The 115343-nt window shown below is 70.4% G+C and carries 86 protein-coding genes and 8 pseudogenes (1 of these 94 running past the window's edge); 54 read left to right on the top strand and 40 right to left on the bottom strand.

Going from position 1 to position 115343, the window contains the following annotated elements:
- On the bottom strand, window positions 1-801 hold the 5' portion of the coding sequence (locus tag ACZOOI_RS00470; RefSeq protein ID WP_465278837.1) for a hydroxyacid dehydrogenase. The gene continues 210 nt to the left of window position 1, outside the view; 801 of the gene's 1011 nt are visible here — the first part of the coding sequence; the start codon lies at window positions 799-801; its stop codon lies off the left edge, out of view.
- Window positions 802-1285: 484 nt separating this feature from the next.
- Here ACZOOI_RS00470 and ACZOOI_RS00465 point away from each other — a divergent pair, with 484 nt between their 5' ends.
- From ACZOOI_RS00465 to ACZOOI_RS00430, 8 genes are all read left to right on the top strand, one after another.
- On the top strand, window positions 1286-2614 hold the full coding sequence (locus ACZOOI_RS00465) for a sugar ABC transporter substrate-binding protein (RefSeq protein ID WP_465278836.1): 1329 nt from the start codon (window positions 1286-1288) through the stop codon (window positions 2612-2614).
- Window positions 2611-3582 (top strand): carbohydrate ABC transporter permease, encoded by a 972-nt coding sequence (locus ACZOOI_RS00460; protein WP_465278835.1) that lies wholly within the window; start codon window positions 2611-2613, stop codon window positions 3580-3582. Before ACZOOI_RS00465 ends, ACZOOI_RS00460 begins: the two co-directional genes overlap by 4 nt.
- A complete protein-coding gene (locus ACZOOI_RS00455) occupies window positions 3579-4445 on the top strand; it encodes a carbohydrate ABC transporter permease (protein WP_465278834.1) in 867 nt (288 codons plus the stop codon). Before ACZOOI_RS00460 ends, ACZOOI_RS00455 begins: the two co-directional genes overlap by 4 nt.
- 223 nt (window positions 4446-4668) lie before the next feature.
- A complete protein-coding gene (locus tag ACZOOI_RS00450; protein ID WP_465278833.1) occupies window positions 4669-6024 on the top strand; it encodes an alpha-L-fucosidase in 1356 nt (451 codons plus the stop codon).
- 51 nt (window positions 6025-6075) lie between these two features.
- Window positions 6076-7509 carry a chondroitinase-B domain-containing protein gene (locus ACZOOI_RS00445; RefSeq protein WP_465278832.1) on the top strand — a complete coding sequence of 478 codons (1434 nt, stop codon included), beginning with the start codon at window positions 6076-6078 and terminating at the stop codon, window positions 7507-7509.
- 35 nt (window positions 7510-7544) lie between these two features.
- Window positions 7545-8969: a chondroitinase-B domain-containing protein gene (locus ACZOOI_RS00440; protein ID WP_465278831.1), complete on the top strand. Its 1425-nt coding sequence runs from the start codon at window positions 7545-7547 to the stop codon at window positions 8967-8969.
- A gap of 254 nt (window positions 8970-9223) precedes the next feature.
- Window positions 9224-9991: a sugar phosphate isomerase/epimerase family protein gene (locus tag ACZOOI_RS00435; RefSeq protein ID WP_465278830.1), complete on the top strand. Its 768-nt coding sequence runs from the start codon at window positions 9224-9226 to the stop codon at window positions 9989-9991.
- 65 nt (window positions 9992-10056) lie between these two features.
- Window positions 10057-10704, top strand: coding sequence for an SGNH/GDSL hydrolase family protein (locus tag ACZOOI_RS00430; RefSeq protein ID WP_465278829.1), 648 nt, complete (start codon window positions 10057-10059; stop codon window positions 10702-10704).
- Between the two features lie 85 nt (window positions 10705-10789).
- On the opposite strand, the gene ACZOOI_RS00425 is transcribed toward ACZOOI_RS00430, so the two are convergent.
- The 3 genes from ACZOOI_RS00425 to ACZOOI_RS00415 form a co-directional block, all read right to left on the bottom strand.
- The gene (locus ACZOOI_RS00425; RefSeq protein ID WP_465278828.1) at window positions 10790-11839 is read right to left on the bottom strand and encodes a LacI family DNA-binding transcriptional regulator; all 1050 of its coding nucleotides are present in this window, start codon (window positions 11837-11839) and stop codon (window positions 10790-10792) included.
- 192 nt (window positions 11840-12031) lie between these two features.
- Window positions 12032-13267 carry a nickel pincer cofactor biosynthesis protein LarC gene (gene larC, locus ACZOOI_RS00420; RefSeq protein ID WP_465278827.1) on the bottom strand — a complete coding sequence of 412 codons (1236 nt, stop codon included), beginning with the start codon at window positions 13265-13267 and terminating at the stop codon, window positions 12032-12034.
- On the bottom strand, window positions 13264-14493 hold the full coding sequence (locus ACZOOI_RS00415; protein WP_465278826.1) for a lactate racemase domain-containing protein: 1230 nt from the start codon (window positions 14491-14493) through the stop codon (window positions 13264-13266). The genes larC and ACZOOI_RS00415 overlap by 4 nt, the downstream gene beginning before the upstream one ends.
- 99 nt (window positions 14494-14592) lie before the next feature.
- Between ACZOOI_RS00415 and ACZOOI_RS00410 the strand changes: the two genes are divergently transcribed.
- The 4 genes from ACZOOI_RS00410 (at window position 14593) to uxaC (ending at window position 18647) form a co-directional block, all read left to right on the top strand.
- Window positions 14593-14778, top strand: coding sequence for a hypothetical protein (locus ACZOOI_RS00410; protein WP_465278825.1), 186 nt, complete (start codon window positions 14593-14595; stop codon window positions 14776-14778).
- Window positions 14775-16148 (top strand): mannitol dehydrogenase family protein, encoded by a 1374-nt coding sequence (locus ACZOOI_RS00405; RefSeq protein ID WP_465278824.1) that lies wholly within the window; start codon window positions 14775-14777, stop codon window positions 16146-16148. Before ACZOOI_RS00410 ends, ACZOOI_RS00405 begins: the two co-directional genes overlap by 4 nt.
- 162 nt (window positions 16149-16310) lie before the next feature.
- Window positions 16311-16988, top strand: a complete 678-nt coding sequence (gene larB / locus ACZOOI_RS00400; protein ID WP_465278823.1) for a nickel pincer cofactor biosynthesis protein LarB — start codon at window positions 16311-16313, stop codon at window positions 16986-16988.
- 255 nt (window positions 16989-17243) lie between these two features.
- A complete protein-coding gene (gene uxaC, locus ACZOOI_RS00395; protein WP_465278822.1) occupies window positions 17244-18647 on the top strand; it encodes a glucuronate isomerase in 1404 nt (467 codons plus the stop codon).
- A 64-nt stretch (window positions 18648-18711) separates the two neighbouring features.
- Here the strand turns inward: uxaC and ACZOOI_RS00390 are convergent, their stop codons facing one another.
- Window positions 18712-21117: a S8 family serine peptidase gene (locus tag ACZOOI_RS00390; RefSeq protein ID WP_465278821.1), complete on the bottom strand. Its 2406-nt coding sequence runs from the start codon at window positions 21115-21117 to the stop codon at window positions 18712-18714.
- Window positions 21118-21315: 198 nt separating this feature from the next.
- On the opposite strand from ACZOOI_RS00390, the gene ACZOOI_RS00385 reads away from it, so the two are divergent.
- Genes ACZOOI_RS00385 through ACZOOI_RS00375 form a run of 3 tightly spaced genes read left to right on the top strand, consistent with a single transcriptional unit; the run spans window position 21316 to window position 23189 of the window.
- A complete protein-coding gene (locus tag ACZOOI_RS00385) occupies window positions 21316-21858 on the top strand; it encodes a hypothetical protein (protein WP_465278820.1) in 543 nt (180 codons plus the stop codon).
- A complete protein-coding gene (locus tag ACZOOI_RS00380) occupies window positions 21756-22589 on the top strand; it encodes an aquaporin (protein WP_465278819.1) in 834 nt (277 codons plus the stop codon). The genes ACZOOI_RS00385 and ACZOOI_RS00380 overlap by 103 nt, the downstream gene beginning before the upstream one ends.
- 18 nt (window positions 22590-22607) lie before the next feature.
- Window positions 22608-23189 carry a GNAT family N-acetyltransferase gene (locus tag ACZOOI_RS00375; RefSeq protein ID WP_465278818.1) on the top strand — a complete coding sequence of 194 codons (582 nt, stop codon included), beginning with the start codon at window positions 22608-22610 and terminating at the stop codon, window positions 23187-23189.
- 167 nt (window positions 23190-23356) lie between these two features.
- On the opposite strand, the gene ACZOOI_RS00370 is transcribed toward ACZOOI_RS00375, so the two are convergent.
- The 4 genes from ACZOOI_RS00370 to ACZOOI_RS00355 all read right to left on the bottom strand — a co-directional run bounded on the left by ACZOOI_RS00370 (window position 23357) and on the right by ACZOOI_RS00355 (window position 28833).
- Window positions 23357-24553 carry a serpin family protein gene (locus ACZOOI_RS00370; protein WP_465278817.1) on the bottom strand — a complete coding sequence of 399 codons (1197 nt, stop codon included), beginning with the start codon at window positions 24551-24553 and terminating at the stop codon, window positions 23357-23359.
- Window positions 24554-25327: 774 nt separating this feature from the next.
- A complete protein-coding gene (locus ACZOOI_RS00365; RefSeq protein ID WP_465278816.1) occupies window positions 25328-26143 on the bottom strand; it encodes a hypothetical protein in 816 nt (271 codons plus the stop codon).
- A 548-nt stretch (window positions 26144-26691) separates the two neighbouring features.
- On the bottom strand, window positions 26692-26832 hold the full coding sequence (locus ACZOOI_RS00360; protein ID WP_465278815.1) for a hypothetical protein: 141 nt from the start codon (window positions 26830-26832) through the stop codon (window positions 26692-26694).
- Between the two features lie 756 nt (window positions 26833-27588).
- Window positions 27589-28833, bottom strand: coding sequence for a DUF6973 domain-containing protein (locus ACZOOI_RS00355; protein ID WP_465278814.1), 1245 nt, complete (start codon window positions 28831-28833; stop codon window positions 27589-27591).
- A gap of 292 nt (window positions 28834-29125) precedes the next feature.
- Here ACZOOI_RS00355 and cas2e point away from each other — a divergent pair, with 292 nt between their 5' ends.
- The gene (gene cas2e, locus ACZOOI_RS00350) at window positions 29126-29458 is read left to right on the top strand and encodes a type I-E CRISPR-associated endoribonuclease Cas2e (protein WP_465278813.1); all 333 of its coding nucleotides are present in this window, start codon (window positions 29126-29128) and stop codon (window positions 29456-29458) included.
- A gap of 430 nt (window positions 29459-29888) precedes the next feature.
- A complete protein-coding gene (locus tag ACZOOI_RS00345; protein WP_465278812.1) occupies window positions 29889-30398 on the top strand; it encodes a hypothetical protein in 510 nt (169 codons plus the stop codon).
- A 144-nt stretch (window positions 30399-30542) separates the two neighbouring features.
- On the opposite strand, the gene ACZOOI_RS00340 is transcribed toward ACZOOI_RS00345, so the two are convergent.
- Complete coding sequence (locus ACZOOI_RS00340) at window positions 30543-30794, bottom strand: hypothetical protein (protein WP_465278811.1); 252 nt, start codon at window positions 30792-30794, stop codon at window positions 30543-30545.
- Window positions 30795-30993: 199 nt separating this feature from the next.
- On the opposite strand from ACZOOI_RS00340, the gene ACZOOI_RS00335 reads away from it, so the two are divergent.
- The 4 genes from ACZOOI_RS00335 to ACZOOI_RS00320 all read left to right on the top strand — a co-directional run bounded on the left by ACZOOI_RS00335 (window position 30994) and on the right by ACZOOI_RS00320 (window position 36327).
- Window positions 30994-32328, top strand: a complete 1335-nt coding sequence (locus ACZOOI_RS00335) for a coiled-coil domain-containing protein (protein WP_465278810.1) — start codon at window positions 30994-30996, stop codon at window positions 32326-32328.
- Window positions 32329-33159: 831 nt separating this feature from the next.
- Window positions 33160-34596, top strand: a complete 1437-nt coding sequence (locus ACZOOI_RS00330; RefSeq protein ID WP_465281322.1) for a serine/threonine-protein kinase — start codon at window positions 33160-33162, stop codon at window positions 34594-34596.
- Window positions 34586-34924: an effector-associated constant component EACC1 gene (locus tag ACZOOI_RS00325; RefSeq protein ID WP_465278809.1), complete on the top strand. Its 339-nt coding sequence runs from the start codon at window positions 34586-34588 to the stop codon at window positions 34922-34924. Before ACZOOI_RS00330 ends, ACZOOI_RS00325 begins: the two co-directional genes overlap by 11 nt.
- Before the next feature lie 68 nt (window positions 34925-34992).
- On the top strand, window positions 34993-36327 hold the full coding sequence (locus ACZOOI_RS00320; protein WP_465278808.1) for a caspase, EACC1-associated type: 1335 nt from the start codon (window positions 34993-34995) through the stop codon (window positions 36325-36327).
- Window positions 36328-36464: 137 nt separating this feature from the next.
- On the opposite strand, the gene ACZOOI_RS00315 is transcribed toward ACZOOI_RS00320, so the two are convergent.
- Window positions 36465-36914, bottom strand: coding sequence for a MerR family transcriptional regulator (locus ACZOOI_RS00315; RefSeq protein ID WP_465278807.1), 450 nt, complete (start codon window positions 36912-36914; stop codon window positions 36465-36467).
- Between the two features lie 24 nt (window positions 36915-36938).
- Window positions 36939-37964 carry an MDR family NADP-dependent oxidoreductase gene (locus tag ACZOOI_RS00310; protein ID WP_465278806.1) on the bottom strand — a complete coding sequence of 342 codons (1026 nt, stop codon included), beginning with the start codon at window positions 37962-37964 and terminating at the stop codon, window positions 36939-36941.
- A gap of 179 nt (window positions 37965-38143) precedes the next feature.
- Between ACZOOI_RS00310 and ACZOOI_RS00305 the strand changes: the two genes are divergently transcribed.
- The 4 genes and pseudogenes from ACZOOI_RS00305 to ACZOOI_RS00290 all read left to right on the top strand — a co-directional run bounded on the left by ACZOOI_RS00305 (window position 38144) and on the right by ACZOOI_RS00290 (window position 41120).
- On the top strand, window positions 38144-38740 hold the full coding sequence (locus tag ACZOOI_RS00305; protein WP_465278805.1) for an RHS repeat-associated core domain-containing protein: 597 nt from the start codon (window positions 38144-38146) through the stop codon (window positions 38738-38740).
- 94 nt (window positions 38741-38834) lie between these two features.
- A pseudogene (locus tag ACZOOI_RS00300) lies at window positions 38835-39185 on the top strand (RHS repeat-associated core domain-containing protein); the annotation flags it as partial.
- Window positions 39186-39291: 106 nt separating this feature from the next.
- The gene (locus ACZOOI_RS00295; protein WP_465278804.1) at window positions 39292-39537 is read left to right on the top strand and encodes a hypothetical protein; all 246 of its coding nucleotides are present in this window, start codon (window positions 39292-39294) and stop codon (window positions 39535-39537) included.
- 824 nt (window positions 39538-40361) lie between these two features.
- Window positions 40362-41120 carry a MerR family transcriptional regulator gene (locus ACZOOI_RS00290; RefSeq protein WP_465278803.1) on the top strand — a complete coding sequence of 253 codons (759 nt, stop codon included), beginning with the start codon at window positions 40362-40364 and terminating at the stop codon, window positions 41118-41120.
- A 554-nt stretch (window positions 41121-41674) separates the two neighbouring features.
- On the opposite strand, the gene ACZOOI_RS00285 is transcribed toward ACZOOI_RS00290, so the two are convergent.
- Window positions 41675-41968 (bottom strand): DUF1330 domain-containing protein, encoded by a 294-nt coding sequence (locus tag ACZOOI_RS00285; protein WP_465278802.1) that lies wholly within the window; start codon window positions 41966-41968, stop codon window positions 41675-41677.
- A 188-nt stretch (window positions 41969-42156) separates the two neighbouring features.
- Here ACZOOI_RS00285 and ACZOOI_RS00280 point away from each other — a divergent pair, with 188 nt between their 5' ends.
- Window positions 42157-43059, top strand: coding sequence for a LysR family transcriptional regulator (locus ACZOOI_RS00280; RefSeq protein WP_465278801.1), 903 nt, complete (start codon window positions 42157-42159; stop codon window positions 43057-43059).
- A 254-nt stretch (window positions 43060-43313) separates the two neighbouring features.
- On the opposite strand, the gene ACZOOI_RS00275 is transcribed toward ACZOOI_RS00280, so the two are convergent.
- The gene (locus ACZOOI_RS00275; protein WP_465278800.1) at window positions 43314-44147 is read right to left on the bottom strand and encodes a hypothetical protein; all 834 of its coding nucleotides are present in this window, start codon (window positions 44145-44147) and stop codon (window positions 43314-43316) included.
- A gap of 104 nt (window positions 44148-44251) precedes the next feature.
- Here ACZOOI_RS00275 and ACZOOI_RS00270 point away from each other — a divergent pair, with 104 nt between their 5' ends.
- The 3 genes and pseudogenes from ACZOOI_RS00270 to ACZOOI_RS00260 all read left to right on the top strand — a co-directional run.
- Window positions 44252-44467, top strand: coding sequence for a hypothetical protein (locus tag ACZOOI_RS00270; protein ID WP_465278799.1), 216 nt, complete (start codon window positions 44252-44254; stop codon window positions 44465-44467).
- Window positions 44468-44542: 75 nt separating this feature from the next.
- Window positions 44543-44884, top strand: coding sequence for a hypothetical protein (locus ACZOOI_RS00265; RefSeq protein ID WP_465278798.1), 342 nt, complete (start codon window positions 44543-44545; stop codon window positions 44882-44884).
- Window positions 44885-45197: 313 nt separating this feature from the next.
- A pseudogene (locus tag ACZOOI_RS00260) lies at window positions 45198-45308 on the top strand (IS5/IS1182 family transposase); the annotation flags it as partial.
- 4 nt (window positions 45309-45312) lie between these two features.
- Here ACZOOI_RS00260 and ACZOOI_RS00255 read toward each other — a convergent pair.
- The gene (locus ACZOOI_RS00255) at window positions 45313-46293 is read right to left on the bottom strand and encodes a hypothetical protein (RefSeq protein WP_465281340.1); all 981 of its coding nucleotides are present in this window, start codon (window positions 46291-46293) and stop codon (window positions 45313-45315) included.
- 176 nt (window positions 46294-46469) lie between these two features.
- Between ACZOOI_RS00255 and ACZOOI_RS00250 the strand changes: the two genes are divergently transcribed.
- Window positions 46470-46913 carry a hypothetical protein gene (locus ACZOOI_RS00250; protein ID WP_465278797.1) on the top strand — a complete coding sequence of 148 codons (444 nt, stop codon included), beginning with the start codon at window positions 46470-46472 and terminating at the stop codon, window positions 46911-46913.
- A 182-nt stretch (window positions 46914-47095) separates the two neighbouring features.
- Here ACZOOI_RS00250 and ACZOOI_RS00245 read toward each other — a convergent pair whose 3' ends face one another.
- Both ACZOOI_RS00245 and ACZOOI_RS00240 read right to left on the bottom strand, forming a co-directional pair.
- Window positions 47096-47644, bottom strand: a complete 549-nt coding sequence (locus ACZOOI_RS00245; RefSeq protein WP_465278796.1) for a hypothetical protein — start codon at window positions 47642-47644, stop codon at window positions 47096-47098.
- Between the two features lie 314 nt (window positions 47645-47958).
- Window positions 47959-48144, bottom strand: coding sequence for a hypothetical protein (locus tag ACZOOI_RS00240; protein WP_465278795.1), 186 nt, complete (start codon window positions 48142-48144; stop codon window positions 47959-47961).
- Between the two features lie 215 nt (window positions 48145-48359).
- Here ACZOOI_RS00240 and ACZOOI_RS00235 point away from each other — a divergent pair, with 215 nt between their 5' ends.
- The 3 genes from ACZOOI_RS00235 to ACZOOI_RS00225 all read left to right on the top strand — a co-directional run bounded on the left by ACZOOI_RS00235 (window position 48360) and on the right by ACZOOI_RS00225 (window position 51951).
- Window positions 48360-49961, top strand: coding sequence for a helix-turn-helix domain-containing protein (locus ACZOOI_RS00235; protein ID WP_465278794.1), 1602 nt, complete (start codon window positions 48360-48362; stop codon window positions 49959-49961).
- 308 nt (window positions 49962-50269) lie between these two features.
- Entirely contained in the window at window positions 50270-51466 is a 1197-nt protein-coding gene (locus tag ACZOOI_RS00230; RefSeq protein WP_465278793.1) for a site-specific integrase, read from the top strand.
- A 326-nt stretch (window positions 51467-51792) separates the two neighbouring features.
- Complete coding sequence (locus ACZOOI_RS00225; RefSeq protein ID WP_465278792.1) at window positions 51793-51951, top strand: hypothetical protein; 159 nt, start codon at window positions 51793-51795, stop codon at window positions 51949-51951.
- A 952-nt stretch (window positions 51952-52903) separates the two neighbouring features.
- On the opposite strand, the gene ACZOOI_RS00220 is transcribed toward ACZOOI_RS00225, so the two are convergent.
- The gene (locus ACZOOI_RS00220) at window positions 52904-53338 is read right to left on the bottom strand and encodes an actin depolymerization factor/cofilin- and gelsolin-like domain-containing protein (protein WP_465278791.1); all 435 of its coding nucleotides are present in this window, start codon (window positions 53336-53338) and stop codon (window positions 52904-52906) included.
- A 195-nt stretch (window positions 53339-53533) separates the two neighbouring features.
- Here ACZOOI_RS00220 and ACZOOI_RS00215 point away from each other — a divergent pair, with 195 nt between their 5' ends.
- Window positions 53534-53755, top strand: a complete 222-nt coding sequence (locus ACZOOI_RS00215) for a hypothetical protein (protein WP_465278790.1) — start codon at window positions 53534-53536, stop codon at window positions 53753-53755.
- A gap of 609 nt (window positions 53756-54364) precedes the next feature.
- The gene (locus ACZOOI_RS00210) at window positions 54365-54496 is read left to right on the top strand and encodes a hypothetical protein (RefSeq protein ID WP_465278789.1); all 132 of its coding nucleotides are present in this window, start codon (window positions 54365-54367) and stop codon (window positions 54494-54496) included.
- A gap of 54 nt (window positions 54497-54550) precedes the next feature.
- Here the strand turns inward: ACZOOI_RS00210 and ACZOOI_RS00205 are convergent, their stop codons facing one another.
- The 3 genes from ACZOOI_RS00205 to ACZOOI_RS00195 all read right to left on the bottom strand — a co-directional run bounded on the left by ACZOOI_RS00205 (window position 54551) and on the right by ACZOOI_RS00195 (window position 57104).
- On the bottom strand, window positions 54551-54832 hold the full coding sequence (locus ACZOOI_RS00205) for a hypothetical protein (RefSeq protein ID WP_465278788.1): 282 nt from the start codon (window positions 54830-54832) through the stop codon (window positions 54551-54553).
- Window positions 54833-55748: 916 nt separating this feature from the next.
- On the bottom strand, window positions 55749-55970 hold the full coding sequence (locus ACZOOI_RS00200) for a Tn3 family transposase (RefSeq protein ID WP_465278787.1): 222 nt from the start codon (window positions 55968-55970) through the stop codon (window positions 55749-55751).
- 66 nt (window positions 55971-56036) lie between these two features.
- Complete coding sequence (locus tag ACZOOI_RS00195; RefSeq protein WP_465278786.1) at window positions 56037-57104, bottom strand: helix-turn-helix domain-containing protein; 1068 nt, start codon at window positions 57102-57104, stop codon at window positions 56037-56039.
- A 322-nt stretch (window positions 57105-57426) separates the two neighbouring features.
- Between ACZOOI_RS00195 and ACZOOI_RS00190 the strand changes: the two genes are divergently transcribed.
- Window positions 57427-57831 (top strand): DUF6461 domain-containing protein, encoded by a 405-nt coding sequence (locus ACZOOI_RS00190; RefSeq protein WP_465278785.1) that lies wholly within the window; start codon window positions 57427-57429, stop codon window positions 57829-57831.
- Here ACZOOI_RS00190 and ACZOOI_RS00185 read toward each other — a convergent pair.
- Window positions 57793-60918, bottom strand: coding sequence for an AfsR/SARP family transcriptional regulator (locus tag ACZOOI_RS00185; protein WP_465278784.1), 3126 nt, complete (start codon window positions 60916-60918; stop codon window positions 57793-57795). The genes ACZOOI_RS00190 and ACZOOI_RS00185 overlap by 39 nt on opposite strands.
- Window positions 60919-61158: 240 nt before the next feature.
- Here ACZOOI_RS00185 and ACZOOI_RS00180 point away from each other — a divergent pair, with 240 nt between their 5' ends.
- From ACZOOI_RS00180 to ACZOOI_RS00170, 3 genes are all read left to right on the top strand, one after another.
- The gene (locus ACZOOI_RS00180; protein ID WP_465278783.1) at window positions 61159-61818 is read left to right on the top strand and encodes a carboxymuconolactone decarboxylase family protein; all 660 of its coding nucleotides are present in this window, start codon (window positions 61159-61161) and stop codon (window positions 61816-61818) included.
- Between the two features lie 139 nt (window positions 61819-61957).
- Window positions 61958-62623, top strand: a complete 666-nt coding sequence (locus ACZOOI_RS00175; RefSeq protein ID WP_465278782.1) for a hemerythrin domain-containing protein — start codon at window positions 61958-61960, stop codon at window positions 62621-62623.
- Window positions 62624-62836: 213 nt separating this feature from the next.
- Complete coding sequence (locus ACZOOI_RS00170) at window positions 62837-64384, top strand: MFS transporter (RefSeq protein ID WP_465278781.1); 1548 nt, start codon at window positions 62837-62839, stop codon at window positions 64382-64384.
- A 198-nt stretch (window positions 64385-64582) separates the two neighbouring features.
- Here the strand turns inward: ACZOOI_RS00170 and ACZOOI_RS00165 are convergent, their stop codons facing one another.
- From ACZOOI_RS00165 to ACZOOI_RS00155, 3 genes are all read right to left on the bottom strand, one after another.
- Window positions 64583-65557 carry a pyridoxal-phosphate dependent enzyme gene (locus tag ACZOOI_RS00165; RefSeq protein WP_465278780.1) on the bottom strand — a complete coding sequence of 325 codons (975 nt, stop codon included), beginning with the start codon at window positions 65555-65557 and terminating at the stop codon, window positions 64583-64585.
- A 328-nt stretch (window positions 65558-65885) separates the two neighbouring features.
- Window positions 65886-66518: a response regulator gene (locus ACZOOI_RS00160; protein ID WP_465278779.1), complete on the bottom strand. Its 633-nt coding sequence runs from the start codon at window positions 66516-66518 to the stop codon at window positions 65886-65888.
- Window positions 66515-67813 carry a sensor histidine kinase gene (locus ACZOOI_RS00155; RefSeq protein ID WP_465278778.1) on the bottom strand — a complete coding sequence of 433 codons (1299 nt, stop codon included), beginning with the start codon at window positions 67811-67813 and terminating at the stop codon, window positions 66515-66517. Before ACZOOI_RS00155 ends, ACZOOI_RS00160 begins: the two co-directional genes overlap by 4 nt.
- A gap of 140 nt (window positions 67814-67953) precedes the next feature.
- On the opposite strand from ACZOOI_RS00155, the gene ACZOOI_RS00150 reads away from it, so the two are divergent.
- The 11 genes from ACZOOI_RS00150 to ACZOOI_RS00100 all read left to right on the top strand — a co-directional run bounded on the left by ACZOOI_RS00150 (window position 67954) and on the right by ACZOOI_RS00100 (window position 86785).
- Window positions 67954-68706, top strand: coding sequence for an ABC transporter ATP-binding protein (locus tag ACZOOI_RS00150; RefSeq protein ID WP_465278777.1), 753 nt, complete (start codon window positions 67954-67956; stop codon window positions 68704-68706).
- On the top strand, window positions 68700-71225 hold the full coding sequence (locus ACZOOI_RS00145) for an ABC transporter permease (protein WP_465278776.1): 2526 nt from the start codon (window positions 68700-68702) through the stop codon (window positions 71223-71225). The genes ACZOOI_RS00150 and ACZOOI_RS00145 overlap by 7 nt, the downstream gene beginning before the upstream one ends.
- 527 nt (window positions 71226-71752) lie before the next feature.
- Complete coding sequence (locus ACZOOI_RS00140) at window positions 71753-72016, top strand: histidine phosphatase family protein (protein ID WP_465278775.1); 264 nt, start codon at window positions 71753-71755, stop codon at window positions 72014-72016.
- 788 nt (window positions 72017-72804) lie between these two features.
- Window positions 72805-73050: a hypothetical protein gene (locus ACZOOI_RS00135; protein ID WP_465278774.1), complete on the top strand. Its 246-nt coding sequence runs from the start codon at window positions 72805-72807 to the stop codon at window positions 73048-73050.
- A 5-nt stretch (window positions 73051-73055) separates the two neighbouring features.
- On the top strand, window positions 73056-73652 hold the full coding sequence (locus tag ACZOOI_RS00130; RefSeq protein WP_465278773.1) for an RNA polymerase sigma factor: 597 nt from the start codon (window positions 73056-73058) through the stop codon (window positions 73650-73652).
- Window positions 73649-74446: a hypothetical protein gene (locus ACZOOI_RS00125; protein ID WP_465278772.1), complete on the top strand. Its 798-nt coding sequence runs from the start codon at window positions 73649-73651 to the stop codon at window positions 74444-74446. The genes ACZOOI_RS00130 and ACZOOI_RS00125 overlap by 4 nt, the downstream gene beginning before the upstream one ends.
- Before the next feature lie 1092 nt (window positions 74447-75538).
- Entirely contained in the window at window positions 75539-83905 is an 8367-nt protein-coding gene (locus ACZOOI_RS00120; protein ID WP_465278771.1) for a SpvB/TcaC N-terminal domain-containing protein, read from the top strand.
- Entirely contained in the window at window positions 83899-84174 is a 276-nt protein-coding gene (locus tag ACZOOI_RS00115) for a hypothetical protein (RefSeq protein WP_465278770.1), read from the top strand. Before ACZOOI_RS00120 ends, ACZOOI_RS00115 begins: the two co-directional genes overlap by 7 nt.
- A gap of 445 nt (window positions 84175-84619) precedes the next feature.
- The gene (locus tag ACZOOI_RS00110) at window positions 84620-85036 is read left to right on the top strand and encodes a hypothetical protein (RefSeq protein ID WP_465278769.1); all 417 of its coding nucleotides are present in this window, start codon (window positions 84620-84622) and stop codon (window positions 85034-85036) included.
- A 473-nt stretch (window positions 85037-85509) separates the two neighbouring features.
- A complete protein-coding gene (locus ACZOOI_RS00105) occupies window positions 85510-86049 on the top strand; it encodes an RNA polymerase sigma factor (protein WP_465278768.1) in 540 nt (179 codons plus the stop codon).
- Complete coding sequence (locus tag ACZOOI_RS00100; RefSeq protein ID WP_465278767.1) at window positions 86030-86785, top strand: hypothetical protein; 756 nt, start codon at window positions 86030-86032, stop codon at window positions 86783-86785. Before ACZOOI_RS00105 ends, ACZOOI_RS00100 begins: the two co-directional genes overlap by 20 nt.
- Window positions 86786-86839: 54 nt before the next feature.
- On the opposite strand, the gene ACZOOI_RS00095 is transcribed toward ACZOOI_RS00100, so the two are convergent.
- A complete protein-coding gene (locus tag ACZOOI_RS00095; protein WP_465278766.1) occupies window positions 86840-87115 on the bottom strand; it encodes a hypothetical protein in 276 nt (91 codons plus the stop codon).
- A gap of 58 nt (window positions 87116-87173) precedes the next feature.
- Window positions 87174-87443, bottom strand: a complete 270-nt coding sequence (locus ACZOOI_RS00090) for a hypothetical protein (RefSeq protein WP_465278765.1) — start codon at window positions 87441-87443, stop codon at window positions 87174-87176.
- Here ACZOOI_RS00090 and ACZOOI_RS00085 point away from each other — a divergent pair.
- Window positions 87442-87981 carry a hypothetical protein gene (locus ACZOOI_RS00085; protein ID WP_465278764.1) on the top strand — a complete coding sequence of 180 codons (540 nt, stop codon included), beginning with the start codon at window positions 87442-87444 and terminating at the stop codon, window positions 87979-87981. The two genes, ACZOOI_RS00090 and ACZOOI_RS00085, sit on opposite strands and share 2 nt — an antisense overlap.
- Window positions 87982-88150: 169 nt before the next feature.
- Here ACZOOI_RS00085 and ACZOOI_RS00080 read toward each other — a convergent pair whose 3' ends face one another.
- The gene (locus tag ACZOOI_RS00080) at window positions 88151-88864 is read right to left on the bottom strand and encodes a hypothetical protein (protein WP_465278763.1); all 714 of its coding nucleotides are present in this window, start codon (window positions 88862-88864) and stop codon (window positions 88151-88153) included.
- Window positions 88865-89143: 279 nt separating this feature from the next.
- Here ACZOOI_RS00080 and ACZOOI_RS00075 point away from each other — a divergent pair.
- Together ACZOOI_RS00075 and ACZOOI_RS00070 are read left to right on the top strand one after the other, a co-directional pair.
- A pseudogene (locus ACZOOI_RS00075) lies at window positions 89144-89439 on the top strand (integrase core domain-containing protein); the annotation flags it as partial.
- Window positions 89440-90149: 710 nt separating this feature from the next.
- Window positions 90150-90311, top strand: a complete 162-nt coding sequence (locus ACZOOI_RS00070; protein WP_465278762.1) for a hypothetical protein — start codon at window positions 90150-90152, stop codon at window positions 90309-90311.
- Between the two features lie 66 nt (window positions 90312-90377).
- Here the strand turns inward: ACZOOI_RS00070 and ACZOOI_RS00065 are convergent, their stop codons facing one another.
- Complete coding sequence (locus ACZOOI_RS00065; RefSeq protein WP_465278761.1) at window positions 90378-90833, bottom strand: hypothetical protein; 456 nt, start codon at window positions 90831-90833, stop codon at window positions 90378-90380.
- Between the two features lie 303 nt (window positions 90834-91136).
- A complete protein-coding gene (locus ACZOOI_RS00060; RefSeq protein ID WP_465278760.1) occupies window positions 91137-91421 on the bottom strand; it encodes a hypothetical protein in 285 nt (94 codons plus the stop codon).
- Between the two features lie 14 nt (window positions 91422-91435).
- Here ACZOOI_RS00060 and ACZOOI_RS00055 point away from each other — a divergent pair.
- A pseudogene (locus tag ACZOOI_RS00055) lies at window positions 91436-91615 on the top strand (DUF5990 family protein); the annotation flags it as partial.
- A gap of 148 nt (window positions 91616-91763) precedes the next feature.
- On the opposite strand, the gene ACZOOI_RS00050 reads toward ACZOOI_RS00055, so the two are convergent.
- The 10 genes and pseudogenes from ACZOOI_RS00050 to ACZOOI_RS00005 all read right to left on the bottom strand — a co-directional run.
- Window positions 91764-92963, bottom strand: a complete 1200-nt coding sequence (locus ACZOOI_RS00050) for a cytochrome P450 (protein WP_465278759.1) — start codon at window positions 92961-92963, stop codon at window positions 91764-91766.
- 483 nt (window positions 92964-93446) lie between these two features.
- Window positions 93447-106979, bottom strand: a pseudogene (locus ACZOOI_RS00045) (non-ribosomal peptide synthetase); the annotation flags it as partial.
- A 21-nt stretch (window positions 106980-107000) separates the two neighbouring features.
- Window positions 107001-107189: a hypothetical protein gene (locus ACZOOI_RS00040; RefSeq protein WP_465278758.1), complete on the bottom strand. Its 189-nt coding sequence runs from the start codon at window positions 107187-107189 to the stop codon at window positions 107001-107003.
- An 842-nt stretch (window positions 107190-108031) separates the two neighbouring features.
- Window positions 108032-108248 (bottom strand): annotated as a pseudogene (locus ACZOOI_RS00035) (molybdopterin-dependent oxidoreductase); the annotation flags it as partial.
- Between the two features lie 190 nt (window positions 108249-108438).
- Window positions 108439-109453, bottom strand: a pseudogene (locus tag ACZOOI_RS00030) (ATP-binding protein).
- 41 nt (window positions 109454-109494) lie between these two features.
- Window positions 109495-109689: a hypothetical protein gene (locus ACZOOI_RS00025; protein WP_465278757.1), complete on the bottom strand. Its 195-nt coding sequence runs from the start codon at window positions 109687-109689 to the stop codon at window positions 109495-109497.
- A 405-nt stretch (window positions 109690-110094) separates the two neighbouring features.
- A complete protein-coding gene (locus ACZOOI_RS00020; RefSeq protein ID WP_465278756.1) occupies window positions 110095-111186 on the bottom strand; it encodes a TniQ family protein in 1092 nt (363 codons plus the stop codon).
- Window positions 111183-112271, bottom strand: coding sequence for a TniB family NTP-binding protein (locus tag ACZOOI_RS00015; protein WP_465278755.1), 1089 nt, complete (start codon window positions 112269-112271; stop codon window positions 111183-111185). Before ACZOOI_RS00015 ends, ACZOOI_RS00020 begins: the two co-directional genes overlap by 4 nt.
- Before the next feature lie 122 nt (window positions 112272-112393).
- Window positions 112394-114676 (bottom strand): transposase, encoded by a 2283-nt coding sequence (locus ACZOOI_RS00010; RefSeq protein ID WP_465278754.1) that lies wholly within the window; start codon window positions 114674-114676, stop codon window positions 112394-112396.
- A gap of 5 nt (window positions 114677-114681) precedes the next feature.
- A pseudogene (locus ACZOOI_RS00005) lies at window positions 114682-115326 on the bottom strand (TnsA-like heteromeric transposase endonuclease subunit); the annotation flags it as partial.
- Between the last annotated feature and the right edge of the window lie 17 nt (window positions 115327-115343).

Below are 115343 nucleotides of genomic sequence, written 5' to 3'. Positions count from 1 at the left end.
GGCGGTGAGGTCGGGCCTGGCGTGCAGGACCTGCGCCGCGGCGGCCTCGTCGATCAGTGCGCCCCGCGCGGTGTTGATCAGGGTCGTGCCCGGCCCCATGGAGTTCAGCAGTCGTGCCCCGATCGAGCCGCGGGTCTCGGGCAGAAGGGGTGCGTGGAGGCTGACGACGTGACAGGTGGCGAAGAGTTCGTCGATGGAGACCAGTCGGACTCCCGCGCGCCGGGCGGTGTCCGCGGAGGCGACGGGATCCGCGGCGAGGACCTCGACGTCGAAGCGGGCGAGGTGGGCGGCGACGAGCCGGCCGATGTGCCCGAGTCCCACCAGGCCCACCCGTGACCGGTAGGCGCCCGGGACGTCGGGATCGGTGGGGAAGCGGCGGCTCTGCGTCACCTCCCGCTCGATGCGGTGGGCCTGTTTCAGTCCGAGCAGAACATGGGCGAGGGTGAACTCCGCCACCGGAACGGCATTGGCCGCGGCGGCGGAGACTATCGGGATGTCGCGCTCCCAGAAGGCGGGTGTGGTCAGGTGCCGGACGGATCCCGCCGCGACGAGAACGGCCCGCAGCCGAGGGGCATGTGACAGGAGGGCGTCATCGAGGACGGGTGCACCCCAGCCCGTGAGCAGAAGGTCGACGGTCCGCAGCACATCGGGGTCCGCGTCGAGTTCCTGCCGGGTGAGGGGCGGTCCCTGCCATTGCACGAGCCGGCCGATCTCGGCCAGCACTGCGGGCGGGTAGACGTCGGCCCGGCGTTCTTCCTCCATGACCAACAGGGCTGTCGGTGCGGTGGCCGGTTCGTTCATGTCGGGTTGGTCTCCTCGGCCTGTTCGGTGGTGGACCGGCAGCCGGACGGTCGGCGGTCCCTGCGCGGATGTGGTGACGAGCGTCCGACCGAACGTCGCGGACCGGGGCGGCCTGTGCGTTGTCCGGACCGTAGCTCGCAGGAACCATACATCGGATCATTGAAATGTCATCGCCGTGACCTTGGATGCCCGACCTTCTTTGTTCGGGTGGCTGTTGGGAAGAGTGAGACGCGCCTCGGGGCGCAGGGTCGATCCCGCCGATGCCCAGATCACACATGTAAGAGACTATTTATGCACGTCGGGTCGTCCTCCTCGTCCGTCGGATCGCGTGGGAGAGGGTCCGGGAGCGCGCCGGATGAGCACTCTCATCGGTCCGCCGAAACCTTTTGTATTCATCGGACTATTGACCGTTTGAATCGGACCCGGTTACCGTCCCTGGCAAGCGCTTTCCAGGCCATGTGATGCGGCGAAACCAGGAGTTGTCATGCAGAGATCGCGATGGATCGGTGCGGGGGCCCTCGCCTCGGCACTGATCCTCACCAGCTGTACATCCGGGCCTGCGGGAGTGGATGCCAAGCAGAACTCCAAGGCGCCTCTCGAACTCTGGACCAGGACGACGCCGGGTGGACCGGGGGAGAAGGGCGCGCTGGAACTCGCCGCCGCCTTCGAGAAGGCCACGGGCTACAAGGTCGAGGTCACGGCCATCTTCGACGACTTCGAGACCAAGCTGCAGCAGCGCGCCGCCCAGAAGAAGCTTCCCGACATCGTCATGAACGACGCGACGCAGATCGGAACCATGCACAGCCAGGGTCTGCTCCGGGAGATCGACCTGGGCAAGATCAAGGACAGCAAGCAGATCATCGGACAGGGTCTGCAGTCCGGGAAGAGTCTGGACGGCAAGCAGTACGGCCTCCCGATCTCCGCGCAGGCGTCCGCGCTGCTGATCCGCAAGGACTGGCGCGAGAAGCTGAAGCTCGACGCCCCGCGGACCTGGGACGACTTCGCCGCGATGGCCGCGGCCTTCACCACGCAGGACCCCGACGGCGACGGCAAGAACAACACCGCCGGGCTCGCCGCCCCGCTGTCCACCAAGCGCGGTTACGCCTCCTGGTACTTCTCCAACTTCCTCTGGGCCGCGGGCGGCGACTTCATCACCGAGACCGGGAAGGGCAAGTACAAGCCGGCGATGACCACCCCGGCGTCGGTGCAGGCCATGCAGTGGTTCCGCGACCTGGGGTGCAAGGCCAAGGCCATCCAGCCCGGCGCCGTGACCATGGACACCCCGCCGACGAACGAGACGTTCGAGGCGGGCAAGGCCGGCATGTACGTGGTCGGCCCCTACCTGCTGCCCCGCTTCGACAAGTCGCTCGGCGCGGACAAGTACGAGGTCGTGCCGATGCCCAAGGGGCCGAAGGACGCCACCGTGCTCGCCGAGGGCAGCTCCCTCTACCTGATGGCCGGCTCCGACAACCGGGCCGGCCAGGATGCCTTCGCCGGCTTCGCGGTTTCCGTCGAAGGCCAGAAGAAGGGGATGGAGGGCACCACGGGCTACACCGTGCAAATCCCCGTCAACACCGCCGTGGACATCTCCCAGATCCGCACCGACCCGCGTTGGAAGACCTACGCCCAGGTGTACCAGGACTCCGGACGGTACGCGCCGTCCATCCCGAACTGGACGCCGGTGCGGCAGGTGACGGCGGACGCGGTGAACGCGCTGATGGCGGACTGCGGCCTCGACATCAACGCCAAGTTGCGTGAGCTCGACAAGCAGCTCGCCGACATCCTCAAGGAGCAGGGGATCGCCGCGTCATGAGCCTCGACCAGGCGGAGCAGGCCGCCAAGCCGGCGGCCGGCTCCGCCCCGCGAGAAGCGGGCCGCCGGGGCGGCGGGCTCGCCGGCAGCCGGGGGCGCGGCCGCAGATCGGGCCGGTGGTGGACACCCTGGCTGTTCCTCGCCCCGGCTCTGCTCCTCTTCCTGTACTTCAAGTTCATCCCCATGGCCAGCGCACTGACCATGTCCTTCCAGGAGGTTCAGCCCTACCTGGGAAACAGGTGGGTCGGCACCGAGAACTACACCACGGTGCTGCAGTCGCACGGCTTCCGCGAGGCCGTGTGGCACACCATCGTCCTCGCCGCCGGACAGACCGCCGGTTCGATGGCGCTCGGCTTCGCCCTGGCCCTGCTGATGGAGGGGCAGAGTCGTCGACTGGGATTCGTGCGCTCCGCGGCGTTCCTCCCGGTGGTGGTGCCGATGGCGGTCGTCGCCGAACTGTGGCGGATCATGTATCACCCGACCGACGACGGCATGCTCAACTCCATTCTCGGTCTGGCGGGACTGGGCCCCTCGGGGTTCATCAACGACCCCGACACCTCGATGTCGTCCATCATGGTCACCGGCATCTGGCGCGGCGCCCCCTACGACATGATGATCTTCCTCGCCGGTTTGACGAGTGTGGACCGTGGTCTGTACGAGGCGGCGAGGGTCGACGGTGCCTCCCGGTGGCAGCGGGTGCGACACGTGACGGTGCCCGGACTGCGTTCGGTGTTCTCGATCCTGTTCATCCTCGCCGCGATTCGCGGACTGCGCGTGTTCACCGAGGTGTTCCTGCTCACCAATGGGGGGCCCAACGGCTCCACCGAGGTCGTGATGACCCTCATCTACAAGCTCGGGCTCGAGCAGAACCGGCTCGGTGTCGGCGCAGCGGGAGCGGTCCTGCTCTTCGTCGCGACGCTGATCCTGACCATCATCGTCCAACTGCTGCGGCGGAGGGAGAGCAAGTGAGCGAGTCGACCGAGACCGCGCTGGGCCTGACCGAGAGCCGCAGCGTCGGCGGACGGATTCTGAAGGCCGTCGTCTACCTCCTGGTCCTGACCATGTTCGCGGGTCCGCTGCTGGCCCTGCTCGTCGGTGCCTTCGGCCACATCAAGGACCCGACGCAGCTGAGCGTGGTGCCCTCGGGCTTCACGCTGGACAACTTCAGGATCGCCTTCGACCAGGGGGTGCTCAAGTACCTGCTGAACTCGTTCTTCGTCGTCGGCTTCGGGCTGCTGCTCCAGGTGTCCGTCTCCGTCCTGGCCGGATACGCGCTGGCCCGGAAGGTCTTCCCCGGAATGACGCTGGCGCTCGTCGCCATCCTGGCGACGCTGATGCTGCCCGAGGAGATCCTGGCCCTCCCGCTGTCCGTCGTCCTTGCCGACCTGCCGGTCGTGCACTTCAACCTCATCGGCACCCTCGCCGGAATGATCGTTCCGCTGGGTGCGTGGGGGTTCTCCATCCTGGTGATGACCGAGTTCATGAAGGACGTGCCGCGCGAACTCGAAGAGGCCGCGCGCATCGACGGCGCCGGAGACCTGCGGATCTTCGCCCAGATCATCCTGCCGATGTGCAAGCCCGCCCTCGGAGTCATCGGGGTCTTCGGCTTCACCATGATCTGGGACCAGTACCTGCTGCCCCTGCTCGTCGCCACCGACTCCTCCTCGTACACGCTGCCGCTCGCGCTGCGGACCCTGCGGATCGACCCGGCCGTGACCCCCGGAGTGGTGATGGCCGCCTCCCTGTTGGCCCTGCTGCCCTCGGTGATCGTCTTCCTGTTCTTCCAGCGGTCCTTCGTCAGCGGTCTGTCCTCCGGGGCACTCAAGGGCTGACCCGCGGACCGACCCGCAGACCGCCCCGCCGGCCCGGGGCCCGGTCGACTCCGTGGCCTGCGCCTGCCCGCGTAGCCCGCGCCGGGCCCGCAACGCGCACCGACCCCCGGGTCGGGTGCCCCTATGCGCCCGCCCGTCGGCCCCGTCCCCGCCCCGTTCCGTACGAGCAGCCCCGACGCGTACCGAAAAGCCGCCGGATGCCGGCGAGAAAGAGCGATTCCCCATGACTCCGAGCGCTGACACCCCGCAGGCGCATTCGTCCGCGAGCCCGAATCCCGAGGACGGCCCGGATACGAACTGGTTCACCACCGCCCGGTTCGGCATGTTCGTCCACTGGGGTCTGTACTCCCTCGCCGCACGGCACGAGTGGCTCAAGAACGTCGAGCGACTGACCGACGAGCAGTACCAGGTGTACTTCGACCACTTCGACCCCGACCGCTACGACCCCGCCGAGTGGGCCAGAGCGGCCAAGGCGGCGGGCATGCGGTACGTCGTGCTCACCACCAAGCACCACGACGGCTTCTGCCTGTGGGACAGCGCCCTCACCGAGTACAAGGTCACCAACACCCCGCACGGCCGGGACCTCGTGGGGCCGTTCGTCGAGGCGTGCCGCGCCGAGGGGCTCAAGGTCGGTCTCTACTACTCGCTGATCGACTGGCACCATCCGTCCTTCCCCGTGGACGGCACCCATCCGCAGCGCGACGACGAGGCGTTCAAGGCCGCCAACGCCGAGCGGGACATCCGCGACTACCAGCGCTACCTGCACGGTCAGGTCCGCGAACTGCTGACCTCGTTCGGACGCGTGGACTACCTGTTCTTCGACTTCTCGTATGTCGGGCGCAGTTGGTGGGGCGGCAAGGGACCCGACGACTGGGACTCTCCGCAACTCCTGCGGACGATTCGCGAACTGCAGCCGCACGTCCTCGTCAACGACCGGACCGGCCTTCCCGGGGACTTCGTCACCCCCGAGCAGTACCAGCCGTCCGGTCCGATGACCCACAACGGGCAACCCGTGCTGTGGGAAGCCTGCCAGACGCTCAACGGCAGTTGGGGTTACGACCGGGACAACCTGGACCACAAGAGCCCCGACCTGCTGATCCGCATGCTCGTCGACGGGGTGTCCAAGGGCGGCAACCTGCTGCTCAACGTGGGGCCCACCGGCCGCGGCGCGCTCGACCCGCGCGACACCGCGATCCTCGACGAGATCGGCCGGTGGATGCGGCTGCACGAGCGGTCGATCCGCGGCTGCGGTCCCTCCTCGTACACCGCCCCCGCCGAGTGCCGGTACACCCAGCGCGGCGACCGGCTCTACGTCCACCTGTTCGCCTGGCCGCTGCGTCACCTGCACCTGCCGGGCTTGGCCGGCCGGGTGCGCTACGCCCAACTGCTCAACGACGCGTCCGAGATCATCCCGGTCCACATCGACCCGGACCGGCCCGCGGTCAACACCGAGATGGGCGGCCAGCCTGCCGGAACGCTCACTCTTCAGCTCCCGGTCAAGCGCCCCGACACCCCCGTACCCGTCATCGAACTCTTCCTGGACGCCCAGGCGACCCGGGACACCCCGACCGCCGGCTGATCGCAAGCCGGAACACCGTCCGTACCTCCACCACATCCTCACGGAGGCACCATGCAACGCCGCACGTTCCTGATGGGTACCGCGGCAGGGGTGGCGCTTGCCGCCGCCCCCGTCGGCGGAGCGCTGACCGCGAGCGCGAGCGCGGCCCCGAGGGCCGTCCGCACGTTGGACGAACTCCAGGCCGCGATCGACCGGGCACGACCCGGCGACCGGATCGTCGTGGCCGACGGGACCTACACCGTCCCGTCGGACCGCCCGCTCGCCATTCGGAACAAGCAGGGCACCGGGCGCGCGCCCATCACCATCGCCGCCCGGACGCAGGGCGGCGTCGTCCTGGAAGGCGAGCACAGCTTCGTCTTCGAAGCGTCCGGCCACATCACCCTCAGCGGGTTCTCCTTCCGGCAGCGGAACACCCTGGACATCCCCCCGGGCTGCTCGCACATCAGGCTCACCCGCAACGATTTCCAGCTGGCCGACATCGAGGGCGTGCACTGGGTGATGGTGCGCGCGGACGACAGCACCGTCGACCACAACCACTTCCACGGCAAGAGCACCCTCGGCATCTACCTCGGCATCGAGGGCGCGAACACCGAGGAGATGGCCCAGCGCGTCCACGTGTACCGCAACTACTTCTCCGACCACACCTTCACCGGCTCCAACGGCGGCGAACCGATCCGGCTCGGCGTCAGCCCCCGGGCCCTGTCCAGTGCCCACGCGGTCGTGGAGTACAACCTGTTCGAGCGGGCCAACGGGGACCCCGAGGCGATCTCGGTGAAGAGCTCGGACAACACCATCCGGCACAACACCATCCGCAACAGTTTCGGCGGAATCGTCCTGCGGCACGGCAACCGCAACCGGGTGGAGGCCAACCACTTCATCGACGGTACCGAAGGCGTGCGGATCTATGGCAACGACCATGTGATCGTCAACAACCACCTCTCCGGCCTGGCCGGGCGTGCCCTGGTGATCGGCAGCGGATCGGAGCGCGATCACCTGCCCGGCGAGACGCCCGAGGCGCGCCGCGGCAACGACGCCCCCGACCGCATCCTGATCGCCCACAACACCCTGGTGAACAACGGCGGCACGATCTCCGGCGAGAGCCAGCGCCCGCACGAGCCGCGCGACGTCACCGTCGCCGACAACCTGCTCGTCGCGGACACGGGCCAACTGGTCGCGATGGCCAACACCGTGCGCTTCACCTGGACCGGCAATCTCCTGTGGGGCGCCGCCGCGGACGGCAACATCCCCGCCGGGGGCGGTACCCGGGTCGACCCGAAGCTGGTCAAGGACGCGTACGGCATCGCCCGCCCGGCCGCCGGCAGCCCGGCGATCGACGCCGGCACGCCGCGCCGGCCACGCATCACGCACGACATCGATGGACAGCCCCGCACCAGGACGCCGGACGTGGGCGCGCACGAGTACTTCCGCCGGGCGCCGAGGTGCGGACCGCTGACCCCGGCCGACGTCGGTCCCCGGGCCGACTGAGCGACCCGCCCGCCCACTTCGACGCAGGAGGCATCATGCAACGACGCACGTTCCTCAAGGGCTCCGCCGTGGCCGCACTCGCCGCGGTACCTCTCACCACCTCGCTGTCGGGCAGCGCGGCGGCGGCCGACATCCCGGTCTCCTCCCTCACGGCGCTCCAGAGCGCGATCAACGGCGCCGCGCCAGGTGACCGCATCGTCGTAGCCGACGGAACCTACACGGTCCCCTCGGGCGGCTCGATCAACATCTCCGGCAAGAACGGCACCAGCGGCGCACCCATTACCATCGTGTCGAAGACGCGCGGCGGAGTGGTGTTGCGGGGCGAACGCGGCTTCGTGTTGAGCAATTCGACCAACATCGTGATCAGCGGCTTCGCCTTCCGGCAGAGCACCACGCTGGACATCCCGACGAACTGCTCGGCGATCCGGCTGACCCGCAACGACTTCCAGTTCGTGGACAGCGGCGATCCGTACTGGCTCGTCGTCCGGGCGAACGACACGAAGATCGACCGGAACCACTTCCACAACAAGACCACCACAGGCATCTTCGTCGTCGTCGACGGTCCCGACAAGGACAAGATGGCGCAGAACGTGCAGATCTTCCGCAACCACTTCTCCGACCACAGCTTCACCGGCGACAACGGCGGCGAACCCATTCGCTTCGGCGCCAGCGGCCGGGCCCTGGCCAACGCCGGCGGAAAGGTCGAGTACAACCTGTTCGAGCGCTGCAACGGCGACCCCGAGGCCATCTCGGTGAAGTCCTCGGGCAACACCATCCGATACAACACCATTCGTGACAGCAAGGGCGGCATCGTGCTTCGGCACGGCAACGGCTCGACCGTGGAGGGCAATTACCTGATCGGCGGCTTCGACGGGGTGCGGATCTACGGCAACGACCATGTGATCGTCAACAACTACCTCAGCAATTTGTCCGGCCGCGCCCTGGTGGTCGGCAGCGGCAGCACCCGCGACCACACCCCGAGCGAGACGGAGACCCAGCGGCGGGGCAACGACGCCTGCGACCGCGCGGTGATCGCACACAACTCCCTGATCAACAACGCCGGTACGCTGTCGGGCGAGACGCGAACATACGAGCCGCAAGACGTGACCATCGCCGACAACCTGCTGGTCGGCGACTCCGGCGACCTCGTCGCCATGGGAGCCACCTCCGGCTTCACCTGGCGAAGCAACCTGCTGTGGGGGGCGGCCGGCAACGGCAACATACCCGCCGGAGGCTTCACCCGGGCCGACCCCCGACTTGCTCAGGGCGCGGACGGTGTGCTGCGGCTGACGGCGGGCAGCCCGGCGATCGGCGCGGCCACGCTGAGCATGGCCCTGGCCGACGACATCGACGGGGACCCGCGGGGCAGCGTACGAGACATCGGTGCCGACGAGTACTCGACGACACCCGCTCTTCGGCACCCCCTCACCGCCGCGGACGTGGGCCCGAACGCTCCCTGAGCGACCGGCGATGACGGGGCATCACACGCCCGACCGGTCCGTCGACCCGACCTCGCCGGACCATGCGATCCGGTCCGCCCGGCCCCGTCCGGGCGGACCGCTCCGAGCCCCCGCAGGACCATCGCAGACCATCCGCAGGCCGACCGCAGGAAGGCAGCGCCATGACCGAGGAGAGCAAACGGAGCGCGGCGGAGCCCCCCCGGCTCCGCCCGCCGGCCGGGTCGACGGACACAGCGGGGGGCGGGCGGACCCGTTTGGGCCTGTGCTCGGTCACCTTCCGTGGGCTGCCCGCCGCCGAGGTCGCGCGACGCGCGGTCGACGCGGGCCTGGAGGTGGTTGAGTGGGGTGCGGACGTGCACGCGCCTGCGGGGGAGCCCGACACGGTCCGCGCGGTCCGTGAGGTCTCCGACCGCCACGGGCTGGTCTGTTGCTCGTACGGTTCGTACTTTCGCGCCACCCCCGCCGAAACGGCCGGGTTCCCCGCCGTCGCCCGGGCCGCCGTTCTGCTCGGGGCGCCCCGGGTACGGGTCTGGGCGGGCGGAATCGGATCGCGGTCCGTCACCCCGGACCAGCGGCGGGAAACCGTGCGCTGCCTGCGCGAGGCGGCCGGGATCGCCGCGGACCACGGCCTGGAACTCGCGACCGAGTTCCACGGCGGAACGCTCACCGATACCGTCGCCTCGACCGTCCGGCTGCTGGACGAGGTGGGCGCGGACAACGTCCGCACGTACTGGCAGCCGCCGCTCGACGTCCCCGACGAGCAGGCGGCGGCTGGCCTCGCCGAACTCGGCGACCGGGTCACCGCCGTGCATGTCTTCTCGTGGTGGCCGGCCAACAACCGGCTGCCGCTGGCGGATCGCCGGGACCTGTGGGTCGCAGCCCTCGGCCGCCTGGCGGGCCGGGGTCTCGACGCGCTCCTGGAGTTCGTCCCCGGCGACGACCCCACCGTGCTGGCACGCGAGGCCGAGACGCTGCGGCGCGCCGCGGACCAAGCCTCCTCGATCCGACATGGTCGACCGTGATCCGGCGGGTCGCCGGTGAGGTGCCCGGTCGCCCGCCCACCCACCGACACGCCAGGACGGCAGGCATGCATCCCAACGACGACGACACGTTCCTGTTCATCGGCGACTCCATCACCGACGCGGGCCGCGACCGTGCGGATCCGGTATCGCTCGGCGGGGGATACGTGCACGAGATCGCGCGGACCCTGCGCGAGCGGGCGCACGACGGACCCGGCCCCCGCATCGTCAACAGGGGGATCAACGGCAACCGCGTGTACGACCTCGAATCCCGCTGGAGCACCGACGTCCTGGACCACCGGCCCACCGTCGTCACGGTCAAGATCGGCATCAACGACACCTGGCGACGCTACGACCGAAACCTGCTCAGTCCGGTCGACGAGTTCGAGGCGTGCCTCGACCGCCTGCTCGCGATCACCGCGCGGAAGCTGTCCGCACGGCTGGTCGTCATCACCCCGTTCCTGCTTCCGGTCGGGCCGGACCAGGAACGCTGGTTCGAGGACCTGTCGCCGCGTACCGACGCCGTCCTGCGGGCAGCGGTGCACAACGGAGCCCGCGTGGTTCGCGCAGACCTGGTGCTGCCCCGCGCGGCGCAGGACCGGGAGCCGGCGGAACTGGCCCCGGACGGCGTCCACCCGAGCCCGCTGGGGCATCGGCTGATCGCCGACGCTTGGCTCGCCGAGGTCGCTCCCACGGCCCCGGACGCAGGGCGGTAGCAGCCGGGCTGCTGCGCCGTGCCGGCGCGGAGCAGGGCCTGCCGTGCCGCGGGGACACCGCCGCGATCCGCGGCCCCGCAGCGCCTTACGAGCTCGGACGCCGGGTTCGCCGCGCCTGTGCCGTCGAGTCGCGGACGACCAGCTTCACCGGCAGGGTCATGGGCTTGCCGGTGCGCGGTGCCGGCTTGCCGCGCGAGGACAGCAGCGCGTCGACGGCAGCCTTTCCCTGGGCGCGCAGCGGGGCGGCGACGGTGGTCAGCCCGGGCCGGACGATGCGGGTCGGGAAGATGTCGTCGAAGCCGACCATGCTGACGTCCTCGGGAACCCGGACGCCGCGTGCCTGCAGGGCGAGCATGGTCCCGATCGCCAGTTGGTCGTTGTAGGCCACGACGGCGGTCGGCAGGTCCTCGGGGAGCGCGTCGGCAGCTTCGCGACCACCGGCGACCGTCGGCGGGAACGGGCCCACGCGCTGCACCCGCATGTCCAGCCCGGCCGCCGCCTCGCGCAGGCTCCGCAGGCGCATCCCGTCCGCCCATGAGGCCTCCGGACCGGCCACGTAGGTCACCGTGCGATGACCCAACCGGGCCAGATGTTCCGCGGTCACGAGCATGCCGTGCGGGTTGTCGAGGGTGATGCTGGGGACGTCGGCGACGTCCCGGTTGAGGACGACCACCGGCCGCTGCTTGGCGGTCATCCGGATGGCCGAGTCCGACAATCGGGTGCCCGCCAGTACGAGTCCCTCGACGGCGGGCAACGCCCTTTCCAGACTGGCGCGTTCCACCCGGTCGGACTCCTGGGCGTCGATCAGCAGGAGGACGAAGCTGGCCTCGGCGGCGGCGGACTCGGCTCCCCGGATGATCTCGGCGTAGAACGGGTTGGTCACGTCGGAAACCACCAACGCGAGCATCGACGTGCGGCCGGTGGGCAACCCCGACGCCAACGGATTGACGCGGTAGCCGAGCTCCGCGGCAACCCGCCGGATGCGTTCCGCGGTCGCCGCGTTGACCCGGCCCGGCCTGGCGAACGCCCGGGACACGGTGGACGCGGCCACCCCCGCGGCCCGGGCGACGTCGTAGATCGTCGGCGCCTTGCTCCCGCCGGTTGCGGCGGTCGGTGCGCCGTCACGCTCGCTCACCCGATCTCACTTCCGTTCGCGCGGGAATGCCGCAGGTCCGAGGCGGCGACACCGGGTATCGGACGACCCTATGGCTGCCCATGGGATGGGAGGGAGCGCACTGTACCCCGTTTCGACACCGCCACCCGGCGCGCGGTCGTCCGGGTGGGCGCCCGCGGCCGTGCCGGCGGATTCAGGCGGACTCAGGCGGACTCAGGCGGGTTCGGGGGCGAGCGTTTGCGGGGTGGGGGCGCTGGAGGTCAGGCCTGCCTGGTGGGCGGCGGTGGTGGTGGCGGCAAGGACGGTGTGGACGGGAAGGCCGAGACGGGCGGCGAGGGCGGCGGCGGGGGCGAACTCGGGCGTCGCCTGGAGGATCCTGCCGCAATGGTGGCCCACCTTGACGGGGAGGCTGCTGCCGAGGACGTCCACCTGGGTCCAGCCGCGTTGGAGTTCGGTTTTGCGGACCGGCCGTTCGCGTACGCCAAGGGTGGTGGTGAGGCGGAAGACGGCGTCCCGGAGGGGGCGGGCGTCGTGCGGTGGGCACAGGACGGAGAGCGTGTGCGCGGGGCGGCCCTTCTTCATGAGGATGGGGGTCAGCCAGGCGTCCGAGGCGCCGGCCTCCATGAGGGACGCCAGGACGCTGGGCCATGCGCGCGGGTCCAGGTCGTCGATGTTGGTTTCCAGGACGACGGCTTCGGCGGCGTCGAAGGCGGAGTCGAGGGTCGTGGCCGGGGCCGGGGTGCCGAGGAAGACGCGGGTGACGTTGGGGCGTCCGGGGGTGTCGCGGCTGCCGGCGCCGATGCCGGTTCGCTCCAGACGCAGGTGCGGCAGGGGGGAGCACTCGCGGGCCAGGGTGGTGAGCAGCGCCATGCCGGTGGGGGTGGCGAGTTCGCCCTCGCCGCCCGCGAACACCTGCCACCCGGCGGCGAGTTCGGCCACCGCAGGGACGGGGACGGGCAGTTCGCCGTGGGCGGTGGTGACCCGGCCGACGCCCAACGCCACGGGACCTGCGGTCAGATCGGTCACGGCGAGGTCGTGCAGCGCGGCACAGACGCCCACGACGTCGGCGATGGAGTCCCAGGCACCCACCTCGTGGAAGTGCACCTCATCCGTTCCGGTGCCGTGTACGCGTGCCTCGGCGACGGCGAGGCGGGCGAAGGCGGCGAGTGCCGAGGCGCGGACCGGATCGGCCAGGGGCGCCTGCTCGATGAGGCGGCGAACATCACGCCACGTCCGGTGTGCGTGGTCGTCCGCGCTCGGCGTCACGTGGATCCGCGTCGCTCGCATACCGGCGCGGATGACCTGGGTCTGCGCGAGGCGCACCTCGCCGGGCACCACCGCCTCCACCGCGGCACGCACGGTGCTCAACGCGGCCCCGGCGTCGACGAGGGCGGCGAGCAGCATGTCCCCGGCGATGCCGGCGGACGCATCGACCCACGCGGCCCTCATGGGCGCAACCGATGCAGGACCTCGCCGGCTTGCGGCACGACGAGGGTGTCCGGGTCGGCGGCGAGCGCCGCGAAGTCCACCGCGGAGGGGTCCAGATGGCCGAGGTTCGCCCCGCGGACGACGTCCTCGGGAATGCCGGTCGCGAGGGTGACGGTCAACCGGCAGCGCTCGCCGTGCTCTTCGTCGTAGGTACCCGCGCCGCGCAGGTGTGTGGAGTGCGCCAGGACGCCCCAGTGCAGGTGCTTGAAGCGGTCCCACTGCTTGGTGAAGTAGTCGCGGCAGTGATAGCCGATCTCCTCGATCTCCGGGTGCATCGCCGAGATCGTTCGCACGTGCGGCGCGTACAGGACGACCTCGCCGCCGTCCGCGACGACCGGTTCGAGCTTGTAGAAGCCCTTCGCCGCGGTCCAGATGTCCTCGTACTTCTCCGGGATCACGGACACCACACGCCGCACGGGGGCGTCGAGGTAGCGGACGTGGACCTGCGCGGACACGTCGGCCGCCGCCGACCAGGCCGCCTCCGGGGTCCCGTACGCCATCGAGTGCAGCGCCCCGGTGCCGGATTCGACCACGACGCACAGCGCGCGCCTGCGGCTCGGGATCAGCGCGGCCGCCTCGTGGATCAGCGCGCGAACCGGGGTGATGCCGCGCGTTCCGATGATCTCCGCGCTGGTGATCAGGGCCCCGAGCCAGTGCGACAGGTCGATGATGTCGGCGCCCGCGACGCCGGGGAAGAAGTACTTGTCACCGCCGGAGAAGCCGACCACTTCGTGCGGGAAGACCGGGCCGACGACCAAGGCCACGTCGTGGTCCACGACGGCCCGGTTGAGGCGCACGTCGACCTCCTGGCGCAGCAGCCCGCCGGACAACTCGGCCACGCGCTCGGCGCCGATCGTGCCGACCGAGGCGAACGTGGACGGCTCCCACCACTCGTGGTTGAGGACGGTCATGCCCGGCAGCGGCGGGACATGGGCGGCCAATTCGGCCTCGCCCATCGGCGCGTGCGTACCCAACGCGACAAGCACCGTCAACCGGGAGACCCGGCCGTACAGCGCCTCGTGCACCGCGGAGAGCAGCAGCGGAAGCGGGCAACTGCGGGTGCCGTCGGGTACCACCAGGCATACGCTCCGGCCGTCGAGATCCTCGTCGGCCAGTTGTTCGGCGACGAAGGCTCGCACCCGGGCCTCGGGAAGGACGGCGTCCGGCCCGCCGATCTGTGCTGTCATGGCGGCCAGAGGACCATGGCGTCGGACGCGGTGCAAGTGCCCAGGGCAACACATGGCAACCGGTTGCCGCGCCGGGCCGACGGCAGCGAACATGCCGTCATGCCAAGCCCCCACTCCGACCGACCACTTCCCGTCGCCCCCGGTGTGCGGGCTCTCGCCCGGTGCCGGTACGAGACGGTGCGCGACCTGCCGATCCCGTCACCGCACCGGCTCGACCGGGACGGGGCATTCGAGGCGGCGGCGGAACCGGTGGGCGTCAACCCGCGAAAGGTCTTCGAACTGTGACCGCCCAACCCGCGACCCGACCCCTGTCCCGCGCGGTGGACGGGCGCCCCGCCGCGCCGGTGCGCATGCTCCACCTCGGCCTGGGCGGCTTCTTCCGGGCCCACCAGGCCTGGTACACCGAGCACGCCGGCGACGCCGACCGGTGGGGGATCGCGGCGTTCACCGGGCGCAGCACCGCGATCGCCGAGCGGCTGACCGCCCAGGACGGGCTCTACACGTTGGTCACCCGTGCTCCCGACCGCGACCGCTTCGAGGTGATCGGCTCGCTCACCTCGGCGCACTCCGGCGGCGACCACGCCGCGTGGCTGGAGCACTGGCGGCGACCGGAACTCGCGGTGGTCACCCTGACGGTCACCGAGGCGGCGTACACACGCGCCCCCGGGGGCGGCCTGGACACCCGACGCGCCGACGTGAGTGCCGATGTCGCCGCACTCCGCGCCGATCCGAACGCCCCGGTCTCGACCGTCGCCGCGCGGCTGCTGGCCGGGCTGGCCGCCAGGCGGCTCGCGGGCGGCGACCCCGTGGCCGTCGTGCCGTGCGACAACCTGCCGGGAAACGGCGAGGTCACCGCACGGGTGATCGGCGAACTGGCGGACGCGATCGGGCGCCCCGGATGGCGCGAGGCGGCCACGCACGCCTCGTACGTCGGCACCATGGTCGACCGGATCACCCCGTGGACCACCGCGGACGACGTGGCCGCCGCCACCGACGCGACCGGGCGCCGCGACGAAGTCCCGGTCGTCACCGAGCCGTTCACCGAATGGGTGCTCGACGGCGAGTTTCCGGCCGGGCGGCCGCGCTGGGAGGACGCCGGTGCCCGCTTCGTCGCCGACGTCACGCCGTACGAGGAACGCAAACTGTCCCTGCTCAACGGCGCCCACTCGCTGTTGGCGTACGCGGCGCCGCTTCGCGGGCACGCCACCGTCGCCGAGGCCGTGGCCGATCCGGTCTGCCGGGTCTGGGTGCGCGAATGGTGGGACGAGGCCTCGGCCCACCTGGACTTCCCGGAAACCGCGCTGGCCGGCTACCGGGACGCGCTGACGGCCCGCTTCGCGAACCCGCGCATCCGGCACACCCTCGCCAAGATCGCCGAGGACGGAGCCCAGAAGATCCCGGTGCGCGTGCTTCCGACGCTCTACGCCGAGCGGACGTCCGGGGCGATGCCGCCCGGTGCGCTCCGCGTCATCGCCGCGTGGCTGCTGCACCTGCTCGGAAGCAACGGGGTCCCGGTACGAGACGCCGCAGCCCCCATCCTCACCGGGTCACCGTCCGACGCCGCGCACGCCGTGCTCGCCTTCCTCGATCCCGTCCTCGCCGGAGACACCGAACTGGTCGAGGCGCTCACCGCCCGCGCCTGGGAACTCACCTGACCGAGGACATCGAGGTGCCCGGCGCCGAGATCGGGGCGCTCGCGGGCGACCCGCGCGAGGCGGCTCCGGCGATGCTCCGTGCCGCCGGGTTCCGGAGGGTCGCCGTCGATCTCGCAGGCACGCAATCGGGTGCCTGCACGCTTTCCCTGATCGGAGTTCGCCATGGCTGAATCGTTCGCACGTCTCGACCACGACCGGATCGACCGGAGAGGATATCCGGAGGCGATCTTCTGCGAGGGCAAGACCCCGGAGCAGGTGGGCGCGATCGCCCGCGAGCTGCGCGAGCGCGGCCGGGCGGTGGCCCTGTTCACCCGCGCCGGCCCCGAGCACGCGCGGGCCGTCCTCGCCGAACTGCCCGACGCCCGGCACGAGTCGGACGCCCGGTTGCTGGTGTGGCCACCCGAACCGCCCGCTCCGGAGGGAGGTCTCGTGGTCGTGTTGGCGGCGGGCACCTCCGACCTCCCGGTGGCACTCGAGGCCGAACTGACCGCCCGCTACCTGGGACGGCGCTGTGAGCTGGCCGTGGACGTGGGCGTTGCCGGACTCCACCGCGTGATCGGCATGCTCGACCTGCTGCGTTCCGCCCGGGTCGTGGTGGTTGCCGCGGGCATGGACGGCGCGCTGCCCAGCGTGGTGGCGGGGCTGATCGCCGCGCCGGTCGTCGCGCTGCCGACCTCCGTCGGCTACGGAGCGGCCTTCGGCGGCCTGGCCCCGCTGCTGTCGATGCTCAACGCGTGCAGCCCCGGGGTCGCGGTGGTCAACATCGACAACGGCTACGGGGCCGGGCACCTGGCCGCGCAGATCGCGGCGCCTTTCACGCCGGCGGCCGGCGCCCCATAGTGGGGTCGGACGGTCGGGAATGCGCCCCGCTTCGTGGCCGGCTATCCCCAACGCTTGGCCCAAGTCCTCGACGGGCCTTGCCGATCGGCGCTTGTGCCCGCATCGGCGCGCACGAGTTCTCTGCCCACAAGCCCTCGCACGCAAGCTGCTGTTCACAAGCCCCTGCTCACAAGCCCCCGCACGCGGGCTGGGCTCTCGCGGCAACACATGACAACCGATTGCCGTGGCCTCCGGCTGCGGACAACCATTCGGAGTATGCCCTCCTCACTCCATCCCGACCGGCTCCTGCCCGTCGACGCACAAGCACGCGCCGTCGCCCGCCGTCTCTACGAAGCGGTCCGCGACCTGCCGATCCTGTCGCCGCACGGTCACGTGGACCCTCGGTTGCTGGTCGAGGACGAGCCGTTCAGCGATCCGGCGAGTCTGCTGATCTCCCCCGATCACTACGTTACGCGCCTGCTGCACGCCTGCGGTGTCCCGCTGGACGAACTCGGGGTAGGGCAGGGGCCATTGCCCGAACAGCAGGCCCGCCGAGTGTGGCGCACGATGTGTGCGCACTGGACCGCCTTCCGAGGGACCCCCGTCCGCTACTGGATGGAGGCGGAACTCGTCGAGATCTTCGGCGTGACCGAGCGGCCCGCCGCCGCCACGGCCGACCGGATCTACGACCGGATCGCCGCGCGGCTGGCCGAACCGGCCTTCCACCCGCGGGCACTGTTCCGCCGCTTCGGCATCGAGGTGCTGGCCACCACCGACGACCCCGCGGACGACCTGGCCGCGCACCGGGCACTGGCCGCCGACCCCGAGTGGACGGCGCGAGTCGTCCCCACGTTCCGACCCGACCGCTACCTGGAACCCGGTCAGGGTTGGGAAAAGGCCGTGGCGCGCCTGGGCGAGGCCGCGGACATCGACACCTCGGACTACGACGGCTACATCCGGGCGTTGGAAAACCGACGACGCCACTTCATCGCGCACGGCGCCACCTCCGCCGACCACAGCCACCCGGACGTGGGCACCGAACCGCTGACCCACGGCGAGGCCGCCCGCATCTACCGGGCCGCCTTGCAGGGCACGGCGAGCGAAGCCGAGGGCGTCGCCTTCCGTCGACACATGCTGCTCGAGATGGCCCGCATGTCCTGCGACGACGGCCTCGTGATGACCCTGCACCCGTCCGTGCGCCGCAACCATCACACACCCACCCACGACCGGTACGGCCCCGACACCGGCCACGACATCCCGCTGCGCGCCGAGTTCACCGACGCCCTGCGTCCGCTCCTGCAAAGGTACGGAACCGCCGAAGGGTTCCAGCTGATCCTGTTCACCCTCGACGAGACCGTCTTCACCAGGGAGATCGCTCCGCTGGCCGGGTTCTACCCCTCGGTCTACGCGGGCGCCCCGTGGTGGTTCCTCGACGCTCCCGACGCCATCCGCCGGTTCCGCCGCGCGGTCACCGAGACGGCGGGATTCTCCCGGACGTCCGGCTTCGTCGACGACACCCGGGCCTTCTGCTCCATCCCCGCCCGACACGACATGTCGCGGCGGCTGGACTGCGGCTATCTCGCCGAACTGGTCGCCGAACACCGACTCGACGAGGACGAGGCGATGGAGACGGCGGTGGATCTGGTCACGGTCAACCCGCGCAGGGCGTTCAAGCTGTGATCACCGCCTCGACCCGAACCCTGAAGGACGCGCACGGAAATCGCGCCCTCCGGGGGCCGGGGCATCACCGGGGCGGCTTGGCGGGCACCTCGGTACGGGTCGGGGTGGACCACACCTGCCCGCTCACCGGACCCAGGTTCCCCTTCGCGGGATCGTCGGGAACCGGAGGTTCCAGCACGGCGCCGCCGTCACGCACCGCGAGCCAGCCGGTGGCCGGGCCGGCGGGACGGCCTTCGAAGGGGCGTCCGGCGGCGAGTCGCGGGTCCACCTGCTCCCACCCGGCGCCGGTGAGCCGCCACAGGCCGGACGAGGAAACCGCCTTGCAGGGTTGGTCCGCCGACATGGAGTACCCGGACATGCTCGCGTAGAGGGTGTCGCCGTTGAAGAACACCTCGTCGAACATCTGGCCGGCGGGCGGCTCGGGCTTCGCGATTTCCTTCAGATCACCTCCGCCGAGCACGTAGACGCCCTCCGGCCGCCCGCACGCGGCCCAACCGGTGACGACGGCGATCCGTTCCCCCGTGGCGCCGACCGCGATGTCGGTCAGCACCCGGCCGGCGACCTCGTGCGATGCGCCGACCTGGCCGGAGACCGGATCGACCAGCCACAACCGCTCGAGCGCGTGCGCGCCGCCGGAATCCATCACGACGAGCTTGCCACCGACCGCGCCCTGCAACATCTTCGAACCCACCGCGGCGCGCGGGTACGCGGGTTGCGTCGAGCCGAGTTCGTCGAGCGTGTGCGCGTCGTAGCGGGTGAGCGTGCCGTCCGGGTCGACGCGGAGCACCAGGTCGCCGCCAGGGGCACCGGTGCCGGGATCGGTGACCGTGACGTTCTCGACGAAGGCGGGCAAGGTGTTCTTGTCGGCACACCAGTCGCACGGCTTCTCGACCAGGCGGGTGTCGGGGCCCGCCCACGAGAACAGGGTGCGCTCGTCGGCGCCGAGGAGCAGCGTGTGATCCGCCGACCAGGTGATCCACCGCAGCGGCGCCTGCGGATCCACACGGCGTACCGGGCGGGGCGTGCTGCCGTCGAACGCGAACAGCGTGCCGTCCTGCACGAATGCGGCCTGCGTGCGCCCGGCCGGGCCGGCCGGGCGGGTGGGCGTGGGGGACGGCGCCGTCCGGAGTTTGTCGATCATCCCGGGGATGTTCAGGAACCCGTGGCCGGCGCCTATCTTCGAACGGTCCCTCCAGCTCACCCGGTTGGGGTCGGCGGAGTCGATCAGTGCCCGGGCGATGTCGTCGCCCTTCGCCTGCCGGTTCACGAAGCGGCCGATGGCGGCGGCCGCCGCGACGTGCGGAGCTGCCTGCGAAGTGCCTTTCAGCCACTCGTACTTGCCACCGGGATACGTGGATATCACCGTGCCGTCGTGTCCGACGTTCGGCGGCAGCAGGAAATTGTGCTCGCCGCCCGGGGCGACCAGGTCCACATCGCCGTTCTTCGTGGAGTACTTGGTCACCTCCGAGTCGCCCTTCACCGCGCCCACCGCGACGACGCCGTCCAACGCTGCCGGGACCTGCCGCTGGTCGCTCTGGTCACAATCCCCCGCACTGCCACCGCAGTTCCCGGCGCTGGAGACCAGGACGACGTCGTTGTGCCGGGCGAACTCCACCGCCGCGGCGGCGAACGCCATCGCATCGTGGTAGTCGGGTTGCCCGTAGAGCGCGAGGGGACTGCCCAGGGACATGTTGGCCACATTCGCGCCGTGGTTGACCGCCCAGGCCAGACCGACCGACCACGATGGCCCCCGGTCGTTCGCATGCTTGAGGCGCACGGGTACGTCCAGCACCGACACGCCCGGCGCCACGCCGACGATGCCGCCGTTGTTCCGACGGGCGGAGATGATGCCGGCCACGTGGGTGCCGTGGCCGTCCGGGTCGGGCTCGCCTTCCCCCTCGTAGTGGCGTCGGCCGACGACCGCGCCCGCGAAGTCCGGGTGGGCGGCGTCGATACCGGTGTCGATCACCGCGACCACGACTCCGGTGCCGTCGGGCCACGGGAGTTCGCTGGACTTCTCCGGGACTCCGAGGGCGTCCAGGGCCCACTGGTCTTCACGCTCGTCGTCGGCCGCGTCGGCCTGTGCCGGCGGGGCCACCGCGGCGACGACGACCCCCGGATCCTGCGCCAACGCGGCGCGCCGGGCGCCGACATCGGCGGCGGGCAGGTACTCGGTCGTCGTCGACAGGCATGTGCCGTCGACGCGCAGCACGTCGAGGGCGACGAGACCGGGGGCACCCGGGCCCTTCCCGGGCGCGGCGGCGCAGGAGGGATCAGGCCGCGCGCCGCGGATCTGCGCGAGTTGGCGCTCGTTCAGCACGTCTTCGGCCCGGACCGCGGGACTCGCCGCACCACTGCGCTCGTCGTCGCCGCGCAGCACGACCACCAACACGGTCGCCACCACGGCCAGGACAAGGAAGATGGCCGCGGCGACCAGCGCCCAGCCGCGACGCCCTCCCGGCCGCCTCACCGTTCACCCGTCGCCGGCACCGTCGTCGGGATCATCGTCACCGTCATGTCGTCACCGTCATCGTCGCCCATGCCGCCCCCGATTTCGCCCGCACTCATCGGCCGTCCCGGTCCCGGTCGCCGACGATATCGCGCCACGCGGGGAGTGGGGGTAGAACCGGGTCCTGGTGCCGCCGGGGCCACGAGTCTTCGGGGTGGCATGTCGGGGCCGACAGTTGGGCTGTGGCTCTTCGAACGCTGCGGGTTCGAGGACATCCTGGCCGGTGTGGTCCCGTGGTTGGAGACCTTCTGCGAACCGGTGGAGACCAAGGCCGGCGGCGAGGTGGACTTCCGGGTGCGTGACGGTTCCGCCCTGGGCCTGCGGGCCTTCGATCCCGCCGGCGTCGGCGTGTTCTTCCTGTCGGAGGACGAGGAGGTGCCTGCGGCGGACGAAGTACGCGGGGCCAAGTGCCCACACTTCCGACGCGGAGCCACGTGCCCGCACACCCGGCGGGCCCAGGTGGCCCACACACCCCCACGCGGGGCCAAGTGCCAACCCACCTCCACGCGGAGCCACGTGCGCGCACGCCCCGGCGAAGCCGCGTGCACCCGCGAAGCCCGCCGCCCGACCCGCCCCACCGAGGTCTCCCATGCACGCCGATGCCCCACCCCGGCCGGCCACCGGGCCGCCCACGCACACCGCTCGCCCACGACGACGCGTCGGCCCACGTACTGCGGTGCGCCGCCTACGAGTTCGGCCTGACCACGGCGCTGCTCCTGCTTGTGGTCACCACCGTGCGATGGCTGCTTTCCCCCGACTCGCCGATCGCACTCGAAGACCCCGACCTCGCATTCGCGGTGATCGGCGCGATCGTCGGCATACTCCTGACCGCGCTGATCCTGTCCCCACCCGGCCGTCGCTCCGGCGGCCACCTCAACCCGGCCGTCGCCGTCGCCCTGTGGCGCCTGGGCGCCTTCCCCGGCCGAGCCGTGCTCCCCTACCTCGCCGCCCAGGCAGCCGGCTTGCTGACCGGCGCCGCCCTCGGCGGCCTCCTGTGGGGCTCCTCCGCCCGTCGCTATCCGATCGCCTACGCATCCGTGGCCGCCGACCTCGGCTGGACGACCATCGCCATCTGCGCCACCGAAGCGGGCGTCATGCTCGTCGTCGCCCTCATGCTCGGCGCCCTCCCGACCCGCCCGCGCCTGCGCACACTGCTCCCGTACGCAGTCGGCCTGACCGTCGCCCTGACCATTGCACTCCTGGCCACCAAAAGCGGCGGCTCCGCCCACCCGGCCCGCCAACTCGGCCCGGCCCTGCTCTCCGGCCACACCGCCAACCTGTGGCCCTACCTCCTGGCCCCACCGGCCGGCGCCCTCCTTGGCACCGCCCTACACGATCGGCTCACCCCAACTCGCCCACGCCGTTCGGTAGGTGGTGCCTTGGCCCGGCGGACCGGACCGGGACCGGATATCCGGTGTCCGCCCGCCTCATGAGGACGCATGATGGTGCGCATGACGTTGGCCACCCCCATACTGCACACCGCTCGCCTGCGACTGCGCCCCTTCACCGACGCCGACACGGAGCCCCTCTTCGCGCTGCACAGCAGCACCTACGTGATGCGCTACTGGGACTCCCCGCCGTGGCTCGAACGGGCCCGCGCCGAGCGGTTCATCAAGATGTGCCGGAAGATGGCGGACGACGGCACCGGGGCTCGGGTGGCCATCGACCGTGCTTCCGACGGGGCCTTCGTGGGCTGGTGCGGTCTGACCGCATGGGACCAGGACTATCGCAGTGCGTCGTTGGGCTACTGCCTCGCCGATGCGATGTGGGGCCACGGCTTCGCGACGGAGGCCGCGCACGCCTTGTTGGAGTGGGCGTTCGACACACTGGACCTGAATCGGGTTCAGGCCGAGACCGATACGCGCAACGGGGCATCCGCCCGGGTCCTGGAGAAGATCGGATTCGTGCGCGAAGGGACGCTGCGGGAAGACTGCGTCGTGAACGGTGAGGTATCCGACTCGTGGGTGTTCGGTTTGCTCAGGCGAGAGTGGCGGCCGTCGGCCGTGCCATCCGGCCCTGCCTCCAGGCCGTGATCATCGGCTCGATCAACACCCGCGGCTCATCCGACAAATCGCTGGGGTACGGCTCTCGTCTCCTGCCCCGCATCTCGGCATGGGCGTGCCCAGAGGGCGGTCGAACCTGACAATCAGTACCACGATCGAGCGATCACGAGCCGAGGAAGATCGGACTCAACGTCCGCTCAATAGTCGTAGGAGGCTTCCTCGAAGCTATCCGGGTCGGTGACCCAGCCTGCGTTGAGGACGAGTCGAGAGGTGCGGTGCAGGGCGAGGAAGGCGAACGGGCGATCGAAACGGACGCTGATCTCGCGGGTCCGGAAGGGGTGGCGCAGGATGCCGGCAGCGAGTCCGGAGAAGGCGGTGACGGCTGCGGAGCGGAAGCCACGCGCGCCGAAGGTCGCCGTCATGGTCTGCGCGGCTTGCTGGATGGCCAGGGGTTCGGCGCTGATGCCGGGGAAGTGGTGCTGTGAGACGTCCGTTGCCGTGCGCAGGCCGAACAGGTCGGCGTGGGCGAGGAGGTCGTGGTGGGCTTTGACGGTGAACGCGACGGTATCCACGTGGAGCGTGGGTTCGCCGTCGACACTGGGGACGCGAGCCACGGACAGCCCCGGGCCAGGGGCGCCGTCGGGGAGGCGATCGCCGGGGACGGTTGCCCGTCGGTTGTGAAGTGTGGCCACGGCGGCGGCCAGTACCTGGCCTGCGGTGGCTTCGGGTGCTCCGAGGTACAGGTGGACGTCGATGCCGTGGGCGCCGACGACCTGAAGTTCGGTGAGGGGGCCGACCGCCGTGTCCGCGACACCGACACGGTTCAGGAGAGCGGAACTTCGGGACAGGCCGGCCAGGACTCTGCCGTACCAGGGCCCTGTCTCGGCTTCGAGTACACCTGGGACGAAGGGTCGGACCCAGTCGGTGCGGAGGGTCAGGGCGCCGGCCGACACCAGCCGAGTCTTGTCGTTCACCGTGATCGGCATTGCGTCGATCTGCCCGTCCGTGCACTTGGCCGCCCAGGCGTCGAGGTGCAATCGGTCGCGGGCGGGGTCGCCGGTGAGTTGCCCGTGTATTTGGGCGGGCACTTGGTTCAGCCAGGCCGGTTCGATGGGCAGGGTGTCGCGAGTGAACAGGCCCAGGGCCATGCTCAGGCCACGCATGGCCCCGAAGGTGGAGAGCAGGTCTCGTGCCGCCATCGCGGCGTCGTCCGCCGGGACGCCGAATGCTGCCGAGAGTTCCTGCCGGGCGGGACCTGCGGCACCGGCGGCGAGGAGACCGAGCAAGGGCCACACTCCGGCTGCGGCAAGTACCGTGCCTTCCTCGGGCAGGGTCGCGGCGGCCCAACGTGCGGTCAGTCCGTTGACGGCTTCGACCGTGCGGTGACTGACCATGCCTGCTTGCCCCTTCGTCGCTCACGGATCCCCGCGAGAGTAGAGCAGGAAGCGTCGACCGGCGAGCGCATTGCACGTCGCGGTCACTCGGGGACCGACCCGCGGCCCGGGCCAGGCAAGACCCGGGCCGATCTCCAGGGTTGCGATCGGCGGCTCCTCGTCACGAGATCCGGGCCTGGGAGTGCAGGTGTCTTGGCACAAGCAGAGCGGTGTGAACGTTCGGAATGTGGAGTGCCGGGGAGGCCACCGGGGTCATCTTGCCCGCGACCTTGAGTGTGGTCACCGAGGCCGCCCGGGGCGGGCGTTCGCGTTCACGGACTCCGACCCCGACCCCGACGCGGCGCGGACGACTCACCTGGCCCCGGATCGCCCGAGCGGCGGCCGAGGGCGCAGCCCGAACACCACTGAGGGTTTCGCAGCCGAACTTCCGGCACATGTCGATGAGTTCGCGGCCCTGCTCGCTCTCGGCGGGGACACGACCTCGCGAACTACTTCGATCAACCGGGTACGGCGCGGCGGGGCGGCATGCGGACCGCAGAGTTCGCCGGGCCGCATCGTCTGCACAGTGAGAGGGATGCCGATGCCGGATCATGGGGCAGCCCCGACAAGGACAGCCGTCCGCCGGATCACAGCCCGAAGCCGCCGGCCCACCCCAACCCGGACGGCCGACACCCGAACCACACGCGTCCGACGTCGCCTCGCGGTGCTCACAGCCGGCAACCCGGCCCGCCATCGCCGTTCGGAGCGGCTCGGACGCGTGGAAACGAAGTCGCGTCAGGAATGCCGCTGTTGCTCGAAGTAGGGGGCGAGGACGGACACGATCACGACGCTGCTCCCGTCCGGCCGGGGCGCGTTCGTGATGGCCTGGGCGTCGATCTGCGCGGTCGTGCTGGTCGTGGAGCGCACGTCCGTGGGCCGCAACCGGGAGTGGAAATAGGACGACCGGCCCACGTCCCAGAACTGCGCCCGCAGACTCACGCGGGACGGCAGGACTGCGTCGATCTTGCACGCCGTTTCGTAGCCGACCGGCGTGGCGGAGGCGTCGACGGTGGGTGACGCGGGCGCGGGGCATGGCGGCGTATCCGGATTCACGGCACCCGGCTCGGTCCGGAACCAGCCGCCGGCTTGCAGCGCGACGGCAACGACCGTCGCGTTCTCCGCCCGAGGACCGTCGAGCACGTACGCGCGCATCACCTCGCGTTCGCAGCGGACACCGCTCCACCTCCCGCCCCCGGACCCGAAGAACGCCGGACCACGGAACTCACTGCCACACACGTCCGACACCGCCTCGGCGCGGCGCTCGGCGCGCCCGCCCATGGTCTGTTCCAGCGTCGTGTACACGGCCTCGACGTCCCGTACGGCCGTCCCTTGGGCCGCACGAACTCCAGGGGCGCCGGCCACCTTGTCGACGTCGGGCGCATCCGGAGTCTTCTGGTTTTGCGCGAATGAGTAGAGGCCCCACGCGATGAGGCCGAGTAACACGAGAAAGACCAACGCCACCGCGCCCAGGAACCACCTGATCACGCGCTTCGCCATGGAATTCATGGCGCCATCGTGGCTCATGGCCCCGGCCCCCGGCTCCCGGCTCACCGCACAACAGATCCGAATGGGACAGGCGCCCCCTCGTCTGCGCGAGGGTCGGCGGCGCCGATGCACGGGCGATTCATCTCATTCATTCCATTCGTCGAGTGGCTCCTGAAGTTGGGGGACAACGAGACAGACCTCGCGTCGACGCCTGTCGGCGGGATGTGTCGGGGCGGGTGCCTAGGCTCGCCTGTGTGGACTGGATGCGGGACGAGGAGTATTGGCCGAACAGGCCGCTGAATACGCCCACTTCGCTGCTCGCGGTGACATGGCGGGTCTGGCGGACGCGGTGATACGGGCCGCGTGCCGCAACGGCACCATGACCGGACCGGGCATCACCGGCACCGCGTGGTTACGCGCGTTACCCGACGAGCACCGGCGCGAACTCGCACGCATCTGGGCCCACCGCCTGACCACGTCGCCCGACGACCGGCACCACGAAGACCCGCGCACCGAGTTGCTGATCGTGGCGAGCAGCGTGGTCCGCGGGCTCGACCCGGACCTGTTGTCCGACGAACGCCGCGCCCGGCTGCGAATACTCGGCGGAAGTACGTCTACCACGTGCGGAGGGTCTCGCGGCGTTCGGCGGGGTCCTCGATGACGTTGAGGACGTAGGTGAGCAGGACGACGTCGGCGGGGGCGACGGGGGCGTCGGGTCGGTAGTGGGGGGTCCAGCCGTCGGCGGTGATCCGCATGTCGTGCAGGGCGCGTAGGTCGCCGCCGCGGCCGCACCCGTAATCCAGGACGCTGGTGTGGGGGTGATCGGTTGGTCGGCGACGACCTGGCGGGCGCGGACCCATAGTGCGGTGCGTGCGATGGCGGTAAGTCGGCGGTCGCTGCCCCACGTTCGTGCCACGCATTCCATCCCGGCCCATGCGCGCGGTGGGTGTGCGGGGCCGGGTGTTCCGGGAAGGTTGCGCCGCGCGCGGGGCGGGTCGGCGGCCGGTAACCGGATCAGTGGTGTCGGCGGCCTCGCGGTGGGGGTGTGTCAGCCTCGGACGGTGAGTGTTCCCGGGACTCCGGGGCTGCCCGGGATCAGGCGGGCGGTGGACGGCCACGGGCCGCCGCCCTCGGTGATGCCGCCGTAGGGGACGGCGATGGCGCGGGTGGCGTGTTTGTTGTGGGTGAAGACGAAGAGGGCTCCGGCGCCGGAGTAGTAGTCGGAGCCGCTGGCGCTGCCGTCAGGGAGGTCGATGCGGTCGCCGGTGGCGGTTTCGATGTCCTTGCGGGAGGCGCCTCGAAGAAGACGTAGACGTTGTCCCAGGTGAAGGTGGTCAGGTCGCTGAGGGCGCCCTCGCGGCCGTGTTCGCCCAAGTCCTTGATGCCGGTGACGAGTCGGTCGTAGGCCTTGCCGTCGTTCTCGACGCCGACGTTGCCCGATTCCTGACTGCATGCGGTCAGGAGGAGGCCGAGGATCAGCGCGAGGGTCGCGGCGGCCGTGCGGCGGCGGTTCAACTGACCGTCGATCCGTTGTCGACGCCGCTGCCGGGGTCGTAGCCGTTCTTTTGAGGCTGGTCGTTCGGGGGGCCGGTGGGCGGGGCGCCGTGGGCGGGCACGGGTGGGTCGGGTTTGGGGATCACGGTATTGCGGCCGATCTCTTCCTGGTCGCTGAAGACGAGTTCGTGGTTGCGGTCCAGGACGACGGCGCGTCCTTCGCGGATGGCGCGGTCTATGTGGTCGGCGAGTTCGGCGGGTGACGCGTTGGGGTGTTCCTGGGCGATGCGGCGGCCGAGGTCGTTGTTGTACAGGTCCATGGCCTCGCGGTGGCCCGGGTTGCCGGTGAGTCCTTCGTGCGCGGTGGTGTACTTGGCGGCCCAGTCGACGCCGAATCTCTGGGTGAGCAGGGCGTTCCAGTAGGTGTGGCGGAAGGCGTCCTGGTGGTCGTCGTTCTTGTCGTCGGAGGTGAAGCGTTTCTCGGCTTCGGAAAAGGCTTCTTCCCTGATGTCGCCGAAGTCTTTCTGGGCGAGCCGGCCGAGGCGGTCGAGGAGGTCTGCCTCGGTGCGGGTGACCTGTTGTTGGCCGGTGACGAAGCCGACGATGCCGCCGGGCCATTTCGTGGTGCCGCGGGGGTCGTCCATGGCCTGGAAGGTGGTGAGGATGTCGGCGCCGTTGCCGTCGCGTCCGAGGGTGGCGTGGGGGTTGAAGGAGTCGTCGCGGGCGCTGATGTCCTGGTAGATGTCCCATTGGGCGTCGTTGTCGGCCTGGGTGGCCTGTGCGAGGGCCTGGCCGACGCGCCAGGCGAAGTCCTGGGCGCGCCTGGTGTAATCGACGTTGATCTGGGCGGCGGCCCAGCCGTCGCCGGCGGCGGACAGGGCCTGGGCGACGTCGTCGGGGATGCGCCAGTCGACGCCGCCGTCCTCGCGGACGGTGAACCCGGGTGAGCGGGAGATCTCGTCCAGGACGGCGCGCAGGGCGGTCTGGGCGGCTTTGAAGGCGTTGTGGGCGTCGGAGACGGCACGGGACAGCGCGGCTGCCTCGGCGGCGGCGAGGCCGATCTGGCGCTGGGTCTCGGCGAGGCGGGCGCGGGCGGTGTCGGCGACGGAACCGCTCCAGCCGGTGAGGCCGGGGGAGTTGAGGACTTCGGCCTGGTGGCGGTCGGACAGGCCCTGGAGTTTGGCGCGGACGGTTTCCCAGGCGGTCGTCGTCTCGGTGAGGAGGTCGACGTTCGCGTCCCGGACCTGGGTGAGGGTGAGCACGCCGCGACATCGCCGACCTGTACAAGGCCGAACACACCCTGCCACTGGCATTCTCCCTGCACAGGTCCGACGACCCCGAGGGCGAGGCTCGCCGCTCCTTCCGCGAGAAGCTGCGCCTGGTCAAGCTGCTGCCGCGGATCGTCGCGGACGTACAGAACCTCCTGGACCCCGACGCGGACACCCGCGAACGCCTGGAGGACGCCGAGGACTCGGTCGCCGAGATGGCCAACCTGTGGGACCCCGAGCGCGGCTGGGTCGCGGGCGGCATCAACTACGGCGAGACGGAGGCGTCGTGACCTCCCTGGTCGTGCTCACCACCACCGCCGTCCCCGACCACGTCCGAGGCGGCATCAGCCGCTGGATGATCGAGACCGTCCCCGGCACATACGTGGGCATGCTCAGCGCCCGCGCCCGCGACGAGGTCTGGGACCTGGTCAGCGAGTCGGTGGGCAAAGGCGCGGCCGTGCTCATTCACCCGGCCCGGACCGAACAGGGCTTCACCATCACCACGGCAGGCGAACGCCGCCGCGTCCCGATCGACTTCGACGGCCTGACCCTGATGGCGTTCAACCCGCTGGAGCCCCGAGGCGAGGTCGATCCGGGAGAGACCGCCGGGGGGCCTTAGCCCGTTCACAGCCGCCGGCCCACCGACACCACACGAGGTTCGGCCGATCTCGCAAACGTGTCACCGCCCGCGCAGATGCGCCGGATCGTCGTGTGTGGGCGCGACCGGACCGGTTGTCTCCGGACGCGCGGTCCGGCCTTGCCCCTGGTCAGGGGATCGCGTAAGTGCGGCGCTACCGGAGCTCCTGCCCGTGCGCGAGGCCGCGACTCTGGTCACGGTGACGCCTTGGACGTTCTGCACGACCTGGCTCGGGGCACGGTCCTGGCACGACAGGGAGCGGGCAGAGGTGTCGGCGAGCACTGGGGTTGCCTCAAGTACTGCCAGGCGCTGGGGAACGACGGCGGTTTCTTGACCCTGCGCGAAGAGGGACAGGACCTCAAACGCCACTACCGAGCGGTGCAATCGAGCGGTGCGATCGGGCGAACCGAGCGTGGGATTCACGCTCGCGGTAGTCAAGCAGGTGCTCGCCGAACGCCATCCGGATCACGCAATACCCGTCGTCGACGCCGACGCGGCGCTCCAAGCGGGCTGGGCCTTGACCGCCGCCCAGGCCCGGCAGAAGGCGAAGGACGTAGAAGGGACCTGGACGCGACACCGTCCTCACTTCTTCGTCGAACTCTGGAAGGTCGGGGAGCCGTCCAGGGTGGTCCTGATCGTCTGCAAGGACAATCACAGTTGCCGCAGCACGGTGGCCGATCAGTTGTCGACCGCCTCCTCTCATCTGGAACGGGTGCAGATAGGCCCCTGGAACGCCGTCTCGGGGTTGGTGACCAGCGTCGAACTACTGAGCAAGGCGGGCCTGTCCTCCAGTCCTCCAAGCCCCGGGCGACGGCACGCTGTAGTACGGAGCACGGCCGATCACGAACCTGCGGTCGGGCCCGAGCAGCAGAACCTTCGAACCGGGAGGGGGGTGAGCCGCGGCGCGCGAGCCACGTCGTAAACACGTCAGCGAAGTCCCCACGCAGGTGGGGGTGAGCCGGGGGAGGGCGAAACCCTTCCCCAGACGCGCCGACGTGGCCAAGGCCCTCGCCGGCCTCGGGTGTCCGGGCTTCGGGCCCGCCCCGACCGGTCGTCTCACCGGCGGCTACCCGGCGGAGCGGTCTCGGTCGGCGTCCCGGTCGGCGTCCCGGTCGTGGGTGGCGGGCGGCCCACCGCCGCGACCGGTGTAGGCACCGTAAATGGCCCCCACTCCCGCGCCCATGACGACCAGGGAGTCCGGAGCGAGGCCACCGACCAGGACGAGGACGACTCCCGCGGCCAGGACCGCGAGGAAGACGAACCGATCGATCCCCGCACCGTCGTGCAGGCCCCTGCGCCTGGGCTTGTCGTCGTTCATGGTGTTCTCCCTTTCGGTTCACGCCCGCCACGCGGCACGAAGACCCGGACGAGCGGCCGCTCCTTGCGGCGATCCCAGCGAAGCGGCGGTGCTCGTGTTGCCGGAAGAGCGACGAGGTGTTGCCGTGCCGCCACACCACGGATTCCGTCGAATCGGGCAGGATGGGCAATGAAGAACCGCGTCGACCCGGGGGAGTCGTATGGACGCGCACGCTGCGGAGGAAGGTCGTCTGCTCGGCGGGATAGGCATCTTGGCCTGTGCACCGCATCACCGCGCATTCGTGCTGTGGGCCCGCATGGTGTGCATCGACGGCGGGTGGGAATCCCTCGCCGCCCTGGACCGGGCACTGGCCCAGGGCAATCCCCCGCACGAGCCCTACGGACGCAGCGAACTCTCCCGCATGCTCCGCGGCGAACGCATCGCGAACAAGACGGACTTCGCCGAACGCCTGTGCGCCGCCCTCCACCGCACGACCGGGGAGGACGTCCAAGGCCGGACGGCCGAAGGCCGCAGGCTCTTCCACGAGGCGACCCGCGACTCCCACCCCGACCGCTACCAGGCCTACCTCCTCGGCGAGCAACTCGCCGCGATCGACGCGGAACTCACCACCCGCACCGAACAGGCCACCCGCCGGGAAGGCGAACTCCGCACCCGACTGGCCGCCCTCGAACACGATCGCGACGCCCTCGCCGATCAACTGCACGCCCCCGGCGAGGCAGCGGGCACGACAGCCGACACGAACACACGCCTGCACGCGCTCGAGGAGGAGAACACCCGCCTGCGCAGAGCCCTCGACGCCGCCCGCGCCGACCTGGAACGGGCCGAGGAGACACACCGTGGCCTGCTCGACCTCCTCCGCCGTGCCGAACAGGCCGCGACCGACGAACGCGACCTGCGGCTCGCCGCCCAAGACGACGCCACCGCCCGGATCGCGGCCCTGCGCCTGGAGGCACGCGAGTACGCGGACCTGCTCACGCCGACTCACGCTGCCGGCACCGGCCCTCGGAGCGAGGCAACGGCGGACCTGCTCACCCCGACACACGCTTCCGGTACCGGCCCCCGGAGCGAGGCTACGTTCGCCTGGGACGACGAGCTTGTCGACGCGGTGGGGGAATGGGGTGATGCGCTTCCGGCAACACCGTCCGAGCAGCCCGTTCGGCACGAGGAGTCGTTCGGGCCCTCGTTTCCCGACGATCCGATCCCGTGCGGGCACGAGTTGAACGGGTGGCCACGGACGATCGGGTACTGGCTGCTGCTGACGGCGTCCGTGTGCGTGGGGATCACCGGCGAAGTCCTGCTGTGGCTGCCGGGCATGGCGGGCTGGGTCTATCCGTGTGCGGGTCTGGCTCTGGTCGCCGCCATCGGTGCGCTGCATTTCCAGGTCAGGGTCGAAGAGGTCCGCCGGAGGTTTGGGCGGCATGTGGCGGAGTGGGTCGACGGGTTGTGGACCATCGCGTGGATCGGTTCGCTCCTGGCGGGCTTCATCGCGAATCCGCTCGTCCGGCTCGAAGGCCGTCTGCCGCTGCCCTGGTAGGCCAGCCGTCACGGTGGAGCGCCGAGAGCCGGCACTCGCACCGATCGTGTCGGCAAACGGCTCGTGGAGCACGGCTTACGGCCGTCAAGTGCTCCCCGACGCCGGAGAGAGAACCCCACGGCCTGTCCCTTCGAACCCTCATGGTCGAGCCGGGACACCGCGATGGGTCTCGACGCCGAACCTTACGGCCGTCAAGTACGTCGGACACGCGGGTAAGCGGCCCGCCGCCGCGTCGGTGCGCCGGGCCGAGGGGTTCGAAGATGTCCCGGCCTGCTCGACGACGCAGGCCCGCCGTTCCGTAGCCACCACCAGGTCCACCACGACCATCCCGAGGTCACCGTCGCCGCCCCCTCGTTGCCATGCAACTCGCCGTCGATCTCGCGGCGTCGCGCGAGCGCTTCGCAACGACGACGACATGGTGCCGGGACATGACTCTGCCGCCGCACACCACCGACGAAGCCCTGGCGCTGTGCACGACTCTCGGCGCCGCCCACCACGAGTTCGTGGGTCGCCGGTCGCCCTGAATGCCGGCCGGCCGCGGTGGTCTCCCGTCGGTCGAGCTCGTTCGTGTCGATCCCGGTCGACCCGCAGTCGTACGGATGGTCGCCGAGGAGGCGGTACGTCACGATCGCTTCCGTTACGGGAACGTGCCCATGGTCGTGCGCTCCTGGTGCGGCCCGATTTCGTTCCTCTAAACGGGTCTCGATGGCTGAACCGGTCTCGATGGCTACACGGCCTCGACGGCGTTGGCCGGCGACGGTCAATAGCCGTCTTCTGCTTGCCGGTTGATGCCGCGGTGGTCCAGGCTTGATGCAGCGTTCGGGGGTGGGAATGCGCACAGTCGCCGGTCGGTACCGGTTGGAGACGCGAATCGGTTCGGGCGCCGCCGGGAGCGTATGGGCGGGCCGCGACACGATGCTGGACCGCGAGGTCGCGGTCAAGATCGTACGGGGCGTGGACGGCATCGACGACCTGCGCGACAGCCGCGCACGGTCGGAGTATCGCTTCGCGGCGCGACTCGAACACCCCAACATCGTGCGGATGCTCGACATATTCCATGCGGACGGCGAACTGTTCCTCGTCATGGAACTGCTGGACGGCGAGTCGCTCGACCACGTCCTGCTCCGACGCCGTCTCGACATCGGCCAGAGCTGCGCGATCGGCGTGGCGCTGGGCACCGCCCTCGACGTCGCACACCGGGCCGGAATCGTGCACCGCGACGTCAAGCCGAGCAACGTCGTCCTCTGCCGCAGCGGCAGGGTGGTACTCCTGGATTTCGGCATCGCCGTGGACTCCGTGGTCGCACGCAGCCGTACCGCCACCGGCCACGTGATCGGCACCCCCCTGTACATGGCGCCGGAGACGATCGCCGGGTACGACATCGGCGCCGGCATGGATGTCTACGCGCTCGGCTGCATCGTCTACCGCATGCTCAGGGGGCGCCTGCCCGAGGAGTTCGACGGACGCAACGTCGCCCGCGTCTTGATGGCCAAGGTCTCCCAGGACATCGCTCCGCTGACTCCCGCAGACGTTCCGGGCATCCCGCAGGCGCTCGTGAGGTTGGTGGGCCGGATGCTGGAGCGCGACCCGACCCGGCGTCCGTCCGCGAGCGCATGCGCGTCCGCCCTCGCCGAGTGGTCCGACGAAACCTCGCTTCGGGGTCTGCTCGTGGACATCGAACACACCACGCCGATCCCGGCGGGCGAACCCTCCGCCGTCGACGGCACGTCCTCCACGCCACGCACCTTCCCGGGGACGACAGGTCTGACCGTAACGGGCGTCAACAATCGGTCCGTCGCCGATTTGGGGGCCGTCGAGAGACCTTGGTGGGCCACACCCGGGCTCAGTCACGCACTGCTGGACGAGGCCGGGCACGCGGAGGCGGGTGCGTCGCCGCACTCCACCTCACGGCTTCCTCGACAACCTTCCGTGGAGCGCATCGACAGTCGCTTCCACGAAGCGGTCGCCCTGGCGAAGCGGGGCGAGCTGTTGCCCGCGCTGCGGTTGCACGAGGACATCGCCGAGTTGCGTGCCACACTCCTGGGCGCCGACCATCCCCTGACACTGGCCAGCCGCTTCTGGGTGGCGTGGTGCGTGGGCGCCCTCGGGGAACACGACCGCGCCGGTGCGCTGTTGCGCGGCGTCGTCGAACAGACGGAAACGACTGCACTGACCGAAGCCACACACACCGCGGTATCCCGGGTCCCGCACCCGACGGGAGCCCGGACTCTGACCTTGCCGGACGGGGGAACATCGGATGCACCTTGAGATCATCGTCGACCACCCAGACCGGGAGGGCGAACTCCGCGCTCTGTACGCGTGGTTGCTGGCAGACGAGCGGCTCGCGTCGACGGGTCCCGAGCTGGCCTCGTCGCGGCCGATCGGGGACGGCGAGATGGGGCCGGGTCTGGACCTCATCCAGCTCGGCATCGACGGGGGCCTCGGGATCGCCAACCTGGCGCTCGCGGTTGCGACCTGGCGCAGAAGTCGGGTCGAACCGCCGTCCGTGGAACTCAGGCGCGGCGAGGTGTCCGTCGTCCTGCGGGGCGCCGACGACGACGATGTCCGGCGCATCATCGCCGTCCTGGACCGATGACACGCCGGAGGAAGCCCACCGGGAACCCGTAGCCATCCGACGTTCACGACAAGGACGGGGAGAACCGGGTGCAGCAACCCCCCGACCGCGCGGCGTCCCGCGCGGTCCTGATCGGCACCGCCGGGTACGCCAACCTGCCCGAACTCACGGCGGTGACACGGAATCTGGTCGCGATGCGCGCGATGCTGTGCGACAAGGAACTGTGGGGACTGGCGGATGCGTCGTGCCGGACCATCGCGGACCCCGAGCAGCCGGCCGACATCGTCGACGGGGTGAGCGAGGCGGCGCGCGAGGCGAAGGACACCCTCGTGGTGTATTACGCGGGCCACGGACTCCTGGACGCCGACAACGTCGATCTCCACCTCGCGCTGCGGCATTCGCGGGAGTTCCGCGGGTACACGGCCCTGTCCTACCACTACGTCCGCCAAGCCGTGATGCGCAGCCCCGCGAGGCGCCGGATCGTCATCCTCGACTGCTGCTACAGCGGCCGAGCGGCACACCCGTTGATGGGTGCCAACGGCGACGACCTCGCCCAGCACGCGGTCGTCGAAGGCACGTACGTCCTGACGTCGTCATCCCGCGACTCCGTCTCCCTCTCACCCGCCGGAGAGGTACACACCGCGTTCACCGGCGAGTTGCTCTCGATCGTGCACGACGGAATCCCCGACGGGCCGGATCTGATCGACCTCGAAACCCTCTACACACACCTCGACCGCCGACTGCGTGCCCGCAACCGTCCCCCTCCGCAGCGGTGCAATCAAAACACCGCAGGCCTGTTGCCGCTGGTGTGGAACCGAGCCCGCCGAGTGCCCCAAAAGAACGTGATGTCGGCGGCGGACGTGGCCGCGCGCGCATGGGACGTCGGCATGCGTCTGGCCGATGTGCTGCGCGCGACCGGCCGCAACCGCGAGGCCGCCGAGATCCTGACTCTTCTGTGGGACGCCCGGGACACCGACAAGCCACCCGACGATCTCCAGCTGCACCTGCACCTGTCGCAGTTGTTCAACGAACTCGGCCAGGTCGACGAGGCCGCGGAGGTTCTCCGGGAGGCGTACGTGAACCTCGACGAGAGTCACCCCCGCGACGTGCTCGCTCGGGTGTCGTTGGCCTTCGCCAGGCTCATGCGCGAGCGCGGCGACTACGCGAAGGCATGCGACGTGCTGGAGTCGGCCGTCGAATCACTCGGCGACGCGCCGCCGGCAACGACCCCGGTCCCCACCGCGAATGCGGGGTATCCGGGCGTCGGCATGAATCCCGAGGTGGAGGAGACCGCGAGGCTTCGACCGTTCGCCGTCCCGAAATCGACCGACGTCCAACGTCTCCGGATGTGTGGGGCGTGCGGAGCCCCGGACTCGGGAAAACCGTTCTGCGCATCCTGCGGGACGGCGCGGGACAACGGGTGACCCCGTTGCCGGCGACGGTGGCCTCGCACCGGTCGGGCGCGCGGGTCGATGAGTACGGCGCGCTCGCCCGTCAGCGGGTGGGCATCACTCGCCGCCCTGGACGGGGCACCGGCCCAGGGCGGTCCCCGGCACGAGCCCTACGGGCGCAGCGAAGTGTCCCGCAGGGCTCGTGCCGGGATGCTCCGCGGCGAACGCTTTGCGGCGTGGGCGAGGCGATCGCGCAGGCGGGTCAACCGGTCGATCTCTGCGTCGAGCGCGGCAAGTCTGCGCTCGACCGCCAACGACGCGGCGGATTCCGCGCCGGGGAGTCCGTCGGGAGCGGCGCCTGCCGCGTCCGCGTCCCCACAGCGCGGCGCCGTGTCGTCCGCCAGCAGGTCCAGGCGAGACGCGAAGCCGCGCACGTCCTCCACCGTGAGCCCGAGCCGCAGCAGGTCCCGGACGACGCGGACGCGGGCGACGTCGGCCGGCTCGTACTCGCGCTGCCCCGACGCGCTGCGGGCGGGCGCGGGTAGCAGGCCGCGCTGCTCGTAGAAGCGCAGCGCCCTGGGCGTCGTACCGGCCGCCGCGGCCGCGTCCCCGATCCTCATGTCCCACCCGTCTCGTCCTCGTCGTTACGGCTCCACCACGACCGTGCCGAAGTGCCGCCCTTCCAGCAGTTCCTGCAACGCCGCCGGCGCACGGTCGATGCCCCGCACCCGAACGTAGGGGAAGCGGATCCGGCCGTCCCGCAACCAGATGCCGAACTGCTCCTCCCACTCGGCGGGCACGTCCGGGTGGTCGGCGCCGCGGTATCCGCGCACCGAGACCCCTCGGACGACGAGCCGGTACGTGTCGATCTCCGCCGGCGCGCTGCCGCCCGCACGGTCCGCGGACAGCTGCCCGGACAGCGCACCGAGCAGGGCGAAACGTGCGCCGGGACGGGCTGCGGCGACCGCGGCCGTCAGCTGTTCGCCGCCGACGGTGTCGACGACGACGTCCACTCCCTCGGGCGCCGCCTTCGCGAGTTGCTCGCCGATCGGGGCCCGCCCGCGCACCACGACCGCGTCGTAGCCGAACTCCGCCCGCAGCCGTTCGGCCTTTGCCACCGAACCGGTGCTGCCGATCACGCGACCCGCGCCCGACAGCCGGGCGATCTGCCCGGCCAGCACCCCCGTCGCTCCTGCCGCGCCGGTGACGAAGACGGTTTCGCCATCGCGCACGGCAGCAAGTCGCGTGAGCGCACCGTATGCCGCCGATCCCGTCGACAGGTGCGCCACCGGGTCCGGGAGCCTGTCGCCCGCCAAGGTGTATCCATCGGTGGGCAGCAGCGCGAACTCCCGCCAGCCGGACAGGTGGACGACGGTCTCGCCCGGTCGCGCCGACGCTCCCTCGCCCGCCGCGATGACCTCGCCGACCGCCGGGCCGAACAGCGTGTCGCCCGCGCGCAGCGGCGGCAGGGGGACGCCGTCGGTCTCGTCACCCATGAGGGTCCGCAACCCCGGGAAAACCAGGAAGTGTCGGTTCCTGACCAGGATTTCCCCGGGGCCGGGCTCCGAAATCGGCACTTCCGCGACCTGGAGGTCGGCGGCCGTCGGCAGCCCCGGTGGGCGTACGGCGAGGCGGACTGCACGTGTGGTGCGGGGCAGGGATGTACTCATCGCAACTCCTCGACTTGCCGTCGTTCGATGCCGCGCCACGGCCGCTCCGCCGTGACGCCGTGGCGACGCTAAACCCTGACGTGCGGGTCAAAGGCAAGCCCGTGCGGTCGGCCCCGCGAACGCGGGATGTGCCCTTCCGGTAGCGGCATGCCGAACTCGGCCGGAATGTCGGCCCCGCAGTGCGCTTCCGCAACTGGACCACGGAGACGAACAACGATGGCGCTCGGACCCAAAGCGGCTTCAAGGTCAATCCCTATGCGAACGATTCCGACCGGCCCCGCCGGATCGTCGAGAACACCACTACAGGTGCTATCACTCGCCAGGTGATCGCCCCGTATGGCAGCTTGGCAGCCCTTACCGACACGACGGGAAATGTCGTCCTGCAGTTCACCAACCTGCACAACGACGTTGTCGTCGCATTGACCCTTGGTGCGAACCCCACGCCGCAAGCGGTGGATTCGACGAGTTCGGCGTCGTCAAATCGGGCTCCGGTGTGCGATACGGATGGGCCGGCGGTCCCACAGCGCTCGGCCGAGACGCCAAGCGGCAACATTCTCATGGGTGTTCGTCTGTACGATCCGGGCACCGGCCGGTTCCAGAGCGCCGACCCCGTTCGATACGGCAGCGCGAGCTCATACGACTATGCCGACCAAAGCCCCATTGGGAACGAGGACTTGCCCGGATTGTGGTGTGTCGAGAATTGCTGCCGCCAATGGGGTAGCGTAGGCAAACGCTTCGATAGGGACATCACCAACAGAGTCGCCAACCGCAGCTGAGTCGTTGCCGGGCGGTTGGTTCGTTGGTGAGCTGGCTGGTTGGCCCGCTGTGGAGAATTCCCGCTGTGGGGAATCTCGTGGGCGCAGGCTTCGGCTGACCGACGCCCAGGGCTCCGTCATCGCCATGACGGACAAGAACGGCAACAAGGTCAACGCCTACGCCTACGACCCGTACGGCAACGCTCGTACGACGACCGAGGCGGTACCCAACCCGCTTCGCTACACCGGCACCTACCTCGATCCGACCGGCCTGTACGAGATGGGCGCCCGCTATTACGACCCCACTCTGGGCCGTTTCACCCAGCCTGACCCCAGCGGCCAGGAAACCAACCCCTACGCCTACACGGCCGGCGACCCGATCAACCACGTCGATCCCACCGGGCTGGGCCTGAAGTCATGGGTGAAGAAGGGCTCGAAGATCTTCACCAAAGTAGGCGCCGGATGATACGTATTCCGCGCCGTAAGGGACACGGACCACTCGTGGGGCGACGAAGCCAACGATCTCAACCAATGCTTCAACCCGTACGCCGGCTACGTGGAGTGAGACAGAGATGCCCGACTCCCACAACAAGTCAGATCTGCTCGCACTGTCGGTCGTGATCTCCTTCGGGGTCACGGTCGTCCTCAACCTGGCGGAAGCGATCTGGGATCCCTCCGGCGCCGCCTGGCCCCTTCTGCGCCAGGTGTCCGCCGCCGTCTTCACCGTGCTGCTCATCGCCTACGTTGTCCATCGCGTCCGCCACCGGAGGTCGGCAACGTCCAGCGGCAGGCCGGGTAACACGGACAGAGCCAACTGAACGCATCACAAATGTGGTGACCTTCGGAGTCCGGTCTTCACCCGTGCTCGAGAGGCGACCGGCACCGCAGCCCACCGTCCGTCGTGTGTCTCCGCATCGCAACGAGGTGGAGACACACGACGGAGGACGGGCGTGTGCCCACACGTCGCCACGCCTGTCTCTGCGAGGCGGGGGTCGCTCCCGGCACCGCATGGGCCCCGCGTCCCGGGGCAGGCTCCCGGTCCGGACTTTCGGCAACCGGACTCAGGGGGATCAGTGGACGTTTCGACCGATGACCCAACCGGGAACGTGCTCGCCGGCAGTATCGGCGGGGCCGAGTGGATCGTGATGGCGTTCATGATCGTGTGTGTGATGGCCGCGATTGCGATCCCGTTGCACGTGAAGCGCCGCCGACGGAACTGACGGGTCTGCCCGTGGGCTTTCCGAGTTTGCACGCGCACGCTCTTTCCCGGCTAGGACGATGCATTGATCGTGCGGGTCGGAGTGAGAGGGGAGCAACAGTGCTGTTGCCGGTGTCGGCTGTCCCTCTGGCTCGCTCACCGGGAAGAACGGCCTGTGCTGTCGCGCGAGGAAAGCATGGCTCTGTTCACGAGAGACGACAGCGTTTCTACGGCGGTTCGGGAGGCACCGGGGCTCTGGGCCCGGGTCGGATGTTCACGAGTTTCGGCAGTAATCGGAGGCTGTTCCGGCTGGGTTGTGGACCGTGCGCGTTCGATTGCGAGGATCTTGGGTCTCGGGGTTGAAGTTGCCGTTGCGGCAGCTCCTACCGTCGTGACCAGGGCCGGAGAAACCGGCCCGGCGACAACACATGTGCGGGAGTCGTGATGGACTGGCCGATCTCGGAGGTGGCCCGGATGTCGGGCGTGACCGCCCGGACACTGCGTCACTACGATGAGACGGGTTTGCTGCCGCCGGCCCGGATCGGAGCCAACGGGCACCGCTACTACGAGGAGCGTCAGCTGCTGCGGCTGCAACAGATCCTCGTGTTGCGGGCGCTGGGCGTCGGGCTGCCGGAGATCGGCCGGATCCTGTCGGACAAGGTCGACGAGGTGAACGCCCTGCGGGGCCACCACCGACGCCTCCTCGCGGAACGGGACCGCCTCGACACACTGGCCGGCACCGTCTCCCGCACGATCGCCGAACTGGAACAGTCCAGGAAGGACGGCAACCCCATGACCATCAACCGACCGGAGAACCTCTTCGAAGGCGTGGCGCCCTCCCAGTACGAGGAGAACATGCGCGACTTCCCCGAACTCGCCGAAGAGGTCGCACGCCGCGCCGACGCGATGAGCCAGGCCGACGCCGACGCCGCGCACCGTGAGCGCACCGCGCAGATGATCCGGCTGGCCGAACTCATGACCGCAGGCCACCGGGCCGACGCCGACCCGGTCCTGGCCGAAATCGACACCCAGTACCGGGCACTGACCGCACTGCGCGCAGCCACCGCCGAGGACTACCGGGCCATCGGACGCTCCGTCGTCGACAACGAGACGTGGCGCGCCGCGTACGAGGCCATCGCTTCCGGCCTGGCCGCGTACCAGCGCGACGCCATCGAGGCCTACACCACCACCCGACTGAACTGAGACACGACGCGACCGCCATCGGGGGAAGAACCGCGATGGCGGTCGCGTGACGTCACGGGCGGTCCGACGATGTTCGATCCCGATGACCGGGCTGGGGGCGCCTCGACACGACGCCGCCCATTCCCGTGAACAACGACTTTCCTCACGAAAGACCGCCTCCCGACGCGCTGAACAATCGCTGTCGGACGTCGTGAACAAAGCCAAAAGCACACCGCACTGGCGGGATAAGCGACTCGGTCGGTGGCGTACTCCTGCCCGTCACCTCCGCCTGGGGCGTGGGCCTGTACTCCTGCCGCGGCCAGTCCTCCAAGACCTTCGTCTACGAAGCGGTTCGCTTCGGGCGAGGGTGAGTTTCGTCGACGAGGTCGGCGAGACGGTCCGTCCGGGCCGGACGTCGCGTCGCTTCTTCGATCCGCCCGACAGGGATCAGGCCGTCGAGGACGTCGACGACGAACCGGGATGCGGGGCATGGCTTCGAACTCGTCTCGTGAGTCGTCGTTCGGCACCGTGTGCGTGTCGGGTGATGGATGCTCGGCGATGGCTGGGCCCGCCGGTCAGTCGATGCCTTCGATGATGCGGAAGTCGCGCTCGTAGCCGTCGGGGAGGGCCACCAGCGCCTTCTGGTATGCCTCGCTCTCGTATGCCGCGACGGCCTGTTCGAAGTTGTCGAACTCGATCAGAACGGCGCGTTGCGTGATTCCGGCCTCGTGGGCGACGACTCGACTGCCAACGGACAGGGTGCGCCCGCCCCCGGCCCGGACAGCCGGACCGGCCAGCCTGTCGTAGGCAGTGAGCGCCTCAGGGTCGGAAAGGGCGGGGTAGACACTGACCCAGTAGCCCTTGGCCATGGAAACCTCCTGTGTTCGGCCGGACACGTCCGACGTCGAATCGACACCCGGATCGATCGATCCCGCCGACCGGTACCGCGGCCGGTTGGATCGTCGTATGCGCAGGCTAGGGCTCGATGTGCGGTCGAGGGAAAGACCGGTGCGGGATAGACTCAGAACGGATCGTTATCAATCGGCAGGGAGGACACGTGGCGCCGGATACGGTGAGCCTGCGGTACTTCCTGGTGCTGGCCCAGGAGTTGAACTTCACCCGCGCGGCCGCGCGGATCGGTATCGCACAGCCCGCACTCAGCGCCCGGATGCGCCGGTTGGAAGCGGAACTCGGTACGGCCCTGCTGGTCCGCAACACGCGTAGCGTCGTATTGACCACGGCCGGTGCGGCTTTGGTGGAGTCCGCGCCGCCCGCGCTGGCGGCGCTGGACCGGGCATGGGACACCGCCCGGAGCGCGGCGGCCGGCGAACTGGGCACGCTGCGCATCGGATACAGCCTCAGCACCGGGGCCGAGACGGCACCGGCCCTGGTGGACAGGCTGATTCGCGGCAACAGCGGACTCGAGGTCGGCGCGGTCCCGATGGCGACACCGGAGATCTCCCCCGCGGTCGCCGACGGCCGCATCGATGCCGGGGTCACCCGCGGTGAACAACCGGGCCGTGGCGTGCGCCGGTTCCTGCTGCGGCGTCAGCGCGTCGGGGTCCAGCTGGCGCAGCACCATCCGCTGGCCGAACACCCGGAGATCGAGATCGCCGACGCGGCCGCCTATCCGCTGCGACTCCCGGACCGTGCGGCCAACCCCGTGATCCACGATCAGCTGTCCGCATTGTTCCGAGACACCCGACCACACCCCCGATTCCACACGCCCGCAGTCTCTTTCGACATGTCTCAGCGCGACCTGCGCGACGGGGTCACCCTCGCCCCGGCCGGAGAAGCCGCAGCCACGGCACAACCGACCGGTCTCACCTGGCGACCGCTGCGAGGCGCGCCCAGCCTGACGATCCACCTGGTCCTCCCACGCGAGCAGTCGCCACTACACCGCCGCATCCGTGTCGCCGCCAAAACCCTGGCGCACGAGCTGCACTGGCTGCCGGACTGACGCGCAAGAGGTCAAGCGAGACGAACGCCCGCGGTGGCGAGGCCGAAGACCTTGCGCCGGCGGACTTCACGGTGACCACGACGACGGCGGTCCTGCCGAATGTCCGACACCACCTCGCTGCGCCGGCGGATCGGCATCCGATGACGGCCCCGGGCCCGGTCCGAGTCGTAGACCGCGGCGACGTCCTCGCCCAGCCCGAGGCCGGGCCTCCCTCCACCGGCTTAACCGCTGTACCGCTGTGCTCCAAGGCCGTGTCATGCGGTCGTGGGGCGGGGTCGTTTGACCCGTGCGTGGTAGTAGTCGAGTTCCCACCGGGCCCGGTCGGGCGAGGCCCCGCGCGGCAGGGTTCGGCTGCCCGTGGCGAACGTGACGTCGCGGTCGCCCATCAGGGCGAACACGACGCGAAGGACCCGGGACATGGCCTCGGTCCTCTCGTCGTAGTACCACTGGGCGACCACGCCTTGGTCGTCGCCGAGGAACGGGCGCTGGAGGAACTCCTGCACCTGGGCGGGCAGATTCCCCAACACCCCCGAGTCTCGCTCGTCCAGGCCCAGGTCCGCCACCACGGCCGGACGGGCCGGCGGCGGATCCCCGCCTGCGGGGCGGCGAGGCCGGAACAGGCGGGACGCCTTCGAGGGCTTGCGCTCCACCGGGTCCAGGTGGAGCGAGCGATGTTCGAGGGCGTCGGGCTCGAACCGCAGGCGCTCCACCAGATACACCCGCCTGCCCTCGCGGACGACGGACGCCGCCCGGCACGCGCCCAACGGCCCGAACACGAACGCCTCGACGTACTCGTCCGCGTCCAAACTCGCCCACCACGCCAACGTCGAACCCGCCTGCGCCTCCAGGCGTTCGCGTGTCTTCGGGCCGAGCATGTCCCAGCGCTGTTCCCGGTTGGACCCGGACGTGCCGACGGGCAGTTCGCCGGGCGCGTGTATCCGGGCCACCTGTTCGACCGGCCCCGGGCCCCGATCCGCTCCGGCGACCTCACCGCCGGTCCTGAGCGCGGGCAGCAATCCCTGGTCCGACGGCAGCGGCGGCCGCGGATACCGCCCGGGACCCTCTCCATCACGCCGCACACCCGCCATGCCCTCTCCCCCTCCGTAGGCCCGTCCGCCCAGTTTGCGCGAACTCCCGCACGCAATGCGTGGTTTCGACAACATGGAGTCACCGACGATCGAGGGGGACACTCATGGGCACCTGCCAGAGGTCGACGAAAGGCAGCAGGGGCGGAAAGAGCTGCGGCAACAACGCTCGCCCCGGCGAGCGCTACTGCGCCAAGCACTCCAGCGGCAAACGACCCGGAGGATCGAGGCGCTCGAAGAAGAACTCCGGCGACGGGTGCGGCGGCCTGTTCATCCTGGTCCTCACCGCGGTCGTGATCCTCGCCCTCGGCATCTGGACGTGACCACACCGCACCCACGGCGCCGGCCGACGACGGACAGGCGGTTTCAAGAATCCGACCTCGTGTGAGGTCGGATTCTTGAAAGGGTCCGGCGACCGGCGACGGTTCTTCCCGGGGGAGCGATACATCTTCGCGATCGTGCGGCCGCTCGGCCCGGCGCTGTCGGTGTGTGCGGACGAGCCGCGGGACGCGGTGGCACAGGTGTGCGCGGACCCGGTGGAGAACATGTACGGCGCCTTCCCGGCGTTCGTCCACCGTCCCGTCGCCTACGGGCCGGGTCCGGATCCGGCGGGGGAGGTGTACAACAACACCCGCGTGTTCACCGCGGACGACCTCGGCCGCTCCTTCGAGATGGGCCTGTGCGCCCGCAACGACCCCGGCGGCACCCCCTCAGCGGCGGGCACTTCTCCGCCCGCCTGATCGACCGCGACGACAACCAACGCGTGGGCAGCCGCCTGGGCAGCACCTTCTACGGCGAACACCGCATACTCGACGGCGACGCCTTCCTCGTCACCGTCGTCCCCTGATGGGAGCCGAACCGTGTGCGCCCGGGACTGCTACGACTGGGAGATCGACGAAGACCGCCTCGCTTGGTGTGTCCGCGACAACGGATGCCGCCGATGCACGGCGCGGACCGACGAGTACGAATACCACCTGGCCGTGGCCGCCGAACGCCACCGCAACGCACGCCGACCCGACCTCCACGGTGATCCGACCGCAGCCTGGCGGGCCCAACCGCGACCACCGCAAGGTCCGCGCCCGCGTCAGGCAGGTCTTCGCTCGCCGGAAGGTCCTGCGCGACTGCCGCCGCAAGGGCGACGGCGTGTACTGGTCGGTCAGAGGGCATCTCATTCATGTTGATTCGCCCTTGATGAGCCAGTGCCGTAGCAGGCCACGTTTGCGGCGTTCGGAAGCTTGTAGCGGCCCTCTTGTTCGGTGTGGGCGGGTACTTTCGGCGGATGAACAGTGGTGGTCAGCCGGATCTGGACGAGATCGAGGCGTGCTTCGTCGCGCTTCTTGAAGGGCGGCTGACCCGTGACGCCGTCGATCGGTGGGCCGGTCGCCGGCTTACGGATGACGGTCTTGAGTGGGACAAGTTGAGCTGGTGGGCTCTGGGGCTGCTCCATGGGATCGATCTGCGTCATGGGCCTGGCGAGGACTACCTCCATGACGACGTTCAGGTGCGGGAGTGGCTGGTGAAGCTGCGTGACCGACGCGCCGGGAAGTCGCACCGCGAGCGTGATCAGGACTGAGGTCGCCGCACCGAGGCACAACGCCAGGATCTTCAACGCAAGCAGTCTCGTGTAGAGCCGCGGATCGGCGGCGGGGTCCGTCCGTGCCCGACGTCTGCGGCCTTCGTCCTCCGCCCACCGGCACATCTCCGCGAAGAGGTCGGGCGACACCTGGGCCGCCGGGCGGGTCGAAACCCCATAACCGTACCGGAGGGCCGTGACGCCGCCCTCTCCGCCGAGAAGCGGTCGAGCCCCGGGCACGGAACTCCCCTGGTCGTCCGCCGTGACCCGCGTTGCCACCTGGGCAACACGTTCCCGGGCGAAGGCGGTCCGCCGCCCCTCCCCGCCGAGGACGTCGACCTGGTGGCGCAGGACGCCCATCTCCCGGTAGTGCCTCGATCGTCGCGCGGTGTTCGGCGCGTTCGGCCTCGGCCTCACGGGCGTATCCGGTGGCGGCGCGGAGTCGTCGGTCCTCCTCGCGAACTCGCGTTGCGACCCGGCGCGTTCGAAGCACGCCTGCATCGCTGCGCCGTAGCGCGCCGCGTCCGGCTCCACCGCGTCCCGACCCGGCACGCCCCCGCCTTCGTCGGCACTCATGCGGGTGTCGTCCACTTCGTCACGTCCCGATTCAACGCCATAAGGGGGCAACACGGGCGCCGGAACACCCAAATGTGTTGCCGATGCGCCGGCAACGGCCGTTGCCGCTACCGCAGCACTCCGTGCCCGTCCGAGGCTCGTCGCCGACACCGACGGAATCGAGCATCGGAGGCCCGGTGAACACCCCGTCCGAACAGCCCATCCCTGAGCCGGAACACGGGCAGGAGCCCGTACCGGCCCCACCCCTGTCGCGGCGCCGACGACGCCTCGTCGCCCTGCCCGGCGAGGCCCACCCACGCGGCTTCGCCTCGGGCGACGGGAACCGCGTCGCGGCCGACCCGTGCCAGACGGGTACCGGAGCGTCCGGGAACTTCTGTGCCTACCAGCGCGACAACTTCCAGGGAACCAGGATCGACATGTGGCAGTGCGACACGAGGTACTACGTGTCCACCTGGGGCAGCGGCGGTTCCTGGATCAACGACCAGACCCGCAACCAGGAGAGCCGCCGGGCCCGCATGTACAACCCGAGCGGCACCCTGATCTACACGACGCCGGTGGCGTACAGCAGTGATCCCCACGGCGACTGGAACGCCGTCCGCGACGTGATCCCCTGCCACTAGGCCCGTGGGAGGGAGTGATCCGGATCGACGACCTCCCGAAGGTCGTCGATCCGGATCCTCGCGGCCCGACCGACGAGCGTGGGGCCACGGCGTCCGGGGCTTGCTCCGTACGGGATCTGTGGCCCAGGAGGGGGTGCCGCCGGCTTCGTGCTTTCTCCGTTGGGGTGCCGTCAACGACCGTGTCACCAGCCCCAAACGAGTCCATGGCCGAGTTCGTGGAGCGGCTGTTGCTGGACGTCGCGACCAAGGCGGGGCCTCGCACAGCAGATGCGGTAGTCGGCGTTCGCGCCGGGCAACGCGCCGCCCTGGCGGAGAGCAACCCGGTGCAGGCTGAGTTGCAACGCCTGCGCGACGAGCCGGCCGAGGCCGATCGTCGACGCCAACGGTGCGAGGTACGGGAGGAAGCCATCATCGAGGCGTTGCAGGCTCGGCAACGCGATCTCGCCGATCTGAACGGACGCCATCGCGAAGCACAGGTTGCCAACGAGCAAGAGCGTGTCGACCACGACGCGGAACTCGCCGTGGTCAACGACGAGCGACGACGCCTGTATGAGGAATGCGACCGTCTGGCGGCGAAGGTCGAGGCACTGCGCGAGGCCCTGGACGGTGCCCACCGCCGGACTCTGGAAGCCGAGCGCCGCTGTGAGGAACTTGAGCGCACCCTGGAAGTTGCCGAGCACGGAGCCACCCAGGCGGACACCAAGGGCGGCGCGCTTCAAGATCCGCATCACCTCCGGAGCGTCTTGATGACTTCTCTGCGCAAGCTGCATCAAGCCGCGGGGCATCCCGATCTGACGGAACCAACAGCCGAAAGCCTCTCCTCAAGTCCTCCGATCACGCTGCCGCATCGTTCGATGCAAGGTTGGCTTCATGGGGGGCGCGCCAGGGTGTGCTGGTCATGGCTCGGGACGCTACTCGCGATCTTCCCGCGTCCGGGGGGGATTTCGGTGGTGCGGCTTCCGCTTCCCGGGTTCTGGCCTCGGATAACACCGGGGTATCCGAGGCGGTTGGTGTGCTTCCCGCTCCGAGCGTCCGGCGCTCGCCTCTATTCGACGACGGACCGGACGGCGTCGGGGATATCCAAGGCCAGGCGGTGGCCGATCTCTTGGCCTACGCCGGTGGTCACCCCCACCAGGAGGGTCGCGGCGAGGGTGAGGGCGAGATGTCGTCGGCGGGAGCGCGGGCGGCGCGGTGCAGGGTCGTTGGGGTCGGCGTGGGTCTGGGTGTCCATGGGTGTCTCCGTTCGCGGGTTTCGCCGACGGTTTGTGTTCGCGGCGCTGTCGGCCGCGTTCGTGGTGTCGGTCGCTGACGACTCTGCGATGGCGGTCGGGCGTTGCGGTAGCGGCAAGGGGCGTTGCCGGCGTTTCGGCAACTTCCTCGAGCGCGGCGGCGCCCGATACTCTCGGTCTTGCCGCTGAGGCGGGCGACGACCGGGGGGCGGTCCGGATGGCCGAGCGCGACGCAATAGAACCGGACGCGGCGCAGTACGGCGCGACGATGAGGGCGTGCCTGGGGCACGCGGGTGTCTCGCAAAACGCGTTCGCGGAGGTGGCGCACATCGATGCGTCCGTGGTCTCCCGCTATCTCAAGGGGAAACGGATCGCGCCACGAGCCTTTCTCGACGCCCTCGTGGCATTCCTCGCCGAGCACGGGACACCTTTGACCTCCGACGAGTGCGCTCGCCTCGAGAAGTTGCGTGTCACCGCCCTGGCCAACAGCGAGCGTGCTCACCCCCAACTGATCCATTGGCGCGAGGAAGCCGCTCGCCTGGCCGCCGAGAAGGACGCCCTCACGTCCCGGCTGCGTGAGGAACGCGACCGCGGCGCGCGCGAGCGCCACCAGGCCGTGGAAGCGCTGGGCGTCCTTGGACTCGAGCTCGCCGAACTCCGCGAACGCCTTCAACAGGCCGACGGCAGGAGCGCCGCCGCACACACACGCATCAGCGCACTGCGCGACAGCAACCGAGGCCGACAACGCCGTCTGGACAAGGCCGTTTCCCACATCCGCGAGCTGGAGGGCGAACTCGCCGAACAGCGCGCCACGATCACACTCCTGCACCGAGAGGTCGACGCCCTGCTCGAACGGGAGCGTGGGACGCCCGCCGGGGATCGCGTTGCCCGGGCGGCAACGCAGGTCACGGCCACGAAGGCGCCCTCGCGCCGCCGACGGCGCCGGCGCGCCCGACCGCGAGGCGAGGGCCTTGGAGGCGGGCCGGGTGGACACGGGGACGACGGTGCCGACCGGGCCCGTGCGCTCGGGTACTGGGTCTCCGCCGAGCCCGCGTCGCGCGTGTCACGCAAGGCGTACGAGGAGATGCGGCACTTCATGGCGGGGACGATGGCGATGTGTCGGCTTCTGGCCTGGCCTGTGGCCGGGCTCTTCGTCCACCTGCGTCCGCCGGACCGCACTCCCGAGGATTGGGAGGGCTGGGCGACTCTTTCGTCGATGGCCACGCTATTCGTCATGTACCTCTGCGCGGACCCCGACGTGACATGGCGAACGCGCACGCGGCACTTCACGGCGGGGGCGAAGGCGGTGTGCCGGCTCCTGGCCTGGCCCGCGGCCGGGTTCCTCGCCTACGTGCTCTTCATCCTGCGTCCTCCCGTGCTGACGAGCGACGACGCCCCCGGGGGCTGGAAGGCCTACGTGTGCTTTGCGGTGACGGTCGCGATGCTCCTCGTGTCCCTCTGGATGTACCTTGACGTGACGTGGGGTATTCGCACGCGGGCGATGCGCGTGTTGCGTGACCACCCGTGGCGGGCATGGCCGTGCCTGGTGGTCCGGGGGACACGCGGTGATCGCGACGTTCGGGTTGTTCTGCTGGACGACCGAGGGCAGCCCGTCGCCATGCTCACCGACATCCGGATGAGGGACTTTCTCGGTTCCCTCGACACCGCGGGCGTGTTGTGGGTCGCCGGAGGACTCGGCGAGGGTTCCCGGTGCGTGATCGCCCTCAACGATCCGACGCCCCGGCGGATGAGCACGTGTCGAGCCTCCGCCCCGTCGCCCCTCTCGGAATTCGGTCTCAGCGACGAACGAAGTCGGTGACGGGCACATGGTCGTGGATTGGGCCCGGTGTACCCCGCGCGGCTACCACCCCGAGGCGCATCCGTACGGCGGCTGACACCCAGCCGGTGATTCACGGCTGCGAACGGGGCTACCGGATCGGCGACATCCACCAGAGGTCTGATCCGTAGCGCATGGCCCGGAACGCTATTCGCGATCTCACCGCGTCCGGTGGCGTTTTCGGCGGCGTGCCTTCCGCTTGCGGCTAACCACCTCGGATAAGCCGCCATATCCGAGGCGGTTACGCCGGTGGACGATCAACGTTCCGGTCCGGGAGGGGAACCTGCCACATGCCCACCACCCAACACGAGGACCTGCGCGGGGTGAACCACACCAGCGGCGCCGCGTACAACACCTCGCAACCCCGCCTCGACCCCAAGCGCACGGCCGCGCCGCGGGCAGGCTCCGACGCGGAACTCGTGGCCGAGCTGGAGCCGTTCGACACGCCGGCCACCGGTGCGATCGCCGTGCCGGACGCGTCCGCGGCCGTGCTCGCCGCCTCGGACGAGGCCGCCTATGAGCACTTGGACGACCTGCGCCCGCGCAAGACGACCACCGGCTACGCGCGGGACTGGGCGCTGTGGGGCGAGTACCACGCGTGGCTCGCCGAACGCACCGGCCACACCCTGCCATCGACGACGGTCACCCCCGGCACGCTGGTGGGGTTCGTGCGCCGGCTCGACCAGGTCGCGGTCGCCGCGCCGAACTCGATCGAGCGGCGGATCACCGGCGTGACGGTCACTGCCCGCCGGCACGGCGCCGAGTCCCCAAGGCGGCCACCCTCGCGGGCCGCCAGGCGCTCAAGCCGCTGCTGCTTGACCCGCAGCGCCTCGCCCGGGGCCGGGGCCGGACCGTCGCGGCCATCCCCGCGCACCTGCGCCGGTATGGCCAACGCCGCCCCGGTGATACAGCCCCGCCCCGACGCCGTGCGCCGCAAGCCGCGCACGTTGCCGGAGATCACCCGGCAGCGCGACCGGGCCATCGCCGCCCTGGCGTTCGCGATTGCCGGCCGCTCCTCCGAGGTCTCCGCGCTCACCGTCACCGGCATCCGCCACGTCGCCGAGGGCCTGGAGGTGCACGTGCCCTCGGTGAAAGGCCGACCCGCCCGCGACGTCGCGGTCCACTACGGCACCAACCCGCTCACCTGCCCGGTGCGTTGCCGGATCGCCTTGAAGAACGCCGCCCACCTCGTCGACGGCCCCGCGTTCCGCGCGGTCGACCAGTTCGGCCGCGTCGGCACCGCGCGGCTGTCACCCGACGGCTGCCGGATCGCCATCACCCGCGGCGCCGAACGCGCTGGCCTGGACGCGAAGTCGACCGACCACTCCGCCCGACGCGGCCTGATCACCACCGGCCGCAAGAAGGGCAAGAAGCCCGAGAAGTTGCACCAGCAAAGCGGGCACTCCGCGAACTCGCCGGTGTTCTGGGGCTACGTCGAGGAGGGCGAGATGTGGGGGGACGCCGCCACCGAGGACATCGGGCTGTAGGACGTGTGAACCCGCGTCGGAAGTCACTCTCTTGGAGACTGGAATGAACACCGAAATGCCGGCCGGCATGGCTTCCCCACCAGCCGATATGACTATTGGAAATCAATTGCTCTCAGAGTGTGCCCGGAACTCCTTGCTGATCGGCCCGTCGCTCCTTACCGTGTCCTCTACATCTCGGGGAGCAACGCCACAAGCAGAACTTCCCAGGGGTGCACCGGTCCCGGCTACGCATCCGATCGGGTCGCGCCTTGGCCACAGCACAACCCCTCTCCGCGGGCCCCCACACGTGTGGGGCCCACACCCGGGGCCTCCGAAAGGAGATATCCATGGAGCAGGGGAACGGCGACTCGCCTGAGCCGCCACGTCGTTGGACGGTCCGCCGAGTGGCAGGCCACGTGAAGGCATGGGTACCGGTGGTCACCGCGCTCGTCACCACGGGCATCGCGATCTACGGTTTCGCAACCGGACACGGGCCCAGCCAATAGAGGCCGGGCCCGTCCAGTCGACATAACCGAGTGCAGGGGCTCCGCCCGGGTTTTCGATTCGCGGTCGATCCGGGTGGGGCCCTTCGCGTGTCCTCGTCAAGAGGAAGCATGCGCGGCTCTGTTGCGCACCAATGATGCACGACAATGCACGTTCAGCGTGTGATGCGAATCACATATTATGCCGTGTCGATTCGTTGACATGGGCGTTCGCCGCAGAGTCCGCACTTCCGAGTGAACCTCATTCGCCACTGGCGGGCAGGCTCACCATCCCCGGGGCGAGAGGCGCGCACGCGCGGGGACCTATCCGACGTCGCTCGACGTGAACGTTGCATTCGCCAGTGGGGCCGGCACGCCCGACCAGGTCCACCCCGAAGACATTCGAGGACGTACGTCGCGAGCATCGTGCCCTTCAGTGACGCGTTCGGTTTGTCGCGTCGGATCAGGGGAGGCTATTCGACGTGATGCCAACACTATCGGCGCACCCGGCGGCGATTCGGCGGCGGATTCACCATGACGCCGACCTGGCCCAGACGCCGGCTCCGTCGGGAGTGGGGTTGGCCTCGTCCTGACCGTGTACGGACCCGGGTGCGAACTCCCAAACCGGGGCGTACCGTTCGCCTCGCGTGTGCGCGCGTGCACTTTTTAGAGATTTTTTGGGAGAGTTCCGAAGCCGTCGACTCCGGGTCTCGTTGTGCGTGTTCCGAAGGCGGGCGATACCTGACCGTCTACGGTCGAAAGTCGGTTCGACGATGATCTGCGCAGGTCGTGGTCCTGACGACGATGCGATGAAGCCCGCGCCGTCTACGAGCTTCGCCTTCCCGAAGGTGACCTTCGGGTTTGCGGCCCTTCCTTCGGTTGCGAATCGATGGCCCCCGCCCCAGGTCAGAGCATCCACAGCGGCTGCGATGTTGTCCGCGTCTGTCTCGTGGCCGGCCTAGTCTGCTGGAACGGCTCAGCGGGCCACCGTCCGGAAACGGCGACGGCCCCGGGTGCAACCGGGAGCCGCTTGAGCGCGACGGCGAAGGTGAGCATGTCGTCGTCGATGACCTTGGGGCGTCCGCCGTGGTTGCCCTTGGACGCGGCGATGACCTGGCCTAGCCGGGGCCCAGACGAACAAGGCGTACTTGGCGCGCTCACAGCCGTTTTCCTCAGCTTCGAAGCGGCGGTAAGCGAAACGCACATCAGCTTCGAAGCTGCAGTCTGCGACCCGCGCATCGGCGTCGTCGGGCGCCAACCGGCCGCAGAAGGCGTCGTAGTCCGAGTCCACGCTCACGTGATCGACGGTGAGCTGACCGGGGCCGCCGTAGGCGAAGACGGCCCACGTAAGATCGCCCGCCCTGATCGCTTCGTACGTTCGTTTGATCTCATCGTCAAGCGCCGCCGACATCGGTTTCCTCCTACAGGTTGACTTCAGGGGCGGAAACGCGCCGGCGTACACGGCCCTCCGGCCGGCCCCAGACGGGCGGAGATCACCGGCAAACGGGTGCACCGACCGCGGCCGGTGCGGCAGTGGCGGCGTGGCGGGGAACCGGGGAACGGTGGTGTCGGATCGGCCGGCGCACCGTGAGAGAGGTATCGAACGATGGAGCAGTCGGAGCTGGAGAGCAGGATCCAGACGTTGGAGACGGGTCTGGCCGTTCAGGAGGCGGCCATGGCCGGGGCCCAGTCCACGCAGGCGGCGGCGCAGGCGGGGATGACGTCGACGTTCGCCGCGACGCAGAGCGGGACGTGGGCGGTGATGACCGCCGGCAGTGTCGCGCTGCTGGTGGGGATCTTCCTCGGTATCGCCATCGCGAAGGACTGACGGCCGGTCCCGCCCTACGGGACCGCCCCTCCGGTGTTGCGCCGCCCCCTGTCCGGCCTTCGGCCGGGTGGGGGGCGGCCCGCTGCGAGGTGACCATGGTCCGGCAGGGGGGCCAGCGTTCGCCTCGCACAGGACGCGTTCCCTCGAGGGCGGCGGAGAGCACGGCAACGGTCCCGCGACCACCCGTTTGCGCCACGAACGACCGCGACCGGCGCATCCTCAAGCCCGGCGAGCCCCCATCACGATGGAGGCGCCGCACGGCCACGACCACGGGGGCAGTCGGCGCACACACGCACAACGACGCACGCACACGTCGGTGACGCACACACGGCGGGCCGTGCGCACGCGGCCCCGTGATCGTCTACTTCACTCCCGGTTCGAGCCCGGTCGCGTGGTCCTCGCGGCGGGCGTGGTCCTCGACCATCCGCCGCAGCACAGGGCATTGCGTGGATCGCGCCGCCGACGCGGCCTTCGCGGGCAGCATCTCCCCGGCCCGCAGCAGTGCCCGGCTCGGCGCGAGGCCGGGCGCCGGGCGCCGGGCGGGGCGAGGTGGGTCCAGCCGCAAGTTCTCCGACGGAATGTCGTGTCCTGCACTCGACATTTCGATGTATGCAAGGTCCGGCCGTCCCCGACACGATCGAGCCCCAGGGCGGTGACATCCACGCCCTGCGCCGGTCGAGGTGGGAGTGGGGTCCGGTGGGCGGCGCGGCGCGCTTCGTCCGTGTGCGGGACGACGCCTGACGCCGCGCCCGACTGTCCCTGTGGTGGGGATTCTCGCGCCCCCTGATTGCGGTGTCAGTCGCGGGATTCGTGTAGGACCCGGTAGCCGGCCCGGCCCAGCAACCCGGGTCGGTACGCGCCGCTCGCGGCCGCGGTCGCGGCGGTTCGCAGGAAGTAGCCCTCGGCCGCGAGGTTGTTCGTGGGTGCGGTGCGGACCTTTGTAAGGATCGCGTCGACGATGGTGCGGATCGCGGGGTCGGTCGGGGGGCAGGGCGGACGCGGGCGCAGGCGTTGCTCCTCGTCGCGTTCGGCGTCGAAGCGGCCGCCCCACCGCGAGTCGGCCGCGTTGGCGATCATGTCGCACAGCCGTCGACCGTTGCCGGTCCCGTCGGCGTGTCGGGGACGCCACTCGTCGCCGTCGACGAGCCGGGAAGTCCAGTAGGCGGCGACCTTGACGACCCCGTCGACCAGGGGTGCGGAGGATTTCCCGTTCTGTGCCCCGGGTCCGTGCGTGCAGTTTGAGGTAGAAGGGGGCGTGTGCCCCTGTCCCGGACAGGGCTCTGGCCAGGCCGGACAGCCCATACCCTGTCCGGGACAGCTTTCTCTGCTGCGTTCTCCCCTGCTCTCCACCATCTTTGAGTCCGTCGGTTGGGAATACCCCGGCTGATTTTCCGTAAGTGGCTGAGGATAAGGAGCACACCGTGGGTATTCGTTCCGCTCTTGGCGTCGGACTCGGGGCAGCCGCCCTCACTTTCGGTGCCATAGCCGTTCCCGCACAGGCGGTTGAGACAGCCCCGCGAGGCGCACTGGCCCTTCCTTCGTGGTGCATCAACGGTGGGGTGAGGGATACGGACGGCAGGACGTACCAAGTTCGTTGCGACGTGTCCTTCGCCTACTACGCGAAGGTCACCTGCACGAACGGCAGTAGTAGGAAGACCGCAAGGGGTGTCCAGACGAACAGCAACCGCTGGTCTGCCGCCTACTGCACTTCGTTCGGTCCCGACTGGCGGCGTGTCGCGGGCACGGGAGGGCCTGTCAAGGCTTGACGACTCGCTGATCCCCCGGCTCCGGAGCGGTCCGAACGCCTACGCGGACGACATGGTGACTTGCCGGCACTCTGGTGACGGCGCCACCCGCCCACCCCGAGGTGTCGGCCCGGCCAGCGTGGGCCGCTAGACGGGGAATGGTTACAGGAGGGGTGCCCGAAAGCCCGGAGGGTGGCTTCGGGCACCCCTTTCGGATGCATGTCCTCGCGCTCATACGCTGATGGCGGTCAGGCGGCCCGACCGAGGCCGGCGGTGATGAGGTCCTGCTCGCGCAGAGAGGCGAAGTCGACGTCGAGCTTCGGGTCGTACGCGTCGGGCTGGATGCCGAGTTCGTGTGTGGAGTATTCGCCGAACCGGTTGATGTGCTCGGTCAGGTAGGGCGAGATGTGCGCCAGGTCCTCCGGGGCGATCTCCCAGCCCTCCTCCAGCAGCCGGCCACACAGCAGCACAGGGAAGGCCCGAGTTCTCGGAGAAGCGCCCGCCGCGTCGTGAAGCGCGACCCCGACGCTCCCGTGTCACGCTGGTTTTACGAAGAACTCCTGCCAAATTTTCCCGTCGCAGGGCCTCTGTACGGCCTCCCTCACCGCGTGCCCCGACTGGCTGCGGATGGACACGCACAGGTTGGAATGCGCCGGGCGGATGCGGAACCCGCCCGGCACAGGGTCGTCGACTGCTTCCATACGGAAGTGCTGCGAGAGCCGCGTGGCCGCGCAGTCGTCCCACGGTTCCAGAAAGTCCTTGACGGGCCCGCCGCTCACCACGGTGAGACAGCCGATGCCGGCGTCGACCGGGTTCTCCCACTGAATGTAGAAGAGTCCGTCGCCGACCAGCTCAAGACGCGTACGCGGCTGGGCACTCCCGACACAAGGGCCCTGGACCGCGACGGGGGACCTGTACGCGCCGTTGGCGGCGCGTCCCTCGGTGAGGCACGAGTCGGTGGGCGAGCCGACCGGCTGGATACGGGACCAGCCTTGCAGGGGCCTCCGATTCGGCTCGGCCGAGGACACAGCGTGGGGAGTCTGGGCCGCGCTGCCGGAGGATGACGACGAAGACCCGCGGGGCGTGAGGATCCAGACACCGACGGCGAACAGCAGAGCAACTGCCAAGCCAAGGGCGAGTGCCAGCCGACGCCAGTATGGCCGCGCTCCCTCCCGGCGGACCGTGGGCGAGTCTCTGGACGGCAGACCAGCCACGACGGACGGTTCGCCGGCACGACTGGGTCCTCCGGGCTCCCCTACCTCTTTGGGCACCCCGGAGGCACTACGGGACTCCTGGACCGAGATTCTGCGCAGGGCCTCCAGCCACAGCTCTGCCTGCTCGCCGGCTCCGCAGGCGCGGACGAAAGCGAGCAGCACCTCCGGACGCGGAAGGGACTGCCGGCGCAGGACATCTGCAATCGTGCTGCGCGCCAGTAAGTCGCCGTGTGCCTCCGCCATCTGTTCCAGTTGCCGGAAAGTGAGTCCCGACCGCTCCTTGAGCTGCCGCATCGTCGCCACGAACTCGGCCGCGTTCCGCGCGTCCCGCGGCTCGGCCGTCTCCTCGGCGTTCTGGGTTTGCTTCGGTGGTAACTCCTGACTTCCCATGGCCGGGATCCTCGTTGAGACCATGACCCTGGACAAGATGGCTTTCGGAACTTCTCAGCAGCCCACTATCGCCCGGTCAGGCAGCGCAGGATTCATGGTCGTGTCCCCTCCGGACCCGCGCGGCGTGGCCGACGTCGCCGATCCCCGACGACCCGCGCGACGCGGACGCTGACAGCCGCACCGGGACACCATCACGAGTTCCGGAATTCCCGCTACACCCGGTCGGAACCGAGGGACGGCGAGTCGTGGGGTGCTGCTCGAGTTCGTCGGGTACCCGGGGCAACGGGGTCTGCGCATGGTGGCGCGGGACGAGGCGGACACCGTGACCCGCCTGATCGTTTCCGTGTACGCGAAGGGCAGCAGGGGCGGGAAGAGCTGCGGCAACAACGCGCGGCCGGGCGAGCGCTTCGGACGTTACGCACAGCCGCGTCGGCGCGAGGCGGCTTCGGGGAACCCCGCCCAAGGGGGGTCTGCCCGGGACTTCTTTCACCGGCACCAGGACGGGATGTTGCGGACCGAGTTCGAATACGCAACTGATCGGTCCGGCAGCCCTGATGAACCGGTTCCCCTCATGCGGGAGGGCGGCTGCGATATGGACGAGGACGAATCAGATCTGGACGTATACGACTACGAGGCGGCTGTCGTCGCGCCGGCTGGGCGGATGACCGGAGTGCGGATCACCGAGGAACTACTGCGCGTCATCGAGTACCACGGTGCGGTCGGTTGACGCCAGCTCCGCCAAGAGAGCCGCCGCCTCGGTGGCTTCGGGAACGGCCAGGTCGCGGTATGTCTCCCAGGCCCGTTCCGCGTGGGTGGCGGCCGTGGTGCGATCCGCCAAATCAGCGTGGGCAAGGGCCAATCCATGGTGGGCTCGAGCCAGTTCGGGGCGGTTGGCCAAGTCCCGGGCCAGCGTCAGGGCCGCCTCGTGTTCGGCCACGGCTTGCTTCGGCTCGCCGAGTTCGCGCGCGACCTCGCCCAGGCCGTTCAGGGCCGATGCCTCGTCGCCGCGGTTGGCCAACGCCCGGTACAGGTCACGCGCCTGGCGGTGGTACTCGCGCGCCTGGGCGTACTCTCGCTGCCTGCGGCTGACCAGCCCGAGCTTGTCCAGGACCAGTGCCTCGCCGCCGCGGTTGGCGAGTTCGCGGTGCAGCGCGAGTGCCTCGCGGTGGTGGTCGCGGGCCTGTGCGTAGCGGCCCCGGTGCTCGTCGATGACGCCCAGGTTGCCCAGTACGTGAGCCTCACCGACTCGGTTCCCCAGCTCTCGGCACAACTCGAGTGCGCTCCGCAGGTGCAACTCCGCGGTGTCGAAGTCGCGTTGTCGCGAGGCGACGTTCCCGAGCGTGTTGTGCGCCCTGGACTCGCCGAATCGGTCGCCGGTCTCGCGACACACCTCCAGCGCGTGCCGGGAGAACTCCTGGGCCCGCTCATATCCGCCGATGCGCCAGTAGGCCCACCCCAGGTCGATCAGCGCACGCGCCTCCCCGGCCCGGTCGGCGCTTCGGCGGGCCGCGTGCAGTGCGTGGGTGTGCAGGGCGAGGGCCTCGACGTGGTGGGCGTGCCCGTCCAGGTAAGCGCGCAGCGTCGCGGCCAAGTCGCCGGCGTGCGCCGGCCAGGCGTGTTCGGCGGCGTGCGCGGCCAGGGCGACCAGGTTGGCGCGTTCGGCATCCAGCCACGCGCGAGCCTGCGCGGCATCGCGGAAGACGCCGCCCGGTGTGGTGTTCTCGGGTGGCGTCGGCCGCGGGCGCTGGGCGCGGCCGTGCGGGTAGAGCAGGTCCATCGCCGCGCCCGCGCGAAACAGTTCCTGGTCCAGCAGTCGAGACAGTGCCTGATGCTGCGCGGCTTCGTCCTCCGTGGCGGCGAGCATGCCACGCGCGTACTCGCGCAGCAGATCGTGAAACGTGTAGCGACCGGGTTCGTGCTGGAGCAGCACGTGCGTGTCCAAAAGCTCCTCGAGCACGTCCTCGGCGTCGAGTTCGGATACGCCGGTGAGGGCGGCGGCCGCGGCGGCGTCGACGTCGAGCCCGGGGTGCAGGCCGAGCAATCGGAACATGCGCTGCCAGGCCGGAGCCAGATGCAGGTAGGACAGCGTGAACGCGGCTGCGACGCCGCGCTCCGAGGTGGCCAGCTCGGTCAGCCGACGCCGCTGGTCGCGCAGCCGGTCGGCCAGGTAGGCCACCGTCCAGCGCGGGCGATGGTGCAGTCGCGCGGCGGCGATGCGTACCGCCAGCGGCAGGAATCCGCACAGTTGAAGGACGTCCAGCACGGCCATCGGTTCGTCGTCGGCACGCGCTCCGACAATGTGGGCGAACAGGTCGACCGCGTCCTTGGCCGGCAGCAGTTCCACCGACAAGGTCTGTGCGCCGTCCAGGTCGATCAGGCGGCGCCGGCTGGTGACCAGAATCAGGCTGGCGGACGCGCCGGGGAGCAGAGGGCGGACGTGGTCGGCGTCGGCCGCGTTGTCCAGGACTGCCAGAACGCGCCGGTCGGCGAGTTCGGCGCGCCACAGCGCTGCGCGGTCGCCGGCCGTCGGCGGGATGCGTTCGGCGGGTACCCCGAGCTGGCGCAGCAGGATGTCGAGTGCGGCGCCGTCGTCGAGCGGGGCCCGGCCGGCGGTGTGGCCGTGCAGGTCGACGAAGAGCTGGCCGTCGGGGAAGCCCGGGGCGAGCCGATGGCCCGCGTGGATGGCCAGCGCGGTCTTGCCGATTCCGGGCATGCCGTCGATCACGGCGACCGAAGCGCCGCGGGCACCGCCGGAAGACGCGCCGATCGGTCCGGCGGCGGTCGTGCGCGCCGTGCCGCCGATCGCCGTGCCGCCGATCGCCGTACCGGTGTGCCCGGGTACGGATCCGACGAGGCCGACCAAGCGGGCGAGTTCGTCGGTGCGCCCGGCGAAATCGGGTGTGTCGTAGGGCAGGAAGCACGCGCGGCGCGCGGGCGGGACCGCAGCACCCCCCGTGGCGGCGGTTGCGCCGGACGGGTCGGGTGCCGGCGAGCCCGGCGCCGGTGGTGCCGAACCGGCCGGCCGTGCCGTACCCGGCGTCCTTGTTGTCGAAGCCCGCACCGGGCTACCCGGAACGGGCCCCGTCGGCATCAGGGTCGGATCGTCCCGCAGGATCGCCTGTTCGAGACCGACGAACGCCCGCCCGGGGTCGAGCCCCTGCATCTCCACGAGGGTATTCCGGAAGGTGCGGCCGACCGCGAGCGCGTCGGCCTGGCGTCCCGTGCGGTGCAGCGCGAGCATGAGGTGGCTGTTCAACCGTTCACGCAGCGGGTACGCCGCGACCTGCGCGGCGAGTTCGTCGACGAGGTCGTCGTGCCTGCCGAGCGAGAGTTCCAGCTCGGCGAGTCGTTCGAAGGCGGACAGCCGTCGCTCGTCGAGCCGGGCCCGCGCGGCTGCCACGAAGTCGCCCTTGACATCGGCGAAGGCACGGTCGCGCCACAGCTCCAAGGCAGCGCGGATGCGCAGCGTCGCGCCGTGCGCGTCGCCCTCGGCGGACTGCGCCTGTGCCGCGGCGACCTCGGCGGTGAATACCTGGAGGTCGAGCCCGCCGGGCTCGGGGGCGATCACGTAACCGGACGCGTGGGTGGTCAACAGCGTGTCTCCGCCGGCCTCGCGCAGCACCCGCCGGATCGCGGTCATCGCGGCATGGATCTGCGACCGTGCGGTGTGAGGTGGGGTCTGGCCCCACACGGCGTCGACGATCCGCTCGTGTCCCAGGACCGTACGGGCGTTCAGCAGCAGGTACGCCAACACCGCCCGATGGCGCGGCGCGGCTCCGTGCACGACGCGACCGTCGACCGTGGCAACTTCCACCGGTCCGAGAATCCGAAACAACGCACTCAACTACTGCCCCCGCAAGCGTCGCAGCGCATGGGCGCCGCATGGGCAAGGACGCGACCGGACCGAGCCGGCGAATCCTCGCCGAACCGGATCGATCGCCTACCCGTCGCGAGCGCATCGCGAATGTATCAACCCGCTCGAGCAACATGATCGTCAGCACCGGGGCGCACGCCGAACCGGGGCGGACCAGGTATCCGAAGCAAGGAAACACACATGACCGAACGGCCGGACGGACGCGGCCCACCGTGCCCGCACCCACCGCAGGCGCAGCCGACGCACCCGACCCGGCGCCGACCCTCGGACGCGGCACCCGACGCGACCGCATCACCCGAGCCCGGATTCGCGCTGGTCGACCCGGAGACGGCCGACGGCGAGGCCGGCGCCCTGCTCGCGACCGCGCAGCAGGTCATGGGTGTCACCTCGAACCTGGCCAAGGCCATGGCGAACAGCCCGGCCGTCCTCAAGGGGTACCTGGAGTTCGTCGGCGCACTGAACGGCGGAACCCTGACCGCCCCCGTACGCGAACGACTGGCGTTGCTGGTGGCTCAGGAGAACTGTTGCGACTACTGCCTGTCCTCGCACACCTACGTCGGCACCAAGGTCGCGGGGCTCAGCGCGGATGAGGCCGCCCGTGCGCGCCGCGGTGCCGCCGAGGATCCCGGGTCGGCGGCCGCGCTTGCCTTCGCGTCGGCGCTGATGCGCAGTCACGGCCTGGTCGACGACGTGGAGTTGGCCGCCGCGCGGGCGGGTGGCCTCTCGGACGGGCAGTTGGCGGAGGTGATCGGGCACATCGCGCTGAACGTTCTGACCAACTACCTGACCACGGCGGCTCGCGTCGAGGTCGACTGGCCGCTGGTTTCGCACTCCGACTGAACACCTGAACCACCGGCCAACCGCCTTCCGGCGGCACCACCAACACCCCGATTACGCCAATCACCCCGAGTGAGTACCCCGAGTACATCGAGGACTCCACCACACCGGGCACACCCGTGGCCCTGGAGAGGCATCAACCATGAACGCCAAGACCTTCAAGAACGATATGACGATGATGTTCGCGATCCACGACGCGCTGCGCCGCGAAGTAGCGCAACTGGCCCGGGTCGCCGCGCGCCCCGGCGACGATCCTCGGCGGATTCTGCGGACCGCGGCCGGTTGGGAGATGTTCAAGACGTACCTGCACGTACACCACACCGCCGAGGACGAGACGCTGTGGCCGGTGCTGAGCGAGGCGCTCGCCGACCGTCCGGACGATCTCGCGCTGATCGCCGCGATGGAGGCCGAGCACGCCGAGATCGACCCGCTGATCGAGGCGATCGACGCCGCGGTCGCGGATGCCGACGCGGACGCCGGCCACGACCGGCTCGCGGAGCTCGTCGACGCGTTCGCGGTCGCGCTGACAGGGCACCTCAAGCACGAGGAGGACGAGGCCCTCGTGCTCATCGACAACACCGTGTCGATACCGCAGTTGATTGCGTTCGGTCAGGCGCACGCGCAGAAGATCGGCCCGGACGGACCCCGCTACATGCCGTGGCTGCTGGACAACGCTACCGAGGCGACGGTGGCCACCGTATTGCGGCCGATGCCCGAGCCCGCGCAGCTGGCGTTTCGCAACCAGTGGGTTCCGGCCTACGCCGCGCTCGACTTGTGGGGTACGGAGGCCCGTTCGGCCGCGAGCTGAGTCACCGTTCACCGCCCGGCCCGTTCCATCCCCTCGTCGGTTCGGCCCCGACGTCCCGTCGTCCCGCCGAAATCCTGGCTCAGGCGAAGGCGCGTTTGTCCCGAACGCGCCTTCGCCTGCCCGGATGACGCTCTTCGGCGTCCCGGCTTCGGCGCGCAGGCACCCACGCAGCCACCCACGCGGCCCCCACGTCGCCACCCCCAGGAGAGCCCCATGTCCCTGTACGCAGACGCCGACGTCGTCCCGCCCGGCCGGGCCCCGGGAGGGGACCGGGCCACCGGGTCCACATCGACCCCGGGCAAGCCCTACGTGACCGACCGTCCCGGGGACACAGTCCCGAAACCGCCGCGCAGACTCGGCCTGGCCCTGTTCGTGATCGCCGCCGCGCAGCTGATGCTCGTGCTCGACGGCACGATCGTGACCGTGGCCCTACCGAGCATCAAGGACTCGCTCGGCATGGCCGAGGCCGATCTGAACTGGGTGCTCACCGCCTATGCGCTGACGTTCGGCGGACTGCTGCTCGTCGGCGGCCGGGCGGGCGACCTGTTCGGCCGCCGGCGCGTGTTCCGGATCGGTCTGGTGGTCTTTACGATCGCCTCGCTTTTGGGCGGGTTCGCGACCACCGGCGCGGTGCTGATCGCCGCGCGGGTCCTGCAGGGCGCCGGCGCGGCCATTGCCGCACCAGCCGCGCTGTCGCTGCTGGCCACGACTTTCCCGGCAGGACCCGAGCGCAACAAGGCACTGGGGGTCTACGGGGCGATGGGCGGTCTGGGTTCGGTGGTCGGGCTGCTGCTTGGCGGCGCGTTGACCGAGTACCTGGACTGGCGTTGGGTGCTGTTCGTAAACGTCCCGATCGCCGTCGCCGTGTTGGCCGGAACGTCGGTGCTGGTCGACGGTGAGCGCGAGCACGGGGGAGTCGACGTGCCCGGTGCGGTCACCGCGACGTTGGGCCTCGGTTCACTCGTGTACGCCGTCAACCGCACGAACGAGCACGGCTGGACGGACGGGCTCACCCTGACGCTGCTGGTCGGCGCCGTGCTGCTGCTGATCGTGTTCGGGCTGATCCAGACCCGCAGTCGGGCGCCGATGATGCCGCCTCGGGTGGTCCGTGATCGTGGGCGCGTGGGCGCGAACGTGGTGATGTTCCTGACCGGTGCGGGCATGCTGGCCACGTTCTACTTCCTGACGCTGTACATGCAGGCGGTCAAGGGATACGGACCGATGCAGACCGGCCTGGCCTACCTGCCGTTCGCCCTCGGTATCGGAATCGCGGCGGGAGGAGTGGGCCCGGCACTGCTCGGACGCACGTCGGAGCGTGTGGTGACGGTGATCGGCATGGTGCTCGCGACCGCCGGCATGGCCTGGTTCACGCTGCTGACGCCCGACGGCAACCCGTGGGCAGTACTGCTGCCGGCACAGCTGGTCGCGGGTCTCGGGTTGGGCCTGGCGTTCGTCGCGGTCACCATCGCGGGCGTGCGCGGCGTGCACGACCGGGACACCGGGGTCGCGTCCGGCTTGATCAACACGACGCAGCAGATCGGCGGGGCGCTCGGCTTGGCCGTGCTCGTGGTACTCGCCACCAACGCGACCGAGGATCGCCTGCCCGGCGGTGGGATGCCGGACGCGCTGACCCATGGGTACGCGGTGGGCATCGGAGCGGGTGGGGCGCTGTACCTGATCGCCCTGGTCGTTGCGGCGCTGACGCTACGCGGGGACTCCGATTCAGGAGCGGGGGCGAACACCGAAGTCGTGGCGCGGTAGGGCCGAAAGGGGCGAGCCCGGCCGGGAACACTTCGGCGGCGGGTCGTGCGACCCGACCGGCACCACGATCGCCGCACTCGCCACCGCAGCCGTTGCCGCACGTGTGTCCCACCGGGCGGGTCGAGTCGGCGCCGGTTCGCGTCGGACGTCCCCCGTTGCCTTCGTCCCCCGCCGCCCCGCTGTTCGGCCCGTGCAGACTCAGGCGATCCGGGTCCGTGCGCCTGAGGAAGTGCCGCACAGATCCCCGGGATCGGTGTTGGACCCGCACAACACCACCGCCGCCCGTTCGCCGTCGTCCACCGCATAGGCGCCCGTGAGCAGCGCGGCGAACGCGGTGGCGGATCCCGGTTCGACCGCGAGGCGGTATCGGTCCCACAGGAACTGCCGTGCGCGCGCGATGTCGTCGTCGCCGACGAGGACGGAACGGGTATCGGCGATCCGGGCCCATTCCAGCGCCTCGGCCGATACCCGAGGCGCGCCGAGCGATCCGGCCGCGATCGAGTCGACGGCCACGTCGACGACGCGGCCGGCTTCGAGCGCGGCGTTCAACGACCGGCACTCGCGCGGTTCGACGCCCACGACGCGGATGCCCAGGGGGTGGGCCGCCGCGCACGTACCCGCGAACAGGCCGCCAGCGCCGACGGCCACGAGTACGGTGTCCAGACCGGGTACGCGCGCGGCCGTCTCGAGCAGCAACGTACCGGCGCCTGCGGCGAACAGCGGGTCGTCGTACCCGTCGCAGGCGACCGCGCCGGTCTGTGCGACGTAGGCGCGCGACGCGGCGACCGCGTGTTCGGCGGTGTCGTACAGACGGACGTCGGCGCCGTGTGCCCGCAGCCGGGCGAGTTTCAGCGGCGTGGCGTCGTGTGCGACGAAGACGGTGGCCGCGACGCCGCACCGGGCCGCCGCCCAGGCGCAACCGAGCGCGGCGTTGTCGGCGGATGCGATGACCAACCCGGCGGAGGTCAGCGTTTTGGCCTCGCGGTGCGCGGCGACGAAGTTGGCCGCGCCGCGCGCCTTGAAGCTGCCGGTGTGCTGCATGAACTCGCAGGCCAGGTGGATCTCGGCGGAGCCGATGGTGCCCGGGTCGAGAGGAACGACGACGATCGGCCGGGTGTGTCCGGCCGTTCGGTCGCCGGCGGTCTTGACGTCGTCGAAGGTCGGGGTGGGCACGGTGTCTCCACTTCGCTGGCGCTTGGCGCGGCGGTCGGGCATGGCTGGTCCAGGGCATCGTCGAAACGTGATGCGGCGGGTGATCGGTCCGCGCGTGGCGGTGAGGCGTATCGGCGCCGGCTGCGAGAGGCGAGCCGGGCTCGGGCTAGGGCCTGGTTGAGCCGGGCTGCTCGGCGAACGTCGCGAGCGCGGTGCGGGCGTCCGGGTCGCCGGTGACTCGCATGGACATCGGCGGCCTCCCCCTGTGCGTCGCTCGGCGTCCGCTTCGAGGCCACCATCGCCGGCATCGGCGCATGGCGGTAACCAAGAGCCCCATCCGAAACAGGTCCTAGTTGCGCAAGTACGTCAGGACGGCCAGCACCCGGCGATGGTCGTCCTCGGCCGGCGGCAGATCCAGCTTGGTCAGGATGTTGGTGATGTGCTTTCCGACCGCCGCCTCCGAGACCACCAAGGTCCGGGCCACGGCCGCGTTCGAGCGGCCCTGGGCCATCAGCGACAGGACCTCGCGCTCGCGGGCCGACAGTCGTTCGATCGGGGCGCGACGGTGGCGCAGCAGCTGGCGCACCACGTCCGGGTCGATCACGGTGCCGCCTGCGGCGACCTGGTGGACGGCATCGATGAACTCCTCGACGTCGCCGATCCGATCCTTGAGCAGATAGCCGACCCCGACGCCGTCGGCCGAGTCGAGCAGCTCGCCGACATACGTGCGCTGCACGTACTGGCTCAGCACCAGTACCGGCAGGTTCGGGTCCGCGGCCCGCAGGGTGATTGCCGCGCGCAGGCCCTCGTCGGTGAAGCCCGGCGGCATTCGCACATCCGTGACCACCACTTCCGGCCGGTGCTCGGTGACCGCCGCGGTCAACTCGGTCGCGTTCGTGACCGCGGCGACCACATCGTGCCCGAATCGTTCGAGCAGCCCGATGAGGCCGTCGCGAAGCAGGACGCCGTCCTCGGCGATCACGACACGAAGAGATCGGACTGATGACACGGGATCTCCACGCGAAGCAGGGTCGGCCCACCGACCGGACTGGACAGGAGCATTCTGCCGTCAAGCACCGCCACCCGATCGGCGAGGCCCCCCAAACCGCCGGCGGCCGTGGTCGTGGCGCCGCCGATGCCGTCGTCGGAGATTTCCACCACCAGTAACCCCTCCGCCCCGTCGTCCTCGACGAGCCGGCCGATCACCGACGCGCGCCGGGCACCGCTGTGTTTGGCCACGTTGGTCAGTGCCTCGCAGACCACGAAGTACGCGGCCGCCTCGACAGGATCGGGCAACCGCCGGGGCAGCTCGATCCGTACGTCGACAGGGATCGCCGAGCGTTCGGCGACATCGGCGACCGCCGCGGGCACCCCCCGGTCGATCAGCACTTGGGGGTGAATGCCCTGGACGAGTTCCCGCAGTTCGCCGAGCGCGAGCTTGGCGTGCTCGTGTGCCTTGGCCACCAGCGCGGCCGCCTCGTCGCCCCGCGCGATCCTGGCCAGCCCGAGGGTCATGGTGAGCGCGACCAGCCGCTGCTGGGCGCCGTCGTGCAGATCGCGTTCGATCCGGCGGCGCTCGGTCTCGAACGCGTCGACCAGCCGGGCCCGCGAGCGGGTCACCTCCACCAGCCGCTCGCCCAGGTTCGCCCCGGGCGAGGTGAGCAGTCGGCGCGCCAGGGCGGACTGGGCGGCGGCGAGCAGGCCGATCAGGTACGCCCCCGCGACCATCGTCACCAGTCCGACCGGGACGGCGAGCAGCGCCTGCGGCGCGGTACCGATCGTCCACCCGGGCAGCAGGGTGCGATGACCGCCGCCGGCCAGGATCGGGATCGGCGCGGTGATCAAGCCCGCGGGCACACCGAGACAGATGGTGACGAGCAGCAGGTTGAGCGGCCACAGCAGCACCATCAGCAGCAGCGCGTACCCGAGTTCCCGCCACGTGGCCCGTTCGTGAAAGCGCGCGAGCAGCCACGCCCGCGGGCCGCGCACGGTCACCGCCGAGTGCGGGTCGTCGGCCGGATCGAGGTCGACCAGCCGCAGCCGGCGCCGCTCCACCACACCCATCGGGATACCCGCCAGGCCCAGGGCCAGGAGCAGCGGGATGCCGACCAGGACGAGCGAGAGCACACCGCCGAGCACGGCCAGGGCGGCGAACAGGATCAGGCCCACGCCGCCGGTCAGTGTGCTGGTCAGCAGGTAGCCGGTCGCTCGCCAGGGCCAGCCGGAGACCAGATATCCCCATTGCGGCATTGCCTGCCGGATCGTGCGCGGTTGCATGGATCGACCGTAGTCGACCGCTCCGGGCCGCCCCAGGAGGGCTGGGCTACCTCTGGGGGTATGGCAGGCCCTACCTCAGGACTCGGTCCTGGCGCCCTGCGTGCCGGGGGTGCGAACGATTGGGTTGAGCCATGGATCGAATGGATCAAGCAGCGGGGCAGCGGGCGGAAGCGGTACGGCTGACGGAGGTGCACCGGACCTACGGGACGGGCACCGACGCGGTGACCGCGTTGGACGGGGTGAGCGTGAGCTTCCCGGCGGGCAGCTTCACGGCGGTGATGGGGCCCTCGGGTTCGGGTAAGTCGACCCTGTTGCAGTGCGCGGCCGGACTCGACCGCCCGACGCGCGGCCGGGTGGCGATCGGTGGCACGGAGTTGGCGAACCTGAGCGAGAGCCGGCTGACCAGGCTGCGCCGGGACCAAGTCGGCTTCGTCTTCCAGTCGTTCAACCTGCTGTCGGCGCTGACCGCGGCCCAGAACATCGAACTTCCGCTCCGGCTCGCGGGGCGCCGGGTCGACCGGTCGGCGATCCACGCCGCACTGGCCGCGGTCGGCCTCGCGGACCGTGCGTGGCACCGGCCCGCGGAACTGTCCGGCGGTCAGCAACAGCGGGTGGCGATCGCCCGGGCGATCGCCACCGAGCCGACGGTGCTGTTCGCCGACGAGCCCACCGGTGCGCTCGACACCGCCACTACCCGCGATGTACTGGCCCTGCTGCGTACGCTCGTGGACGACCACGCGCGCACCATCGTCATGGTCACCCACGACCCGATGGCCGCGGCTGCCGCCGACCGCGTGCTCTTCCTGGCCGACGGGCGCGTCGCGGGCGAACTGCACGCGCCCGCCGTCGACACGGTCGCCGACCGGATGACTCACCTGAAGGCGTCGTGCTGACCCTTGCCCTGCTGACCCTGCGCACCCGGTGGACCGCGTTCGCGAGCGCGTTCGTCGCCCTGGCCCTGGGCGTCGGACTGCTGGCGACGATGGGCCTTGTGGTCGCGGCCACCGCCGACGACGGCGACCGGGTGCCGCGCCGGTTCGCAGACGCGCCGATGGTGGTCCGCGTCCAGCCCACGCTCTATGTGACCGGTTCGCTCAGCGGCACCAACGCGCAGGATCTCGACCAGGTGCCGCCGCTGCCCCCCGACGTGTCGGCCAAGGTCGCGGCGGTTGCCCCGATCGTGCGGGACCGGAGCTTTCCCGCGCTGTTCACCGCCCCCCTCGCGGGTCCCGCCGACCGGGTCGGCCACGCCTGGTCCGTGGCCCGGTACTCGCGCTACGTGTTGTCCGCCGGACAAGCCCCGACCACGGACGACACCGTGGTGGTCGGCGGCGGCGACGCCGCCCTGCTCGGAACCGCCGCCACCGTGCTGACCGCGTCCGGGGCGCGTACGTACACCGTCTCCGGCGTCACCGCCCCGGTCGGCTTCGAGCACGCGGTGTTCTTCACCGACGCCGAGGCCGCGCGCCTGTCGCCCGCTGTGGACGCGCTGATCGTTGCCGGGCCGACCGCACCGGTGCGCGCCGCACTGGCAGGCGACCGGTCGGGCGCGACCCGGATCGAGGTGCTCACCGGCGCCGCGCGTGCCGCCGCCGATCCCGGAACCCTTCGGGACCGGGCGAGGATGACCGGTACACAGACCCTGCTCGGCGTGGCCGGTGGCATCGCCGCGTTCGTCGCGATTGTGGTGGTCGCCTCGACCTTCGCGTACTCCGTCGCTCAGCGCCGCCGTGAACTGGCCCTGTTGCGGGCCCTGGGCGGCACCCCGCGGCAACTGCGGCGAATGCTGTTGGCGGAAGCCGCCGCGTTGGGTGCGGCCGCGTCGGCGGCCGGATGCGCACTGGGCGTGGGCGGCGGTCCGGTACTCGCCGACTGGTTGGCCGCGAACGACTTCGCACCCCAGTGGTTCGCGGTCCGCTTCTCCTGGCTCTCCGCGGTCGCGCTCCTGGTCGCGTTCGTCGCCGGCTGGGCCGTGGCCCTGCTCGCGGTTGCCGCCACTTCCGTACGGGTCGGCCGGATCCGGCCGGTCGAGGCCCTGCACGAGGCGGCGGTGGAGCGCCGGGCGATCTCGCGCGTGCGGCTCACGGCCGGCATCATCCTGCTCGCGTGCGCAGTCGCCGCTCTCGCCGGCGTCACGGCCGTGTTGCCGCAACTCGCTTTCGACCTGGGCAACATCATGATGTTCACGCTGATGATCACCGGCGCCGTCGTCCTGTTGGCCCCCGTACTCGCGCGGCCGGCGGCCCGGATCCTCACTCTGCCGCTCGCCTTCACGCGCGGCGCGGGCGGCATGCTGGTGCGGGCCAACACCGTGACCCAGTCCACCCGCACCGCCGCGACAGCCATACCCGTGCTGGCGAGCGTCGCGCTGGCCTCGTGTCTGCTCGGCGCTACCACCTCGGTCGACGCGGCGCACACCCGGGAACTGCGTGCGCAGGCGAGCGCGGCCGACTTCGTGGTCGTGCCCGTCAGTGCCGCCGGGCTCGGCCGCGAACTCGTGGACCGGGTGCGGGCCGTCCCCGGCACCGACGCCGTCGCTCTCAAGCCCACCACGGTGTACGCGGTCCCCAAACCGGGCACCTCGGTCATGTTCGAAGGCGACGTGGTCCGGCCGTACGCCGCCCAGGCGGTCGACGCCCCCGCCTCCACCGCGCTGCACCTGCCCATCGAGGCAGGTTCGATGGCCGACCTGCGCGATGACACCATCGTGGTGGACCGAGGCTGGAATCGGCACGTCGGCGACCGGGTCGAACTGTGGCGCGCCGACGGCAGCCCGATCTCGTTGCGCGTCGCGGCCGTACTGCCCGCCGGAACCGGCGGCGGCGGCGTGTTCCTGACCCCGCGCACCGCCGGCACCGCACCACCCGCCCGGATGTACGTCACACTGCGTCCCTTTGCCGACCGGACGGCCGTCGCCGCCGCGCTGGCCGAGGCCACCCGGGGCAACGGTGCCGCCGTGGTGCGGTCGGCGGACTGGACCACGGCCGTTCAACGCGAGGCCGTCCGGCAGGACCGCCTGGGCATCGGCCTGCTCCTGGCCATCGCGCTGGTGTACAGCGGCATCGCGATCGCCAACACCCTGCTGATGGCCACAGCCGCCCGGACCCGCGAACTGGCCCTGCTCCGCCTCGCCGGAGCCACCCGCCGCCAGGTGCTGCGCATGCTTGCGGCCGAGGCGCTGCTGACGACGGTCATCGGCGTCGCTCTCGCGGCAGCCGCGACAGCCCTGGCACTCGCGGGACTTCACACCGCCTGGGACCGACTGGTCGAGGGCGCCCCCCTGATCCTGCCGTGGACCGTCCTGGCCGAGATCACCGCCGCCTGCGCCGTGGTCGCCCTGCTGGGCATCGTGCTCCCGGCCCGCGTGGTACTCCGTCGCCGCCCGGTCGAACTGGTCGGCGTCCGTGAATAGCCCGGCCCGCGCCGCGCGCCGCCCGCAGAAGTGTGAGCAGCATGCTCACGGCCGCGCGGGGGCGGGCAGTTTTCCGACGACGCCGGGAACTCACCGAGATGCGGCGGAGCCCGCAGTGGTGGTGTGACCCGTGGGCGGTACGCGAGTACCGCCGGACCCGCTACAGGCTCGAGTACATCGGCAAGGCGAGTGCGCGTCGAGGTGGGATCCCGGTCCGAGCCGGCGACCGGCGCCGTCCCGGGACCTGCCGCTTCCCCGGCCCGGACCGCAGGTGATGGGCACATGCGACGACTGTGACCGCGCGCTTCCCGGGGTTCGCGGCGTCGGACTGTGCCGCGAATGCCGCGAGGACCGACAGGCGGTGGCGTCGTGAGCGCGCACCGGAACCACCCCGCGAACCTGCCGCGGCGTGCTCGATCCGCATCCCCCGCAGCCGGCGATCCGGAACGGACCCGCGAGGCGCAGCCGTCCCCCATGGCCGACCTCGCCCGCCAGGCCCTGGGCGCCGCGCCGGCGGCTTTGCCGCGGTGTTCACCTCCGACCTCCACCGAGCCGTGGAGACGGCCCGGATCGCGTTCCCCGACGGCAGGCCCCCGATCCACCAGGACATCCGGCTGCGCGAGTGCAACTACGGCGACCTCAACGGAACTCCGGTCTCCGGCGTTGCCGCCCAGAGAGTTCGCCGCATCGACGAACCCTTCCCCGGTGGTCAGAGCTACCGCCAGGTCCTCGAAGCCACCGACGCGTTCCTCCAGAAGGCGCGTAAACAACGGAGGGCCTGCCGCCGTTGACGTTCGCCGCGCACGACGACGAGAGCTTGGCACCGGGTCCTGGCGAAGTCGTGCGCGCCGACCGAGCTGCCCTCTACGGTAACCACCATGGCCGGGCAACCGGGCACTTCGCTACGGCGAGCCGCGCGACGCAGCCGCCCGACAGCCACGAGGCCAGGGTGCAGATGGACATCCGGAAGCCCTCGTCGAACTGACCGACGCGTCTCTGTCTCCCCGGATGATCCGTGGCTGGTCCACCACCCTGCTCTCCCCGATGACGACGCGATGCAACGGTGTCGACCGTGCGGCCCACCAGGCGTGCGCAAGGCCCGAGTCGGACTGTCCCTGAGACGGTGGAAGGTGTACGGGCATTGATCGGACTCGGGCTCGCCGCGTTCCTTGAGGACTACGTCGCCGAGTGACGGGCGGCAGGCGAAGCCTCGTGGTCCGAGGCGGTCCGACCGTGACCGGTCGACCGGCCGTGCTGCGACTGCTGCGGCGAAAATGACACCACCTCGAACCCCAGGAGTACTTTCGTTGATCCATCGGCGGACGTCGAGACCGACGGTGGGCGACTGCGCGGGGCTGCCACACCCCGCTCGCCGGCGCTCGGCGTCAGGAAAAGGGGGACGGCCGGGCCCGGGGAGTTGGCCGGATGCCGCCGCAGGTGGCATGGGCCGTAGGCGCCTGTCTCGGCAAGGCGTCGACCGAGCCGGGCAATTTCGGTGTTCCGGCGATCACTTGGACGTTTCGACGCCACGATGGATCCCTCTTGTCGACGAGCGATTTTCGCCGTCGAGGAGAGCGGGGTGGTCACGATGATCGTTTCGTGGAGCGTCGTGTACGTGCTGGCGCCGGTGCTGTTCGTGGTGGCGAGGGGGATCGTGGCGGTCGTCTGCGAGTTGACCCGGGCGCGGGCGATTCGGGGTATCGCGGCGCAGGCCGCGGCCGGGGGGACGTTGGTGCTGGAGCGTCGCGGGGACGGGTCGATGCTATTGATCGCGCCTGCGGGCGCGCCGGTGGCGGCGGTGGCGGCCGTCGTGGTGGACGGCTGATTCCCGTGTTCGGGGGGCGGCGGAGACGGGTTCGGTACGAGGATCTCGATGCCCTGGTGCGGGACATGCACGCCGACATGGTCCGGGTCGCGTACACCTACGTGGGCGACGACGCGGACGACGTGATCCAGAACGCGTGCATCGGCCTGTTCAGGAACTGGCACACCCTGCAGGCCATGGCGGAGGTGGGACAACAGCGGACCTACGCGTGGACGACCGTGATCAACGCGGCGCGCAAGCACCGCGGAAGCGCGTACCAACGCCACGTCAGGCCCCGCGGCGACATGGAGCGGGTGGGGGAGACCGGATATCTGCCCAAGGCCTTGGACGAGGTGCGCCAGGACGCGGAGGAGAGGCTCGTCCGGGCCTGTCGGGTCATCGACGCCTTGACCCCGGCTTGTAGGGAGGTCGCGGTGCTTGCTCTGGCCGGGTACGAAGTCAAGGAGATCTCGGCGATGCTGGGGGTGTCGGCCGGCACGGTACGCACGCAGGTCTCGACGGCGAGGTCCCACCTGGAGGCCGCCGAGGCGGCGCATCGGGGAACCTCGGCGGCGGTGTCGGGCGTCCAAGGCGCGAGTGGGACGGAGGGTGGTCGCTCATGACGCTGTTCCGTCGGCGCCGGTCCGACGACCTCGCCGAGTTGCACCGGCTGGGACGCGTCCGGCGGGAGAACCCGCCCCCGGCGAACGCGGAGGCCGCACTGCGGCGACTGCACGACACCCTGGACACCTACCCGAGCCTGCCTCCCGGTCCCGCTCCCTTGCCGACCTCGAAGCCGCCCAAGAAGATCGCCGAACCGCACCTCACACCGTCACCGACGGCATATCGGGCTCGACTGGGAACGAGCGGCATCGCAACAGCCGGTCTGTCGCCACGGATGACAGGGGTCGTCGGCGCGCTGGTCGCCGTGGTGGCGACGGCGATCACGCTGATCGTCTCTCTCCCGGACCCCGAACCCTCGAACAATCGGACGGCCCCCGGACCGACGGCAACGGGGGCGGCGCCTCCCACCCGAACGGGGAAACCTCCGGGCACGGCGGCCGCCCTCAGCCTCGAAACCCTGCGTCTGCGGGGCGGCGTCGAGGACCGAATCGTCGCCGGCGACACGTTGATGGGCTGCGAACCGGGCACCCGCTCCTACCTGCTCGGCGGCAAGTACCGAACCTTCGACACCCGACTGGTGGCGTATCGCTCCTTCGACACGAGACCCGTGACCGTCGTCGTCTCCGACGGCGAACGCGTCCTCGCCACCGCAACGGTCGAGCCCGGCGACCCGGCCGTGCCCCTGCACGTCACCACGCAGGACGTGCTGATCCTTTCGGTGTCCGTCCAACGCCCCGGCCAGTCCACCGATTGCTCGACCGCCGTACTCGTGCACCCGATCGTGAGTCCGTGAATGGCGTGACCGCAGCGCGAACCACACTCCGCCCGGCCGACCTCGACCAGGAGCCGGCCGTAGACGGCCGGCCCGGCCGGGAGCCCGCAGCGCCCGAGTGCCTACGCCTCTGACGCCTCGGACCTGACAGTCGGCCCGCACCGCCCCATCGCCTTCGGTGGGGGCGCTTTCGTGTGTCCCGCCCGGACGTCGACGGCCGGTCCCGGCCCGACCGGCTTTCGCCGAAGCGCCCGTACCGGCGGCGAGGGTTCGACAGCCTCGGCCGGGTGATCCTGCCCTCACCGGCTGTGTCTTCTCAAGGGCGGGTTCGGGGTGTGGTGCTTGTGGTGCTGGGTGTGCCTTTCGGCGATGGGTCGGTTGACCTGCGGCGTGAGGTTCGGTGGGGGTGTCGGTGAGTTGTTCGGTTTCGTGTGTCATCAAGTGTCGGGGTGTTCTCGCGCCCGCTCCGGCTCGTCGGGGCAAGTGATGCTCGACGAGGCGACCTTCGTCACCGTGTTCATCTCCCGGTCTTTTGACCGGGTCGGCGTCCCAAAGAACCCGGTCGCGGCCGCGATGCTTGCCCTGTTCGGCGCCGGGTCGGCACGGGCGGCGAGCAGCTCATCCCACGTGCATCCGGCGGCTTCGTCCTCGGCCGATCCCGGCCGCGCGATCCGAACACCCCCGAAGGAGACATCCAGCCATGGCTCCTGTGCCGGTGGGTGTGCGCGGTGGGGCGGCGGCATGGCTGTCGGTCGCCTGGCCGGCTCCGCCCGGAATCGCCATCAAGAAGGGCAACTTCAGGTGGACACGGCCGGAGTCCCGGTCCCAGGCGGCGATCGGGTAGGTCTTCGAGGTGCTGCGGTTCGCCGCCGTCGACTTCCGCTGCGTCCGGATGCCGTGCCGCGCGGCACGGCACGAGATCGTCCTGAAGATGCGGCCTAGAACGGCCTGGAACGATCTTTCGAGTTCTCCCGGACGCGACTCATACTGGTCCGCGTTCAGCCAGGGACAACTGCGCTTTTGCGCTGTCCGGACTTCTGCGGGGCACGACCCGGTGATCGCCGGGCGCATCGGCAGTGCCATGGGAATGGCTCACCTGGGGGGAAGCAGGGCATGTCCGTCTTGGCGTCAACTCGTCGTGCCCGCAACCAACGGGGCGCCCGTCATGCCGTCCTGGTCTCGGTCCTGAGCCTGGCACTGCTGGCGCTGGGCGTCGCCCCGCCGGGTCTGGCGGCCGCGGGTGGGCCCGCCGGCGCCGGCCCGGCGCTGAACACTCCCGAGCACCCCGAAGGCACGTCGTTCAACCCGAACCAGATCAAGGACATCCAGGCCGCCGACCCCGGCACCGGTGTGAGTCTGATCGAGGCACCGTCGGCGACGAGCGGCGGTGACGCCCGGCTGTCGTACGCGCTGGAAGTGCCGAAGGGCCGGGCAGGCCTGGAGCCGAATCTGTCTTTGGCGTACAACTCCACGGGCGCGAACGGCTGGCTGGGTCTCGGATGGGACGTGAGCATCCCGTCTATCACGGTGGACACCCGCTGGGGCGTCCCGCGGTACGACCCCGCGTCGGAGACCGAAACGTATCTGCTCAACGGCGAGCAGCTGACCCCGGTGGCGCGCCGCGGGCCCGTGCAGCCGCGCACCGCGGAGAAGGCCTTCCACACCCGTGTCGAGGGCCGCTTCGACCGGATCGTGCGGCACGGCGACAAGCCGTCCAACTACTGGTGGGAGGTCACCGACAAGCGGGGCACCCGCGTGGTGTTCGGCGGCGCGCCGGACACCACGCTGGCCGACGGCGCGGGCCACACGGCCCTGTGGGCGGTGCGCGAGGTACGCGACGGCCACGACAACGTCATGCGTTACCGCTACGCCCGCGTCAACGACGGCGGCAGCGCGAACGCGTTGGTGCCCGGCACCAACCTCTACCCGAAGCGCATCACCTACACCGGGCAGGGCGAGGCCGAAGGCCGCTACTCGGTGACCTTCGTTCGGGACCGGGAGCGCAACGAGCAGCGCCGCACGGACGTGCAGATCGACGCCCGGTTCGGGTTCAAGCGCGTGACCGCGGACCTGCTGCGCCGGGTCGAGGTCAAGCTGGACGACCAGTTGATCCGCGCCTACGAACTGAACTATCGGACAGGCGCGTTCGCCAAGACGCTGCTGGCGTCGGTGTCGCAATTCGGCGACGACAACCGCCTGTTCAACACCCACGGGTTCGACTACTACGACGACGTCCGCGACCCGTCGGGAACCTACAACGCCTTCGCCGACGCGGCGGGTTGGTCGGTGCCGGACGACGGCCTCGGGGTGGACATCCGCGAGGGCGAGGCCAGCGCGATCTCGGCGAACACGTCGGCGAGCTTCGGCGCGCACCTGTACGCGGGCTACAACGTGCAGGGGCTGCCGACCAAGGAGGGTTCTTTCGGGTTGAAGGTCGGGTTCAGCGCGGGCCAGTCCGACGGCCTGTCGACGCTGACCGACGTGAACGGCGACAACCTGCCGGACAAGGTGTTCCGCAAGGGCAACGACGTCTTCTATCGGCCCAACCTGGCCAAGCCGGGCGGTGAGCCGAAGTTCGGCGACACGCCGGTCAAGCTCAACAACCTCCCGGGAATCTCGACCGAGCGCACGCTGTCCGGCACCATCGGCATCGAGTCGTACGTCCTCACCACCTCGGCCCAGCTGGACTTCGTGGGCACCACGACCACCTCGGACCGGTTCTTCGGCGACGTCAACGGCGACGGCATAGCCGACTTGGTGAACAACGGCGGCGTGCTGTTCGGCTACCTCGACGCCCAAGGGCACCCTGCCTACAGCGCGGACTCCACCCGCACCCCGGCGCCGATCGGGGACGGCTCGGTGACCGGCCCAATCGTCGGCGACCAGACCGCGCAGTTCAACCAGCAGGTGGACAACTCGCCGCTGCTGGACACGGTGCGCCGCTGGGTCGCGCCGTTCGACGGCAGCGTCCGCGTGGACGGCCGCGTGCAGCTGACCCAGGACCCCTCCCCGGCGCGGGCGGCGTACACCAAGGCCGACGGCGTGCGCGTCACCATCCAGCACAAGGACGCCGAACTCTGGGCGCAGCGGATCGGCCCCGACGACCATACCGAGTTCACCCCGGGCAACGTGGCGTCGATTCCGGTGAAGAAGGGCGACGCGCTTTACTTCCGCACCCAGTCCATCCTGGACGGCAAGTACGACACCGTGGCGTGGGACCCGCAGGTCACCTACACCAACCTGCCGGCCGGCACGGACGCGAACGGGCTGGCGAGCACCGTGTTCCGCGCGTCGACGGACTTCACCTTCGGCGGCCGGCCTTCCCTGGTGACGGTGCCGGTGAGCGGCACGCTGCGGCTGACCGGTGACGTGGTCAAGAACAAGGCGACCTCGGACGAAGTGACCATCGTGATCGAGAAGGGCAACGGCGTCCACGCGCCCGCGGAGGTGTACCGCAAGGTCCTGCCCGCCGCGTCGACCGGCACCACAGCGATCGACGTGAGCATTCCGGTCAGCATGTTCGAGAAGATGTCGTGGAAGGTGAAGACCGACTCGCCGATCGACGCCTCGGCGATCAGCTGGACGCCGAAGGCGCACTACACGGCCGCGCAGGGGGTCGAGTCGGTCGTCGATGCCGCGGGCAAGCCCACGCTGGAGATCACCCCGCCGTACGACATGTCCCTGTTCCCGGCGGACACGCTCGCCGCGCCGCAGCAGACCTACAAGGCGACCAAGACCGGCCAGTTGAAGGTGCGGCCGAAGCTGTCCTTCAACTTCAGCCTGCTGGGTGACAGCAAGATCGCGCTCACCGTGAAGAAGCGCGGCGGGCAGTTGCTCGGCAAAAAGATCTTCCAGGCCAAGGACACCTTCTTCGGCGGCCCGAACCTGGACCTGACCGTGCCGGTCACCGCCGGCGACGAGCTGTACATCGACTACTCCACGACGGACAGCGCGCTGCTGGGCACGCTGGTGGAGCAGTCCGCGTCGGTCACCTACGACGTGACCTCCGGCTGGCCGACGTTCACCCCGGCGCCCAGCGCCATGCACGGCGCGGTCGAGCAGGGCGCCTTCGCCCAGCCCTACCGCGGTTGGGGCGTGGTCGGCTACCAGGGCAACCGCGACCGCGCGACCCAACCGCTCATCCAGGGCGAACTCGCGCTGAACCAGAGCTTCAGGGACGCACTCCCCAAGGAGCCCAAGGAAGCGGACGTCCCGGTGTTCGCCGCGAACCCCCGGCTGGCCATGCCGCGGCTCGCGGTGTTCGCCCCGGTTCCCGCCAAAGGCGGCTGGGCCGCGCAGGACGAGTCCTCCTGGGCCACCGCCACGATGGCGACCAGCTCCCGCCTCGGCGCGGACACCATCGACGTCGTCACCGACGCCGACGTGGTGGGCGACCGGACGGTGATGCGCCGCGGTGAAACCGGCCAGGTGTCGGCCACGCTCGCGGCGGGCCCGTTCGGCGGCACCGTGGTCGCCGGGATCACCGCCGGCTCGGTCGACTACATCGACCTCAACGGCGACCGCTACCCCGACGTCGTGGGCGCCAAGGAGATCCAGTTCTCCGACCCGACCGGCGCGCTGGGCAGCACGCGCGGCACCCTCGGCAGCAACGTCCGCGAAGCGGACAACGTCTCCGGCAACGTGTCGCTGTCCGCGGGCAGCGAGACCGCCACCATCGCCAGCGCCCGGGGCATGGCCGCGCCCGACGCGGGCACCAGCGCCAACACCGCCAGCACCGGCGCGGTCCAACCCTCGCTCGGCATCGGCGGGAACCTGGGCGGCGGCAAGTCCGACGTCCGCGTCGACCTGCTCGACATCAACGGCGACGGGCTGCCGGACAAGGTGTACGCCAACGGCGACGTCCAGCTGAACCTCGGCTACTCCTTCGCCGCCCGGGAACCCTGGTCGGCCGGACCGATCAACGACGCGTCCACCCGCAACGTCGGCGTCAACCTCGGGTTCAACGTCGACCGTTACGGCTTCGCCGGCGGGGTGTCCGCCGAGATGGGCACCTCGTATACCAACGCAAGCATGATCGACGTCAACGGCGACGGGCTCACCGACCGGGTGTTCACCGACGGGGCGAACCCGATCAAGGTCGCGGTCAACACCGGCACCGGGTTCACCGCGCCCGCCCCCTTCCGCGGCAGTTTCCCCGAGATCGCCGTCGACAAGAACGCCGGCCTCGGCGGGGGCGTCTACTTCACCGTCGGCCTGCCGACCCCCGTCGGCATCTTCATCTTCAACCCCGGCGTCAACGCCTCCACCGGCATCAGCCGGGCCGAGACCAGCCTGCGCGATGTGAACGGTGACGGGCTGGCCGACCACGTCCGGTCCACCCGGGACAACGAACTGCTGGTCGCGACCAACAAGACCGGCCGCACCAACCTGCTGCGCGCGGTCACCCGCCCGATGGGCGCCCGCATCGACCTGGACTACACCCGAGTGGGCAACACCGCGGCCATGCCGGAAAGCCGCTGGGCGCTCTCGCGCGTCGCGGTGTTCGACGGGCTCGCCGGCGACGGACAGGACACCCGGCTGACGACCTTCCGCTACGAACAGGGCCGCTACGACCGACAGGAACGCGAGTTCCTCGGCTTCGGCCACGTCGTCACCGAGGAGCGCGACCCCGGCGCCAACGGGGCGCTCTACCGGTCGACCGCCGTCGACTACCGCAACGACAGCTACTACACGCGCGGCCTGCCGTCCCGATCCCTGGTCGCCGACGGCGCGGGACAGCCGTTCCTGGAGACCGTCAAGGCCTACGAGCTCCGCGACACCGCAACCGGTGCCATCGTGGATGCGGCCGGCACCACGTCGGCGGTGTTCCCGCAGCCGACCCGGGCGGAGACACGCTTCTACGAGGGCGCCGCCACGCCCGCGAAGACCACCTACACCGAGACGTCCTATGACGCCTACGGCAACGTCACCCGCATGTTCGACGCCGTCGACGAAGGCACAGCCGACGACCTGGAGACCATTTACGCCTACAGCGCGTCCGACCCGGCGTGCCGGGACCGCAACATCGTCGGCACGGTGAACGTCCTGCGCCAGAGTGGCAGCACCGCGTCGCGGCACCGCGAAGCGAGCGTTGACTGCGAGACCGGTGAAGTGCGGCAGGTCCGCGAGTACCTCACCGACACGACCTCGGCCGGCACCGATGTCACGTACTTCCCGGACGGAAACCTGAAGTCGGTGACCGGCCCGGCGAACCGGACCGGTCAGCGGTACCGGCTGGAATACGGCTACGACACTGTTGTCGGCGTCCACATCGAATCCGTTGTGGACAGCTTCGGGCTGCGGTCCAGCGCGACCTTCGACCTCAAGTACGGGCAAGAGGCCGGCACCACTGACCACAACGGCCAGCAGGTGCTGCGTACCTACGACAGCTTCGGGCGCCTCGACACGGTCACGGGTCCGTACGAGATCGGGTCCGGCAAGGTCACCGTCGACTTCGAATACCACCCCGAGGCGGCGGTCCCGTACGCCACCACGCGTCACCTCGACCGCACTGCCGACGGGGTCCGCGACGACACCATCGACACCGTCACCTTCACAGACGGTGTGCGTCGTGTCGTTCAGGTGAAGAAGGACGCAGCGGTTGCTGACGCCCCGGGCGAGACGCCCCGGCAGGTGATGCTCGTATCCGGGCGCTCGACGTTCGACTTCGCCGGCCGGGCGGTCGAACAGCACTACCCGACAACCGAGCCAAAGGGCTCCGGCAACAACGCCTTCAACACCGGCCGCGACGCGGTGACCCCGACGAAGACCTCCTTCGACGTGCTCGACCGCACGGTGAAGACGGTGCTCCCCGACGGAGCGACCACAAGCCAGATCCACGGCTTCGGTCCCGACCGCGCGGGCGTCACCAGATTCGAGACGACGGTCACCGATGCCCGCGGCAAACAGCGGCGCAACTACGCCGACGTGCGTGAACTTCCGACCTCGGTCAAGGACTTCAACCCGACCGGCGGGCAGCCGGTGATCTGGACCAGCTACGACCACGACGCGCTCGGGCAGCTCACCACCATCACCGACGACAAGAACAACGCCACCCGCGCCGAATACGACGGCCTCGGCCGCCGTATCGTGCTGGACAATCCGGACACCGGACGGACGGAGTTCCGCTACGACCTGGCGGATAACCTGGTCGCCAAGATCACCGCGAACCTGCGCCCGGCCGGCGCCGCTGTCGAGTACGACTACGACCACACCCGCCGGATCGGGGTGCGGTACCCGGACTTCCCCGGCAACAACGTCACCTACAACTACGGCGCTCCGGGCGCGGCCGACCTGACGGGCGGCCGGATCTCCGAGGTCCGCGACGCCGCCGGGACAGTCAGCCGCGCGTACGGTCCGTTGGGCGAAACCGTCCGCGAAACCCGCACGGTCAGGGTCGCTGGGCAAGAGGACCGCACTTACACCACCAAGTGGCGCTTCGACTCGTTCAACCGCGTCCTCCAGTTGACCTATCCCGACGGCGAACTCCTCAGCTACACCTACGACGCCGGCGGTAACGTCAGCCGTGCGACCGGCCGCAAGGACGGCACGGACTACACATACCTGGACCGACTCGACTACGACAAGTTCGGCCAAAAGGTCCTGCAGCAGACTGGCAACGGAGTCCGCACCACCTACAGCTACGACCCGGAAGACCGCAGGCTGGCGACCCTGAACTCGACGCTGCCCGGCGGGACGAAGTTCCAGAGCCTCGGCTACACCTACGACGAGACCGGCAACGTCACCGCGCTGGCCAACAACGTGCCGCAAGGCGGGCCGATCGGCGGGCCCAGCAGCCAGACGTACGGATACGACGACCTCAGCAGGCTCACCAGCGCCACCGGCCGGTTCACCGACAAGGACAACCGGCAGGACACGTACACGCTTGCGCTCGGTTACGACTCCGTCGACAACACCACGACCAAGACACAACACCACGAGATCACCGGCACCACCGCGACGCCGTCGACCGCACCGCCGGCCCAGGTCGGGGCAGGCGCGCCGTCCTTCGGCCCGATCGAGCCCGTCGACGACCCCGCCAACGCCACCGAGGTCCAGGACAAGACCAGCTACACCTACACCTACACCTACGCGGGGGCCAAGCCCCACGCCCCCAGCGCCGTCGGCCCGATTACCCAGGCCTACGACGCCAACGGCAACCTCACCGACACAGTCAACACCGCAGCCGCAGGCAAACGGCGCCAGTTCGTGTGGGACGAGGAGAACCGCCTCGCCTGCAACCAGGACACCGCCACCGCCGCCGTCCTCCAGACCCCGGCCGGGTGCACCGGCGCCGCCGTCCGCTACCTCTACGACGACAAGGGCGACCGGATCGTCAAGGCCGGTGACGGCCTGCACATTTACCCCAACCGCAACTACAGCGATCGCGACGGGGTCGGCTACAAACACGTTTTCGTCGGAGACGACCGCCTGGTCACCAAGACCGTCGAGCCGCAGTCCACCCCTGAGGCGAAGCAGTCCTACTTCCATGCCGACCACATCGGCTCCTCCGGCTACGTCACCGACAGCCAGGGAATTCTCACCGAACACCTGGAGTATTTCGCATTCGGTGAGACCTGGGTCCAGGAGAACGCCGCCCCATCCGGAACCCCGACGCCCTACCAGTACTCCGGCAAGGAACTCGACGACGAGACCGGCCTCTACTATTACGGCGCCCGTTACTACAACCCCCGCACCCAACTGTGGGCCTCGACGGACCCCGCGCTGCCCGACTACCTGGACAGCGGCGCCGCAGGCGGCATCCGCGAACCCCGCAACCTCGGCGCCTACACCTACACGCACAACAACCCCGTCCGATTCACCGACCCCACCGGCAAGCTCCTCGAGATCGCTCCCCTGGTGGCCGCACCCGCCATCGGCGCCGGTACCGTCGTCGGCGTCGGCGTCGTCGTCGTCGGCGCCATCGTCATCGCCGGCGTGACGTACGCCATCGTCAACGGCTCCAACGGCGGGCCCTCCGAACCCGCGGGCTGCAACGCAAACCCGCCCGTCGCCTGCCCGCCCGGCAGCAGAGCGCCCACGCCCCAGGCCGGCCAATCGCCGACCACCGCGGCGCAGCCCGGCACGGTCCCGAGGCCTCCACCGGCTCCTTCGCCCCGTGGCACGCAGGAGAATGACGACGAAGAGACGGTGTCGATCTACAAGGCACCCCAGCCGGGCATGGGCGACAAGTTCATGTCACGCGGTTTCATGCAGGAGGATTTCCCGTACGAAGCCGGATCACAGGACAAGGACGGTCATGCGTACTTCGCAGGGCCGAACGACCGTGCGGTTGCCGAGGGATACGCGCAGTCGTACCGGGAGGGCCTCATCGAGATCCGAATACCCAAGAGAGACTACGATTTGATCTGGCGGCGCTTCGAGCAGCCACATCCCGGAGGAGGGACGGAACTGAGGATTCCCCGCGAAACGGTCACCGCGCTGAACGCCTACCGACCGTGGGTGCTGCACCCATGGTGACCGGAGCCGACGCGTGGGCCCAGGCCACGCAGCAGTACCCGGTCGGTGCCACCGTCGAGGCGGAGGTCACCCTCCGGGCGGTCTTCGGGGTCTTCGTGGGGCTGGAAGGCTTTCCGACAGTGTCGGCCCTCGTCGACATCGGGTCGTACCGCCCGGGCGGAGTGATCCATACCCCGGGCGAACTGCCCCCGGTGGGCACCCGGATTCGCGCACGAGTGGTCGATCACAATGAGGCGTCGCGAGAGATAAGACTGGCAGTCGGGTCCTGAGCTGTTTCCGCGTCTTCTGATCTCCAACCGCCCCGTGCGCCTGCGGGTACACGACTTCGCCCTCGTGGGAGACGGTCCGGGTTTCGTCGTGGGAGTCGCTGTTCGGGACGGTCGCGACGCTCTTGCCGAAGGCCCCGGTCCTGTTGGTGCCGCCGTGGGAGCGGTTGACGGTTTCGGGGCCCGACGGGCGAGGGCGTGAGCGTGTCCAGCGGACCACCTCGCAGAAGGTCGTTCTGGAGGAGTGGGCCCCGCAGGGCCCGGACTCGTTGTTGGCGGTACTCCTTCCCGCGGTGATCTGTTCTCAACGTCAGGGACCGATTTTCGGGAAAGGGTGGCCCGGTCGTGGCAGCCGGTGTCTGCCGTGTTCGCGACCGGGGTGTTCCCGAGCATCCATCCGTTTCAGGTCGTGGCTTTGTTTCTGCGCCCGCCGGACGATCGGCCCCCGGTGCTGCGGATCTTCCGTGTCCCCTCTCGGGGTTACGACGAGGTGGCGGTCGAGAAGGATTTCGGGAAGCTGCTGAGGATGGGTGGGGGCAGGACCGAGCACGGACACGTCGTCCGGGACGCCGTGTCGTTGCGGGAGGGGCTGGATTTCGATCGGCATGATCCGGCGGTGATCGCCAGGCGTGAGGACCTCGCCGGATTCGGGAGCGTCGCGAAACTGGGCGCCATGTTCGAGAGAGTGCCGAGCGTCGATCGTTTCGAGACGACAGACAGAAAGCACCAGCAGGATCAGTCAGATGCTGTTGCTGCTCGTCTTCTCCGTGGGTGTGACATCACGAGAGATGGGACGATCGCGCCGCCGGACGCGGAGTCGGCATACCGGGGCCGGTCAGGCCGGGAGTTGCCTACGTGGCGGTGACGTGGTCTTGAGGGCCGTGTACGGGAACCATTGAGAGTCGAGGCGGCGTCGTTGCTCGACGACTTCGGATACACCGTCCGTACCCGTTTCCCGTTTCCCGTCGCGTTGCGGTGGAGGGAGGCCCAGGCCCGGCTCAGCGCGGGCGAGCACACCCTCGCCTACGAGGCCGTCATGGACACCGCGGAGATCCTCCCGTGTTACAGCGCCCTGTTGGTGGCGGCGCCGGCCCGGGAGGTGGGCATCGAGTTGGGCGAGAGGAGTGCCGTCCGGTACCCCAGTAGGTCTTGCATGTGTACCGCCGGGATCCGCCGGTTTGTGACGAGCGGCCTCGGCGTTGGTACCGGCTTCGTCGATGGTGGGGGCGGTTCTGGAAACCTGCATGCGGATGCAGCCAACCTGTCCCTCGGGTTGTTCGTTCTTTAGGGGTGTGACGGTGACGACGAGGAGCCGGACGTCGGGGTGGGGGAGGGCGGATGGGCGTTGACGGGGAGGTGGTGCATTCCTTGGTGGCCGCGCGTGGTCAGGCGTTGAAGCGGTACGCCTTCCTGCTGTGCGGCGATGACGACCGGGCCGACGATCTGGTGCAGGAGGCCCTGGTGCGTACCCTCGCGCGGCGACACCCGCGCGATCTCGGGGAGTTGGAGGCGTATGTACGCCGGGTGATCGTCAACCTGGTGATCGACGAGTCCCGACGGGCGGGCCGCTGGGCCCGACTGCGGCCCGTGTTCCGTGCCCGGCAGACGTCGTTCGACGAGGAGGGACCCGAGTCGCGGGTTTCCGCGCGGTTGTGGACCCGGGAACTGCTGTCGCGATTGCCTCCGGGGCAGCGGGCCTGCCTGGTCCTGTACTACCTCGAGGATCTCCCGATCGCGGAGATCGCGAACGTTCTGGGATGTGGCCAGGGGTCGGTCAAGAGCCAGATGAGCGCCGCGCGGGCAGCGCTGCGGCGGATGTCGACGAGCGAGGACACGACGAACACCGAGGAGGTAGACCATGAGTTCGAGTCGAGATGACATCCGCCGGACCCTGGACACGTTGTCCCACGAGGCGGGGCCGCTCCGCGTTATGCCCCCGGAGACGCTGATGTCGGAAGCCGATCGTCGCCGGCGTCGACGCCGGTTGCGCACGGCCGGAGTCACGATGGCGGTGGCCGTCTGCGGCGTGGGGGTGATGGCCGCAGTCGTGCGCGGGGCGGGCTCCGCGGATCCGTCGACCCCGGCCGCCGCTCCGACTCCGCGCGACGCGCCTGGGTGGGGCGCGCAGGACCCGGGGCCGTTCACGTGCGGTCGGCCGCTCGGATACCCCACGACCGAGCGGTACGACGGGTTCGGTCTGTCGCCGCTGACGATCGAGCGTCCCCCGGGGGCGCCGGACGGTCCCCCGAAGATCGTGGCCGAACTGACCCCGTCCTCGCCGACCGGACTGAACGCCACCGAGGTGTATCCCGTCGTGCTCGTACTGCGCGACGGGATCGTGGTGGGCGGCCCGGTCCAGGCCGGTGCCCTCGGGCCCGGACGACCGCTCCGCAGCCCGACTTGGGTTCCGTCTGATCAGACGATCCGAGATCTCGCCCCGGCCTGGTTGTGTGGCGCGGTGACCTGGGAGCAGGTGTGGGCGGACCCGGGAAGATACACGCTGGCGCTGGTGATGACACCACCCACGACCGACGGCAACCGAACAGGCAGCCGTGCGATCGACTCGTCCTATCCGCTACTGATCTCGACGGCGCGACTCGACGCGCGGCCGTGAAACGGACCTCGTCCGGTGCGACGGCGATGGCGGTCGCACCGGACGAAGGTCGTGTTAGGGGTGGTGGAGACGAACGGAGAAGGCGTTCATGATGGCGACGGCGCTGGGCCATCCCACGCTTTTGCAGTCTCGGTCGTTGACGCAGCGGAATCCGGTGCTGACGGTCCCGTTGATCTGGCGGCTGTCCGTGTCGTTGATGGTGATGATCGGCCCTCCGCTGTCACCGGCCGTGGCGGCGATGTAGTCGTCCCACTGGCCGCCGACCGAACCCACGATGTTCGTGCCGTTGACCGGCCAGATGTTGGAGCCGGCGACCCGGATGTTGCACATGACCTTGATGTTGTAGCCCAGGTTCGTCCAGTCGGTCCCTCCCGTCGAGCGCGTCGGGTCAGGGCGCGGCGCGGGGGCGGCGTACCGGCGCGTGGTGGTAGTCGAGCTCCCAGCCGGCGCGCTCGGGCGGCGTCCCGTGGGGCACGGTGCGCACGCCGGAGGCGAGGGTGACGTCGCGGTCGCCCATCAGGGCGAACACGATCCGCGTCCGCCGGTCCGCCTCCCCGTCGCGGGCGTCGTAGTCCCACTCGGCGACCACGCCCTGGTCCGCGCCCAGGAACGTTTGTTGGAGGAACCCCTGTACTCGCGCGGGCAGGCTTCCCAGCATGTCGGAACCCCGGTCGTCCCAGACCAGGTCGGCCGGCGCCGCGGGGGTGGACGGCGGTCCCGGCTCCGGGTTTTCGTCTGCGGGCCTGCGGGGTCGGAAGAACCGGGACGTCTCGCCCGGCGGGGGACCCTCGACGAGTGCGGTGCCGTCGGGTCAGGGGGGCGCCCAGTGGAGCGGAGACGTCCTGCTGGGCGCGGTCGATCTCGACGCCGTTCCCGTTGTCCAGGCCGACCTGCTCGACCGGAACGCGCCGGCGAGCGACGTGAGAATCGGCGCGTCCTACGGGACGTACGTCGAGGTCTTCGTCGCGTCGAACAGCACGAACCTCGCCCTGGTGGTGCCGGGGCAGATGCCGGACGAGCGCGGTTGTCGCGACCTCCTGGGCACCCAGGGCACGGCCGCAGCCAATCGTGTCGGGCACGACAGCGTGTTGTGCGTGCGCACCGACAAGGGCCGTGTCGCCCGTATCGACACCATTCGTTTCCCCGCCGGCAAGGGCATCCTGGTCCACGTCACGGTGTGGCCGCTGCCGGGCTGAGCCATGGTGCCGCCGGAGGTCCTCGCCCTCGGCAACGGCCCGTGGAGCGCATCCCTCGCCGTCGACGGCGGCTTCGCGGCCTTGGCCGGGTGATCCGCGGCGGCCCCGGGATGCGCCCCGCCGGGATGGTCGCGGAGCTCGGGCGTAACCGCGGAGAAGCCGTCGCGGATCACGGGCAACTCCACGGGCGGTGGCCGCCTGCGCAGGTGGCGGGGGGTTGGGGGAACATCGGGGTGCGCGGCGGGGTGGGCTTCGGCTTGGTGCGCTCGGTCCGGTATCGGGCCGTCACGGATGCGCGGACGACGAACGGGTGCTCGGTGTAGGCGCGTTGCCAACGCACGGGTTCGGCGTACAGGCCGCTCTCCCCGAGCGGACTGTATTGTTCGCCCGCCCCCGGAGGTGGCTTCGGGTCCGGGAAGCGCACGTCCGGGACCGGTTGTGGCCTCGCCCAGGTCGCCGTGTCCGGCGTCAACCCGAGTCTTCGCGCCTCGCGCTCGAACTCGGCCGTCGATGTCGTGGGATCGTCCGAACCGTAGAAGTACACGGCCGTGGACGTGCAGATCACGCCCATCATGCCCGCCTGCGGCTTCGGTCGGGGCGTGGTGTCGCGCCAACACCGGTCGAAGACGAAGCGCTCGAACCGCGCACTCGCCGGCCCGCGGAAGACCCCGAAAGGCAACTCCACATCGACCCGGGCACGCCTCTCCTCCGCGTGGTGCCTCTCGTGCGCCTCCTTCTCTCTCTCGGCAGCCGCGAACTGCCGCTGGCACGCGTACAGCCCGCCGAGGAAGACGACGACCGCCAGGGTGATCACGGCCAGGACGAACCGGCCGAGCCACAACAGACAACAACCCATCGGCCGCGTATCGGGGCGCGAAGACATGCGCCCATCGTGGCCCGCAACTGCGTCCGAGTTAGCGGTCGTTGCGCACTCGCAACCCGCTCCGCCACGCACATCCCCTCGGCACGACACGACGCGGCACGACCCACACCGGGCACGCCACCACGCCCGGCCCGGCGCCCACGGTCGATGCCATGACCGACGACAATCCTTTGGCGACCACCGGCGTTGGTACGGAACCGATCAGGGCGAACCTCCGCCCCCCGGCGCTCTCGGTATCGGGCCGGCCGGCACTCCGGTGCCCGCCGTTCGGGTCGAAGTATCCGGACCGACAACGGTGCCGAGTTCCGGTCCGCATTCCACCGGCACGTACTCGACAAAGGCATCGCCCACACCCACATCAAACCCCGCCCCCCGCGCCTCGACGGCAAGGTCGAGCGCTGCCACGGCATCGACGCCGAGGAGTTCCACCGCCTGCTCGACGGCGTCGTCATCGACGACGCCGAGGTGCTCGACGACGAGCTGCGTGAATGGGAGGACTACTACGACCACCATCGGCCCCACGGCGGCCAAACCCCCTAGAGCGCCTCAAGCGGAAGACCGCAACCCGGACGTAAGCGCTCATCGGCAGTCGCACATGTCGGGTGGTGCGGTGGATCGACTGTGCGGACGCGGGGTCGGTGCGACGTGTCATGCTCGCGCGGTGGTCTGTGACATATGCGGGACGCCGATGTCGTCGGAGCGGGCGGAGCCCGGTCCCGGGGAGGTGTGGTGTTGCCCGTCGTGTTTCGCGTTCACCTATGTGGGTGGCGAGTACTTCGAGGTGTGTCGGCCTCCGTACCTGCCGGTGCGCATGCGGTGGGAGCGGGCCGTTGCGGACGGTCTCGCCGACCGGCCCGTGCACGACTACGGCGCGTTCGGGGTGACACTGTGCGGAATCACCCGGATCGATCTGTCGGCGTCCGCGTATCCGTGGCCCCACCGGTGGGAGCCGGCCCGTGCCGACTGTCGGGAAGCGGCCGAGGTCATAGACGCCCGCTGGCCGGTGGGCATGCGTCATGGCGAGGCACGGGCAAGCGTCCGCAAAAGCGCTCCCCGGGGGTAGCGGCTCGTGGCCGGTGTCGGGCCGAGCGGATCGGGTCTTGCGCCGGGCGCGCGGGCCTGGTTCTGGCGATCGCGCAACTGGCCCGGGAGCACCGGCACGAGGACGCCGCCGCGTTCACCCGCGCCCTGTGGTCGGATGCGACCCGTCCCCCGGAGATGCGGGTGAGCGCCGCGTTGGGGTGGCTGCCTGGTCGACGACCCCGTCCCCGACACCCTGCGTACGATGATCGAGGAGACCGTCATCCCCGAACTCCACCGGGTGTTGTCTCCGTTGCCGTGGCTGAGGCAGGTCGACGACATGGGCGTCGACGGGTTGTCGCACACCCTGTGGCAGAGGCTCGACCCCGACACCTGGCCCGGCCCCCCGCAGGAGCCCTGCTTCTGACGCCACGCGCCCGAACCGCGGTGGGCCGAGGCCCGGGCTGACGGTCTCCGGGCGGGGCCGGCGCGTCTATGTTCCCGGGAGCCTGGGCTTGCCGTCGGATGCGACGCGTTTCTCGAACGCGGGGACGATCGCGAACGAGCGCCCGCAGGGTGGGCATTGCGCTGTCCCGAAGGCGTACGGCAGGCCGCGGGGGAGCGATGCCTGCCCGTCGCGGATCGCGATCGCGTGCAGCCGCGCGCCCAGCGGCGGCATCTCCTCGGGCGCGGTGGGTCGCAGGGGGCGGCGGTCGATGTCTCCTCGGTGCCAGTCCCGGATCGCGGAGTGGTCGCCGTGCTCGCCCACCGCGATGGTGACGTCGGCGCCGCAGCGCGGGCAGTGGACGGCGAGGAACGCGTCGGTGAGGTCGTCGAGCCCCCACGCCCAGGCCAGACGCCCCTCGAGCGCGAGCATGCCGCACAACCGGTGGACGTAGTGCGCCTCGTGCGCGTGGTCGGCGAGTTGCGCGTCCGCGACGACCGCCATCTCCGCGATCCGCGCCCTCGCAGTGATAACTGTCCCTTTTCGATCCCGATCGCGGATCACGAAGAGGTGTTCGTCCTCGATGCCCCGTGACGACCTCCGTACCGGCCCGGGTCGAGGGCGGGTGGTGGGTGCCCGGGGCCGGCGTCGCGGCGGCCCGCGGTTTCGGGAACTACGGGTGGTTGGGCGGCCAGGGGTAACCGAATTCCTCGACGGCTTCCCGCGTACCTCCCCAGACCCGGGCGACGGTACGGGGATCGCCTGCGGTCAGCCTCGCCGCCGGTTCCTTTGCCTGCTCGGAGGGATCTATCTTGCCGAGGCCGACGGCGACCCGGTGGGGACGGCAACGATGATGGTGATGCCGAACGTGACGCATGCCTGTGCGCCGAGCATGATGTGCCTGGACGTGTACAAGGACGCCTGCGAGGAGCACCCGTGCCCGAAGGCCACGTGCAGCGGCCCGGACCCCTCGAGCTCCGGCCGGTTGTGGGTCATCGTCCGGTCCGGGCCGAGCACGAACAGCCGGCATCCGGGCGTCGCGGCCACCACGACCGACCACTCACCGCCTTCGGAGCGGCCGAACACGGCCACGATGCCGGACTCGCTTCACGATGTTTCGTCGCGCCAAGTTGATGTCGGACGCCGTCCCCGCCGAGACCCGGACGACGGCCGCCGACGCGGGTCTGCTCGTCGGGCGGCTCGGCTTGACGGACGCACGCGCAGAACCGGTATGCGCCCGAGTCGTCCCACCACGCATCACCTGGACGGCCGAACCCGCCGAATAGCCGAGGGGTGGGACGATGGCGCCCCGACGGATCATGCGCGCATCCCGCCGGCGGAGTCCGGGCCGGGCCGACACGTTGTCCCGGCCGAAGACCCGCACGACGCCGCGCCCGCGGCCGATGGTGCTGCCCCGGGCGCGACGTCGTCGACTCAGTCCGTGAGCAGCGTCAGGGTCTTCACTCCCGTCAGGTCCGCCGACGGCAGGAACGTGGGCGGATGTTCCGGGTCGGCGCGGGTCGTGGGGAAGCGGTCGAGCAGGATGTCGAGGGCGATCCGGCCCTCCAGGCGGGCCAGCGGGGCGCCGATGCAGAAGTGGATGCCGCGGCCGAAGCCGAGGTGCGGGTTGGGCTCGCGGAACGGATCGAAGACGTGCGGCCGGGCGAAGACCCGCTCGTCGCGGTTGGCGGCACCGAGACGCACCGCGATGACCTTGTCCTTCGGGATGTGCTGCCCGGCGATCTCCACGTCGGTCATGGTGACCCGGTACAGGGACGAGAACGGCGTCAGGTAGCGCAGCGACTCCTCGATGGCGGCGGGCAGGAGCGAGCGGTCGGCGCGTACCCGCGCGTCGACGTCCGGCTCCGCGTCGAGGCACAGGAGGGTGTTGCCGATCAGCATCGTGGTGGTGACATGTCCGCCGAGAAGCAGCACGTTGCCGAAGTTCGCCACCTCGGTGGGGCTGAGGCGATGCCCGTCGACCTCGGCCTCGACGAGTTCGGTCAGCAGGTCCTCGCGGGGCGCGCGCCGGCGTTCCTCCGCGTGCTCGCGCAGGTAGTCCTGCAACTTCCGGGAGAGCGCCAGGGCTTCCTCCAAGTCGTGCCGCTGCTCGTCGGTGAGCTCGAGCGACACCTCCAGCTCGCTGTCGTAGATCTTGTCCACCCAGCCCTTGAACAGATCCCGGTCACCGGCGGGCACCCCGAGGAGTTCGGCGATGACGATGACCGGCAGTTGGTACGCGAGGGCCGATACGATCTCGACCCGGTCGCGGCCCGCCACCTCGTCCAGGAGTTCGTGGGTGAGGGCGGCGATCCGCGGCGCGAGATCGGCGACCACCTTCGGGGTGAAGGCCCGATTGACCAGCCCGCGGAACCGGCCGTGGACCGGCGGGTCCATCTGGGCGGGGTTTCCGTCGAACGCGTCGCCGAAGTCCACGTCCGTGTCCGCGGCGAACACCCGCATGGTGTTGGACGAGAACGTCGCCGGGTCCTCGAGGATCGCGAGCGTCTCGGCGTGACCGTATACATTCCACAGACCCGTCGGCTCGTCGAACCGCACGGGCTCCTTCGGCACGTTGCCGTGGAGCCAGAAGCGGCTCTCGTCCACTCCCCACTTGGCAGCGAGATCGGTCATGGTGGTCCTTCCCTTCGCTGGTTCGTTGAACCGGTTCCGAAACTCGATGTCACCGGACGGATCGTCGACGCCCGGCCGAGAACCGCGCCTCCCCCGTCAGTCCGCCAGCTTGCGGACGATGACCTGCATGATCTGGCCCGCGGGTTTGGGCATGTGCAGGTCGTGGTGCGTGGCGTCGATGTCGTGTTCCTCGATGGAACCGAGGACGAACGGCTGCCAACCGGGCCCGAACGAACCCCCGTCGGGCTTGTCCAACACGGCGTTGAAATAGAGCATGTCGCCGCGGTAGACCGGTGATTCGAACACGGCCATCTTGTTCAGGTTGTTGGCGCCGACCCGTGCCATCTTGCCCAGGAAGCCGTCCATATTGTCCAGATTCATGAATTCGCCGAGGACTTCCTCGACGTCCCCCCGATACATCGCCGCGGTCCGACCGGCCACCTGCTTGAACGGGCTCGCCGGATCGTCGGCCGCGGGCGGGCAGTCCAGGACGGCCAGGATCTCGACCCGCTGCCCGCGCCGGTCCAGTGCGTCCGCGACGGCGTGCGCGATCGGGCCGCCGAAGGACCAGCCGATCAGGTTGTACGGCCCCTCCGGCTGGATCTCGAGGATCTGGGTGAGATAGTCGTCGACCATCTCCTCCACCGAACCCGCCACCGGATCGACGCCGTTGGAGCCGCGCGACTGCAGGGCGTACGCCGCCCGGTCCAGGTACGGCGCGAAGGTGAAGAACGCCCAGCCGAGACCGCCACCGCCGTGGAAGAACCACACCGGCGACTTGCCCGTTCCCGGATCGACGTTCAACGGCAACACGACGTCGTACGAGTCGACCTGGCCGCCGGGAGTGCCGCCGGCGAGCACCAGCCCACCCAACTCGGCCACCGTGGGGTAGTCGATGATCGTCTTGATGGGCAGGTCGACGCCGAACTGCTTGCGGATGCGGGCACAGAGCCGGGTGGTCTGGAGCGAATGCCCACCCAGCTCGAAGAAGTTGTCGTCGATACCGACCCGTTCCAGGCCGAGCAACTCGGCGAAGAGGGAACACAACTTTTCCTCATGGGAGTTGCGCGGCTCACGACTGCCGACGGTGGCGGTGTACACGGCCGGCAGCGCGCGTCGGTCGAGTTTGCCGGCCGCGTTCAGCGGAAGTTCCGAGAGCGGCACCAGCACCGCCGGGACCATGTAGTGCGGCAGACGCCCGCGCAGGTACTCGGGCAGCTCGGTCAGCAGCGAACCGAGGGACTTGGCCAGCGCGGGGGTGTTCGCCCGGCTGCGCCCGGCCGCCGCGCCGGGAACGAACGCGCCGGAGACGGTGGTTCGCTGTTCGGGCAGCAGCACCGCGTCGAAGCCGTGGACGACCTCGCCGGACCAGGTGACGACCGCCTCCAGACCCCGCCGCCGCGCCCAGGCGGCCAGTTCCTCCGGATCGAGCGGCCCGCCGGAGAGGCCGGTCATACTCGGCACACCGGCCGACGTCGCCGCGATCGCCTCCGCCACCAGACGCGCGTTGGGTATCCCGGTCACCCGCACCGGGCCGCCACCCGCCAGGTCCACCACGCGGCCCAGGACGGCCGGGTCCGACATGTCCCGGTCCCACGGCACCGCGGGCACACCCGTCAGATCGAGCAGGTCGGCCGGCTCCTTGTGCAGGACGACCTCGTAGCGGTGCCGGGTCAACTCGTTGTGCACCCGACCCGCCTTCAACCGGATGTCCACGCCGGCTGAATGCTCACGCGCCCACGCGGCGAACCACTCCGGCGCGACCACCAACTCCCGCTCGGCCAGCAGCGCCCGCTCCACCGACGCCCGCAGCTGCGCGCGCGAGGCGTTGGGCCGTGCCGCCCGCTGCGCCGCGCTCGTCAGCAGCCGGAGCGTCGTGGCGTTGCGGACGTCGCCCACGATCAACCGGCCGCCGGACGCCAGGAGTTCCATGGCCTCGCACAGCACCCGGTCCAGATACTCGACGCTCGGGAAGTGCTGCACCACGGAGTTGAGCACCACGGTGTCGAACCCACCCCGGGGCAGCCCGGATACGTCGTCGGCCGCCTGGACACTCAGCCGAACACGGTCGCCGTGCCCGGCCTCGGCGCACTGTGCCCGGACCCGATCCACCACCGTGGCCGAGATGTCGGTGCCCCAATACTCCTCGACCTCGTCGACGATCCGCGCCAGCAGCAGACCGGAACCCACACCGATCTCCAATATCCGCCGTGGCCCGAACCGCAGCACCCGCGCCACCGCCGCGTCACGCCACTCCCGCATCTCCTCGACCGGAATCGGAGCACCGGTATAGCCGGACTTCCGGCCCCCGAAGTCCTCGCCCAACACCTCGTCACCGGAGTCGGCGTAGACGTCGTCGTACACCTGACGCCACTCGTCCACCTGTGCGTCGGCATCCGCCCGCGCGGCATCCGAGGCGGGCACCACATACGCCACGAGGCGCCGGTCACCCTCGTGGTCGTCGCGCACCACGACCGCCGCCCGGGCCACACCGGGATGTCCGGTCAACGCCTGCTCGATCTCACCCGGCTCGATGCGGAACCCGCGAACCTTGACCTGGAAGTCGGTGCGGCCGATGTACTCGATCTGCCCATCCCCGTTCCAGCGCACCAGGTCCCCGGTGCGGTACATCCGAGTGCCCGGAGCGCCGAACGGGCACGCCACGAACCGCTCGGCGGTCGCCGCCGTCCGCCCCGGATATCCGCGCGCCAGACCGGCACCGGCCAGGTACAGCTCACCGGCCACCCCCGGCGCCACCGGACGCAGCGCCGTGTCCAGCACGTACACCTGCGTGTTCCAGATGGGCGTGCCGATCGGCACCCGGTCCCCGCCGGGCACGTGCCGCCAGGACGTGACTTCGACGGCGGCCTCGGTGGGGCCGTAGAGGTTGTACACGGCGCAGTGCGGGAGCAGGTTCGCGACCTTGTCGGCGAGCGCGACCGGGAACGCCTCGCCCGCGACCTCGATCCGGCGCAGGCTCGTGCACTCCGCGGCCGCGGGTTCGGCGACGAACGCCTCCAGCAGGAAGGGCACGAAATCCGCGCCGGTCACCCGCTCACGGCGGATCAGGTCGGCCAGGTAGGCCGGATCCCGGCGCCCGTCCGGACGCGCGATCACCACGGCCGCGCCCACCAGCAGCGGCGCGAACAATTCGGGCACCGACACGTCGAAGCTCGCCGACGTGCTCAGCAACACGCGGTCCTCCACGCCGACGTCGAAGTGCGTCAGGCCCCACTCCAGCCGGTTCATGATCGACCGGTGCGATACCTGCACGCCTTTCGGGCCGCCGCTGGAGCCGGAGGTGAAGATGACGTACGCGGCGTTGTCCGGTGACAGCTCCCGGTTCGCATTCCGCACCGGGTACCCGGACACGTCCGGCAGCGTCCCGTCAAGCACCAGCAACGGCTTGGCGCCGTCCAGCAGTTGCCGAGCCCGCTGCTCGGGAAGTTCGGTGTCCACGGGCAGGTAGGCGGCGCCGGTCTTGACCACGGCGTGGATCGCCACCATCAGGTCGACGGAGCGCGGGATCCGCACCGCGATCAACTGCTCGGGGCCCGCGCCCTGTTCGACCAGCCAGTGCGCCAGTCGGTTGGCACGCCGGTCGAACTCCCGGTAGGTCAGCGTCTCGTCCTCGCCGATCACCGCGACCCGGTCCGGGGTACGCGCCACCTGGGCCTCGAGCGCGTCCGGCAGGGTGTCGGCGGCCACCAGGTGCGCCGTGTCGTTGACCCGCCGCACCATCCGGTCTCGTTCGTCCGCCGACAACACCTCGACGGCACCGATCGGCGATTGCGGGTCGGCGACCAACTGCTCCAGTACGCGGACGAAGCGAGCGGCGATGGCCTCGGCCGTGTCCCGGTCGAACAGCTCGGTCGCGTACTGGAGGTCGCCCCGCAGCGCCCCCGCGTCGTCCACGGCCAGGCTGAACAGCAGGTCGGCGATGGCGGTCGAGGTGAGGTGTTGCTCGAATTCCACGTCGAGCCCGCTGAGTTCGAGTCGGCGCTTGGCGAAGTTCTGCCAGGCGAACATCACCTGGAACAGCGGTTGGTACGCAGCGGAGCGCTCGATGTCGAGGACCTCGACCAGCGTCTCGAACGGGACGTCCTGGTGCTCGTAGGCCGCCAGCGCCTTCTCCCGTACCCGGGCGAGCAGGTCGGTGAACGACGGGTCGCCGGACAGGTCCACGCGCAGCACCTGGGTGTTGACGAAGAACCCGACCATCTCGGCCAGCGCCTCGTCGGTGCGCCCGGCGATCGGACCGCCGATCGGCACGTCCTCCCCGGCTCCGAGCCTGCCGAGCACTACCCCCAGCGCGGCCTGGAGGACCATCGCCATGGTCGCTCCGTGCTCGTCGGCCAACCTCTGCACGGCGGTCGCCAGGTTCGGCTCGACGACGAGGTCGACCACGTCGCCCTCCGAGCTCCTCGCCGCGGGTCGCGGGCGGTCGAGCGGCAGGCTCAGCGGCTGTGGTACCCCGGCCAGTTCCGCACGCCAGTATTCGGTCTGTGCCGCGGCGAGACTGCCGGGGTCCGTCACGTCTCCGAGCACCTCGCGCTGCCAGAGCGCGTAGTCCCGGTACTGCGCGGGCAACGGCTCCCACCCCGGCGCTCGACCGTCCCGGCGCGCGGCGTAGGCATCGGCCAGGTCTCGGGCCAGCGGCGCGCCCGAGCTGCCGTCCGTGGCGATGTGGTGGATCACCAGGACCAGTACGTGTTCCCGGACGGAACGGCGCAGCAGAGTCGCCCGGAACGGGATTTCGGCCGCGAGGTCGAACCGGTGCCCGGCGGCGTGGTCGATCGCGGCGGACTCGTCCTCGGGCGTCACCTCGACCACCTGCACCTGCACCTGGACCAGTGCCTCGGCCGACGGCAGGATGCGCGGCCGGGGCTCGCCGTCGTCGTCCGTCACATACGTGGTGCGCAGGATCTCGTGCCGGTCGACGACATCGCGGATCGCCGCGACGAGAGCGTCCCGGTCCAGCGTCCCGGTCAGTCGGAACGTGGGCGAGACGTTGTAGGTCTCCGCCCCCTGCTCCAGACGGTGCAGAATCCACATGCGGCGCTGTGCGAAGGACAGCGTGGGCAGGGCATGTGCCCGGGCGCGGTCACCCGGCACGAACCGGGGGCGGCGTGGGGCGGCCGATTCCTCCGACCACGCGGCGAGCGCGGCCACCGTCGCCAGGTCGAAGACGGTACGGATGGGGATCTCGATCCCCATCTCGGCGCGGGCGCGGTTGATCAGGCGGGTGGCCAGGAGCGAGTGGCCGCCGAGTTTGAAGAAGTTGTCGTCGACGCCGACCCGTTCCAGGCCGAGCAACTCGCCGAAGAGGGAACACAACTTTTCCTCGCGGGGGTTGCGCGGCTTTCCGGTGCCCACGGTGGTGGTGTGCCCGGTGGGCAGCGCGCGTCGGTCGAGTTTGCCGGCCGCGTTGAGCGGTAGTTCCGAAAGGGGTACCAGTACGGCCGGGACCATGTAGTCCGGCAGGCGCCCGCGAAGGTACTCGGGCAGTCCGGCCAGCAGCGGACCGAGCGCCTTGGCCACGGCGGGGGAGTTCGCCCGGGTCCGTCCGGACGCCGCGCCGGGAACGAACGCTCCGGAGAAGGTGGTTCGCCCTCCGGTCGGCTGTTCGGGCAGGAGAATCGCGTCGAAGGCGTGGGCGGCCCGGCCGGACCAGGTGAGGACCGCGTCCAGGCCCCGTTGCCGTGCCCACGTGGTGAGGTCCTGCGGATCGACCGGCCTGCCGGAGAGTACGGGCGTGCTCGACAAACCGGTGGAGGTCGCCGCGGCGGCCTCCCGCACCAGGCGCGCGTTGGGGATGTCCGCCAGTCGCACCGGGCCGTCGCCCACTCGGTCCAGGTCGGCGAGGTCGGACACCTCCCGGCCCCACGGCACCGCCGGCACCTCGGCCAGGTCCAGCACGTCGGTCGGCTCCTTGTGCAGCACGACCTCGTAGCGGTGCCGGGTCAGCTCGTGGTGCGCACGCCCCGGCTTCAAGCGGATGTCGACCCCGAAGGAGCGCTCCGCCGCCCATTCGGCGAACCATTCCGGGGCGATGAGCAACTCCCGCTCGGCGAGCAGCGCCTGCTCCACCGATGCTCGCAACTCCTCGTGGGAGGCGAGCGGATGCGTCGCACGCTGCACCGCGGTCGTCAACAGCCGCAGCGTCCTGGCGTTGCGGACATCGCCGACGATCAACCGGCCGCCGGGCGCCAGGAGTTCCATGCCCTCGCGCAGCACCCGGTCCAGGTATTCGATGTCGGGGAAGTACTGGACCACCGAGTTGAGCACCACGGTGTCGAACCAGCCCCGCGGCAGCCCGGACGTGTCGTCGGCCGCCTGGGCACCGAGCCGGACCCGGTCGCCGTGGCCGGCCCGCTCGACCTGCGCCCGGACCCGGTCCACCACCGTGGGCGAAAAGTCGGTGCCCCAGTACTCGTCGACCTCGCCGACGATCCCGGCCAGGAGCAGACCGGAGCCCACGCCGATCTCCAGCACCCGTCGCGGTGCGAACCGCAACACCTGTGCCACTGCGGCGTCCCGCCATTCCCGCATCTGGTCGAGGGGGATCGGCTCGCCGGTGTAACTGGAGTTCCACCCTCGGAAGTCCTCGCCGAACGCCGCGCCACCATCGTCGCTGTCGGCATAGGTGTCGTCGTAGACCTGGCGCCACTCGTCCACCTGCGCCTCGGCATCGGCCGGCGCGGCCTCCGGGGCGGGCACCACGTACGCCACGAGGCGTTTGTCGCGCTTGTGGTCCTCGCGCACCACGACCGCCGCCTGCGCGACACCGGGATGCCCGGTCAGCACCTGCTCGATGTCGCCCGGTTCGATGCGGAAGCCGCGGATCTTCACCTGGAAGTCCGTGCGTCCGATGTATTCGACCTGGCCGTCCCTGTTCCACCGCACCAGGTCCCCGGTGCGGTACATCCGCGTACCGGGCGCCCCGAACGGGCAGGCCACGAACCGGTTCGCGGTCAGCGCGCCCTGCCCGAGGTAGCCCCGCGCCAAGCCGGCACCGGCGACGTACAACTCGCCGGCGACCCCCGAGGCGACCGGGCGCAGCGCGGCGTCCAGGACATACACCCGTACGTTCCAGAACGGGGTGCCGATCGGTATCCGCTCCGCACCCGGCACGTACCGCCAGGTCGTGGCCTCGATCGTCGCCTCGGTGGGTCCGTAGTGGTTGTACAGCACGCAGTCGGGCAGCAGTTCGGCGGTCCTGCGGGCGAGTGCGAGCGACAGTGCCTCCCCTCCGGCCTGGAGATAGCGCAGGCTGTCGCACCGCCCGGCCGCGGGTTCGGCGACGAACGCCTCGAGCAGGGACGGCACGAAGAACACGCCGGTCACCCGCTCACGGCGGATCAGCTCGGCCAGGTAGGCCGGATCCCGGCGTCCGTCCTGGTGGGCGACGACGACGGCGGCACCGACCTGGAGGTTGGCGAACAGCTCCGGGACCGACGGGTCGAAGCTCGACGAGATGCTCAGCAGCACCCGGTCCTCGACCGTGACGGCGAAGTGCTCGTGACCCCACTTCAGGCGGTTCATGATCGAACGGTGCGAGATCTGCACACCCTTGGGGCCGCCGGTGGAGCCGGAGGTGTGGATGACGTACGCGACGTTGTCCGGTGCCAGCGCACGCTCGGGGTCCGTCTCCGGGTACCCGCAGACGTCCGGAAGCGCCTCGTCGAGCGTCAGCAGCGGCCGGGCGCCGTCGAGGATGTGCCGCACCCGATCCTCGGGCAGGTCGGGGTCGATCGGCACCCAGGCCGCACCCGCCTTGACCACCGCGTAGATCGCCACCATCAACTCGACCGAATGGGGGAGGCGCACGGCGACCAGCCGCTCGGGACCCGCGCCCTGGTCGACCAGCCAGTGCGCCAGCCGATTGGCCCGCCGGTTGAACTCCCCGTACGTCAGCGTCTCCTGCTCGGCGATCACCGCGACCCGGTCGGGGGTGCGCTCCACCTGGGCCTCGAACGCGTCCGGGAGGGTGCCCTCGGCCACCGGGTGGGCGGTGTCGTTGACCCGGTGTACCAACCGGTCCCGCTCGTCCTCGCCCAGTACGTCGATCGCGCCGATGGGCACCGACGGATCGGCGACGACCCGGCGCAGCACGCGGACGAACCGGTCGACGATGTCGGCCGCCGCATCCTCGTCCAGCAGGTTCTGTTGGTATTGCAGGGCCATCTGCAACTGCGGATCGGTCGCGGCGGTCAGGGCGACGGGATAGTGCGAACCGGCGAACGGGCGCACCCCGGTGAGGGCGATCCCGGCCGAGGAGTTGGCCTCGACGAGGGCTTCCCGGTCGACGGGGAACGACTCGAACACGACCAGCGTGTCGAACAGGGTGGTCAGCCCCGTGGCCCGCTGGATCTCCGCGAGGTTGTGCTGGTGATGGTCCAGCAGCGCGGCCTGCCGCGCCTGCAACTCGGTGAGCAGATCGGCGAAGTTGTCCTGCCGCCCATAGCGCACCCGCACGGGCACGGTGTTGATGAACAACCCGACCATCTCGTCGACATGGCGCACGGCGGGCGGCCGCCCGGACACCGTGGCGCCGAAGACGATGTCGGACTGCCCGGTCAGATTCGCCAGGAGCACGGCCCAGGCGCCCTGTACGAGCGTGTTGAGGGTGACGCCGAGCCGCGCGGCCAGGCGCGACAGGCCGTGCTTGTCCTCGAACACCACCTCGAGGTTGCGGATGCCCGCGGAATCGTGCCGGGTGCCCGAGTGCGGCACGAGCAGCGTGGGTTCCTGCACGCCGTCGAGTTCGGCCGCCCACACGCGTGCGGATTCCTCGTGGTCGTGCCGGGCGAGCCAGGACAGGAAGTCGCCGAAGTCGCGGGTCGCGGGCAGACCGGTCGGGTCGCCGTCGGCGGCGTAGAGCAGCAGCAGGTCCCGCACGAGCAACGGGGTGGACCAGCCGTCGAAGAGCACGTGGTGGGCGGTCATTACGAGTTCGGCCCGGTCGGGGTCGAGGATGGCGAGGCTCAGTCGGAACAGCGGTGGGGTGTCCACGTCGAAGTGGCCGGCCCGGTCCCGGACGAGGAACCGCTCGAATGCCTCGGCGCGTTCGGCCTCGTCGGCCGCGGTCAGGTCGAGGTGCTGCCAGGGCAGGATCGCCGTCTGCGGCACGACCTGGACGAACTCGCCGTCCGCCCGGCCGACGAACGCGGCGCGCAGGCCCGCGTAGCGCGCCAGCAGTGCCTGTCCGGCCCGGCGCATACGCTCGGGGTCGACCGCGCCGGACAGGTGGAACACCAGCTGCATGTGGTAGGCGTCGAACGCGGCCCCCGCCAGCATCGATTGGAACAGGATCCCGGATTGCGCCGGGGTGGCCGGCCAGATGTCGGCCAGCCTGCCGAAGCGCTCCTCCCAGGCGTCGATCTCGGCCTGGCTCACCGCCACCAGCGGCGCGTCGCTCGGGGTGGGCCCGCCGGCCTCCGGGGTCGCGGCATGGCGGGCCAGGGCGGTCAGCGCCTCGACCCACAGCTCGGCCAACTCGGTCACCTCGTCGCGCGAGAACACACCGGTGGGGAAAGCGAAGTACGCGGTCAACCCGTGCTCGTCGGCCACCGCGTTGATCTCGAGGACGGACAACACCGGCATGTCCGCGTCCGGTGCGGCGATCAGGTTTGCGTGCGTGGTGTCCGGGAGCCAGCCCAGGCCACGCAGTTCGTCGGGGATGTCGGCGCCGGAGGACCTGCCGAGGTAGTTGAAGCCGATCTGCGGCTCGCGCTCGCCGGCCAACACGGCCGCGGTGTCGGGGTTGAGGCGGCGCAGCAGGCCGTAGCCCAAGCCGTGGTCGGGGATCGCCCGGAGTTGCTCCTTGACGGCCTTGATCGCCTTCCCGGCGGCGGGTCCGCCGGCGAACGCGTCCGCGAGGTCGATACCGGCCAGGTCCAGGCGTACCGGGTACATGGCCGTGAACCAACCGACGGTGCCGGACAGGTCGGCGCCGGGCACCAGGTGTTCTTCCCGGCCATGGCCTTCGAGCCGGACGAGTGTCGAGGACGCGGACACCCCGCGCCTCTCGCGCCGGCGCGCCACCGCGAGCGCCAAAGCGGCCAGGAGGCCGTCGTCGGCGCCGCCGCGGAAGACCGTGGGCACCGTGTTCAGCAGGGTTTCCGTCACTTGCGCGGGCACCCGGACGCGGACGGTGTCCACGGTGGCCGCGACATCGCGGGTGCGGTCCAACTCCCGCGCACCAAGCACGGGTTCGTCCGCACGCAGAATCTCCTGCCACACGGGCAACTCCGCCACCCGCTCCGCGGAGGTGGCCTCGTCGGCCAAGGCGTGCGCCCACCGGCGCAACGACGTACCCACCCCGGCGTGTTCCGCGGTGCCGCCGGTGCGCACCCGCTGCCAGGCCGAGACCAGATTGGGCACCAGGATCCGCCACGACACCCCGTCGACGACCAGGTGATGCAGCACGATCAACAACCGGCCCGCGTCGCCGGTGCCGGCGGCGGTGAACCATACGAACTGCGCCATCACACCCGCGTCCGGATCCAGCCGACCCGCGGCCGCGTGCAACTCCGCCGGCACGTCGGCGTCCGCGTACGGCACTTCCCGCACCAGCGCCCCGGCGGCCACGACACCGACCGCTTCGATCCACAACCCCGGCCTCGCCCGGTCGAGCCGCGCACGCAGCACGTCGTGCCGATCCAGCACGGCCTGCACCGCCGCGATCAGCCCGGCACGATCGACGTCCTCGGGCAGGGTCAGCATCGCCGACATGCAGAATCGGCCGATGCCACCACCCGACGCCAGAACATGCGCCGCCGTCGGGGGCAACGGAGCCCAACCCACCCCGCCACCCGGCAACTCGGCCAGGGTCACCCGCTCCTCTTCGGCGCGGCCCTCGACCAGCTCCGCGAGCCGGGCGACGGTACGGTGCTCGAAAATCTCCCGCGTGCCGACCGCCACGCCGCGCGTCCGGGCGCGCGCGACCACCTGGATGGAACGGATGCTGTCCCCGCCGGAGGCGAAGAAGTCGTCGTCGATACCCACCCGTTCGGCGTCCAGGACATCGGCGTACACCTCGGCCAGGACCCGCTCCGTCGCGGTGCTCGGCGCCCGGTACTCGGTACCGGCGAACTCCGGCTCGGGCAGCGCGCCCCGGTCCAGCTTCCCGTTCGCGGTCAACGGCAGCCGGTCGAGCACCACGAGATGAGCGGGGACCATGTAGTCCGGTAGTCGCCGGGCCATGAACCGCCGCAGATCCGCCACCGACACGCTGGTGTCCAGGGCGAAGTCGCCGTCCCTGGCACCGCCGGCCACTGGCACCACATAGCCCGTGAGCCGCCCGCCTCCCGCGTGGTCCGCCCAAACCGTCACCGCCGCCCGGCTCACCGCGGGATGCCCGGCGAGAACCGCCTCGATCTCGGTCGGCTCGACCCGGATACCGTTGACCTTCACCTGGCCGTCGGCGCGTCCCGCGTATACCAGTTCACCGTCACCGTTCCACCGGGCCAGGTCACCGGTGCGGTACATCCGCGCACCGGCGGGACCGAAGGGACAGGCCACGAACCGCTCCGCGGTCGCCGCGCCGTTCCGGTGGTAACCACGGGCGAGCATCCCGGCGACGTACAGTTCCCCGATCACATTCGGCGCGACCGGCGCGAGGTCCGGGCCCAGTACGTGGGCGCGCATGTTGGCGAGGGGCCGACCGATCGGCACCGTGCCGGCCCCGGTCCCGACCGGTTGCCCGGGCACCGTGAACGTGGACGCGTAGAAACTCTCGGTCTGCCCGTAGGCGTTGACGACACGAACGTCGGGCAGGGCGTCGCGAACCCTGTCGACCAGCTCGGCCGAGAGCGCCTCGCCGGCGAAGATCACGGTGTCCACGTCGAGTTCGGGACCGCCCGGAGCCGGGCCACCCGAGGCATTCCCGACGAGGTCGTCGAGCAGCGCGGAGAACACCGACGGCACCGCACTGACGGTGGTACCCGACCAACCGCCGCGCTCGGCGAGTTCCAGTACGTCGCGGACGATCTCGACGCTCGCCCCCGCGGCGAGCGCGGTGAACATCTCGAACACCGACACATCGAAGTTCACCGAGGTCGCCGCAAGCATCCGAGACCCGGAGTCGATGTGCGCCAACCGGCCCAGGTCCCGTATCCCGTTCACCACCCCGGCGTGGGTGACGGCGACGCCCTTGGGGATTCCGGTCGACCCGGACGTGTACATCACATAGGCCAGGTTGTCCGGTCCGACGGCGACGTCCGGTGCCGCGATGACAGGGCCGTCGACGTCCGGGTCGTCGACGGTCGCATCATCGAGGTGAAGCACCGGCGGTCGGCACCGCGCCACCGTCTTCGCCGTCGCCCGATCGGTCAGCACCAGTGCCGGGTCGGCCGTGCGCAACAGGAGGTCGACGCGTGCGGCCGGGTCGTCGGGGTCGATCGGCAGGTAGGCGCCGCCGGCCCCGAGCACCCCCAGGAGCGCGACGACCAGGTCCGCGGTGCGGGGCAGGGCCACGGCCACCAGCACATCCGGCCCGACCCCGCGCTCACGCAGCACCGCGGCCAGTCGGTCGGCGCGCTCCTGCAACTTCCGGTACGACAACGTGGTTCGCCCGCACACCACCGCCGTCGCGTCCGGCGTTAGCGCGACCCGCGCGGCGACCACCTCCGGCACCGTGGCCCCGTGCACCGGCACCGTCGTCTCGTTCAGCCGGGCCAGCCGATCCCGTTCGTCCTCGGTGCGCACGTCCACCGCGGCGAGCCGCGCCTCGGGATCGGCGACCACCTGCCGCAACACCCGCACGAAACGATCGACAAGACTCTCGGCCGTGGCGTGGTCGAACAGTTCCGCCGCGTACTCCAGCCGCCCGTACGCGTCCCCGGACGCGCGCGGGATGATGTTGAAGAACAGGTCGAACTTGGCGGTACCGGTGCCCGCCGGGACGGGAGTCACCCGCAGGCCTGGCAGTTCGATCGCCGACCACACGAACTGCCAGGCGAGCATCACCTGGAACAGCGGCTGGTACGACGTGGTGCGGTCCGGGCCGAGCAGCTCCACCAGCCGCTCGAACGGCATGTCCTGGTTGTCGTACGCGGCAAGCGCCCGGTCCCGCACCTGATCCAGCAGGTCGCCGAAGGACGGGTTCCGCGACAGATCGGCACGCAACACCCAGGTGTTGGCGAAGTACCCGATCAAATCGTCGAGTTGTTCGTCGGCGCGCCCCTCGATCGGGCTGCCGATCGTCACGTCCTCCCCGGCACCCAGCTTGTACAGCAGTACCGCCAGCGCTGCCTGGGTCACCATCGGTGCCGTGGCACCGTGGGCCGCGGCCAGCGCGCGCAGACCCCCCAGCAGCTCGGGTGCCACCTCGAAGTCGACATGGCCGCCGCCGTGGCCGCCCACCGTCGGCCGGGGTCGGTCCAGCGGCAACTGCACCGGCTGCGGCGCCCCGGCTAATTCCTCTCGCCAGTACGCGAGTTGCTGCGCGGCGATACTCCCCGGATCGGTCTCGTCGCCCAGTAGCTGCCGCTGCCACAGTGTGTAGTCCCGATACTGCACCGCAAGCGGCGTCCACTCCGGTGGCCGCCCCAGGCGGCGAGCCGAGTACGCCGACACCAGATCCCGCAGGAACGGCGCCACCGACGCCCCGTCGGCGGCGATGTGGTGGAACACGAACACCACCACGTGTTCCTGCGGAGAGAGACGGAACACGGTGGTCCGCACCGGGAGTTCCGTGTGCAGGTCGAACCCCTCACGCGCGACCTCGGGCAGCGCGGCGGCCACCGCGTCGGCGGCCATGTCCACCACCCGGAACCGGGGGACCGCCTCGTCCGGGGGCAGGACCCGCTGCGCCGGCACGCCGTCCGCGTCCTCCGCGATCAGGGTGCGCAGGGTTTCGTGCCGGGTGACGACATCGGTCACCGCCGCGGCCAGGACCGTCGTGTCCAGCGGCCCGTCCAGGCGCAGTACGAACGGGATGTTGTACGTCGCGGATGGGCCCTCCAGACGGTGAAGGAACCACATCCGGCGCTGGGCATAGGACAACGGGATCATCGACGTACTCCTAAGCGGTCATCCGGCGCAACCGGGCGATTCGACATGCCGAGTCGGCGTCTCGTTTCGAACCGCCGACGCGGCAACGATCCGTTCGCGGAACCCTGCCGTGACCCGCACGTCGCCGCCGAGCGCATTGCGCATGCGGCCGATCCGGGTGGCGGTCGGCAGCGAATACCCGACATGGGCAAGGAAAACGATGTCCATGCATTTTCCGTATCGATCGGGTCGACAAACGATTCACCGCGGATTCGGGTGGTGTGGCGCTCCGTGAATCTCGTCCGATCGCCCATTCGGTGTGCCCGATGCGGATGGGACATCGGGTCGAAGGGCTCCTCGTCATACCGGCACCGGTGACGGACGGCTCCTCGGCCCCACCGCGTGACGCACAGCGCATCCGTGCCCGATCGAACCATTGGCGCGGCCGAAGCATCCGCGGGCAAACGTGCGCGCGATGCCGACCGGTTGAAGTAGCGGAAGGAATTCACCCGTTTGACCGGGGCAATCCCGCGGTGCCTCGCGTGTCCCGCCGGCGGGACACGCGAGGGTGTCGACCACACACACCGGAATCGGAATCCTTCCCAGCCGGCGGGTGGGGACACAGTTGATCTCCTCGACGAGTTTCATCGCGGGAAATCCGGTGGTGGGCCCCAATACTCATTCCACGGTTCCGTAACGCGGCTGCGGTGGCAGGCCGGGTGGCGCGAGCCCGGGCGAGTGGGGGCTTGGCCAGTCGGCATGGGTGGCGCCCTATCCGACTCTGCTCCCCTGCGTCGCCTATCGCGGGCGGAAGGTCACCGCGCCGCGGCTCCGGGGCCTCCTCGCGTTGCTCGCGGGCGATCTGCGGGTGGGTTGCAGTGCCGAGCGGCTGGTGGCGGGTCCGCGAAAGACCTGCGCGTGCACGTAGCAACCGCACCGCACCAAGGAGAGCGGATGAACCCCACCCACGCCCCCACGCGTCCCGGAGGTCGGCGCCGGCACCGGATTCCATGCCGCGTTGATCGCCGAGCTGACCGGCGCCACCGCGCACACCCGGGACGCCGCCCGGGTGAAGTAGGCATCGTACGCGGCGAATGTGGTCAGTTCGAGGTCCGTGAGCCACTTGCACGCGGACTCGTAGCCGTACAGTCCGGGCACCACCATCCGGACCGGACAGCCGTGTTCGAACGGCAGCGGCTCGCCGTTCATGCCGACCGCGAGCAGCGCGTCCCGCCCGTCCATGGCGACCTCGACCGGTGTGCCGATGGTCATTTCGTCGGCGGAGCGGTTCTGTGGGTAAACCGTGTCTGTCGGTCCGCCGGCCCACCGGCCCCTCTACGAGATGATTGGTAGGGCCGCGGGGCCTTTGTTGAGAACGCCCGGGTGTGTTGCACATAGCCGGGTGCGTCTAAAGGCCCGAACCTTGTTTGTGCTGGTCACGGGCTTTTGCCCTGGTCGCAGGGGTGGGGTGGCGGCCCTACCGTCCGGGTGTGTGTGGCCGGGTGGTCCGCGGGTGGTGCCGGGTTTCGGCGAGGTGGTCGATGCGGACCGCGTCGAGGCTGGTTCTGGTGATGCGTTCGGAGCCGTCGTCGATCGCGGTGATCGCGGCTTGGCGGATGAGGCGGGTGAGGCTGCCGATCCGTCCGGCGGTGCGGCGGTGCAGATACGACGCGAGGCGGGGGAGTGTCCCCGCGCGGTGTGCGTTTCGGGTCGAGGGCGGTTTCCACGCCGGCGATCAACTCCGTGAACGGTTCGCGTGTGCCGAGCCGCGCGGGGAACGCCCCGCAGTCGATCAGTGAGGCCCGTCCGGCGAGTTGCGCCCCGCGTACACCCGCGAACAACGGTGTGGCGGTCACGTCGATGCCCGCGTACACGAACGTCGCGCCGATGCGTTCGGTGAGGTCCTTCAACAGATCGGCGGTCTCGGCGCCGGTGGTGGTACGCGGGTTGAGGCGGTGGATCTCGTCGATGAGGACCAGACGGACACCGGCCCGTTCGTACGTGTGGCAGACGGCCTCGGTGATCTGTGCCTGCGTCATCCGGGCCGTGACGGGGACGCCGAGATGGCGGGCGAACTCGGCGGCCAGGGCCTTCGCGGTTGCGCCCGGTGGCACGAGGACGTACGCCACCGGCACCCACCCCTCCACCCCTGCACCCCCCGCGCCGCGTCGGGCGGCCTCCGCGAGGTGGCAGGCGCGTCCGACGTGGAGCAGCGCGGTGGTCTTCCCGGCCGCGGTGGGACCGGTCACGATCAGCGCCGGTCGGGCGGTGGTCTGTTGGTGGCGGCCCAGGATCATCAGCGTGCGTACGTTGGTGGCGAGGGTGTCGATGGTCGGGGTGCGGACGGTCACGAACGCGGAGTGATAGGCCAGGCGTTCCTCCCGACTGCGTGGCGGGGCATCGGGCTGGGGCGGTGTCGGGGCCGGCGCGGCCACGAAGTTCCGCCAACCCTGCCAGGTGGTAACCGGCCGAGATTGTTCCGTCGCGTCCATACCCTCACCACTCGGGCCGTCGCCCGAGTGCACCCCGAGGCTCACCATTTCAGGGCCTCCTCGTGGGCGTCGTAGAGCCCGTAACCCGGGTACGGCGGTGCAGGGGAGCCGCAATCGTGTTCGTCGGTGTCCGACCCCGGCAGTGGGGACGCATCGGGACTGTCGTCGAGTTCGTCGAGGCTCTCCTCGCCCTTCCCCGGGACGGTGTCGCCGGCACGCTCCGGCCCTTCGTGCACGGAGCGTGCCGGCGGAGGAATCCGGGTGGGTGTCCCGCGGGCGAGGAGGCGTTGTTCGGTGCGGGTGGCTCCTCCGCTGCGAGCACGGCGCATGAGTTGGTCGAGGGCTTCCTGTGGCGGAGCATTGCAGTGGTGGGGTGGGTTGATGGTTCGTCTGGGGTTTCGTGTGTTGGTTGAGAATCCAGCGGGTGGGTTGGTGGTTTCGGGTTGTGGTGGCGGGGGTTTCTTGGGGCCTACCCGGTGGTGGTGGCCTGGGGTTTCGTAGTTTCGTGAGAACGATCCGGGTTTTCTCGGTGATGTATTGATGCGTCGTAAGGTAACCGCGGGTTTTTGCGGGGGTGTCGGTGTCGGTGTGGGTGGCCCGAGGTGGGTGTCGGCTCTCATCGGGAGGCGAGTCGTTACCGGTCAGGCCGAGCCGTGGTGGTGGAGCCGCGCCCACAGGAGGTCGTCGGGCGGGACCACCAAGCGGGGGAGTTCGAGGTGGCCGGCGATGTGTTCCAGGGCCCGCGTGTGCCGATACGCGTGAGCCGGCCCGCGGGGTGTGTCCCACGGAACACGGTGGGGGAGTGTGGTGAACGCGCGGGCGAGGGCGACGCTTTCGGGATAGGTCACGACGGTGCGGGCCAGGAGAACGGCCGAGACGCCGCCGGTCGCGGTCAGGGCGGGGTTGCCCGCGGTGAGCCGGCCCAGCCGCCTCTGCCAGCGCCGTGCCAAGTGGTGCCCGCGGTCGTACCAGCGGGTGGTGACCGCCCCGGCCCAGGTATGCGCGGTCGTGCCGTCGCGGTGTCGTGCGAGGCGTCGGTGGGCCCGGTAGGCGAGGTCGATCTCGGGTAGCGCACCCGTGTCGAGGGGGTCCGGCAGTCGGGGCTCGTTCGCCCAATACCGGTGGCGGGGACACCACATGCGGTCCGCGGGCGGATACGTCCACGCGACATCGCCGGCTCCGCGGGTTCGGTGTCGTACACACACCGGGCAGGCCCGGACGGGTTGTTCGTCGGTGTCCAGGACGCGTACCCGCGCGCCGGCCGTCTGCCTCCGTGCCGTGTCCTTGTCTTTGGTGCCGGTGGCCTCCGTCCTGCGGGGCGGCCGGGACGGGCCGGGGGATGCGGTGATCAGACGCGGCAGAGCATGTGCCAAGTGGTCGTGGGGGATCCGGGTGAACACCACCAAGCGCCCTCGCGCCCCGTGGTCGAGGTGGATCTCGACGCGCGGCGCCGCCGGTCCCGGTCCCGTTCGCCCTCCCGGGTCGTGGAGTTCGATACCGAGGCCGTCCAGCAACCGGGGCATCCCCATGCGGTAGGCGCCCGCGAGGCGGCCCAGGTACGAGGCGGTCGACTCGAACGCCACGGGCGCGACCCGTAGGACACCCGAGGGCGGGAGCTGCGGGTATCGCCACGTCGGGCCCGGCCCGAGGTGCTCCCCGCCGCTCCCATCACCCCCGCGTCCCCTCCCCCCGCGTGCCTTCCCGCTCCCGCGGGCCCTTTCGTTCGCGTTCACGGGACGCGTCGCGCCGTCGCGCCGGCGGGCGGTGTGCGCGCCCGAGCGGGGTTGCGGGGCCGGTAGTGCTCCTCGGCGAGGTGGTCGAGGCGCACGGCGTCCAGGCCGCCTCGGGTGATGCGTTCGGTGCCGTCGAGGATGGCGCCGATCGCGGCCTGGCGGATCAGCCGAGCCAGGCTGCCGATGCGCCCGGCGGTGCGGGCATGGAGATACGACACCAACCGGGGCAGCGTTCCCGCCCGATGGGCACGCAGATCCAAAGCGTTCTCCATCGCGGCGACCAAGTCCCCGAACGGCTCCGCCCCACCCACACGCGCGGGGAACGCCCCACAATCGATCAACGCCGCCCGGCCCGCGAGTTGCGCCCCACGCACACCCGCGAACAACGGCGTGGCGGCCACGTCGATGCCCGCGTACACGAACGTCGCCCCGATGCGCTCGGTCAGGTCCTTCAACAGGTCGGCCGTCTCCGCGCCGGCGGTGGTACGCGGGTTGAGCCGGTGGATCTCGTCGATCATCACCAACCGCACCCCCGCCTCGCCGTACACATGGCAGACGGCGTTGGTGATCTGCGCCTGGGTCATCCGGTCGGTGATCGGCACGCCGAGATAGCGAGCGAACTCGGCCGCCAGGGCCTTCGCGGTCGCCGCCGGCGGCACGAGGACGTACGCGACCGGTACCCCCTCACCGCCGCCCGCGCCGCCGCCCTCACCGCCGCCCGCGCCGCCGCCCTCACCGCCGCCCGCGCCGCCGCCCGCGCCGCCGCCCGCGCCGCCGCCCGCGCCCCCTCGCGCGGCGTGGGCGAGGTGGCATGCGCGTCCGACCTGCAACAGGGCCGTGGTCTTTCCCGCGGCGGCCGGCCCGATGACGATCAGGCCGGGGCATGCGGTGACGTCCTGGTGCCGGCCCAGGACCATCAGGGTGCGCACGTTCTTCGCGAGCGCGTCGATGGCGGGGGTGCGCACGACGACGAACCGGGAGTGATAGGCGAGGCGTTCCTCCGGGCCCCGCGGTTCGGCGCCGGGGGCGGGAGGAACGCGAACGGGCGCGCCGACGAAGTCCCGCCAGCCCTCCCACGTGGTCACCGACCGCGGCCTCGCCCGAGCGCCCGCCTCCGCGGCGAGGCACCCGGCCCCGCCGGACACACGCGCCGTCTTCGCCGTCCCCGCCACAGGTGTCGTGGAACGGGCCGCGCCGGCCGGGGAGTTCACCACGACTCCGCCTCGGCCTGCGCGTCATACAGCCCGAACCCGCCCCTCGGCGCGTCCGACGACAGCCCGACGTCCTCGCCCCGACCCTGCCCGTTCGCCTCTTCGCTCTCGTCCGCGTTCTCGCCGCCGGGGTCGGTGTGGGCGAGAGCGTCGAGGCTGTCGCCCCACTCCCAGTCCGAGACAGAGCAGGTCCCCGAGGTCTGCGCAGCCTCGGCCGGCTCCGATGTGGCGCCCGGGCCGCTGCCCGGCGCAACCCCGGAGGGCATTCCCGTGCCGTTCCCGTTCCCATACACGTCGTCCGGCCGGCCAGGCGTCGACAGCCCGGTGGTCAGGCCCGGGAGCACGGCTGCGGTGTCGGGGGCCGTGATGGGGCTCCTGCGGCCCCTCTTTTTCGGCAACGTCCCCGCGGTGTTCCGCGTGCGGCGCATGAGCTGGTCGAGGGCGTCGGCGAGTTCCGCCTCGTGTCGCTCCCGATCTCCGTGTCCGTCGACGCCCGCCCTCACCTGGCGCCACATGCAGTCGTCGAACGGCCGATGGACATGATCACGGTGGATCCAGGGAATCTCCGTCAGCTCCCCGTCGGGCAGGCGGATCCACACCTGGCGGCCGTCGTGGGGATTGTGGTGGACCTCCCACCTGCCCTGCCGGCCGCCGACCCCTGAGGACTGCCCCCGAACAGGGTCCAGGACCTCGTGGTCGTAGGTGCGGTGGTCGATCCGGATCCCGCGTTCGGTGATGCGATGCCACCGCACCGGCAACAACTCGAGATAGTCCCGCCCGGTCAACGGCAGCGGCACGTACCCACACATCGCGATCAGCGCCGCCCACGCCTGATTCGGCGACAACGGGGCACGGGGCAGCACCGGATTGCGCAGACCCTCGTGGGGCCGCCTCTGCCACCCGCAGACGATCCACTCGTCGAGGAAGTCCTGCAACTGCGGAACCGTCCAACACGCCTCGTCCGCCACATCCCGCCCGCGTCGGGTCACGTTCGACCCGGTATACCCGGCCACGTGTTGGCAGAACAGCGTGTTGATCGCGCCGAACGTCCGCTCCACCACGGCCTTCGTGGTCGGCCTGCGCGGCGGCGCGGGCTGCACACTGATCCCCAACGTCTCGCAGGCGGCCACGAAACTCTCCGAGACGAACACCTTCCCCCGGTCGACGACGATCGTCTCGGGTACCACGACCGGCCGCGCCGCCGCACCCTCCAGACGTTCGTCCAACGACAGCAACCGCTCATACGGCACCGCCGCCACCGACAGCTCCAACGCCGCGGGCCACGTGGGCCGGGCGGGGTGCGGCACCGCCATCTCCGCCAGCAACAATGCCGCGTCCACCGCCTTGGTACCCGCCGGACACAACACCGCCGCCAGGATCGACCGCGTCGCCACATCGACCGCGATCGTCAGTTCAGGACGCCCGAGGCCGCCGTCCTCAAGGACGGCCATCACATCCAGGCGCGTGGTGTCGATCTGCACCTGTTCCCCCGGCCGCACCACCCCCAACGGGGCAACCGACCGGCCCGCACCGGTGGCCGTCCTCGCCGGCCTCCCGGGCCGCTCACCGGGATCGGCCAACGCGTTCACCAGCCGGTAGAACGTCGCGGGCGACGGCAACGCCACCACATCCCGCCCGTGCGTCTCCTCCAGAATCTGCCCGGCCAGCACCCGAAGCCCCTTCACCGTGCCCTTCGACCGACCACGCTGGCGCCGCATCGCCTCGAGCACCGCGGCCACCACACGCTCATCCGCGCGCCCGGTCGCGCTCGAAGGACGAGCCGAGCGCTTGTCGACCAACCCCCACAACCCCTGCCGGCGATACGCATGACGCATCCGCTCCACCGTCGTACGCGTCACCGGACCGAACCCCAGCGCCGACATCTCCCGCGCCTTCGCCGCGTCCCGCTGCGCCAACGTCCACCGCGCGGGGTCGTACTCCGCCCGCACCACCACACCCTCCGCCTCACCGGGCAGACACGGCAGACCCGTCTCCACCTCACGGATATGCGGCAACCACGCCAACGCCCGCCGCTGCGCCGCGACCGGCACCGTCTCGAACAAGCCCCACTGCGGCACGCGCGCCGGCGCCCGCCCGCCGACGACCTCGAAACCCGGGTCGGCGAACAACCGCCCGACCAGCAGCGTCATCTCCTGCCCGTCCTCCTGCAACAGGTAGACCCGCTGCCCCTGCACAGCGACCACCTGCCAGGTCCGCCCCCGATAGACGACGAACGCGCCGACCTCCATCACCGGCCGCCCGCCCCGTACCTCGCCCACCGCACTCAACCCCTCTCGAGTCCGGCGGCCCCGGACCGCCCACCGGCCCGCGCGTCCCCCCGCCCACCCGGGCCGACCAGCACCCGCTCGTGCAGCGGCCGGCCGAGATCCGCCCCCAGCCGCCCCGACCACAACGCGTGATACACGGCGGGCAGAACCCGCAGCGGATCACCCACCGACACCGCCCCCTCGGCCAACGGCCGCGGCGCGGCAAACGCCCGACCCAGCAAGGCCCGAAGCTCGGGCGGCCCCTGATACCGGGGATGCCGGTAGCCGGCCAGCCACCGAAGATTCGCCGCGAGAACCGCATCCAACGGCCCGAGCCGCCGATACGACCAGCCGACCATCTCGCACGCCGCCGTCACCACCGCCGCGGCTCTCAACGCCCGTTCACCGCCCGCGTCGGCACGGCCGGGGCAGTCGGCCAGAAGCGCGGTGCCGTTCGCGTACCGGGCGAACACCTGCGGCACCCACGACCGCGTCCGTCCGTCCACCGCGTCGCGCCACAGCAACCGCACCGGCCGCCCCGCCAAACCCACCACCCGCGGATCACGATCCAGGACCATCAACCGGTCGCGCATCGCCGCCGACCCGTGCACGAAATGACCGCCGGTCGTCGCCGACCACCACCACCCCGGCCCCCACCGCCGACTCTCTCGCGTATATC

The sequence above is a fragment of the Embleya sp. L77 genome (genome assembly GCF_055557415.1).
Note: the sequence above shows the minus strand (reverse complement) of the source record. Positions and strands in the feature narration are given on the sequence as shown.

Excerpts from the sequence above, each read along its gene's own strand:
- ACZOOI_RS00380 (WP_465278819.1), top strand. The coding sequence starts at position 21,756 with ATGCCCCACCCCGGCCGGCCACCGGGCCGCCCACGCACACCGCTCGCC.
- ACZOOI_RS00450 (WP_465278833.1), top strand. The coding sequence starts at position 4,669 with ATGACTCCGAGCGCTGACACCCCGCAGGCGCATTCGTCCGCGAGCCCG.
- ACZOOI_RS00445 (WP_465278832.1), top strand. The coding sequence starts at position 6,076 with ATGCAACGCCGCACGTTCCTGATGGGTACCGCGGCAGGGGTGGCGCTT.
- ACZOOI_RS00255 (WP_465281340.1), bottom strand. The coding sequence starts at position 46,293 with ATGAGTGCCGACGAAGGCGGGGGCGTGCCGGGTCGGGACGCGGTGGAG.
- ACZOOI_RS00080 (WP_465278763.1), bottom strand. The coding sequence starts at position 88,864 with ATGTCTTCGCGCCCCGATACGCGGCCGATGGGTTGTTGTCTGTTGTGG.
- ACZOOI_RS00315 (WP_465278807.1), bottom strand. The coding sequence starts at position 36,914 with ATGAGGATCGGGGACGCGGCCGCGGCGGCCGGTACGACGCCCAGGGCG.
- ACZOOI_RS00360 (WP_465278815.1), bottom strand. The coding sequence starts at position 26,832 with ATGCGGATCACCGCCGACGGCTGGACCCCCCACTACCGACCCGACGCC.
- ACZOOI_RS00070 (WP_465278762.1), top strand. The coding sequence starts at position 90,150 with ATGATCGAGGAGACCGTCATCCCCGAACTCCACCGGGTGTTGTCTCCG.
- ACZOOI_RS00410 (WP_465278825.1), top strand. The coding sequence starts at position 14,593 with ATGCCAAGCCCCCACTCCGACCGACCACTTCCCGTCGCCCCCGGTGTG.
- ACZOOI_RS00090 (WP_465278765.1), bottom strand. The coding sequence starts at position 87,443 with ATGCTGGGAAGCCTGCCCGCGCGAGTACAGGGGTTCCTCCAACAAACG.
- ACZOOI_RS00175 (WP_465278782.1), top strand. The coding sequence starts at position 61,958 with ATGAACGCCAAGACCTTCAAGAACGATATGACGATGATGTTCGCGATC.
- ACZOOI_RS00270 (WP_465278799.1), top strand. The coding sequence starts at position 44,252 with ATGGGCACCTGCCAGAGGTCGACGAAAGGCAGCAGGGGCGGAAAGAGC.
- ACZOOI_RS00340 (WP_465278811.1), bottom strand. The coding sequence starts at position 30,794 with ATGAACGACGACAAGCCCAGGCGCAGGGGCCTGCACGACGGTGCGGGG.
- larC (WP_465278827.1), bottom strand. The coding sequence starts at position 13,267 with ATGAGGGCCGCGTGGGTCGATGCGTCCGCCGGCATCGCCGGGGACATG.
- ACZOOI_RS00085 (WP_465278764.1), top strand. The coding sequence starts at position 87,442 with ATGTCGGAACCCCGGTCGTCCCAGACCAGGTCGGCCGGCGCCGCGGGG.
- ACZOOI_RS00155 (WP_465278778.1), bottom strand. The coding sequence starts at position 67,813 with ATGCAACCGCGCACGATCCGGCAGGCAATGCCGCAATGGGGATATCTG.
- ACZOOI_RS00330 (WP_465281322.1), top strand. The coding sequence starts at position 33,160 with ATGCGCACAGTCGCCGGTCGGTACCGGTTGGAGACGCGAATCGGTTCG.
- ACZOOI_RS00215 (WP_465278790.1), top strand. The coding sequence starts at position 53,534 with ATGGAGCAGTCGGAGCTGGAGAGCAGGATCCAGACGTTGGAGACGGGT.
- ACZOOI_RS00220 (WP_465278791.1), bottom strand. The coding sequence starts at position 53,338 with ATGTCGGCGGCGCTTGACGATGAGATCAAACGAACGTACGAAGCGATC.
- ACZOOI_RS00335 (WP_465278810.1), top strand. The coding sequence starts at position 30,994 with ATGGACGCGCACGCTGCGGAGGAAGGTCGTCTGCTCGGCGGGATAGGC.
- ACZOOI_RS00230 (WP_465278793.1), top strand. The coding sequence starts at position 50,270 with ATGCCCACCACCCAACACGAGGACCTGCGCGGGGTGAACCACACCAGC.
- ACZOOI_RS00285 (WP_465278802.1), bottom strand. The coding sequence starts at position 41,968 with ATGGCCAAGGGCTACTGGGTCAGTGTCTACCCCGCCCTTTCCGACCCT.
- ACZOOI_RS00125 (WP_465278772.1), top strand. The coding sequence starts at position 73,649 with ATGACGCTGTTCCGTCGGCGCCGGTCCGACGACCTCGCCGAGTTGCAC.
- ACZOOI_RS00195 (WP_465278786.1), bottom strand. The coding sequence starts at position 57,104 with ATGGGAAGTCAGGAGTTACCACCGAAGCAAACCCAGAACGCCGAGGAG.
- ACZOOI_RS00440 (WP_465278831.1), top strand. The coding sequence starts at position 7,545 with ATGCAACGACGCACGTTCCTCAAGGGCTCCGCCGTGGCCGCACTCGCC.
- ACZOOI_RS00180 (WP_465278783.1), top strand. The coding sequence starts at position 61,159 with ATGACCGAACGGCCGGACGGACGCGGCCCACCGTGCCCGCACCCACCG.
- ACZOOI_RS00210 (WP_465278789.1), top strand. The coding sequence starts at position 54,365 with ATGCAAGGTCCGGCCGTCCCCGACACGATCGAGCCCCAGGGCGGTGAC.
- ACZOOI_RS00065 (WP_465278761.1), bottom strand. The coding sequence starts at position 90,833 with ATGGCGGTCGTCGCGGACGCGCAACTCGCCGACCACGCGCACGAGGCG.
- ACZOOI_RS00105 (WP_465278768.1), top strand. The coding sequence starts at position 85,510 with ATGGGCGTTGACGGGGAGGTGGTGCATTCCTTGGTGGCCGCGCGTGGT.
- ACZOOI_RS00170 (WP_465278781.1), top strand. The coding sequence starts at position 62,837 with ATGTCCCTGTACGCAGACGCCGACGTCGTCCCGCCCGGCCGGGCCCCG.
- ACZOOI_RS00115 (WP_465278770.1), top strand. The coding sequence starts at position 83,899 with ATGGTGACCGGAGCCGACGCGTGGGCCCAGGCCACGCAGCAGTACCCG.
- uxaC (WP_465278822.1), top strand. The coding sequence starts at position 17,244 with ATGCCCTCCTCACTCCATCCCGACCGGCTCCTGCCCGTCGACGCACAA.
- ACZOOI_RS00150 (WP_465278777.1), top strand. The coding sequence starts at position 67,954 with ATGGATCAAGCAGCGGGGCAGCGGGCGGAAGCGGTACGGCTGACGGAG.
- ACZOOI_RS00100 (WP_465278767.1), top strand. The coding sequence starts at position 86,030 with ATGAGTTCGAGTCGAGATGACATCCGCCGGACCCTGGACACGTTGTCC.
- ACZOOI_RS00235 (WP_465278794.1), top strand. The coding sequence starts at position 48,360 with ATGGCCGAGCGCGACGCAATAGAACCGGACGCGGCGCAGTACGGCGCG.
- ACZOOI_RS00375 (WP_465278818.1), top strand. The coding sequence starts at position 22,608 with ATGACGTTGGCCACCCCCATACTGCACACCGCTCGCCTGCGACTGCGC.
- ACZOOI_RS00385 (WP_465278820.1), top strand. The coding sequence starts at position 21,316 with ATGTCGGGGCCGACAGTTGGGCTGTGGCTCTTCGAACGCTGCGGGTTC.
- ACZOOI_RS00310 (WP_465278806.1), bottom strand. The coding sequence starts at position 37,964 with ATGAGTACATCCCTGCCCCGCACCACACGTGCAGTCCGCCTCGCCGTA.
- ACZOOI_RS00275 (WP_465278800.1), bottom strand. The coding sequence starts at position 44,147 with ATGGCGGGTGTGCGGCGTGATGGAGAGGGTCCCGGGCGGTATCCGCGG.
- ACZOOI_RS00225 (WP_465278792.1), top strand. The coding sequence starts at position 51,793 with ATGGAGCAGGGGAACGGCGACTCGCCTGAGCCGCCACGTCGTTGGACG.
- ACZOOI_RS00050 (WP_465278759.1), bottom strand. The coding sequence starts at position 92,963 with ATGACCGATCTCGCTGCCAAGTGGGGAGTGGACGAGAGCCGCTTCTGG.
- ACZOOI_RS00415 (WP_465278826.1), bottom strand. The coding sequence starts at position 14,493 with ATGACAGCACAGATCGGCGGGCCGGACGCCGTCCTTCCCGAGGCCCGG.
- ACZOOI_RS00295 (WP_465278804.1), top strand. The coding sequence starts at position 39,292 with ATGCCCGACTCCCACAACAAGTCAGATCTGCTCGCACTGTCGGTCGTG.
- ACZOOI_RS00370 (WP_465278817.1), bottom strand. The coding sequence starts at position 24,553 with ATGGTCAGTCACCGCACGGTCGAAGCCGTCAACGGACTGACCGCACGT.
- larB (WP_465278823.1), top strand. The coding sequence starts at position 16,311 with ATGGCTGAATCGTTCGCACGTCTCGACCACGACCGGATCGACCGGAGA.
- ACZOOI_RS00325 (WP_465278809.1), top strand. The coding sequence starts at position 34,586 with ATGCACCTTGAGATCATCGTCGACCACCCAGACCGGGAGGGCGAACTC.
- ACZOOI_RS00290 (WP_465278803.1), top strand. The coding sequence starts at position 40,362 with ATGGACTGGCCGATCTCGGAGGTGGCCCGGATGTCGGGCGTGACCGCC.
- ACZOOI_RS00460 (WP_465278835.1), top strand. The coding sequence starts at position 2,611 with ATGAGCCTCGACCAGGCGGAGCAGGCCGCCAAGCCGGCGGCCGGCTCC.
- ACZOOI_RS00040 (WP_465278758.1), bottom strand. The coding sequence starts at position 107,189 with ATGGACATCGTTTTCCTTGCCCATGTCGGGTATTCGCTGCCGACCGCC.
- ACZOOI_RS00120 (WP_465278771.1), top strand. The coding sequence starts at position 75,539 with ATGTCCGTCTTGGCGTCAACTCGTCGTGCCCGCAACCAACGGGGCGCC.
- ACZOOI_RS00240 (WP_465278795.1), bottom strand. The coding sequence starts at position 48,144 with ATGGACACCCAGACCCACGCCGACCCCAACGACCCTGCACCGCGCCGC.
- ACZOOI_RS00205 (WP_465278788.1), bottom strand. The coding sequence starts at position 54,832 with ATGATCGCCAACGCGGCCGACTCGCGGTGGGGCGGCCGCTTCGACGCC.
- ACZOOI_RS00095 (WP_465278766.1), bottom strand. The coding sequence starts at position 87,115 with ATGTGCAACATCCGGGTCGCCGGCTCCAACATCTGGCCGGTCAACGGC.
- ACZOOI_RS00465 (WP_465278836.1), top strand. The coding sequence starts at position 1,286 with ATGCAGAGATCGCGATGGATCGGTGCGGGGGCCCTCGCCTCGGCACTG.
- ACZOOI_RS00430 (WP_465278829.1), top strand. The coding sequence starts at position 10,057 with ATGCATCCCAACGACGACGACACGTTCCTGTTCATCGGCGACTCCATC.